Source organism: Sphingobium sp. LF-16 (assembly GCF_003711185.1).
In the GTDB taxonomy this organism is placed as follows: domain Bacteria; phylum Pseudomonadota; class Alphaproteobacteria; order Sphingomonadales; family Sphingomonadaceae; genus Sphingobium; species Sphingobium yanoikuyae_A.
This window is the reverse complement of the sequence record NZ_CP029335.1, coordinates 3,662,026-3,774,310: the sequence shown is the minus strand read 5'-3', so window position 1 is coordinate 3,774,310 and position 112,285 is coordinate 3,662,026. Positions and strand designations below refer to the sequence as shown.

Sequence of the window (112,285 nt, the reverse complement as noted above, 5' to 3'; positions counted from 1 at the left end):
CACCGTTCGCACCGCTGAACGAGTCGATCGACGACTGCGAGAAGGAACGGTCGCCCTGATAGACGGGGTCAGCCTGCTGATAGCCGACCGAGAAGACCACATTGCCGCGGCCGTCGTCGAAGTTGGCGCCCAGGGTCACGTCGGCGCGGAAATAGTTGCCGTCGCCCTGTTCGGTCAGCTGGTTCGAAACATTGGCTTCGAGACCCGAGAAGTCCGACTTGGTGATGAAGTTCACCACGCCCGAGATGGCGTCGGCGCCGTAGGTGGTCGATGCACCACCGGTCAGCACTTCGACGCGCTCGACGAGAGCGAGCGGAATGTTGTTAAGGTCGAACTGGCCAGCGAGGCCCGAGGGAGCCAGACGCGAACCGTCGATCAGAACGATGTTACGGAACGAGCCGAGGCCGCGAAGGTCGACCAGCGATGCACCGCCGTTACCGTTGTTAACGGCCGAACCGATGCTGGGGACGACGCCCGGAATTTCGCGCAGAATTTCTTCGGCGGTGTTGTTCTGCTTCAGTTCGATCTGGTCCGACGTGGTCGCGGTGACCGGGGTCGAGCGTTCCAGATTCGGGTTCTTGATGAGCGAGCCGGTAACGACGATGGTGTCGGTGGCTTCGGCTTCGGCGCCCTGCGGCGCTTCCTGCGCGAATGCGGCAGTCGCGATCAGCGACGCACCGAGAATCGCCGGAGCGGCGCTGGCACGCAGCAGTGCCCTCTTCGAAAATGTCTTCACGTTTCCAGTCCCTTGCTCTGGAGTTGGGCAGTCACCTGCCTTCATGTGCACCTACAAGGGGATATGGTGCCCGACAGCGATCCCCCCGTATGGATTGCGGGAACCTGCGCGGTGGGAAAGCTGCTGTAAAGCGCGGGAAATCGCGCCTCGCCGCTTTTGAACAGCCCTGTATCAAAAATGCAACAAGGCGAAACATGTGGAATTGTACGGTCGCAAAGCAAGATAATTTCAACGCCGCAATAAGGTGCGACGCAATGCTGCAATCGCGAGCTGCCCGCTGTCAGTTTGTGACCGATGTCGCGATTCCATGGATGCCGGCGCGCTCTATTGACGACAGACTCGCGGGGTGCATGGTGGCGCCCATTGGCTGCAGATCGACGGAGAATCAAGCATATGAAGGCCCATCATGCGATGATCATGGCCCTGCCCCTGTGTCTGGTAGCGACCGGAACCGGTGCAGCAGAGCGGCAACAGCCCCGCGCCGAAATATTCACCGACCTGCTGAAATGTCGTGAAATCTCCGAGGATAAGGCGCGCCTGGACTGTTATGATCGACAGGTCGGCGCGATGGATAGCGCCGCCCAGCGCGACGAGGTCGTGGTGCTGGACAAGACCGAACTCAACAAGACGCGGCGCACGCTGTTTGGCTTTTCCTTCCCCAAATTGCCGTTCCTGGGCGGCGGTGATGAGGATGAGAAGAAGGAAGGTGCCGAGGCCGATGCCATGACGCAGATCGAGGCGACGATCGCGTCGGCCAAGAATGTCGGTAACGGCAAATGGCTGATTACGCTGGAAGATGGCGCCGAATGGATGACCACCGAAGCGGTCACCTATCGCGATCCCAAGCCCGGTATGACGATCGAGATCAAGCGCGCCAGCATGGGCAGCTTCATGGTCAAGATCGCCGGCCGGGCGGTGCGGGCGAAACGGGTCGGCTGATCCCTATCGCGCCTGCGGCATCGGCCCGGCGAGCAGCAGCGGGTCGATGCGCGCGTCGTTCCATTTCATGCCCCAGTGGAGGTGGGGTCCGGTGGCGCGGCCTGTGGCGCCGATCGCGCCGATGCGTTGCCCCTGTGCCACATGGTCGCCGGGCTTCACGTCGATCCGCGACAGATGCAGGAAGGCGCTGTTGAGACCATGACCATGGTCGATCATCAGCAGATTGCCCTCCAGCGTGAAGGGATGGTCCGCGGCCAGGATCACCACCCCGTCCGCCGGCGCCACCACCGGCTCGCCGGTCGCGCCGGCAACATCGACGCCGCCATGATAGGCGCCGGGCTGCCCCTGATAGATGCGCTGCGACCCGAACAGGCCGGAAATCCGACCCAGGCGCGGCCAGATGAAAGTCTGGCGCCAGCCCTGCGCGTCCGTCACCTTGTCGCGCGCGGCCGCGATCTGCTCCAGTTCGGGCTTGCGCAGGGCCAGGAAGGCCTCGCTGCTTTTCGTCGGGCGCAGCGGCGCATTGATCCGTTCCAGCCGCCATTTGCGCGGGGCGACGGTAAGGGTTCGGTCGATAACCCGGCCGTCCGACAGGCGCGCACTGAGCTTCGCCGGCGGCGGCGCATCGCGATCGAAGGCGATCAGGAAGCGGCCATCGGCATCGACCGGCACCAGCTGATCGCCGAAATGGAGCGCGACCGTGCCGGCCGGCGCGGTGCCGAGCAAAGTGCCGCCCTGGATCGCGGGGCCGGACAGGATGAAATCGGGTCCAGCCACACTCGTCGGCGCCGCGCGCAGCATCGCCGGGGCAAGCGGCAGCGCGGTGAGGACCAGCAAAGCGGCGAGCCGGCGGGTCATCCGGCGGCGCGTGCCTTCAGCTCCGCCTCGACCGACAAAGCGGCGCTGGCATAGGGTTCCTGGCGGGTGATCGACCAGTAGCGCAGATCCTCCAGCGGGATGCGCTGGCCGGACACGGCGCACAGCACATGGTCGCCGGCCTGCAGCACGCGAAAGCTGTAGGGCATATAATGCAGCCGGGCCGGGCGGTCGCGGTTGGACATCAACATGAATCAGGCCTTTCTGCGGCGCATCAGGAGAAGAGATCCTGCTGGCCGCCTTCGACGGTGTCGCGCGGTTTGCGCGCGGGACGGGATGGGGCGGATATAGCGGGCGCGGGCGCGGCCTCAAGGGGCGCGGCGGCGTCGATCGCGGCAGCCACGGCGCCATCGGCGAAGTGCAGGCTGACCTGGCCCGCGGCCTGTGCATCGGTGACCGAACGGATCAGCCGATCGCCCGCCATCACCCGGGCAAAGCCGCGCTGCAACGGCAGGTCAGGATTCACCGAGGTGAAGAGGCGCGAGAGGCGATCGAAGGCGGTGGCGCGATCGCGATAAACGCGGGTCAGATAGTCGGGGCGCAGCCGCAGCCGGTCGACCCGCTCGGCCGCGCGGCTGACATATTGGCGCAGCAAGGCCGGGCGCAGCGCGCCACTGACCTGGCCCAGATGGGCGCGGGCGTCTGCGAGCCGGTGGCGCAGGCCGCTGTTGAGGCCGTCGGACAGGAGGTCGAGCCGCTGCCGCTGCGGCGCGAGCAGGGTGTCGGGCGTCGGCATCAGCCGCGCCTGCATATCCAGCCGTTCGCGCGCCTGCATCGCCCCGCGTCGCACCGCCCGGCCCGAGCGCAGGCCCATCTCGCCCAGCATCGCCAGCAGTTCGGCGCGGACCGGCACCGCCATTTCGGCGGCCGCCGTGGGCGTGGGCGCACGCATGTCGGCAGCATAGTCGCACAAGGTCGTATCGGTTTCATGCCCGACCGCCGAAATGGTCGGGATCGAGCATTCGGCGACCGCGCGGACGACGATTTCCTCGTTGAAGCTCCACAGATCCTCGATCGAGCCGCCACCGCGCGCGACGATGACGAGATCGGGCCGGGGCAGCGGGCCGCTGCCGTCCATGGCGGAAAAGCCGCGCACGGCGCGGGCAATCTGTTCGGCTGCGCCCTGCCCCTGGACCAGCACCGGCCAGAGCAGCACCTGGGTCGGGCAGCGATCCGCCAGGCGGTGGAGAATGTCGCGGATCACCGCGCCGGTGGGCGAGGTAACGACGCCGATGGTGCGCGGCAGGAAGGGCAGGCGGCGCTTGCGATCGCGGTTGAACAGCCCTTCGGCCGCCAGCTTGGCCTTGAGCTTTTCGAGCAGCGCCATCAGCGCGCCCTCGCCCGCCAGCTCCATCCGGTCGATCACGATCTGATATTTGGACCGACCGGGATAGGTGGTGAGCTTGCCGGTAGCGATCACCTCCACCCCGTCCTGCGGCTGGAAGGCGAGCCGCTGCGCCCCGCCCTTCCACATCACCCCGTCGAGCACGGCATTGTCGTCCTTGAGCGCCAGATAGAGATGGCCCGAGGCCGCGCGCTTGAAGCCAGAAATCTCGCCGCGCAGGCGAACATGGCCGAAGCGATCCTCCACCGTGCGCTTGAGCAGGCCCGACAATTCGCTGACACTGAGCGGCGGCGCGTTGTCCCCCGCCCTTTCCTCGGCTAACAGGCGGCCCGAACTGTCATAGGCATCAAATTCCGGGGACATGGCCGAGATGAACATCCTTCTGCTTGGCGGCGGCGGCCGCGAACATGCGCTGGCGTGGAAGCTGGCACAATCGCCACGCCTCTCGACGCTTTATGCGGCGCCTGGCAACCCCGGCATAGCCCAGCATGCCACGCTGGTCGACCTCGACGCGACGGATCATCGTGCGGTGCTGGATTTCTGCACCCGCCATTCGATCGCGTTGGTGGTGATCGGGCCGGAAGCGCCTCTGGTCGACGGCCTGGCCGACAATCTGCGCACCATGGGCGTCGCCGTGTTCGGCCCCGACAAGAAGCCGGCGCAGCTGGAAGGCTCCAAGGGGTTCACCAAGGATCTGTGCCAGCGCGCCAACATCCCGACCGCCGGCTACATCCGTGTCACCAGCAAGGATGGCGCGATCGCCGCGCTCGACGATTTCACCCTGCCGGTGGTTATCAAGGCCGATGGCCTGGCCGCGGGCAAAGGCGTGATCATCGCCGAAACGCGGCAGGAAGCGCTCGACGCGCTCGACACCATGTTCTCCGGCGCGTTCGGCAAGGCCGGCGAGGAAGTGGTGCTGGAAGAGTTCATGATGGGCGAGGAAGCCAGCTTCTTTGCCCTGACCGACGGCAGCGCGATCCTGCCCTTCGGTTCGGCCCAGGATCACAAGCGCGTCGGCGACGGCGACACCGGCCCCAATACCGGCGGCATGGGCGCCTACAGCCCGGCCCGCGTGCTGACGCCCGAACTGGAAGCACAGGTGATCGAGCGGATCATCAGGCCGACGGTCGAGACGCTGGCCGCAGAAGGCATGCCCTATTCGGGTGTACTCTACGCCGGGCTGATGCTGACCGAGGAAGGCCCCAAGCTGATCGAATATAATGCCCGGTTCGGCGATCCCGAATGCCAGGTGCTGATGATGCGCTTCGACGGCGACCTGGTCGAATTGCTGCTGGCGGTGGCCGAAGGCAAGCTGGCCGAGCAGGGGCCGGTCGCGCTGGCGGATCGCACCGCGCTGACCATCGTGATGGCGGCCAATGGCTATCCCGGCACGCCGGAAAAGGGCGGCGCGATCAAGGGGATCGACGCAGCCGAAGCACAGGGCGCCCGCGTCTTCCATGCCGGCACGGCGGAGAAGGATGGTGCGATCGTCGCCAATGGCGGGCGCGTGCTGAACGTCACCGCGACCGGCGATACCGTGGGCGCAGCGCAGGCCGCCGCCTATGCTGCAGTCGACGCGATCGACTTCCCGACCGGCTTCTGCCGCGGCGACATTGGCTGGCGCGAGGTCGCCCGCGAGGCGCAATAAGGGCCAAACCGGCGCGGGATCGGGACATGTCCCCCTTGTCCCGCGCCGCCAAGCGTCCTTAAATAGGGCGACATATCCATTCCGGGAGGCAAAGGGCGATGCAGGAATTCTTCATGGACTATGGCCTGTGGCTGCTGATCGCGCTGCTGGTCGTGATCGGCCTGGTGTTCCTGCTGTCGGGCAAGGGCAAGTCGGCTGCGGTGGAAGACCCCGCGCCGGTGGCACCGCCCGTGGCCGCCGAGCCGATTGCCGAGCCTGTTGTCGCGCCGCTGGTGGCCACGCCCGATCCGGTTCCGGTCGTCGAGCCCGTGGTCGCCGAGCCGGTCGCGGTCGAGCCGGTGATCGAGGAAGCCCCTGCGCCCGCCCCTGTCGTCGAACCGACGCCTGCGCCGATCCCGACATCGCCTGCCGTCGCGGCACCGGCCGATGGCGCCGACGACCTGCTGAAGCTGAAGGGCGTTGGTCCCAAGCTGGGCGCATTGCTGACCGAGCTGGGCGTGACGCGCTATGCCCAGATCGCCGGCTGGAGCGACAGCGACATCGCCGCGATCGACGCGAAGCTGGGCAATTTCAAGGGACGTCCGGTCCGCGACCAGTGGATCGACCAGGCCAAATATCTCGCCGCCGGCGACATTGCCGGTTTCGAAGCGAAATATGGCAAGATCTAAACCGTGATCGTGACCGGTTCCGGTTGCATTGCGACCGGGGCCGGCCTGCGTTGCGGCACCGCGCCCAGCAACAGGGGCGGCAATCGTCCCTGCCCCGCAAGTGCGCTGGCGATGTAGAGCAGCAGCACCGCACCAGCGAGAATGACGGCGCCATGCGGGTCGAGCATCGCCACCAGCCCCATTACCAGCGGATGCCAGAGATAGAAGAACAGGCTTTCGCGCCCGATCCGGTTGATCGGGCCGAAATGGAGGCGCACCGCCGACACGCTGGGCAGCAGCGCGATCAGCGCCAGACACATCAGCAGGCGGGCGGGCACGAAGGCGAGCGCATTGCCGGTGCCATAGAGATCCGACCACCAGAACAGACCCAGCGCCCCGACCATCAGCACGGGCCACAAATAGCGTTTGGGCATGCCCCGTTCGGCCATCAGCATGCCGAAGAAGAAATAGACCGGATAGCGCAGGAAGCGGCTATCGGGCGACAACAGGCTGCCGCCGACCGCGCCATGGTCGAGGCCGAAGCTGTACATGGTGGCCAGGCTGACGGGCGCGCCGATCGCCAGCAGCAAGAGCGGCGAAAGCGGCAGCAACCGGGTCACCAGAATCAACAGGAACAGCGCCGGCACATACCAGAGATGGAAGGGCGGACGCAGCAGCAGGTCGAGCGGCGTCTGCCAGGAAAGCAGGCCGCCGCTGGCCAGCCAATAGACAAGCATCGCCACCGCCCAGGGCAGCAGCATGCGTCGGCCATAGCGGCTGAACATCTCGCCAGTCGGCATGGAGCGGGTGCGGGTGACGTTGAGCAGATAACCGGAAATGCCGATCATCAGCGGCATGCGAAAACCCGAACCGATCCACAGCAGGACATGCTGCTGATGCGTCAATTCCATCGCATGCCCGCCCATGACGAGCAGGATCAGCAAGCCTTTCAGCAGGTCGATCGACGGGTTCTTGGTCACGATATGCTCGCAAAATTTGCCATCGAAACGATAGCGTCACAATATTGCCAAGCCCTTAAAATCCGCAATGGCATCATTCTGCCGCAGCCATCTTTTCTTAAGGAAAATATCGTTTAGACTTGGGCTATTAGCAGGAGGGTCGCCATCATCTTGCAGAGACTGGATTCCCCATTGGGCAAGCGTCTGCTGGCCCTGTCGATTTTTTGCGTGATAATCGGGGGCTGGTTTGCCTTCACCCATTATCGCGACGCCAGCCAGACCCTGCCGGACGGGCAGGGCCGTGAAGGGCCGTGCGCCCTGTGGTTCGTGGGCAGTTCATCGATCAAGCGCTGGACCAGCCTGGAGCAGGACATGGCGCCATGGGTCGCGCATAATCGCGGCATCAACAGCGCCACCTTCAACGAGATATTGCCGCGCTTCGCCAATATCGAGCCTGGCACGCCAAAACCGGCGGCGATCATCCTCTATGCCGGCGAGAATGACCTGGCGGGCGGGCGACAGGTGCGACCGATCTTCCACGATATGGCCCGCTTCCTGGAGATGCGGACGCAATTGCTGGGCGATGTGCCGGTCATCATATTGTCGATGAAGCCCAGTCCGGGGCGCTGGGCGATCTTTCCGCAGCAGCAAATCTATAATGATGCGACCCGGCGACTGATCCCGCACATGCAGAATGTCCATTATGCCGACATCACCACGCCGCTGCTGAAGGACGGCAAGCTGGGCGACAATTATCAGCCCGACAAGGTGCATATGAACGCGGCCGGCTATCGCATCTGGGCCGATGTGGTGCGGGCCCGGCTGAAAGACATTCTGCCGGAGAAGACGGTGAAGGCCTGCGCTGGCTGATCAGGCCTTGCCCAATATCTCCTTCGCGCGCGGCGCGAGGCGGGCGGCGGCGGCGGCATGGATGCCCGGCGCCGCACAGAGCAGGCCGAAGGCGACCGGCTGAGGCCGGTTGAAGGCGAGCGGATCGCCCAGCGCGTCGGTGACGATGGCGCCGGCCTCCTGCGCGATCAGGGCGGAGGCAGCGACATCCCATTCATTACCCCAGCGCACGGTGGCCACCAGATCGGCCTCATCGGCGGCGACCATCGCCATGCGCAGCGCGATGCTGTTGGGCTTGTCGACGGTGACGAGATCGCGGTCGGCGCGCGGCAGTTGGTCGGCGGGGACGCGGGCGCCGGGCAGCATGGTGCGATTGCCGGCATGGAGCGGCACGCCATTGCGGGTCGCCCCCTGCCCCGCCTGCGCAATCCATAATTCCTTACGCGCGGGTGCCGCCAGGATGCCCAGACGGACCGCGCCATCCTCTACCAGGGCGACGGAGACCGCCCAGCCGGGCCGGCCGCGCAAATAGTCGCGGGTGCCATCGATCGGATCGACCACCCAGACGCGCGATACGCCCAGGCGATGCACGGTATCGGCCGTCTCCTCCGACAGCCAGCCGGCCTGCGGATCGATCGCCGCCAGCCGTTCGCGCAGCATGACGTCGATTTCCAGGTCCGCCTCGCAGACCGGATGGCCGGGCACCTTTTCCCACTGGCGCACGCGCGTCTCGCCATCGGCCCATAGCGCCAGCGCGCGATCGGCCGCATCCGTGACCGCCGAAACGACGGCCGGCAACAGAGGCTCAGCCGCCGGCAACGGTCATCCCGTCAACGCGCAGGGTCGGCACGTTCATGGCGTAGCGGAACATCAGGTCATTGGCCGGCACCAGAGTGCGGAACATGTCCTTCAGATTGCCGGCGATGGTGATTTCCGACACGGCCGGGCCGACCGCGCCATTTTCGATCAGGAAGCCGGCGGCACCGCGGCTATAGTCGCCAGTGACGCCATTGACGCCCATGCCGATCAATTCGGTGACATAGATGCCGCGCTTCACGTCGGCCATCAGTTCGCCGACCGACAGGCTGCCTGCTTCCATATGGACATTGGTGATGCCCGCGCCCGGCGCACCGGCGCCGCCACGGCTGGCATGGCCGGTCGGTTCCAGGCCAAGCTGGCGGGCCGAGGCGCTGTCCATCAGCCAGCCGGTCAGCACGCCATCCTCGATCAGCGCGCGGCGCTCGACCGGCAGTCCTTCGCCATCGAACGGGCGCGAACGCAGGCCGCGCTGCAGCAGCGGATCGTCGATGATCGTGACCTTGCTGTCGAACAGCAGGGCGCCTAGCGAGTCCAGCAGGAAGCTGGAGCGGCGGGCGATCGCCGGGCCGACCATGCCGCCGATCAGATGACCGACCAGGCTGGAGCCGATGCGCGGATCGAAGATGACCGGCATGACGCCGCTGTCGACCTTGCCCGGATTGAGCCGCGCGACCGCGCGCTGGCCGGCGCGCATGCCGACCGCTTCGGCATCGTCCAGATCCTTCAGGTGGCGGCTGGCATGGCTGGCATGATCGCGCTGCATGTCGGCGCCGCTGCCCGCGAGCACACTGGCCCAGGTCGAATGGTTGGTCGCGGCATAGGCGCCGGCGAAGCCATGGCTGGTGGCGAGCGCGACCTGGCTGCGGCCGCTGGCGGCGCCGCCGCCTTCGCTGTTGGTGATGCCGGGGATGCTGCGCGCCGCTTCTTCCGCGATCAGTGCGCGTTCGCGCAGCGCGGCGGGTTCAGGCTCTTCCTCATCGACTAGGTCTAGCGAGGGTGCGCGCTTCCTGAGCAGCCGATCCTCCGGCGCCAGGCCGGCATAGGGATCTTCGGGCGCTTCGCGCGCCATGGCGATGCTGCGATCGATCAGGGTGGCGAGCGTCGCCGGGTTCATGTCCGACGCGGAAATGCTGGCCGAGCGCTGGCCGATGAAGACGCGCAGGCCGATCTCCTCGCCCTCGGACCGCTCGACATCCTCCAGCGCGCCAAGCCGCACCGCCACCGTGGTCGAGGCGTTGCAGGCATAGATGGCGTCGGCCGCGTCCGCCCCCGCCTTGCGCGCCGCCGTCACCAGATCCTGCGCGCGCGACTGGGCTTCTTCGAGGCTGAGCATAAGGGGAGGTCGATCCTGTAGTGAAGACGAAGCCGGGCCTTACGCCCTTGCGTCGGACGGGGCAACCGCGCCGCGCAGCCAATGATCGAGCAGGTGCCAGGCGACCGCCATGCGCGGCGGCGCGAGGAAGGGCGCGTCGGGATCGCCCGCCAGCGCCGCGGCGACGCCATCGGCATCGCACCAGAAGGCATGTTCGATCTCGGTCTCGTCCAGGGTCAGCGCGGGATCGTCGCACTGGGCGACGCAGGCGATCATCAGCGAGGAGGGGAAGGGCCAGGGCTGGCTCATCACATAGCGGACCGAATGGACCGTGATGCCGGCTTCCTCCTTCAGTTCGCGTGCGACCGCTTCCTCGACCGTCTCGCCCGGTTCGATGAAGCCGGCGAGCGCGGAATAGCGGCCGGGCGGCCAGCTATGCTGGCGACCGAGCAGGACACGGCCCTGATGTTCGGCGAGCATGATCGAAACCGGATCGACGCGCGGGAAATGTTCGGAGGCGCAAGTTCCGCAGCGCCGCGCCCAGCCGGCCTTGTGCGCATGGGTCGGCCCACCGCAGACCGAGCAGAAGCGATGCCGGGCATGCCAGAAGACGAGGCTGCGCGCGGTGCCGTAGAGCGCAACGTCGGACGCGGAGACGAGATCGGCGAGGCCACGCGATCGCGGCGTCGCGTTGGGGCCTTGGTCCAGCGTCTCGACCAGATGGGCAAAGATCGGCCGATCCTGCAGATCGACGCCGAGCAATACATGTTCCTCGATCCGCGCGTCGGGGCCAAGCGGGGCGAGGGCCAGGCCATGATCGTCCGTCACCGGTTCGAGGCCTTCGAGGATCAGCAACCGGGCATTGGGCGAGGCAAAGGCCTGCGCATGGAGCGCGGGGTTGCTGCGGATATGGTCGACCCGGTCGAGCGTGCCGCCGACGAAACCGGGCAGGCCGTGCGCTTGGGGGTCAGTTCCGTGCATCGTCCGTCATCTCCTTCATCGCCGCATCGGCCGCCCGCGCGAACAGGGTGGGCAGCCCTGCCTCGCCGATCCGGGCGCGCGGCCACCATTCGCCCGCGCCCGCCGGCACATGGTCCATCCCCACATGGGTAGTGTGGACGCTGAGCGCCAGCGAGAAATGGGTGAAGACATGGGCGACCGGCGGATCGATGGTCTGCCACTGCGCGACGAAGGGCGGCGTGGCGTCAGGCGCGGCGTTCCAGTCGGAACTGGGCAGCGCGCGCATGCCGCCCAGCAATCCCTTGTCAGGGCGCCGCACCAGCCAGACCTGGCCATCGCTGCGTTCGATCCACCAGGCATGGCCGAGGCGATGGGGCTTGGCCTTTTTCGGCGCCTTGACCGGGAAGGCAGCGGGATCGGCAGTGCGCACCGCCGCACAATCCTGACGCAGCGGGCAGATGCCGCAGGCGGGGTTGCGCGCCGTGCAGATGGTGGCGCCCAGGTCCATCATCGCCTGGGCAAAATCGCCGGCGCGCAGATCCGGCGTGATGCTGTCGGCGGCGGCGCGGATGTCCGGCCGGGCCGCGGGCAGCGGTGTCGCTATGGCGAACAAACGGGCGACCACCCGCTCGACATTGGCGTCGACCACCACGGCGCGCCGGCCGAAGGCGATGGCGGCGACAGCGGCAGCGGTATAGGCGCCCAGGCCCGGTAGGGCGCGCAACGCGTCCTCCGTATCAGGGAAGCGGCCGCCATGGTCGGCCACCACGGCGCGGGCGCAGGCCAGCAGGTTCCGGGCACGGGCATAATAGCCCAGCCCCGCCCAGGCGGCCATCAGGTCGGCGTCGGCGCTGGCGGCCAGATCCTCCACCGTCGGCCAGCGGACCGTGAATTTCTCGAAATAAGGGCCGACCGCCGCGACCGTGGTCTGTTGCAGCATCACTTCGGACAGCCAGACATGATAGGGATCGGCCGCATTGGCGCCCGGTGGCGCGCGCCAGGGCAGGCGCCGGGCATGGACGTCATAATGGGCCAGCAGATCCCGTGCGATTTTTGAACCCGACATCTCGACGCGCATGGCGGCCCTATGCCATGTAGCGCGCCATGACGGAACGCCCCCCGACCGCGAAAAAGACGAGCCGCGCCACGCCGCCGGCCGAGCGCCCCCGCGTGGGTGCGCCGCGCGCGATCGCCGACCTGATGCCGGAAATCGGCCGCACCGCCTTTCGCAAGTTCGGTTTCGTCCAGTCGAGCATCGTCACCCGCTGGAACGATATCGTCGGCGCCGACTATGCCGCGATCACCGCGCCCGAATCGATCCGCTTTCCGGTCGGCCAGAAATCGGGCGGCACGCTGCAACTGACCGTGATGAGCGGCCATGCGCCGATGATCCAGCATGCGCTGCCCGACATCATCGAGCGGGTGAACCGCTTCTTCGGCTATGCCGCCGTCGCCAAGGTGGCGATGAAGCAGGGCATGGTCGGTCCCGCACCGGTCGAGCGGCGCCCGCCGCCCCGCAACCTCAAACCCATTCCGGTCGAGCTGGGGGATTCCCTGCGCGACATCGGTGACCCGGAATTGCGCAAAGTCCTCGAATCGCTGGCACAGGGGCTTGCGAATTCGAATGGCCTGCCCAAGATCGGTTGATGCAACCCGCCCCGTCCGGGGCGATGCCTTAGGACTGCCCCATGACCAAGTTCCGCCTTTCCCTGCTTGCCCTGATCGCCGTTCCCGCCATCGCCGTCGCCGCCGCGCCCAACTGGGTCGCGCAGGTGGTGCGTTCGCCGATCGGCGGCCATGTCATGGGCAACCCTGCCGCGCCGACCAAGCTGGTCGAATATGTGAGCTATACCTGCAGCCACTGCGCCCATTTCGTGAATGACGCGAGTGCATCGCTGAAAGCCGATTATGTGAAGGGTGGCAAGGTCAGCGCCGAAGTGCGCAACGCGGTGCGCGACAAATATGACCTGACCGCCGCGCTGCTAGCCCGCTGCGGCGGCGCCAAGCGCTTCATGGGCAATCATGAGGCGCTGTTCGCCAACCAGGATGCCTGGATGGAGCAGATCATGGCGTACGACAAGGGCGCGGCCAAGCCGACCGAGCAGAAGGCGGCGCTGCGCGACATCGGCCAGAAGACCGGCCTCTATGCGCTGATGAACAAGCGCGGCTTCACCAATGCGCAGCTCGACGCCTGCATCGCCGACCCGGCATCGGAAAAGGCGATCCTAGCGATGACCGACGAGGCGTGGAACAAGGTCAAGATCACCGGCACGCCCGGCTTCGTCGTCAACGGCACGCTGGTCCAGGGATCGACCTGGGAGTTGCTCAAGGCCGCATTGCCCGCAGCCGCCCGCTGATCTAAACCGTCCCCAACTATCCATAATTCGGAGCGTCGCCCGTCGTGAAAGTCCTGTCCGGCCTTGCCCTTATCGCCCTGTCCCTGACGCTTGCCGGTTGCGGCAAGAAGGATGAGGGTAATGCAACCTCCGCCGCGCCGATCGCCGCCGTGGCCGCGCCCGCCGGCACCAGCTGGTCGGAAACCGTCGCCGAAACGCCCGAAGGCAATTTCGTGATGGGCAATCCCGCCGCCAAGTTGAAGCTGGTCGAATATGGCTCCTTCACCTGCAGCCACTGCCGCGACTTCGCCCATGAATCGTCGGAAGAACTGAAGGCGATGGTCGATAGCGGTAAGATCAGCTACGAATTCCGCGTCTATGTCCGCGATCCGATCGACATCACGACGGCGCTGCTGGCCCGTTGCGGCGGCAAGGACATTTATTACCCGCTGTCGGAACAGTTCTTCGCCAACCAGAGCGCGATGTTCGAAAAGGCGCAGGGCCTGGGCGACGCCCCCTATCAGGCGATGGTGTCGGCCCCGCCGGCGCAGCGTTTCGGCCAGCTGGCCAACGCGCTGGGCCTCATTGACTATGCCAAGCAGCGCGGCATTGCCGAGGATCAGGCCAAGCAGTGCCTGGCCGACACGGCAACTGCCGAGAAGCTGGCCAAGGGCGTCGAAGCGGCCAATGCCCAATATAATATCTCCGGCACGCCGACCTTCCTGATGAATGGCGTGGTGGTCGAGAATGCCTCGTCCTGGCCGGTGCTGAAGAACAAGCTCAAGGAAGCGGGTATCTGATTGGCGCAAGGGGGGGCGACATCTGAAGGCCTGAGGCCCAAGGAGACCGGGGCGGCACCCTGCCCCGGCGTTTCCCCATGCAGATAAAGCGGCTCAAGCTTTCGGGCTTCAAGAGCTTCGTCGATGCGACCGAATTGCGCATCGAGCCGGGCCTGACCGGCATTGTCGGCCCCAATGGCTGCGGTAAATCCAACCTCTTGGAAGCGATCCGCTGGGTGATGGGCGAATCCAGCGCCAAGTCCATGCGCGGCGGCGGCATGGAGGATGTGATCTTCGCCGGCACCACCAGCCGGCCGCAGCGCGACTTTGCCGAAGTGTCGCTGCTGACCATCCAGGAACAGGGCGAGCTGTTCAACGCGGTCGATGTCGGCGCGGATGGCGAGCTGGAGGTCACGCGCCGGATCGAGCGCGGCGCGGGCAGCGCCTATCGCGCCAATGGCAAGGATGTGCGCGCCAAGGATGTGGCGCTGATCTTCGCCGATGCCGCCACCGGCGCGCACAGCCCGGCGCTGGTCAGCCAGGGGCGGATCGCCGCCGTCATCGCCGCCCGGCCGCAGGAACGGCGCGCCATGCTGGAAGAGGCCGCAGGGATCGCCGGCCTGCATGTCCGGCGCAAGGATGCCGAGCAGAAATTGCGCGCGGCCGAGGGCAATCTGGCCCGGCTGGACGAGATACTGGCCGACATGGACAGTCGCGCCGGCAATTTGCGGCGCCAGGCGCGCGCGGCGGAGCGCTATATTCGCCTGTCCGAACAGATACGCGTTGCCGAGGGCCGGGTGATCTTCGCCCGCTGGCGCGAAGCCAATGCCAGTGCCGAGGCGGCGCGGGCCGAGGCGAAGCTGGCCGAGGCGACCGTGGGCGCGGCGCAGGAGGCGCTGACCGCCGCCAATGTCCATAGCAGTGCCGCAGTGACCGCGCTGGCCGAACGGCGGGCCGAGGCATTGGCGACGCGCGATGCCGCCAGCGAATCCGGCCACCAGCTCAACACGCTGAAGGCAGAGCGCGACGGGGTCGTGCGGCGGCTGCATGACCTGGCGCAGCAGGCGGCGCGGCTGGACGAGGATCGCGAGCGCGAGGGCACGCTGGCCAATGACGCGGCCGAGGCGATCGCGCGGCTGACCGCCGAGGTTGCGAGCCTGAAGGGCCGGATTGCCGAGACCGAGGCGATGCGCCCCGATTTCGCCGCGCGTATCGCCCGCGCCGAGGATGGCGCGCGCGATGCCGAACTGGAGCTGGCCAGGGCGATGGCCAAGCAGGCGGGCGAGCAGGCCGAATTGCGCGTCGCCGAGGCGGCGCTGGCGGCGGCGCGCGACCGGCTGGGCCGGGCGGAGCAGGCGATGCGACGGCTGGAGGGGGAAGCGGCGGCCTTGCCCGATGCCGCGCCGCTGGAAGCGAAGCGCGACGAGGCAGCGGCGGCGCAGGTCCGCGCCAATGCCGATCGCGAGGCAGCGGAAGCGGCGATCGCGACGGCCGAGACGGAGCGGCAGGTGGCGAGCGAGGCGCGGTCGGCAGCGGAGGCGGCGCTGGCATCGGCGCGGGCCGCGCTGGCGGCGCTGGACAGCGAGGCGACGGCACTGCGCAAGGCGATCGATGCCGGCGGCAGCGGCCGGGCGCGGGCGCTTGACCAGTTGAAGGCGGCACCGGGCTATGAGCGGGCGCTGGCGGCAGCGCTGGGCGATGATCTGGAAGCACCGATCGGGGCGGAAGGGCCGCGTCGCTGGGCGGGCGCTGACGCGTTGAAGGATGATCCCGGCTTGCCCGACGGCGCCAGCCCGCTGGCCGCGCATGTGACCGCGCCCGCGGCGCTGGCGCGGCGGCTGGCGCAGGTGGCGGTGGTGGAGCGCGACAACGGCCAGACGCTGCAGGTCGGCCAGCGGCTGGTGACGCTGGATGGGCAATTGCGGCGCTGGGACGGCTATGTCGCGGTCGAGGGTGGCGCGGCGGCCGCCGAACGGCTGATCCGCATCAACCGGCTGGAGGCGATCGATGCTGCGCGCCCAGAGGCGGCGCAGGCGGTCGAGGGTGCGCAGGCGGAACAGGCCGAGGCTGGCGCGCGCGAGAAGGCGGCGGTGGATGCGCTGGCGGCCGGGCGCACCAAATTGAGCGATGCGGACCAGCGGCTGCGCACGGCGCTGCGCGCGGCGGACGAGGCGGCGGGGGCGCTGGAGCGGCTGAGCGGCAGGCGCGAGGCGATCGAGGAACGGCTGGCCGAGGCCCGGCGCGACCAGGAGACGGCGCAGGCCGAGCATGACAAGGCGTCGGCCGCGCGGGCCGCCCTGCCCGATGGCGCCGAGACGCGGGCGCAGGTGGCGGCACTGTCGCAGGCGAGCGAGAAGGCGCGCATGGCCGTCAGCCAGTTGCAGGCCGACCAGGCACTGGCCGACCGGGCGCTGTCGAGCGATCGCGAGCGCATGGCGGCCGCCGATGCCGAGGCCAAGGGATGGAACACCCGCGCCGGCGAGGCCGCCAAGCGCATCGCCGCCATGGCATCACGCGGCGAGACGGTGGTGCAGGAGCGTGCCGCGATCGAGGGCCAGCCCGAGGCGCTGGGCGCCAGCATCGCCACGCTGACCGAGGAGCGCGAGGCGCAGGTCGAACGCGCCGAACAGGCCCGCCGCGCCGAGATCGAGGCCGAGGCGACGCTGAAGGCAGCCGAAAAGCGTGCGGCCGATGCCGGCGAGGCGCTGGCCGGTGCGCGTGAGGCGCGGGCGACGGCGGTGGCGCGGGCAGAGGCGGCGGACGAGCGGCGGATCGAGACGAACCGCCTGTCGGGCGAGCGGTTCGAATGCCCGCCACCGGTGCTGCCGGAGAAACTGGGCTTTCCCAGCGCCGACATCCGCATCGCCCAGAGCGAGCAGGCCGAGCATGACCGACTGTCGGCCGAGCGCGAGCGGATCGGCCCGGTGAATCTGGTCGCGGCGCAGGAACTGGAGGAGCTGGAGACGATCCAGGCGACCAGCCGGTCCGAAAGCGCGGAACTGACCCAGGCGATCAACCAGCTGCGCGGATCGATCGGCAGCCTCAACCGCGAGGGGCGGCAGCGGCTGCTCGCGGCGTTCGAGGCGGTGGACGGCCATTTCCGCCGGCTGTTCACGACGCTGTTCAACGGCGGTCAGGCGCATCTGGAACTGATCGACAGCGACGATCCGCTGGAGGCGGGGCTGGAGATCATGGCCCAGCCGCCGGGCAAGAAGCTGGCGGCGCTGACTTTGTTGTCGGGCGGCGAACAGGCGCTGACCGCGGTGGCGCTGATCTTCGGCCTGTTCCTCACCAATCCGGCGCCGATCTGCGTGCTGGACGAAGTCGACGCGCCGCTGGACGATGCCAATGTCGAGCGTTTCTGCGACCTGCTCGACGCGATGGTCGCCCAGACCCGCACCCGCTACCTGATCGTCACCCATAATGCGGTGTCGATGGCGCGCATGCACCGACTGTTCGGCGTCACCATGGTGGAGCGCGGCGTCAGCCGGCTGGTGTCGGTCAACCTGCACGGCGCCGAGGCGCTGCTGGCGTCGCAAGAGTTTTTGTAGTTACAAATATTGACGACTCACCGCTATTGTGCGACTTTGGCAATGGCGTTTTCCACCCCGCCGATAAAAAACGGATAATCCTCAACGGTAAGGTGGAATGATGAACATCAGTTTCGATCCCGCCAAACGGCAGGCAACGCTGGAAGAGCGTGGGCTGGACTTTGCTGATGCGCTTACGCTGTTCGAAGGGCCGGAACTGACAGCTCTGGACGACCGCAAGGACTATGGTGAGGATCGGTTCATCACCTATGGCTATCTCCATGGCAGAGCGGTGATTTTGGTGTGGACACCACGCGACGACGGACGGCGCATCATTTCAATGAGACATGCAAATGACCGAGAAAGAGCCAGATTTGAAAACGCCCTGGGTCGACCCAGATGATGCGCCGGAACTGGACGACCATTTCTTCACGCATGCTGAATTTCGGGTCGGTGGGAAGATTGTTCGTCCTGGCACCGGCACGCTCACCAAGCCCGGCCGGCCGAAATCGGACCGGCCCAAGCAGCAAGTGACTCTGCGGCTCGATCAGGCGGTGCTGGACGCCTTCCGCGCGACCGGTCCGGGCTGGCAGAGCCGGATCAATGCGCAATTGCGCAAGGCGCTGGGCCTCTAGGAGCCGCCTTTCCGCGACTGGACCTTGCCGGTCGGCGCCGATTGCCGACTGTGGTGGCCTGATCACGGAGTTGTGCCATGGACCTGCCGCCCTTTGCTCTCGACCATTGGCTGTCGGCCTATGATTTCGCGACGCCGCCGATCGCCTATAATCTGGCGTCGAGCACCGGGCCGCGCTGGAGCGTGGCGGAGATTTGCGCGCTGGGCGACGCGCCGCTGGCGATCGACGATGTTGTGCTGAGCTATGCGCCGCCCGAGGGGAGCGCGGCCTTGCGCGCGGCGATCGCCGCCTTTCATGACAGCGAAGCTGACAGGGTGGTGGTCACCACCGGATCGTCGGAGGCGCTGTCGATCTTCTTCTGCCTAGCCGCGCGGCCGGGCGCGCATATGCTGATGCCGGATCCCGGCTATCCGGCCTATGCGGCGGTGGCGCAGGCCTGGGGGCTGGGGACGCGGCCCTATGCGCTGACGCGTGAGACCGGCTTTGCGCAGGATGTGGATGCGATCCTGGCGCTGGTCGATGGCGACACCGCCGGGGTGGTGGTCAATACGCCGCATAATCCCAGCGGATCGGTGATGCCGCGCGCGGAGATCGCACGGCTGGCGGCGGCATTGGCCGAGCGCGGCGTGCCGCTGCTGGTCGACGAGGTCTATCATCCGCTCTATTTCGGCGACGCGCAGAAATCGGCCGCCGGCATCCCCAACGCCTATGTCACCAGCGACATGTCCAAGGCGCTGTCGCTGCCGGGATTGCGGATGGGGTGGATCATCGCGCCCGACGCCGCGCAGCGCGCCCGGATCATCGACGCGCGCAGTTATTTCACGATCAGCAGTTCGCCGCTGCTGGAGCGGCTGGCGACCCATGCGCTGGAGCATAGCGCGGCCATCACCGATCGGTTGAAGGCCGTTGCCACTGTCAACATCGCTGTCCTCGACCGACTGATCGCGGAAGCCGACGGCAAGCTGCAATGGGTGCGGCCGCAGGGGGGCACCACCGCCTTCCCCTGGCTGGGCGACGGGCGCAACAGCCGACCGCTGTGCGAGGCGCTGGCGGCGCAGGGTGTGCTGCTGGCGCCGGGCGACTGCTTCGGTCAACCGGCGCATATCCGGCTGGGCTTCGCGCAGCAGGCCGAAGGCTTCGCGATCGCGGTGGAGCGGATCGCGACTGCCCTCACTATAGTTTAGCTCCGGCCGAACCAGCCCTTCATCCGGCGGAACAGGCCGCGCTCGCTGACCGCTTCGAACATCTCGTCCGGGCCTTCGGGATCAAGCACCTCATTGTCGGCGAGCCAGGCCTGGACATCGGCGAGGTCCGGCACCTCATAGGGGCGCAGGGTGCGACCCGGCTTGGTGCGCAATTCCTCGATCGCGGCGATCAGGCCGCGCTGGGCGATCACCGCCGACACCCGTTCGCGCGGCAAGTCGAGATGTTCGGCGATCAGGTCGTCGCGAATGGCCAAGATCGCCTCCTGCCGGCCGTCATTGCCGGGCAGCGCGGTGTCGATCACCACGTCGCATTCGGTATCGAGCCGCATCGAGCGGTTGTTCATGTTGGACGATCCGACGCGGATCAGCCGATCGTCGACGATCAATATCTTGGCATGGACATAGATGGGGGCGCCGCGCGTGGTGAAGGGGTGGTAGATGCGCAGCTTGCCATGCGGGTCACGCTCCTTGAGCGCCTCGAACAGGCGGGCGCGAGCGGTGTCCATCGCCTGCTGTTCCAGCCAGCCATCGGCCTGGAGCGGGTTGATGATGACGATGTCCGGTCCGTCCGGATCACCCAGCCGCTTGGCGATCGCCTCGGCAATGCGACGCGAGGCGAAATATTGGCTTTCGGCATAGATGCAGTGCCGGGCGGCCGCGATCTGGTGGAGATAGAGCTTCTCGATCTCGATCAGTTCGTCCTGATCGTCCATCTTCGGCGCGGAGCGGGCAATGGCGACATCGACATGCTCGAAATGGACCGGCAGCGCGTCGGGCCAGCAATCATATTCACCCTCGACCGGGGCCAGTTCATCACCGCCGGCGCCGACCCAGCGGGCGCGGGCATGGTCGCCCAGCGCCATCGCCACCGGCCCCTGCAAGGCGGTGGTCGCATCATGCCAGGGGCCATAGGGCGAGCCGTCGGGATGGCGACGGGCAGGATCCTCGTCGCGATGATGGCGCGTGTCCCAGCGGTCGCCGGTCATGTCGATGCCGCCGCAAAAGGCGAAGCAATCGTCGATCACCACGATCTTCTGGTGATGCGAGGCGGCGGGGGGATGATGGCCGTCCAGCTTCACCGTGACGCGCGGATGGGCCATCCATTTGAGCGTGGTGAAGAGGTTGGTCGGCCGGACCATCGACTTCATCGCGCCCATGTCCCAGCGCAGCAGATAGATTTCCAGGTCCGGCGTGCGTTCCACCAGCCAGCTGATGAAGTCGCCGATCACCACCGGCGCGCCATCATCGGCCTGGTCCTCGCGGATCAGGCTGATGGCGGCATCGAAATCCCAGCCGATCAGCATGATCCGCTTCTTCGCCTTCAACATCGCGGCGCGGGCATGGCGGAAATAGGCGTCGGCATCGACGATCACGCTGGCGCGCACCGCCTGTTCGATGCGCCAGCAATCCGCGCCGGGGGTGGGCAGACCGGTCATGCTCATGCGCCGGCACTCCCGACGACCAGACAGGCAAGGAACATCAGCAATCCTGCAAAACGGTTGGAGCGGAATTTGACGAGCGGATCGGTGCCGTCTTCCTTCAGTGTGCCGACCTGCCAGAGCAGATGGGCCGCCATCGGCGCCAGCGCGATCAGCGCCAGCAACTGCGGCCGGACCTGCCAGATAGCAGAGGCCCAGAGCGCAAGCGCGACGAGATAGCAGAGCGTCACCCCGCCCCGGACATGGCGGCCCATCGACAAGGCGCTGGAGCCGATGCCGATCAGCGCGTCATCCTCCCGGTCCTGCAGCGCATAGATGGTGTCATAGCCCAGCACCCAGAAGATGCAGCCGGCATAGAGGCACAGGCCCGGCAGGGTCAGCGCGCCGGCAATCTCGCTCCAGCCGACCAGCGCCGCCCAGGAAAAGACGATGCCGAGCCAGACCTGCGGCCAGCCAGTGATCCGCTTCATGAAGGGATAGGCGGCGACCAGCGCCAGCGAGCCGAGCGCCACGACCTGGGCATAGCCGCTGAGCTGAAACAGCACGATCAGGCCGATCAGGCAGAGCGCGAGCAGCCAGGCCCAGGCGGTCTTGACCGACATCGCGCCGCTGGCGAGCGGCCGGGCGGCGGTGCGCGCGACCCGCGCGTCGAGATCGCGATCGACGATGTCGTTGAAGACGCAGCCCGCGCCGCGCATCGCGATGCTGCCGAGCAGCAGCCAGAGGATCAGCGGCCAGCGGACAAAGGCGCCGCCCGCCAGCGCCACCGCCCAGGCGCCGGGCCAGAATAGCAGCCACCAGCCGATCGGCCGGTCGAGTCGGGCCAGCGAGGCCAGGATTCGCGGGGTTTCCGGCAGGCGCGCAAGCAGGCCGCGCGCTTCGCTGTCGGGGACGATCGACTGATTCACTGCAACTCCGTTCGTCCCGCGCTTGTCGGGAACGCGCTTTCCTCTTTAGGGAAGATCGGGCCGACGACAAGCGCGGCCGGAATGGACGAGACAAAATGACCGCTACCCCCGCCTGGCCGCCGCAGAGCGCCCCGCGCCTGCATGTCGAAACGCTGCTGGGCGAAGGGGTCGCCGTGCCGGTGGATGGCAACGGCGCCCATTACCTCATCAGCGTGATGCGGGTGAAGCCGGACGATATCGTGCTGCTGTTCGACGGCAAGTCGGGCGAATGGGCGGCGCGGGCGCGCGATATCCGCAAGCGCGACCTGGTGCTGGAATGCGTGCAGCAAACCAAGCCGCCGGAGGTGGTGCCCGATTTCTGGCTGTGCTGCGCGCCGATCAAGAAGGGGCGGATCGACCTGATCGCGGAAAAGGCGTGCGAACTGGGCGTGGCGCGACTGCAGCCGGTGCTGACCCGGCGGGCGGTGGTCGACAAGCTCAATCTCGACCGGCTGCACGCCCATCTGGTCGAGGCGGCCGAGCAATGCGGCCGCACCGCCCTGCCCGAGCTGACCGAAATGATGAAGCTCGACGCGCTGCTGAAGGGCTGGTCGGCCGAGCGGCATCTGTTCTTCGCCGACGAGACCGGCGGGGCATCGCTGGACGAAACCTTGCGCGCCCATCCCGGCCCGGCGGCCTTCCTGGTCGGGCCGGAGGGCGGATTCGACCCGGCCGAGCGCGAGGCGATCCGGGCGACGCCGGGCGCGGTGCCGGTGTCGCTTGGCCCGCGAATCCTGCGCGCGGAGACGGCCGCGATCGCCGCGACGGCGGCCTGGATGACGGTGAATGGCGACTGGGGCTAATGGTTTTCTTCCGCAACCAATTGAAGCGGACATAGGCCTGCCTTATCTGTCGCATTCGCGCCTCGATTTGACGCGCAAAGGGGAAAGACTAAGGGCGGGGCATGAGCACCAGAACAGACTCAGGCGGACATGATCCCGTCATCGAAAGCCGCGATCAGCTGATCGCGGCCTTTGCCAAGGGCGCCAAGCCCAAGGATCGCTGGCGGATCGGCACCGAACACGAGAAATTCGTCTATTCGACGAAGGACCATCACGCCCCGGCCTATGAGGAAAAGGGCGGCATCCACACGCTGCTGATCGGCCTGACCCGCTATGGCTGGAGCCCGGTGTTCGAGGGCGAGAATATCATCGCCTTGTCCGGCGCCGACGGCACGATCAGCCTGGAACCGGCGGGCCAGCTGGAACTGAGCGGTGCGCCGCTCGACAATCTGCACCAGACCTGCGCCGAGACCGGCCGCCATCTGGAACAGGTGAAATATGTCGGCGACATGCTGGGGCTGGGCTTCCTGGGTCTGGGCATGTGGCCGGACAAGACCCGCGCCGAGCTGCCGATCATGCCCAAGGGTCGGTACGACATCATGCTGCGGCACATGCCGCGCGTGGGATCGATGGGCCTGGACATGATGCTGCGCACCTGCACCATCCAGACCAACCTCGATTATGGCAGCGAGGCGGACATGGTGCAGAAGTTCCGCGTCTCGCTGGCGCTGCAGCCGCTGGGCACCGCGCTGTTCGCCAATTCGCCCTTCACCGAGGGCAAGCCGAACGGCTTCCTGTCCTATCGCAGCCATATCTGGTCGGACACCGACCCGCAGCGCACCGGCATGCTGCCCTTCGTGTTCGAGGATGGCTTCGGTTACGAGCGCTATGCCGACTATGCGCTCGATGTGCCGATGTATTTCGTCTATCGCGACGGCAAATATATCGATGCGGCGGGGCTTTCCTTCCGCGACTTCCTGGACGGCAAGCTGTCGGTGCTGCCCGGCGAGAAGCCGACCGAGAAGGATTGGGAGGATCATCTCTCCACCGCCTTCCCCGAAGTGCGCCTCAAGAGCTTCCTGGAAATGCGCGGGTCCGACGGCGGACCGTGGAATCGCATCTGCGCGCTGCCGGCCCTGTGGGTCGGCCTGCTCTATGATCAGGGTGCGCTCGACGCGGCCTGGGATCTGGTCAAGGACTGGAGCATGGAAGAGCGGCAGGTGCTGCGCGATTCCGTGCCGAAGCTGGGCCTCGACGCGCCGGTGCCGGGCGGGCGCACGCTGCGCGACATCGCGCCGCAGGTGCTGGATATCGCCCGCTCGGGTCTGGCCGCGCGCCAGCGGTTCAACGCCGCGGGCGACAATGAGACCGGCTATCTGTCGGCGCTCGATGAAGTGATCGCCACCGGCAAGACCCCGGCCGAGCGGCTGCTCGACCGCTATCATGGCGAATGGGGCGGCGATGTCAGCCGCGTCTATGCCGAGGAAAGCTTCTGATCCTACCCGGCCCGCCGGTCATTCGGCGGGCTGGGTTTCCCGTGGCGCGTCCGGCTTGCGGCCGACGACCCAGGCGAAGAAGCGTGGCACCGGGGCATTGCGCGCCATCCAATCGCTATAGGCCTGATAGGCGGGATCGGCGGACAGATGCTGCTCCTCCGTCTTGGCCCGCCAATAATAGACAGCGTTGGTCACCCCCAGCAGCGCGCAATTGCGCACCATGTCGGTCAGGCTGCCCGTGGTGGTGAGGAAGGGCAGCGACGAGAACCACCAGAAGAGATTCTTGGTCAGATAGGCCGGGTGACGGGTCCAGCGATAAGGCCCATGGGTCAATATGCCGCGATGGGTGAGGTTGGAGAAACGGATGCCGAAGGCGACCGTCGCCCAGGCATAGGTGGCGGTCAGCAGCACCAGCAAGGCGCCCAGCCCCCATTGCAGCGCCGGCATGCCCCGCGTCCAGACATCCCATTCGGCGCCGCCGCCATGATAGTCGAACGGGCCGCCCGCCCCCATCATGACGAAGGGCGGATAGCAGAGCAAAGCCGCGAGCCAGCCGCCCAGATAGGGATTGGCGGTGCGGATATGCGAATCCAGCGGCTTCATCGTCAGCAGATAGCCGACCGTCGCCATGCAGACGTCGATCATGAACATGATGCCGATCAGGAAACCGGTCAGCGCGACCGGATTATGGAGCAGGCCGTCGAGCCGCCAGTCGATGACGCTGGCGAAATTGCCCGGCACGATGCTGATCATGAAGGCGGTGAAAAAGCCCTTCACCGCCCAGGCGCGGGCATGGTTGGCGACCTGCGCCATGTCCGCCTTGCCGGCTGCGCCGCCAATGACCCATTGGCCGAAGGCGAAACAGGCATCGCGCGGTTCGACCAGCCGGCGGTCGAGCCAGATGACATAGGGGATGGACAGCAAGAGCAGCCAGGGCGCCGCCGCCATCAGCAGATCCATGGAGAAGCGATAGCTGCCGGTCCAATACCAGCGGCCGATGCAGTAGCAGACGGCAATCGCGAGCCATGTGGCCCACAGGCCCGCAATCTTCACCAGGCTGATGTCGAGCATGCTGCGGACCGAGCGAGCCGGCGCGTTCCAGTCGACGCCGGTGCTGGGGTTGCGATGCACCTTGTCCACCAGCAGCGACCAGAGCACCATCGGTATGCCACAGGCGACCACCGCGGCCAGCCCCGCATTGGGACCGTTCATGCCATAATGGCGCGCCACCAGGGTCCACAGGCCGAGGCCGACCAGGCCGGCAATGCCGACACCATGGCTGACGGCGGATTTGGGGCAGGGATCGGCGCTCTTGCTCATGGGACCGGGCTTATAGCCGATATTGGTAAGCAAGCCATGAAGCCCATTGCTCAGCCGCCCAGTACGTTGATGGTGAAGGCGAGGATGCCGAGGTTGAAGACGAAGGCGGCGAGGCAATGGAGCGTCACCGTGCGGCGCATCCCGGTCGAGGTGATCGACACGTCGGAGGTCTGGAAGGTCATGCCCAGGGTGAAGCCGAAATAGAGGAAGTCCCAATAGACCGGCTCGTCCGTGTCCGGGAAATCCAGGCCGCCCGCATCCTTGCCCTTCTCATCAGCGAGGTAGAAGGCATGGGCATAGTGCATCGCATAGACGAGGTTGGAAAAGAGCCAGGCGATGACGAGCGTCGCCAGCAGCAGCACGACACTTTCCGCATCGGGATGGCCCGGCGCGCTGGCGGCGACGCCGACCGCAACCAGGATGACAATGCACACCACCCCGGTCAGCAGCAGCATCAATTGCCGGTTCGCGTCATTGAGCACGGCCTTGCGCCGCATCTGGGCCGGATCGGAATCGATCAGCGGCACGGCGGCGAGGCAGAAGGCGATGGCGGCAAGGTCGAACCCGCCCATCACCGCCTCATGCCAGGGCAGCCACAGCATCAACGGCGCGATCGACAACAGCAGCATGAGGAACATGCCATAGCGCCAGGGAAAGAGGGTGGATCGCTTCTGCGTCTTGGCCATGGCGCATCAAAGGCCTGAAAATGCCGCCGCGCAAGCGTTTAGAGCACGGTCGCCACCAGGCCCAGCGCGGCGGCCTCATTGGCTTCCAGATACCAGTTTTCCGGCGCACGCTGCAGCACCTCCTCCATCGTCACCTGCGATCCCAGGATCAGATTGGCAAAGCCCTCATTCTGGATCGCGATCGACGCCTCGATCTCGTGGAGCGAAGCCTTCAATGTAGCGATGCAGGTGGAGAGCGGCCCTTCGAGATGGATGTTCTTGGTGATGAGCCGCTCATGGATCATCAGCCGGGTGCCGCGCGTCAGATAGCGATTCTCGGTGGCGAAGAAGCTCATGAAGGTGGCGCCGGCGGAATAGACGGCGGTCTTGCCGAGGAAGACCAGCCGCCGTTCGGGATAGAGGTCCGAATGGAAGCGGATATCCTCCCCCATCATCCGCGCGATCTCCGGATCGCCGCCCAAGGTGGAGATTTCAACCACCACCAGCCCCTGCTGCGGCGCGGTGGACAGGCAATTCTTGAAATGCAGATACATGCCATGGTCGACCACGCCCGACAGCATGATCGCGGGAAATTCGAAATCCTTCGGGGTCAGCATCGGCGCGGTCATCAGCATCGTCTCTTGGTCCTCTGGCGGATGGCAATCGACCGGCATTACGCACGGGCCGCCATTTGGTGCCCGACCCGCCATGCGCTTTTGTCTGGCGCGGGGCGCAAGAGGCTGTAAAGAACAGATCATGACCATGGGGCAATGGCGATGATCGCGAAACTCAAAGGACGGCTGGACAGCACGGGCATCGACCATGCCATCATCGATGTCGGCGGGGTCGGCTATCTGGTCGGCGCGTCGTCGCGGACGCTGGCGGCGCTCGGCCCGGTGGGCGAGGCGGTGACCATCCATACCGAGATGCTGGTGGCCGAGGATTCGATCCGGCTGGTCGGCTTTGCCCGTGCCGAGGAGCGCGACTGGTACCGGCTGCTGACCCATGTGCAGGGCGTGGGATCGCGCGTGGCGCTGGCGATATTGTCGGCGCTGGAGCCGCTGGAGCTGCATCGTGCGATCATGATGGGCGACAAGGCGATGATCGCGCGCGCCAATGGCGTCGGCCCCAAGCTGGCCCAGCGCATCGTCAATGAGCTGAAGGACAAGATCGGCGCGGCACCGGCCGGGGCGCCGGGCATGCCGGGCGTGGTTGCGCTGCCGACCGGCAGCTTTGCCGCCGACGCGCTGTCGGCGCTGCAGAATCTGGGCTTCAAGCCGGCCGAGGCAAGCGGCGCGGTGGCCGCCGCCGAAGAGGAACTGGGCGACGGCGCCAGCCTTGACGCGCTGGTCCGCCTGGCACTGCGGAAGGCGGCGAAGTGAGCGAAGACGATCGCCTGATCACCCCGGCCCGCCGGGCCGAGGACGTCGATGCGGCGCTGCGGCCCAAGTCGCTCGACGAATTTGTCGGGCAGCAGGCGGCGCGCGAGAATTTGCGCATCTTCATCCAGGCGGCGCGCACCCGTGGCGAGGCGCTGGACCATGTGCTGTTCTTTGGCCCGCCGGGTCTTGGCAAGACGACGCTGGCGCAGATCGTCGCCAAGGAAATGGGCGTGGGGTTCCGCGCGACGTCCGGCCCGGTGATCGCCAAGTCGGGCGACCTAGCCGCCCTGCTCACCAATCTGGACGAAGGCGATGTCCTGTTCGTCGACGAGATTCACCGGCTCAATCCGGCGGTCGAGGAAGTACTCTATCCCGCGATGGAGGACCGGGCGCTCGACCTGATGATCGGCGAGGGACCGTCGGCCCGGTCGGTGCGCATCGACCTGCCGCGCTTCACCCTGGTCGGCGCGACCACGCGCCAGGGGCTGCTGACGACGCCGCTGCGCGATCGGTTCGGCATTCCGGTGCGATTGCAATTCTACACAGTGGACGAACTGGAACTGGTGGTCCGGCGCGCGGCGCGGCTGCTGGACCTGGCGATCACGTCGGATGGCGCGATCGAGATCGCCCGCCGGTCGCGCGGGACGCCGCGCATCGCCGGGCGGCTGCTGCGCCGGGTGCGCGACTTTGCAAACGTCGCCGGCGCCCCGACCGTCGATGCCAAGGTGGCGGACGCGGCGCTGCAACGGCTGGAGGTCGATCATCTCGGCCTCGACCTGATGGACCGGCGCTATCTGCACATGATCGCCGACATCTATCGCGGTGGTCCGGTGGGGGTCGAGACGCTGGCGGCCGGTCTGTCCGAAGCGCGCGACACGATCGAGGAAGTGGTCGAACCCTATCTGATCCAGTTGGGGCTGATCGCCCGCACCGCGCGGGGGCGTTGCCTCAACGGGCCGGGCTGGAAGCATCTGGGCCTCAATCCCCCGGCCGGGTCGCAGGACGGGCTGTTCGACTGATCCCATTGGCGCTTGCGCCATTCGGCCAGCCTTTCTAGAGCGCGCGCTTTCCCGATTCGACGCAGCGATATGCGCCGAAACCCGTTATTGTGCATGGCCGTTACGGCAAGGCCGGGCTATAGCCAGCTGGCGCTGCAGGCGCGCGGCAGACGCGCCGATGTAAGAGGAGTTGAGCCTGTGAGGGCGATCGAACGTTTCCCCAATCTGGTCACCATGTTCTTTGCCCGCGCCAAGGAAAAGGGCGACGCACCCTTCCTGTGGCGCAAGACGCAAGGGACTTGGCAGTCGCTGAGCTGGGCCGAAGTCGCGCGCCAGGTGGCAGCGATGGCGGCCGGGCTGAAGGCGGAAGGGCTGAAGCCCGGCGACCCGGTGATGCTGGTCAGCGAAAATCGCCCGGAATTCTGCATCGCCGATCTGGCGATCATGGCCGCCGGCTGCATCACGGTGCCGACCTACACCACCAATACGACGCGCGACCATCAGCATATCCTGACCGACAGCGGCGCGCGCGCGGTGATCGTGTCGACCGCCAAGCTGGCGACGACGCTGATGCCGGCGGTGCTGCGATCGCAGGTCAGCCTGGTCATTCCGATGGAGCCGATCCGCGGTGCGCAGGGCAATTATACCTGCCGCCTGTGGTCCGACCTGATCGCCGCCCATCCAGCCGATGTCGATGCCTGCGCGCTGGCCCAGACCGCCGCGCGCAGCGACCAGGCGTGCATCATCTATACCAGCGGCACCGGCGGCGCCCCGCGCGGCGTGATGCAGCATCATGGCGCGATCCTGGCCAATGTCGAAGGCGCGGGACAGGTGGTGCTGGAGGATTTCGGCTGGGGCGACGAGGTTTTCCTGTCCTTCCTGCCCCTGAGCCACGCCTATGAGCATAGCGGCGGCCAGTTCCTGCCGATGCTGCTGGGCGGGCAGATCTATTATGCCGAAGGGCTGGAGAAGCTGGCCAGCAATATCGAGGAAGCCCGGCCGACCATCATGGTCGTGGTGCCGCGCCTGTTCGAGGTGCTGCGCACCCGCATCATCAAGTCGATCGAGAAGCAGGGCAAATTCCCCACCTATCTGCTCAACCAGGCCCTGCGCATCGCCGCCAAGGAACAGCAGGGCAAGTCGTCGATCGTCGACCTGCCGATGAAGGCGCTGCTGTCGCGCACCCTGATCCCCAAGATTCGTGCGCGGTTCGGCGGGCGGATGAAGGCGCTGGTGTCGGGCGGAGCGCCGCTGAACCCGGATGTCGGCCTGTTCTTCGAGGCAATGGGGCTGATGCTGCTGCAGGGCTATGGCCAGACCGAGGCCGGGCCGGTGATCAGTTGCAACCGCCCCGCCGCCGGCATCGCGATGGACACGGTCGGCCCGCCGCTGGACGGCGTCGAGGTCAAGATCGCCGAGGATGGCGAGATATTGGTGCGCGGCGAGCTGGTGATGCACGGCTATTGGCGCAACCCGGCCGAGACCGAGAAGGTGCTGAAGGATGGTTGGCTGCATACCGGTGACATTGGCGAGATCGACGATCGCGGCCGCATCCGCATCACCGACCGCAAGAAGGATCTGATCGTCAACGACAAGGGCGACAATGTGTCGCCGCAGAAGGTCGAGGGCATGCTGACGCTGCAGCCGGAGATCGGCCAGGCGATGGTCTATGGCGATCGTCGCCCGCATCTGGTCGGCCTGCTGGTGCCGGATTCGGAATGGACGATGGAATGGGCGGCCGCCAATGGCCGGCCGATCAAGGGCATCACCGATGATCCGACCTATCTGGCGGCGCTGCGCGCGGCGGTCGATCGGGTCAATGACGATCTGTCGGTGATCGAGCGGGTGCGCCGCTTCATCCTGGCGGATGAGCCGTTCGCGATCGAGAATGAGGAGCTGACGCCGTCGATGAAGATCCGGCGCCATGTCATCCGCAAACGCTATCAGGACCGGCTGGACGCGCTCTACAAGGGGTAGGCGCGTCCAATCGGGCTTACGGGGCCGGCGGACGATAGGGAATGAAATCGCCCAGCGCGCAATTGCCGGTCGGAATGCCGATCGTCAGGTCCGCGCTGCTCGTGATGTCGCCCCGGCAATATTGCGAACCGAAGGTGCGCACGATCATCGTGTCGCCGCGGGCCAGGCCATTACAGCTGCCGATCAGTTCATTCTTGTAGATGAGCTTGCGGCTGACCCTGTACAGCAGCGTATTGCCGCTGATGACGGTGAAATTGGTCTGCGGCTCTCGGTTGACGCAGGTCACCTTGTCGCCCGGCACCAGTCCGGCCAGCGCCTTGTCCATCTTGGCCGCCTGCTTCTCGGTCAGCGGGGTGGGCTCATAAGTGCCGCTGCAGGCCGCCAGCGCCAGCGGGGCCAGACATATCCATGCGCGCATCGCCTCTCTCCATCCATGTCCTTGCAAACAGGACGCCATGATAGCGCGGAATCCGTCGAGGACCGCGCCTAAAATGCGTCCTTGCCGGCGCGCCGCTCCGCCAGTTGGGCGACGTCCCGCGCGCGCATGAAGATGTTGGTGTCGCGTTCCAGCGCGATCGTCGTGGGCACTGTCGGCTCGCCATGCGCACGGGCAGCAACGACATCCGCCATGCGCGCCTGAAGCGCGGCATTGTCCGGCTCCACCGTCAGCGCGAAACGGCCGTTGCTCTCGGTATATTCATGGGCGCAATAGACGATGGTATCGCCCGGCAGCGCCTTGAACCGCTGCATATTGGCGAACATCTGCGCCGCTGTCCCTTCGAACAGGCGGCCGCAGCCCATGGCGAAGAGCGTGTCGCCGACGAAGAGGATCGCGTCATCGGCCAGATGATAGGCGATATGGCCGGCGGTATGGGCGGGCACCGCCATCACCATGGCGACATGATCGCCGATGCGGACGCTGTCCCCCTCCCCCACCTGCCGGTCGAGCGTGTCGATCTTCGCCGCTTCGGCGGCCGGGCCGGTGATGAGGCAGCCGGTCGCAGCCTTGATACCGGCATTGCCGCCGACATGATCGGGGTGCCAATGAGTGTTCCAGATCTGGTCGATGGTCCAGCCGCGTTCCGCAGCCGCCGCCAGCACGGGGTCGGCGACCGACGGGTCGACCGCGACCGTCTGGCCGCTGGCATCATCATGCAACAGCCAGACATAATTGTCCGAGAGGACAGGGACGCGGACGACCTGCAGCATCGGCTTACCAGGCCCCGATATTGGGCATCGACACCCAGGGTTCGGCCGGGTCGAGCCGGCCGTCCTGCAGCAGTTCGACCGAGATATTGTCGGGGGTGCGGATGAAGGCCATGTGGCCATCGCGCGGCGGGCGGTTGATGATGATGCCGGCGTCCATCAGCCGCTGGCAGGTCTCGTAGATATTGTCGACCTGATAGGCGAGATGGCCGAAATTGCGGCCGCCATCATAGACTTCCGCCGGGCTGCCATCCTGCGGCGGCCAGTTGTAGGTCAGTTCCACCTGCGCGTCCTCGTCACCCGGCGCGGCCAGATAGACGAGGGTGAAGCGGCCCGCCTCGCTGTCGAAGCGCTTGACTTCGCTGAGGCCGAGCAGCTCGAAAAAGCCGATGGTCTTGTCGAGATCCGTGACGCGGATCATCGTGTGCAGATATTTGAGCAAGGCTTTCTCCGTTCGTCGCCATAAAGCAACGGTTCATCGGTAGATTGGCAGATAGCTCCCTAGATAGGACCAGGACCGGCCCGGCGGAAGAGGAAAGCGATCATGGCTCTGGAAATGCGGGACAAGGTGCTGCTGGGTTCGGCGGCGGTATTGGCGGTCGGCGTGATCGCGGGCGGCTACCTGCTGGGTGACGGCCTCAAGCGCGCGAGGGCGGCGGACCGATCGGTCACGGTGCGAGGCCTGGCCGAAAAGGACGTGACCGCCGACCTGGCCACCTGGTCGATCAGCTATTCGGCGACCGGCACCGACCTGCCGACGGTACGGGCGGAAATCGACGCCAATACCCAGGAACTGAAGGCCTATTTCGCCAGCCTGGGGTTCAAGCCTGATGCGCTGACCCCGGTCGGCGCGGGCGTGAACCAATATCTCAACAATGGCATTAACAATATCACCATCACCCAGCGGATGCTGCTGCGCACGACCGACATTGCCCGCGCCCAGCGCGCCGTCGCGCAGCAGTTCGACCTGGTCCGGCGCGGCGTGACGCTGCAGGAAGGATCGGGGATGCGCTACAGCTTCACCAGGCTCAACGACCTCAAACCACCGATGGTGGCGGCGGCGACGCGGGATGCGCGCGCGGCAGCCGAACAGTTCGCCAAGGACTCAGGCTCCGGCGTCGGCGGCATCAAGAGCGCGACCCAGGGCTATTTCTCGATCGACCCGCGCGACGGCGAGGGCGGCGACGGATCGAGCGACACGCCCTACAAGAAGGTGCGCGTCGTCACGACCGTGGATTTCTACCTGAAATAGGGTCAGCAGCGGCCCCGACGGCGGTCCTTCTTCGAACAGTCGCTCTTGTCGCCGATGATCGCACCGGCAGTGCCACCGATGACAGCGCCCTCGGTGGTGCCGAGACCGGTCGCGCTGCCGATCACCGCGCCGCCTGCGCCACCGATCAGGCCACCGCGGGTTGCACCGCGCGAGCAGGCAGTGAGCGAGGTCGCGCCAGCCAGCAACAGGCCGAGCGCCATCATGCGGGAAAATTTGCCAGTCATATCATCACCATCCGTTCCGTTATCCCGCTCGGTCGGCGAACGGGCGGGATCGGACGGGGGTTCCGTGACAAAGTCTTGCTGATCAATCAGCCCGCCGGCTTGGGTGCCGTTGCCTCCGGTTCCAGACGTCCCAGATTTTCCGCCGCTGCCTTGCCCGTAGGCGAGTCCGGCGACAATCTGGCCGCACGCTGCCAGGCCGAGCGGGCGATGTCGGCATGGTCGGTCAGGACGGCGATATTGCCCTCCTCCAGCGCGACCGAGGCATCATCGGGCGACAATTGCACGGCGCGGGCGATATGCGCCTGGGCCAGTGACAGTTCGCCGGTGCGGCGCGCCAGCGTAGCCGACAGCAGCCAGGCGAGCGGATCCTTGGGCGCCTGGGTCAGCGCGGTATCGAGCGAACCGCGCGCGCCATCCGTATCGCCCAGCGCCACCAGCGCGCGGGCGCGATCGAGATGCAGTTCGCCCTTTTCCATGCCGTCGGGCAGGCCGCGCGCCAGTGCCGCGTCGAAATCCTCCCGCGCCTTCTTCGCGTCGCCGCTGGCAAGGGCGGCATTGCCGGCCTGGCCCCAGAGGCGTGCGCTCTGCACGATCTCGCCGCCGCGCTCGGCTTCCTCCGCCGCCTGTTCGAAGGCGACGATCGCCGGCCCCCAGCGCTCCGCCCGCGACAGGGCAAAGCCCATGCAGTGGCGGGCGTAGAAGCTGCCGCCGTCGATCCGCCAATTCTGGGCGAAGGTGATCGCCTTGTCCGGCGATTCCAGCGCCTGGTCGAGGCAGGCCTGGAACGGTCCGGCAAATTTCGCCGGGACCGGGATGCGGCCATCGGCATCGGGCGCCGAACGGGCGGCCGCGGCCTGCTGTACCGACGCTGCGGAGGCGGCCGCCGCTGCAGCATCCTCCTTCTTCTTGCGGCTATTGCGCATCACCGCCTCGATCTCGGGATCATAGGCCTGCATGAACATCAGGAGGGGGAGGATGACGGGCATCAGCGATTGTCCAGAAGAGCAGCGACGGTGCGGATCAGCAGGGCGATGTCGCCGTCGCGGGAAAGGCGATGGTCGCCATCCTTAATGAGCAGCGTCTGCACATCGGATGAACGCAGCCGATCAGCCGTGCGCAACGCGATCTCCCAGGGGACATCGCTATCGCACTGGCCCTGGAGCAGCCGGACCGGGCAGTCGATCGCGATTGCATCGTCCAGCAGCCTATGCGCCTGACCGGACTGCCAGAAGGCCAGCGTCGTTACATAGGGATGGTCGCCATAAGGCGTGGGTTCCTCGATCCGCCCCTCGGTCGCCAGCAACGCCTTGTCGGCATCGGTAAAACCCCACTGCGTGAAGTCGGGCGCGGCGGCGATGCCGACCAGTCCCATGACCCGTTCCGGGCGCGCCAGCGCGATCAGCAGCGCCAGCCAGCCGCCCATCGACGATCCGACCAGCAGCAGCGGTCCCTGCGTCAGCCCGTCGATCAGGGCCAGAGCATCGTCACGCCAGCTGGCGAGCGTGCCGTCCTCGAACCGGCCCTCGCTGGCGCCGCAACCGGCATAGTCGAGCCGCAGCATCGCCCTGCCCTGCTCGGCGGCCCAGGCGTCGAGCGCGATCGCCTTGCTCCCTTCCATGTCGGACATGTAGCCCGGCAGGAAGGTGATGGTCGGCCCCTGCCCCGGACGATGGCGATAGGCGAGGCGCAGCCCGTCGGCACGCGCAAGAAATTGGGGGGAAGATTCGGGCGCGTTCAAGTTTCAAAGGCTCCATCGCTGCGGACCGGGGCACGGCATGGCCCCGGATTGCCATGTTTTGACGGCAAAAATAGCCCTTTCCCGTGAAAGTTCAAAAAAAACGCATTGCCGCGTTGACAGGTCTGGAGGCCGCCGTTAGAGGCGCACTCCTACCCCGTGCCCAGATGGCGGAATTGGTAGACGCACCAGCTTCAGGTGCTGGCGATCGCAAGGTCGTGGAGGTTCGAGTCCTCTTCTGGGCACCATATACTCTTCCGGAGAAATCCGGAAAGATCGATAAAACCGCTGGAAACAGCGGTTTTTTTGTGTCTGGCGTCCATCGGTTTCCACCCTTGGATTTGGGAATTCGGGGCACCTGAGGGTATCTTTGTGGGTATCGGCCATCATGGCCACGGGAGATACCCTCATGGCACTTTCAGCCCTCGCGCTGTCCAAAGCGAAGCCTCGCGAAAAGCCGTACAAGCTGGCGGACGGGCATGGACTCTATCTGTTGGTGACACCTCAAGGTGGTCGCTACTGGCGCATGAACTATCGCTTTGATGGCAAGGCCAAGACCATGGCGATGGGCGTCTTCCCATTGATCACCTTGGCGGAGGCGCGGGAGAAGCGAGAGGACGCCCGCAAGCTGCTTGCGGCAGGATCCGATCCCTGTGCGAAGCGAAAGGAGATTGAAGCGCAGGAAGCTTTCGAGGCGACCACCGGCTTCCGGATCGTCGCCGAAGAGTGGCTCGCCAAGCGAGAGCGGGAAGGACTTGGCGACATTACAATCGGCAAGATCAAATGGCTTCTCGAATTTGCGTATCCAAGCCTGGGCGACCGCAAGATCGGAGAGATCACCAGCATGGAATTGCTGGCAGTGCTGCGACAGGTCGAAGGACGGGGCCGACATGAAACTGCCAGACGGTTACGGAGCGTATGCGGGAGGGTCTTTCGGTACGCGATCGCCACTGGGCGAGCCGAGCACGATCTTTCGGCCAACCTCCGCGATGCCCTGACAACCCCGAAGGTAAAACATCTGGCCGCAATCACCAGCAGCCAGCAGGTAGGACCACTATTGCGCGCAATCGATGGCTTCGACGGTCATACTGTGACAAAGGCAGCCTTGCGCCTCGCTCCACATGTCTTTGTACGTCCCGGCGAATTGCGCCATGCAGAATGGTCTGAGATCGACTTTGAAAAGGCCTTGTGGTCGATCCCGGCGGAAAAGATGAAGATGCGGCGTCCGCATCGCGTTCCGCTCTCGCGGCAATCCCTCGCAATCCTCTCTTCCATCAGGGAGGTCACCGGCGCTGGGAAGTTTGTGTTTCCCGGTTTCCAGTCCCTGAGGCGGCCCATGTCCGAAAATGCGCTGAACGGCGCCCTTCGCCGATTGGGCTATTCCGGCGATGAAATGACCAGCCATGGCTTTCGGGCTATGGCGAGCACCCTGCTTAATGAGATGGGAAAATGGCATCCAGATGCGATCGAAAGACAATTAGCACATGCGGAAGCTGACGCTGTGCGGCGAGCCTACGCTCGCGGAGAATACTGGGAGGAGCGCGTCGTGATGATGCAAGCATGGTCCGATTATCTGGACGAGCTAGCCGATAGGCCGGGCACTTTAACCTGATAGGCCAAAGGATACGACACGCCGAAACGGCAAGATGTGGCCGCTTGCTGACTGGCAGGTTTCAGGTGGAAAGTGTGCGATAGCTGCCGGTCCTCTTTCAGGGCTGGCGATAGGTCGCGGATGGAAAAAGCTGTCGGTCGGCCGTCGACTAATTTTTGCCATCCAATCGAAAGATGGCCGCTCCCAATTGCGGACGTTCACTCGTGTGCTACTCAATCAACATGCACGACAGGTATGAAGGCGATCCGAAAAGCCGGAGGCACTGCTCGGCTAAAGCATACATTCCAGTTGCACCCGACGCTCGCCATTGGCAGGTTTCCTGAATGCCTCGCCCGCTACCCATTACGACAGCAACAGGAATTGCATTGGCAATCTCATGGTTGTCAGCAGACGGATGGGATTATCTGCAAAGAGGCTACAGCGTTGGCGTAAGCCTAAACGGAAACGCAGCTTCCACATATCACATCGACTTCCCTGTCTGGCGACAATATTTGCATGTGCTGCTCTGGGCCTCAGCAGTTGGGGCGACATTTGCCTATGCCAATAGGCATCGCTTGGCCAAAATGGCGGCGCTCGCTTCTTTGATTGCAACCTTGCTAGTCGGGATGCTCGACGTGAAAGAATATGGAACGTTGGGGTCGCCCACATCGGTCTGGACCATTGGGTTGATGGTCGCTTTATGGGCGCTCGTAAAATTCAAGCCCCTCACACCAATGCGCTAAGTTGCCAGTCGGCTCCCCACCCGTGCGTGTCGTCCAGGCGTCGGATTTGGTGCAAACATAAATTGGACCGACCACACCGGCGCGAATCGTCGCTTCGTTCACTCCATCAAATCGCCGGGATTGGTGGTTTCCTGCCATTCCCCTCCCGTAAACGGGAGGGGTAGCGAGACTTGCGCGCGCAGCGCGTTAGTCGCAGCGGGGTGGGCTATCGCGACGTCCAGCCCACCCCCTACCCCCCTCCCGCCTGCGGGAGGGGGAACATGTCCGCTTTTGGTCGGCGGCCGACCGTCCTCTTTTTGCGTTGTCAGATGGACCGTTTATTCCCGGTCGAATGACCGCTTCCGGGAAATCGAAAGGAGCCCGCGAGCGGCGAGGATGGGGCGCATTACAGCCAACGAACTGCCGGCAATCAATATATCGGGAGCATCGGCCTAATTGTGCCATGCGCTCATAACCGGACCGAGCGATATGTCCCTAGGGTTGCCGCAAAATGGGCCGCCTGTGATGGCAGCATCGCCAGCAGTTTGAGGTTCACCATTCCCATTGTCGCAGGAATTCAGCGCCGATTGCGCTCCAACAGCCGCTCAAGGCTTTCGACCGGAATGAGCGTCGACGAGCCGATCTTGACGATATCGATCGCGCCTTCCTGGATCAGTTCGTAAAGCTTGGACCGCCCGATGCCGGTCATCTTGACGGCGGCCGAGATGCGAACGCTGAGCGGCTTGATCTCCTGCCCGGCTGGATCGGACCTGTTACCGGCATCGATCTCATCTGCTTTGGCTGGTTCGGGCGCCCTGTTTCGCGTCAGACGCTGCATGGTCTTGCTCCTTCCGCATGCTGTGGATGATTGATCGTCACTTGCCCGGATTCCCCGGCAGTGCGTCTTGTGGGCTAGGAGGGCTGGTCCGCGCCAACCGCCGCTCGACCAGTTCCATGAGCCGGCGGTAGCGGGTCAGCCCCAACTGCGCGGTGTCCGGATCGAACGGCGGCTGATGGGCGACAAGGGTCAACTGGTGCTGGACGAATACGCCAAGGACTTCGGTCAGCGCGTCGATCTTGCGCTCCAGCCGCTCGTCGGTCCGGCTGAGCCGATCAAGCCGTGGCCCAAACCGCTGGTCCAGCTCGTTGCCGGCCTTGCGCTCGAGCCAGGCATTGAGCGCATCGGTGAGGATCGCGGTCTTCGACGTGCCGGGAGTGGCCGTCAGCGCATCCAGCTTCTCGGACAGCGCGTCCGGCAGATAGAATTGATGGCGGGTCTTGTACGTCTTCATGGGGCTGATGTCCTTCGCCGTCCATGATCGCAGCGAGAGGCGCAAAGGCAAATGACGCTTACATGCGGATTCATACGTGCCAGGCACAGTTCCGCCAGTGCGCTACAAGCCAAAGCCCCGCGATCGGCCGCCGATGGTCCAGCTGATGCCATCCTCGCGCATGATGCCTGATACCTGTTTGCCGACCGCCCGCTCCAGCACGGGGCGCCAGGGCACAAGGCTGAACTCCCGGCTCTTCTCGATCAGCCCATAGCGCCGATCGCCAACCTCAACCGCCTTGCGATAGATGCCCTCCACCCGCTCGCCGTTGCGCAGCGGGCTATGCCGCAGCCCGGTCTCTTCCTCCGTTCGTGCGACAGCCCGATCAAAGTCCCGCTGCCGCAGCTGTATGAGCATGTTCGCCCGAAAGCGCAGGCTGCTATCCTGCTCCTGCGCCAACTGCTGATCGACCAGCCACTGCCGGCGCTGGACCATCGCTGTGCGGACATCCGCGCCAAAGCCGCCGCCCAAGGCTTCGGGATTTTCGCTTGCCAGCTCCCGATCCAGCCAGGTCTCGCCATCATGGGCGAGAAGCTGTTCGAGCGGCTTGATGGACAGCGTCTCGATCTCGACGGGAAGCCGTCCATTGCGATGACGCTCGTAGGTCTCGGCGGTCTGGAGATGATCGGCGCCGATCCGCCATGTGCCATCGCGCTCGCGCACCGGCTGACCGACGGCCCGACGCATCGCCTCAAGTCGGCGAACATGGGCCTGTGCCCGGTCCTCGGTGGCAAAGGGATCATGGCGCAGATGGATATCGACGCTGTAGCGGCCCTCATGGGCGGCGGCGATAGCGGCTATGGCATGATCCACCTGACGGATGGCGACCGGCCGCGCTGACAGGCGGACAATCGATCCGACTGGGTAGCGTCCGTCATCCTCGCCGATGTCGGCATAATGGCTTGCCCCATCTACGCCATCGATCACCATATAGCGCCGGTCGCGATGCTCGTCGGAAAGGCCGACGGCCACGACCCGCCCGACGATGGGTTCGGCTTCCCCGTCCTGCGGCGAGAAGAGCGCCTGATGCTGGGGCGGCCGGTAGATGCCGGCTTCGCGCATTTCTCGGTTCAAGGTGCGGATGATGTCGCCGCGCTCGCCCAGCCGCCGCAGCGTCGGTTCAAGCTCGGGATCGAGCGCCCAGCGGCCGTCGCGCGCCTGTGTGGCCAGACCCAGTCGCTCGAGCGTGCGCAGGCGGCCGATCCGCAGGCCATGTTCCTGGGCATCCAGGCCGGTGAGACTCAGCTGTCGATCGGTCCCGGCCTCGCGCAGCAAGCGCCGGTCGATGCCGGTGAAGCGCTCCTGGTCGATCTCGCGATTTTGCGCTGCCATGATCTCCCGGTCGGTACGGGGCCCAAGATCGAGGTTCACCAGCTCTGCGGCGCGGGCGCGCAAGCCTTGGGTCAGATATTCACGGGCGATGACGATATCCTGGCCGCGGGCGTCGGCGCCGCACAGCATGATATGGCTATGGGGATGGCCGGTGTTGAAATGGTCGACCGCAACCCAGTCGAGCTTCGTGCCCAGATCTTGTTCGACCTGGGTCATCAGGCGCCGGACCAGAGGTTTCAAATCCTCATATTCCGCGCCGTCCTCGGGCGCGACGATGAAACGGAACTGATGACGATCGCCGGCGCCGCGTTCGAGGAAGACCTTGCCATCCACCTGATCGGCTTCGGGACCATAGAGGGTGCCGCGCTCGCCATTGCGGGTCGTGCCGTCACGCTGGAGATAGCGAAGATGGGCAGCCGCAGCCATGCCCTTGCCCAGCTTCACGATCCGCGCCTTCACCACCACCCGGCGGGATCGCATGCCGGCATGGCGATCACCCGATCGTAGCACCCGGCCGACGCCCGCGCCGCGACCGATCGCCGCGCCTGTAAAGCGACGGCTGCGCGCGCTCGCCTGGCCACCCATGCGCCGGGCGAGCGCGAGGCTCTGACCGACGCTGCGATCACGTGCGCCGATCTTGCCCAGCCAGAGTTCGAAGTCGTCGCCATCGCTCATGAGCGTCATCCTTGCCATGGTCAGTCGGCCAAGGATGTTGCCGGCATAGACAGGGCTTCAAGGGCCTCCATCGCAATCCCAGTGATGGCGGGATTTTAGTAGATCGTGGAGGCATGGCCACGCCAATGCCTCCATCCAAAACCCTGTGCAGACGCCGATCCTGGTCTCCTCTGGAGGCAGGACTTTAATCTTGCCGTGACGCCTTCTCCTCACTGACTGCCCTTTCGGACATGCATGGATTTTCTCATCGCTGCGCGGCGCGTGACAGGGGGACGCATGAAATCCGCAAGAATCTTGCGGGCCCGACACATGGTTCCTGCATTGCAAATAGCCCCATTCGGGCTGCCCGAACGCCATCAGAACAGAGATTGGGGAGGCGCTTTAGGCGGATAAGGGGCGTGATCCGGACGCCATATATCGGCCCCAGAAGAAGGTTGGACGCGCAGAATCAGTGCCGCGCCAGCCGATGCCGCCATGGTTTGGCGGGCAGGGAATAAGGCCCGCCCCGGAGCAAAAAAATAAAAGGAAAAGGGAGAGAAAAATCCGGCGCGGCAGCGCCGGAAAAATCCGTCAGGCGGCCTTGGTCAGTTCCTCGACGCGGGTATCGCAGATGTCGCGAATGAGATCGCGCAGCAGGGTGACGCGCTCGGTCAGCCAGGCCAGTTCTTCGGGTGTGATGCGGTAATGGCGGGAATAGCGCGCATTCACATAGGCCTGCCGGATCAGCTCATAGCAGCGGCGTTCGAACTTGTTTTCGCCGGGCCAGACAGCGGCAAGGCGCGGCTCCAGTTGCTCGGTCTGGGTGCGCAGCCGGTTGAGGTTATGGGTCTTTGGCGAGTAGAGCGTGCGGACCAGAAACAGGCAGTGATAGAGACGTTCGGCAGCTTGATGCAGTAAAAACGCCGCTTCCTTGCCCCAGCCCCTATCAGCGTTTTCCAACGCATTCGTGAGAAAGCGCTCGGCGCTTTCAAACCACTCAGCGTAATAGTCCTGTGTCTCCTTCAGCGCCTGAGCTGGGTTCAGAGGCTGCGGTTCAGCCAGCGAATGCTCCGGCTCTTCGAACAGGAGAATGCCGTCGCGCACGATATCCATGAAGAAATATCGGCCAAGGCGCAGCTGCTCGTTCACATCATCGAGCGTGTGATAGATCGGGCTGACCGGGGTACGCAGGCGCTTTCCCTCGCCCAGTTCGGCAAGGAAGCGCTGCTCGGTCTTCATCCAGAATTCGCCGCCATCGGTCACGACCTTGTCGTTGACGATGACGAGAATGTCATAGTCGGAGAAGTAGCGGCCGACCGGGTCTTCCACCCAGTCGCCGCGCGCATAGGAGCCGAACAGGATGATCTTGAGGAGCTGCGCGCCCTTATATTTGTCGCTGCGCTTCTTGCGGATCGCGGCGGCAAAGGAAGCGCGTAGCGTCTCGACCACATAGGCAAGCTCGCGCTGCTTGGCGTCGGGCAGATGATCGAGACTGGTCTTCATGGCAGACAGATTCGCGATTTTGTGCCCTCCTGCCAAGCCCCAATATCCATCCAGCCGGGCTGCGCAGCAGTCCGGCCGCAAATCCCTCCTCGCCTCATGGCCAGCGCCAGAAAGACAAGAGCCGGCGCCAGCGCGCTTCCACCTGCGCCTTCCGCTCGGTGTCATGGCTAATCAGGGCGATGATGCCTGCGACCTTGCGCCGCGCGTCTTCCGCACTGACGCCCAGCCCTTCCCCGATCTCGGCAAAACTCAGCCCCTCGAACCGGCACTGGCAGAAGATATGATGGAGATCATCGGGCAGCGCATCAATCGCGCGGGCGACGCGGCGCAGCTCGATGGGCGCGATGTCGCCATTCCGGAACCGGACGGCAAGCTGCCGCCACGGGTCCATCCTGGGCCGATCATTCATGGTCGCCGCCCTGTTCGGGGAGGAAGTCGAGCAGATAATGGGCTGCCTTGCTGGCCTGACTGGCGGCGTGGAAGATGGCGCGATTATCTTCGCGCAGTACCTCGAGCCAGCCGCCGACATAGTCGGCATGGCGCACGGTCGGGACGATACCCAGCTCTGCGCACAGGAAGGCGCTGGCCATCTCGGCGCACAGTTCCTCACGGGCATAATCATCGCTGCCGAAGTTGGCGCCGGTCAGCCGGTCGAGCCGTGACGCATGGCCGGTCCAGTGGCCCAGCTCATGAAGGATGGTGCGATACCAGTTGATTGGTTCGTGAAAGGCGACCTGATCGGGTACCCGGATATAGTCGGGGCTTGGCGCATAGAAAGCGCTCTCGCCGCCTACCCTTATATCCGCCCCGCATGCCCGGATCAGCCGGTGCGCCTGCGGCACCAGTTCCTCGAATGGTCGGGGTTCAGCCGTGGTCATCAGCTCTTCGGGCAGCCCCTCGCACTGCTCGACATTGAACAGGGTGAAGCGCTTGAGGAAGGCCACCTGCCGGGCCTCGCGTTGCTCGTCGCGGGCCTTCTGCTGCTCGTCCTTCGGCGTGAAGCAGTCGGCATAGCAGACGGTCGTGCCTGCCTCGCCCTTGCGGACATTGCCGCCCAGGGCCTGCGCCTGGCGATAAGTGATCCAGCGCTGCGCGCCAAAGCCCCGCTCGAACAGGCGGTCCCACAGGATCAGGATATTGATGCCTGAATAGCAGCGGCCCGTTGCCGCATTGCGTGGCAGCCCCGTGGCCATGAGGCTCGTGTCCCAGGGCTGCACCCATGGCAGCCGCCCCTCTTCCAGCTGCGCGATGATATGCTGCGTCACATCGCCATAGAGCGATCCGTTACCCGTACCCATGTCCTTTCTCCTGCCTCTCCAGCACCGGCCGCCGGAATGGCGGGGGTGGGCGGCAAGGAGGCGCACGGCAGGCCCGTGCCCATGAGGCGGGCTGCACCCGCAGGGCCGAAACGAAGAGGAGGAGCCGGCGCAGCCGGCTTGCAGCCCGCCGGCACGGGCCTAGAGAAAGCCGACGCCCACCCCCGTCATTCTGGCGGCCCCAGACAAACCAGCGTCAGCGCGGCGAAGCCGCGCTGGCCGCAGCCAGCAGCCAAAAAGGCTGCAATGCGTCAGCGACCGTCACCCGGATGGGACGAGACGGGCGAAGCCGGCTCGGTGGCGCAAAGCGCCATAGGGCGTGGTCCGCCAGCAGCGGAGACGCCCTGCCCTTGCGATCACATAAGCTGTCCGGTTAGCCTTCACCAAAGCAAAGGAGACTCTGATGCGTCGCTATTATCTCCTGGCATTGATGATCCTCGCCGCCTGCGGCGCGAAAGAGCGCGATGCGCAATCCAATAGCGCGTCGCCTGCCAAGCCGCAGATGCCGACGGACACCGTCGCAAACAGCGAGCCCGCGCCAGCACCACCGCCGGCCGATTTCAAGATGCCCGACTTCGCGCCTCAATATCCCGGCTCAAACCTCGTCGCTGTGGGCAGCGCCCAATTGGGTGGGAATCAAAATCACGAAGTCCGCCTGACCACGACAGACGAGACAGCGAAGATCATGGACTTCTACCGCGAGAGGTTCGCGGCCGCCGGCCTGCGGAAGACGTCCGATTTCCTGTCGGGCGGCAGCGGCATGATGTCAGGCATCGGCAAAGACCGAAAGGCATCGATCGCCATTACGAAGGAACAGGATCACCAGATGGTGATCGTCACCTATTCCGGGCAATAGTACCTGCGTTTGGCGCTATGATCCCCCTCATCACCGCAGAGACTTCTTCGGAACAATGCGGTGACGGTCCTCAAGCGGAGCGGCCTCAACCGGCCCCCTATCGCAAGGCCGGCACCTTTCCCAAACAGATCAGGATCGCCACCCGCTGCATGGGCTGGCGCGAGTCCGCCACCAACGACTGGGTGCTCAATCCCATGTTCTGGACGGTCGAGGATGCTGATGCCCGGCAACGGGAATCCGCCTTGTAAAACCCTCGATCCGCACCATATCCATTCTGTCACTCCTTCCCCCTTGGAGTGATACCTCCCTGAACTATGGCCCCGCCGTTGAGATTTCTCCGGCGGGGTTACTTTTATCGATTCAGATCGCCGGGCCTCCCTGCTTCATGCATAGCTCAGCCTTGCCATGAGCATGCAGAGGCCCGATCGGTGCAGGCTTGAACGGGGGCAAAGCCAGGCAGCATGAGAGCGATATTCACCGAAGCGGCAACCTTGCTTGGCCGCAATGTGGAAAGCGTGACCCGCGTTGCGGGCGGCGACCTCACCTTCGTCGCGCGCCTCTCTCTTGGCGGCGGCGACACGGTCATCGCCAAACGGGGCGACAGGGTTGTCGAGGAAGCCCGCATGCTCACAGCGATCGCGGCGACCGGCACGGCCGTTCCGCAGATACTGGCTGTCTAGGATGATCTTCTGCTGCTCGAAGACCTGCCCTCGGAGGGCCGCCTTGTCCGCAACTGGGCACATCTTGCCGAACTGCTCGACCAGCTACATGCCCCGAACCAAAAGGCCTATGGTTGGGACCGCGACTATGGCTTTGGCAATGTGCCCATCCCCAATGGCCGCTCCGACAACTGGGTCACCTTCTGGGCGGAGCAGCGGGACACCTCGAAAAACCGGGTGATTTTGGTCTGATGGCGTAGGAAGGGGCACGCGGCGCTGATGAAAGGCGCCGTTTCGGCGGCATGATCGCGGTGTCAGCCGAGTTCTCGACGCCAACTCCATGTCATGCAGGCGCAGTTCTGCCCTCGAGCCATGCAAGGCGCTGGAAATTATAGACCAGATTGGCCATGCCGATCTTGATCCTGGCGCAAGCGATGCCGATGGTGCGGACGACGAGGCCCATACGGTGCTTTTGCCCGGCAAAGACATGCTCGACGGCAGCGCGAACCTTTGACCGCCTCGTATTGGCCCTGGCTATTTGTTCAGGCAGCGGCCGCCTGGGCAGGCGCTTCTGGTGAATGTTGCTGGTGAACATGCCCTTGGCGAGGAACGCCTCGTTCTTCTTCGATCGATAGGCAGTGTCGGCCCAAACGCCAGACGCGGTGTTCTCCTTGCTGATCACATCGGGCAGTCGCGCCCCATCATGGGCATTGGCGGCACTTGCATCCCAGGTGCGGATCAGTCCGTGAGCCCGATCAATACCGATATGGTTTTTATAGCCGAACATCGGAATGGCCAGATCAACCGGTTTTGTCGCCTTGGGATCGGCGCCTTCCCTGACCTTGGCTTTGGTATATTTGATCGACCAGCGCGCATCCCGGTCTTTCTGCCGGACCCTGGCAGGCGTCCAGTCCTTGGGGATGCGGCCTTCCTTGATCGCCGTCTTCTCCTCCTGGGTGTTCCGCTGCTTGGGCGCGGGCACGACGGTGGCATCAATGATCTGACCGCCCATGGCCAGATATCCCCGGTCCTTGAGCGCGGCATCGAAGCGCGCGAACAGCCGGTCGATCGCCTTGGCCTTTACAAGCCGTTCGCGGAACAGCCAAACCGTGGTGGCATCGGGCACGGTGCCTTCCAGCCCCACGCCCAGGAAACGCTGGAACGATAGCCGGTCCTTGATCTGGAACTCGGTCGCCTCGTCGGACAGCGAATACAACGCCTGTAGAACCAGGATTTTGAACATCAGCACCGGATCGAACGGCGGTCGTCCGCCCTTGTTACGAGGGCCGCGTCGCAGCGCGGCCACCAGCGGTCCCCGGAATAGCTCGAAGTCCACCACGGCAGACAACCGTTCCAGGGGATCGCCCGCCGCGCTCAGCGCCTCGTATCGGTCTGAAAGATCAAAGAAACCCGGCTGTACTGCCATCTCTGCCTCCGCTGTCGCGTACGCGCAGTGAATCACCTCAAGCCGTCAGACGCCACCGGTTTTACGAGGTGTCCAGCGCTTGCGCTGCCACATTCCCCATCTGAGTGCTCAACTGGCGCATCGCGTCGAGCGGCTCGCCGATCGCCTTGGTGAGCACATACCCAACAGCCCGCCTGCCGCCCTGCTCCATGGCGATCTGTGGGGTGGCAATATCCTTGTGGGCCAGGACCAGATCAGCGGGCTGATCGATTCTGCATGCTATCATGGCGACCGCGAGGTCGATCTTGCCATGCTGAGCCTGTTCGACCAGCCACCACAGATATTCTTCGACGCCTGCGGCCTGGCGCAGGGCTGGGGTTGGATGTACCTTTCGACCGTGCTCGACGACTATTCGCGCTACATCATCGCCTGGAAACTGTGCACCAACATGCGGGCCGAGGACGTCACCGACACGCTCGACCTGGCTCTCAAGGCCTCGGGTTGCGATAGTGCCACGGTGCTGCACAAGCCCCGGCTGCTATCGGACAACGGCCCCAGCTACATCGCGGACGAACTCGCCGGGTACATCGAGGCCCAGCAGATGAGCCACGTGCGCGGAGCCCCGCTGCATCCGCAGACCCAGGGCAAGATCGAGCGCTGGCACCAGACCTTGAAGAACCGCATCCTGCTGGAAAATTACTTTCTGCCCGGCGACCTCGAGGCCCAGATCGGGGCGTTCGTGGAGCACTACAATCACCAGCGCTACCACGAGAGCCTGAACAACGTGACGCCGGCAGACGCCTACTTCGGCAGGACTCCCGCCATCATCAGGCGCCGCGAAACCATCAAGCGAAGACCATCGAACATCGCCGCTTACTTCACCGCAAGCGTGCCGCCTAACATCAGCCCCCAGACGAGGCCCGCTCTCCGCTAATCCACGCCCCCGATCTGTGCCAGATGTTTCGATGACGGACATCCTACGCGATTATCTGGTTATCGCTCGGGCCGTTATGATGGGCGAGAAGATCTGGTTGATGATCGAAATCAGCTTGGAGGGCTGGTTTGCTGCAGCATTGGCGATATAGATCACGTCCTTGTCCTGCATCGCAACCCGTTGGGCAAGAAAATAGGATGCCGGCTCCAGCATGTTGAGCCGATAGATGATTGGTTTTTCCCCGGATGCGGGATCGATGGTGTCATCATATCGGAAAATAAAGACGGCTGACGGGTTCGCGGTGGCATCCGATGGCCCCTGAACACGGGCAAGCGCTTCAGCCAGCGAAACGCCTCCCGTGTCGAAAGATACTTGTGAGACACGTCCTGCCGCACCGAAAACGGTGAAGCTACGGGGCCGTTTGACAAGTTCGATATGGTCATCAGGCTCAAGCAAAAGATCGTCGATGGATGAAGAACGCACGGAATCCAGGCGCTGTTCAATCGTTCTTCCAGCGCGTTCAAACCGAATCAAAGTATCTTCGGACGAGGCTGTTGCGCCTCCAGCAAGAGCAATGGCATCCAGAACCCGAACCGAATTATAGGTCAGGTCATAACGCCCAGGTCTGTTGACATTCCCTGCAACAATAATCGTATTCGTGAGATTCTTTGCAAGTGTAACCATGGTCTGGGGATATTGCGACTGTGTCGATAGCTTCCGATTTATCATCGCTTCGACTTGCGCGGTTGTGCTGCCAGCGACTTTCAAAGTACCGATGAAGGGCAGAGAAATATTACCTGTCTGATCGACCGTGATTTCAGGGAATCTCTCGCCATGGGCCGACGGATCAAAGCTACCGGTGCCCGCCGCTGCGGTTCGGGAAAAGAGCGAAACGCCAACTTCGTAAATGTTGATGCTCAAAACGTCGCCTGGTCCCAATACGCCGAGATGTGGCGGGCCTGCCAGCGATCCGAGCGTTGCAACCGATGCGATACGGGCATTTTGCGCATTGTTGAGAATGTCGACCGCCGTGCTGTCGAGCGAAACGATATTGAAACGGAATTCTTTGGTTTTATCGTTCGCCCGGCTGACGATCTGCGCCGATGTCGGCCCGCTCGATGGTAAGGTCGTGCAACCAGGAAGGGCCGCTGCGGCCATCAGAGATATGATCAGAGGCTTGGAATTGGGGAAACCCGCGAAATTCAGCATGGTGGGCTTTCGACTGCAAGGATTGGCTTTAGTGGCACGTCTATTTCAGACCAAACCGAATGGCCCTCAAATGCGCTTTCTTAACGAAGTCATGTCATTTTGCCAGACGCAAAATCATCGGATACTGAACCGCACCGGGATTGCCCGAGGCCCTAACTCCTGAGAGTGAGGGTCTACGATGGGCAAGACAACGAACAAGTTTGCCCCTGAGGTTCGGCAGCGGGCGATCCGGATGGTACTGGATCACGAGGGCGATTATCCTTCTCGCTGGGCGGCGATCACGTCGGTGGCCGAGAAGATCGGGTGTTCCGGGCACACGCTGCTGGAATGGGTGAAGAAATCCGAGGTGGACAGCGGCAAGCGCGGTGGTGTGCCGACGGAGACCGCCGAGAAGCTCAAGGCATTGGAGCGTGAAGTCCGCGAACTGCGGCAAGCCAATGAGATCCTGCGCAAGGCGTCGGCATATTTTGCCCAGGCGGAGCTCGACCGCCCGTTCAAACGATGATCGCCTTTATCGACGAACATCGCGATGCCTATGGGGTCGAGCCGATCTGCCGGGTTCTGCCGATCGCCCCATCCACCTATCACGAGCGCCTTGCCAAGCGGCGAGACCCGGCTTTGCAATCTGCTCGTGCCCGGAAGGATGAAGAGCTGAAGCCCGAAGTTCTGCGGGTCTTTGCCGAGAACTTCGGCGTCTACGGTGTGCGCAAAGTGTGGCGGCAGATGAAGCGCGAGGGCTTCGATGTTGCACGCTGCACTGTACAGCGGTTGATGCGAGATCTTGGTCTGCAAGGGGTGATCCGCGGCAAGCCGGTTCGCACCACGATCGCGGACAAGGCGGCGCCATGCCCGCTCGATCAGGTCAACCGCCAGTTCCATGCTCCAGCGCCAAACATGCTATGGGTCTCCGACTTCACCTACGTCGCGACCTGGGCGGGGTTCGTCTACGTCGCCTTCGTGATCGACGTCTACGCTCGCTATATCGTGGGCTGGCGTGTCAGTCGGACAGCGCACGCCAGCTTCGTGCTGGATGCGCTTGAGCAGGCTATCCACGACCGACGGCCTGTTCATCGCGGCGGCCTGGTCCATCATAGCGACCGCGGTTCGCAATACGTGTCCATCAAGTACACCGAACGTCTCGCGGAAGCCGGCATCGAGCCATCCGTCGGCAGCGTCGGCGACAGCTACGACAACGCTTTAGCCGAGACGATCAACGGCCTTTACAAGGCCGAGGTGATCCACCGTCGAGGCCCTTGGCGCTCATTCGAAGCCGTCGAATACGCTACCTTGGAATGGGTCGATTGGTTCAACAACAGGCGCCTGCTGGAGCCGATCGGAAACATTCCGCCCGTCGAAGCCGAGCAACGCTACTACGCTATGCTGGACGACGTCCCACTGGCTGCCTAATTTAAGAAAACTGGCCTCCGGCAATCCCGGTGCGGTTCAGAGCGCCGGGACTGGTTTGCTCGTCTTGGAAGATTAAAGTCCTTGCCGAATAATCGTCAGTCGACCTCCTTGCCGGGGCTTTCGGCCCCTAAGCGCATTCCGCTTTGCCTTTTCGAAGGCAAGTGGATCAAGCCATCCGGCAATTCTATTCGCGTGTCATAATGGCCCAGATTTTGTGCGCAATCTTGCTTACAAGCGCAACGGCCGCGACCATACCAAGCTTCCGTCCCAGGACGGGGCCAAGCCATTTGCCAAGCAACACGCCGCGTCGAATGATCGAGCGGATCCTACGCATCGCGCCAACGATCAGCAGTTCGCGGATATCGAAGCGAACTATCAATCGCCTTCTCTGATCGCAAAAGGCAGACACATTTTGCCTTTTGAGACATGCGGCGTTCATGCCGGGATTATACCATAGGACGAGCAGCGCCAACCAGATTTAGAAGGTATCGTACATGCTACGAATAGTCAGCGTCGCGGGCATCGTAGCGGCCGCCCTAATATCAGGATCCGCCTCGAGCCCCCCTCACGCGCCCTCCATTTCCTCTGATTTCAACAGCGCCTGGGCGAATCGCCTGACCTGGGGGATGACATCGAACGCAAATCTCATGAGCGAAGGACCAGGCAACGCCTTGCAACTGGAGCGTACGCTTAAGGCTCATCCTGGCGAACTCCCCCCTGAAGCGAGAGCGCAGATTGCAGCCATGCGGATCTCAAAAACTCAAATGCCTCAGTTAGTTGAGGAGATGGAGAACGAACTTCAATCCATTCGTCGGATGCCTGACAATAACGAAAAGCTAAATGCTAGAAAGGCACATGATAAATCGATGAATGATTTGGCTGAAGAAGCACGGTACCGCTTCGTGCTTCGTGCCATTTACTCTCCCGATCAATTACGTGAGCAAATGACATGGTTCTGGATAAATCATTTCAATGTCTATTCCGGAAAAGATTACAATCGCGCAATGATTGGTAATTACGAGGATACGATTCGAGATCGCGCCTTCGGAAAATTCAGAGACTTACTGGATGCAACACTCCACCATCCAGCCATGCTGCGCTATTTGGACAACGACCAGAATGCGGTCGGGCATATTAACGAAAATTACGCGCGTGAAATCATGGAACTCCATACGATGGGCGCAGACGCCGGTTATTCGCAAAAAGATGTGCAGGAGCTTGCTCGCATTCTGACCGGCGTAGGCGTCAGGGTTGGCCCCGGAACACCGCAACTAAAGCCACAATGGCGCGATCTGTACATCCGGGCAGGCTTGTTCGAATTCAATCCGGCGCGACATGACTTCGGCGACAAACATTTCCTCGGTCATGTCATCAAAGGTTCGGGCTTTGGCGAGGTAGAGCAGGCACTGGATATTTTGGCGAAATCTCCGGCCACTGCGAAGAAGGTATCCACTCAGCTGGCAACCTATTTCATGGGCGACATGCCGCGCCAGTCGGTCATCAAAAAAATGGCCCAAACATTCCAGCGGACCGAAGGCGATATTGCTGAAGTCATACTTACGATGGCTCGCACTCAGGAATTTTCTGCCTCCCTTGGCAAGAGTTTCAAAAACCCGGTTCAGTACGTAATTTCAGCACTGCGCCTTGCTTATGGCGACCGGGTAATTCGCAATCCGCAGCCAGTGGTGGGTTGGATAAGGCAATTGGGCGCCAGCTTGTATGACCGCCAGACACCCGAAGGCTACAGCATGAATTCCGGCGCCTGGTCGGCCCCGGGACAGATGGCAACGCGATTTGACGTTGCAAAAAGGATTGGTGATGGTTCAGCGAATTTGTTCGGACCTGCAACAAAGTCCGATCCACCCGCATTCCCCAATCTGCGCAACCTATTCTACCATGACACGCTTGAGGCGACACTCGGTCAGGAAACGAAGGCAGCGTTGGCCAAAGCCACCAGCGCGCAGGAATGGAACATGCTGCTGCTGTCCTCACCAGAGTTCATGTATCGATAGGAGATAAGATGACAGATTTCCGTCTCCACCGCCGCGATGTGCTGACCGGTGTGGCCGCCATGGCGCCGCTGTTGCCCTTTGGACGTGCGTATGCAGCGCACCAGGCGGGAAGCCGACTGCTCATCATATTTTTGCGTGGCGCCTATGATGCGCTGAACATCGTAGCGCCGACCGGGAACGATTTTTATCATCAATCCCGGCCTAATATTGGGCTGGGCAAGGCGGACGCTAAAAACCCGGCGGCGCCGCTTTCTCTTGATGGAGATTGGAGCCTCCATCCCGCGCTAAGGGATAGCATGTTGCCCTTGTGGCAGAAGAAGCAACTAGCCTTCATTCCTTTCGCGGGAACCAACGATCTCAGCCGCAGTCATTTTCAAACGCAGGACACCATCGAGTTGGGGCAACCAATCGGTACCCATCGCAATTATAGTTCCGGCTTTATGGGCCGCCTGGCTGAAATATTAGGTCAGAAAGACAAACCGATTGCCTTCACCGATCAGCTTCCACTCTGCTTCCGCGGCAGCAGCGCGCCAATCCCCAATCTGGCAATCGCACGGCTCGGCAAACCGATGGCTAGCCGACAATCAGAGCTGATCCAGAGCATGTATCAGGGGCATAATCGCCTCGGCCAGTCTGTCAAAGAAGGTTTCCAGATTCGCGATACGGCCTTCCGCACGGTCGATGAAGAAATGAAAGCGGCCGGTCGTGGCGCCACGACCACCAAGGGCTTCGAACTGTCGGCACGGCGGATCGGGGCGATGATGCGCGATCAGTTCAATCTTGCATTCGTCGATATGGGCGGCTGGGACACCCATGTTAATCAGGGTGCCCGCGACGGTGCTCTTGCCAACCGGATCGGCGACCTTGGCCGGGGCATCGCCGGATTTGTGGACGCGATAGGTCCAGAGGCGTGGCGATCAACGACAGTCGTCGTGATGTCCGAATTTGGCCGCACCTTTCACGAAAATGGCGCAAAGGGCACAGACCATGGGCATGGCAGTATTTATTGGGTACTTGGTGGCGGCGTTTCGGGTGGCAGACTAGCTGGCGAACAGATCCAACTGACGCCGGACACATTGAACGAAGGCCGTGATCTGCCCGTGCTCACCGACTATCGCGGCCTAGTCGGCGGCCTTGTTGCGCGTCAGTTCGGGCTGAAGCGGGACCAGCTCGTAAAACTGTTTCCTGACAGTGCCTCGACTGACCTTCGACTTTTATAGTTCATGATGAATAAGGGCAGCGCTTCTGAATGAAACAATGCCCTCTCCTGCAGATCGCCCGCGCGCGCTCCGCGAACCTGACAACTCAAAGCCCAGCTGGACATTCAACTCCAGAAGCACGCTTGGCAGAGGCTCGATCTCCAGTTCAAAAAAGGCATCCGTCGCCTTCGTCAAATCGCCAAAGCCGCCCGCATTTGCCGTCACGATGCGCGGGAAGAACGCCATCGCGCGTTGTGTTCTTGATATTCATGAACTCAGCCTCAAGTTTGTGTGCGTTGCTGCTGCTGATAGCGGCAGCACCGGCAAGCGCATGTTGGTGATCGACAATTGAAAGGGACATCCCTATGCCCCTTATTTTGTTAGAGAAGAGGTTAGCATAATGGACAGTATCGCCTCTGGAGCCGACCTAGTTGCAGCACTTCAGGGGCTTAAAGCGAACCCGTTCCCAATCCTCGCCGAAGGGGTCGCTCGACGGAATGCTCAGGATTTATCCACGGCTGAAATTCTTTTGGTTGCAGCGACTGTCTTGGACTCAAAAAACTGGCAAACATTTTACGAACTTGGGCTACTATATGAACGTGATCGACGCGACCAAGCAATCGCGCAATTCCGTAAATCCTTGGCATTAGGGCCAACAAAGCTGAAAACGGTTGAAAGGCTAGTTGCGAATCTCGCTGTAGACGGCCAATCTGAGCAGATTAACGCTATATTTCAGCTTTCTAGAGCAGAAAATTTAGACGGTTGCAAATCACTCGCAGCTATAAACGCGTTCGCACACTACGTTCGTGACTTTCCGCTTCAAGATGCGGAGTTCATTTTAGAACAGACGCGGGGCTTCATGAAAGTCCGAGAGGTGAAGGAAGCAATTTTGGGTGCACTCGCGGGTGGAACCCCGTTCGCGATGGTGCGGCTTGGCGATGGTGAGGGAGCATGGCTACACCAGGAGTCAGATGAGGAAGCCAAGTACGGCGCGCTGTATCAGCAGAATCGTAACACTTTTTGGGACATCTGGTTCGGCACACAATCAAAACCGGCCGCCGATGAATTCTACCGAACGATGACCCAAATCAGAAACGATTTAAACGGAGCAGACATCATCGGTGTGCCTGATGGTAACTGGATTAGGCATGAATTCAATTCTGCCAGTCTGCGGGGCTATAGCGGCACCCTCAATGCACTGCGGCTCGCGCAGAAATTAGCTTCACCAAACGTGCGCTATTGCATTCAAACCATGCATTTCGAACTGGAGAGAAACGGAGGGCTTTCAGAAGCGATCAAAGCAGCAAAGCGGGTTGGAGTATTCACTTGCCACCCGCAGATGGGCGATTTCTTGGCGAATAGCTTCGGAATACCGGCGCCAGAAGTAATCACGGTCCCAGGCGAGCCTTCTCGCCGGCACCTTCATGGAGATCTCGTTACTCGGGGCGCGCACTTTCCAGATCGTTTCACCGAGATAATGCGGGAAATCCCAAATCGGGATTATTCTGGATACCTGTTCCTGGTCGCTGGCGGAATTCTGGGCAAGGCATATGCCTTAGCCCTCAAGAAAGCGGGGGCTGTCGCTGTAGATATTGGGTCCGTCGCAGATAAGCTGCTTGGCAAGAAAACGCGGCCACAATTCTGAGGAAGCGAATGGCCACCTTGGCCAATTCTGCACCACGGACAGGCGGCGACCGTTTGGATAGCCGTCTGTCCAAATGAAGGGGCATGGCGCAAAAGCTGCGCCTGCCCCGACAAGGCCGCATGGCAGATTCAATCTTTACCGCGGTCGATCTGTCGCCCCAGCAAGCGCCTGAGATAATCGAAACGCTGGACTTCGAAACGCTCTATGCGTCCGCCGTCGCGCAAATGAAGGCACTGGTGCCGGATTTCGACGCCCGCAACGGCGACCGACGCCGTCACGATCGCTCGCGTTGGATCTCCGGGAAATACAGCGGCAGGTAATGGGTCAGGATCCGATGCCAGGTCTGGGTCTTCGCCTTCGATATGGCTTCATGCGTCTTCGACATCTCCTGCAGATCGTTGATACCGGCTGCCAGCGGATCGACATAGCGCTGGGTCGCGCCGATCCTCAGCATGTGCAGGATCACCTGCGCGTCCTTGGAATCATTCTTGTCCCAGCCATTGTGCAGTGCTTCACGCGTCCGGGCCAAGGCGACCGACGAGATCAGGCGCAACTCAAACCCGGCGGACAGCAATCGATGCGCCAGCGTGCGGTGATAGTTGCCAGTCGCTTCGAATCCGACAATCACGGGCTTGCCAATGATGGTCAGATCGTCGGCCAGGCGATCATAGTCCGCCTTCGTCGCCATCACTGTCATCCGGCGCCGGCGGCCGCCCTCCGGTCGTTCAAGCAAAACTTCCTGGCGGTGCTTGGACATATCGATGGCTACCAGCACGGCGTCGGCGGGAGTAGAACTGCGCTTGGTCATGATCGGTCAGTCTCCAAAGGGTTAAGTCGACAACTTCACTTTAGAGACCTGCTGGCCGGTCATGGCCGCCTTGATGAAGTCTGCGGGCGCTACGCGCCCTTGCCTCCATCAAGGCGATCCGGCCTTCAACAGGCCGCTTCCCAATGTGTTACGGCACCGAGTTGACCAGCCTGGCGATCCTGCGCTGGGCACAGGACCGGCAGATCGAGTGGCATTACATCGCACCGGGCAAGCCTCAGCAGAACGGCTATGTCGAGAGCTTCAATGGCCGCCTGCGCGACGAGTGCCTCAATGAGACGCTGTTTGCATCACTCAGCCATGCTCGCTCGGTGCTGAGGAACTGGCGCGACGACTATAACCATGTGCGCCCCCATAGCGGTATAGGCGGGCTGACGCCCGCCGATGCTGCCAGGCGGCTTGTGCAACCCCGCCCAGATGGGCACCAGGATAACCCCGGACTCTACTTATGAGTGGAGGAACTTTGGGGAGCACGTCACGTTCAGAAATCCGAGGGCTATTCAAGGCTTATCTTAAATCTCGAAATTGGAGGCGGCTGTGAACTTCGCAGGCCTCTCTGATATCGTCGAAAAAAATGAGAGAGCCACCATAGAGAACAGCGCCTCTATCGCAAAAGGCTTGAAGCATAGCAGGGCTATGTGAAGTCATAACCAGTGTGGCTTTTTCACGTCTGGCTCGCATTTCAGCATCGGCGCGCGCTTGAAAGCGCTCGTCCCCAGCACCAGCGACTTCGTCGATCAAATAGCATTCAAATTCAATAGCAAGACTTGCACCAAACGCTAATCGCGCAGACATCCCTGCAGAATATGTTTTGACAGGCTGCCGCATGAACGGCCCCAGTTGCGCGAAATCTTCAACAAAATCTATGAGTTCGTTGACAGGCTTATTATACGCTCTTGCGATGAAACGCAGATTGTCTGCTCCGGTTAGGCTCGCCTGGAATACGCTGGCATAACCAATAGGCCAAGATGTCGATATAGCTTTGGTAACCCTACCGGAAGAGGGCTTCTCAATTCCGGCAATCAACCTCATCAACGTCGATTTTCCAGCGCCATTAGCGCCACAAATCCCGATCGATTCACCCTTTTTGATGGTCATATTCAAATCCGAAAAGACTGTTTTTTCGAATTTACGTCCATGATAGGTTTTGCTTACGTTTTCGAAACGGATCACTGACTTTTCCTCATTCACGCGCTGGGCGTGATGCTTCAAGCAGCCCCTTAACCCAACTTTATCGTTGTCACCATATCTGGCTGAATGATAATGATCCGGATCAGGGCGCCGTTTCTAACTTCAGTTCCGTCGTGAAGCCTCCCAATTTGTCGAGGCGGTGCATAACCTCTGAATAGCCCCTAGATTTCTGGACGCCTTACATCGTCGACGATGTTGAGCACCCGGAACCGACGCCCCGTCGCCAGCTGATCATGGACGAAGTCCAAGCCCCACCGTTGATTGGGTAGCGCCAGCACGGGAGCCGGTGCCCGTGCGCCAATGGCACGCCGCCGGTTTCTCCTGCGTCGGACCGCCAGCTTCTCCTCACTATAGAGCCGCTGCGTCTTCTTGCGGTTGATCACCACGCCCTCACGTCGCAGCAGAATATGTAGCCGTCGATAGCCAAACCGGCGGCGCCGCTGCGCAAGCTCACGCAGCTTCGCTCGAAGGTCGGCATCATCTTCCCGCTGTGACCGGTAGCGCATACTCTTCCGGTCAGCGCCAATAACACGGCACGCCCGCCGCTCGCTCATCCCCACAACCGCCTGGAGACGAGCGACCGCCTCTCGCTTGGCAGCGGGCGTTACCAATTTTTTGCGAGAAGATCCTTCAGGCCGGCATTGTCAAGCATCGCCTCGGCCAGCAGTCGCTTCAGCTTGGCGTTCTCCTCCTCCAGCGACCGTAACCGCTTGGCCTCAGAGACCTCCAGACCGCCATACTTGGCCTTCCAGTTGTAGATCGTCGCTTCCGATACCCCGTGGCGACGAGCCAGGTCGGCAGTCTTAGCGCCAGCCTCCTGCTCCTTCAGCACGCCGATGATCTGCTCTTATGTGAACCTTGCTCGCTTCATTCGTCCGTCCTTCCATCAGGCCAGACTCTAATCAAGCTTGGAGGAAAATCCGGGGGTCACGTCAGACGTGTTCGATTATATCGAGATGTTCTACAATCCTGTCCGCAAGCATGTCAGGAACGGGATGCTGTCGCCCGTCGAGTTCGAACGACAGCAGGCTGTGATGGCTCAAGGCGTCTAGAAAACTAGGGGCTATTCACAGCTCCGATATAATTCTTTCTGTAGAAAGATAAATATTATTTTATTTTTTCCGTCTTTAGCTTGTTTGACAGATCATTTGGCCTTCGATCTTTAGGATTCAACGCAAATGCGCGATCCGCAGCGTTTATTGCGTCCTCGATATTTCCGGCTTCCTCACTGAACTTAGCTAAATCCCACCACCCTAAAAAACTGCTACCGTCTAAATTAACTGCAATTTTGGATATTTGACAAGCTTCCTCCGGACGCTTGTCCGAATGTAGAATTCTTGCGAGAATTCTATGAAAACCCCCATTATTTGGTGCATTAAGACATGCCAACCTACCATATGCCTCTGCATCTTGCAAAAGACCTATCTTCCAATAACACTCTGCAACTAGAGAGAGAAAAGATGCACTTACCTTACGTCGTGCCATAGTCATCCGACATATATCCAAAGCAAGATCAGCATGCCCTGCATCAGCCGCGCCCTTTAAACAAAATGCGAGCCTCCTATCATCAAAATCATACATAACTTTTCGAAATTTTTCTGAATTTAATAAATCCCAGTTTCCAATAGAGCGAATTATTTCGTTAAGATCATCGTGAGTTGATAAAATTATTTTATCAAAATTTATTATTTTTTCAAAACAGCTCTCTTTTACCAAAGTTGATCGGGATTTTATCGCCATTCCTCCAAAATAGCGCGATGTGTTTCGGCGCCCGCGTGCTAGCCTAAAGCATTCACTAGCACTGAGAGTACCGGCCAAAGCCCCTTCTGCAAATGGAGAAAGCAATCCTGCATCCTGAAGGAACATCCCCACACCATGCCGAACCAGAGGCATTTTGAAGTGGATGATGTTTCCTTCTGTTAAACGCTCGACATGCTTCCTGTCAGGTTCGAATAGAGGATCATATGCTACATAGACCATTTTTGCAGCCGCAGCACCAACACGCGCATCGTTGAAATCGCCGCCCCAATTCTGCTTCCGCCCCTCGGGGAACCGCGTTTCCCATGGTACAAGACGATTATCCAAGGTCGATTGAGGATCTAGAGCAATCACAACTGAACCAGGGATGGCATCGGCGAACGTGAGTGCGGCGAAGCCACCCATCGATCCGCCGTATAATGCGACTTGGTCAAAATCATCAAAAAATTGCTTCAGCGCCGCAGATCGAAAGAAAGCATGTAAATCCTCTCCACGATACCAATCTGCCGTCTTTGGCTTGATGCCCAAGACATGATGCCCGCGCTGCAACAGCCATTTTCCACCCCACGGGTCACGGTTGGCATTCGGTCGTGGCCGCCCCGGATCTCCACCGGATTCAAATGTGATTACGAGGCTCTTTTTATTAGATGACCCTGCAACATAGTCGATAAAGTAACCTGGCAATTCCAAGGCGCGATAACTTATTCCGTTCTTATAAACTTTATCTTCTATGAAAATATTTTCGCCCAAATTGCTGACCATCAACCACCCCCCCAATTTCCGGCAGCGTCATTGAGCCATTTGGCTAATCAGATGCACTGGCACGAAAATCATAAAATTAAATTTCAATACGAAATGCGAATATACGATTCTAATACCATGTAGAGCATTTTAGCTTTGCGCGCATTTATCACTTTCCTACTTCATGCCCGTGCCCCATCCCAGTTTCGCCACCGGCCAGAACGAGAGATCCGGCACTTCATCGGCCGGGGTTAATCCCGGCCGATGAAGCAAATTCGGCCGGCGTTATGAACCCCAGGGATGTGTGAGATCAGCTCTCGCTGAAGTCCGTCGGCACGCCTCGATCTTGCCCTTGGCGTCGTCCAAAGACAAGAACCAGCGCGTGTTGAGGCATTCATCACGCAACCGACCGTTGAAGCTTTCCACGACGGCATGGGCCAGCGCGTTGCGCATGAAGTGAACGCGGCAGCGTTGCCAGGTGGCGCACAGCAGCTTAGACACCGCCGCCTTGATGCCTTTCGTGGACGTCGGAGATGACCAGCTTCACCCCGCGCAGGCCCCGGCGCGTTAGCTTGCGCAGGAAGGCCATCCAGAAGAGTTCGGCCTCAAGCGGGCCCATGTCCATGCCCAAAACCTCGCGGCCGCCATCGCTGTTGAGGCCGACCGCGATGATCACCACAACCGAGACGATGCGGCCATTCTGACGGACTTTGACATAGATCGCGTCGATCCACAGGCGGGGCCACCCACCCTCAATCGGTCGCTCGAGAAAGGCCTTCACACGCTCGTCGAGTTCCCCTCATAGACGGCTGACCTGGCTTTCGAGATGCCGTCCATACCCAGAGCCTTGACCAGATCATCCACTAAACGGGTCGAGATGCCATGAACATAAGTTTCCTGGATAACTGCCGTCAGCGCCCACCCGGCCATCCGGCCGGGCTCCAGAAAGCCAGGAAAAGCTGTCTCGCGTGACTTGGGGATGCGCAGTTCGACCGCGCCCGCGCGGATTTGCCAATCGCGCCCGCGGTAGCCGTTGCGCTGGACGAGCCGGGCAGAGGACTTCTCGCCATGTCCGGCGCCCGTCAGGCCGCCAACCTCCATCTCCATCAGTCGCTCCGCGGCAAACGAGACCATCTCCCGCAAAATATCCGCATCAGACCAGCGTGCGCAGGTCCATCATGAAATCGGTCATCGTGGTTCCTTCCAGGTTCGAGCTTCGCAACCCAAACCTAACCGAAACTCACGGTGACCACCCGCGTTGCTCGCCGGCTGCTACAGCGCGATATGGAAAGCGCGCGTCCGTCCAGCAGCGCTACCGTCGGAACCTGCACCACGCCCCGGGACGCGACCACGGCCGACCGATAACTGCAACTTGACGGCGCTTTCTGGCTCCTGACAGTTTTGCTTGGAGCCGGCGCAAAATTTGCCCCTAACCATCCGCATGTTTGCGGGCTATCAACGTCGTCCCTGCCGAAATGATGTCTTGGACCTGTGCGGGCAATTCTGAGCACCAGTTCTCATGCAGCATTTCCGGTTTCGACCGTGACAAGATCTCACCGATAGTCAGGGAATGGAAGCTTTGCCTTGAAGCGTCGGGCAGGCCTGCCGACCATTCCTGCATCATCCACGCCAGCGCAAAGATGGGGTGCTGCCATGGCCGCACGTCGGCGGATATGATCTCGCACTGGTCTTCGAAAAGGCTGATGGTTCCCTTCGATGTGGCATTGAAGAAGTGATAGGGATAGCCATGGAATGGCTGAAGGAACGGCCAATCGATCCGAACTAGGCCGCCCGGTTTCAACACGCGTAAAATTTCCTGAACAGCCACCCAGGGCCGTTTCGTATGTTCCAGCACCGCCAAGCAGAAAATATGATCGAAACTCGCGTCTGCAAATGGCAATTGCTCGCCAACGCACATAACGTCAGTAGATAATGATGGCCAAATCTCGGCATTTATGACGTTATGATAGTATGTATGCCTGAAACCAGCGCCAACATCCAAGAACAACTTGTCAGGAGAAGACTCTATTTCCTTTATAATATCTATCGCATAATCATTTTCGGCAATTGGTGGCGCTTCAGGTATTTCGAATGAAGATCGAATTTCATCAGGCAGGAAATCAAGGATGCCATCCTGTCTCGCCTCACCATAAGGAGCCGACAACATATTGACGCGCGCCAGCTTTTCCGCCCGCATTTTACGGATCGTTTGCGTATTGGCGGCTTGCATCCGGTTTTCTGCATGGCCATATTCGTCAAAATGCGCTTTCGCGCTCATTTTCGCGGCCGCGACATCCAGATTGACGGCAAGATAATCTGCTTCGCGCAAATTGTTGCGTGAAACAACCGGTTCCATCATTCGAACGGCAGTAGGCATGGTTGCGGATTCTGCCTCATCATTTCGATTGGCTGAATTCTTGAAGAAATTACGAAGCATTGTGCCTCCTGACAATTTATAATTCATCCTGCCATTTTGTCGCAGGGAAAAATAAATGCTTATGGATTAATTCGATTGATGATTATTCCATGGCCACGGCTGTCGTGACTTGGCCGAATATCCAAAATCGATACGTCTCAGATCCAGATTTGGCGAATAATAAGGGTCATGATCCAGTTGATTTGCCCAGTGTTCGCGCATCCAGTTCGCTTCTTCTTCCAGACGGCGGGCGCGTGCGCCATGCTTGTCGCTGCCGCGTGATCGGCTTTCCTTGTGGATCAGCGTGATGTCGGGATCGGCAAGGATGACTTTTCCGGTCGCGCGAATTTTGAGGCAGAGATCGATGTCATTATAGGCGACCCGCAACGCCTCGTTAAATCCTCCAACCGCTTCGAAATCCGCTTTGCGCAGGAACATGCAGGCGGCTGTCACTGCCGATACTTCCTGCAATAGACGTGCCTTTCCAAAATAGCCGGGCAGGCTGGCATCCATGCCCAGATGCGGCACGCCTGCGACCCTATGCTCGCCCATGCCCAATGCAATGCCGAAATGTTGCAAGGTTCCGTCCGGGAATAGAAGGCGGGCGCCTACCATGCCGACATCATCCATGCTCAAAAAAGTGCGCGCACGGTTGATCCAGTCCTTGGATACAACCTCGGTATCATTGTTCAGGAAGCATAATATATCGCCACCGGCTGCACGTGCGGCCATATTGTTGATGCGTGAAAAATTGAAATCGCCCGGATCGCTGAGAATCCGTACATCGTCGCGCTTGGCCAACTTATCGAAATAGGCCAGTGCTTCCGGATCGTCCGACCCATTGTCGACAATGATGATTTCCACATTGTCGTGATCGCGATCCAAAATGGATTCCACGCAGGGTTGCAGAATATCCAGCCCATTCCGGGTCGGAATGATGATCGACATGGATGTATCGAACAGGCGGGATGGGCGGACCGCCGTACATCCCGGCGCAAAACCGTCGATAGAACGCAGCGGAATATTCTGCCTTTCGAAATGACCGTTAATGGCATGTTGTGCGGCAACGACGGCATAGCTTTTCTGGTCAGCAGACATCGCCGTAGATCCAGGAATGATCCGCCAGTGATAGAGGATGTGCGGAATATGAAGGATCTTGTCCGCGCTGGTCAATTCATAACAGCGTAGCAGAAGATCATAATCCTGACTGCCCTCAAGTCCCAGGCGGAAACCGCCCGCTCTGACAATAAGGTCGCGGCGATACACCCCCAGATGGCTGACCATATTATGGCCGTACATCAGGAATTTATTGAAATCGCTCTTGAAATAGGGCTGAACGCGATGGCCGTCGACAGTCACCTTGTCTTCGTCAGAGAATAAAATTTCTACATCCGGCTGCTTATTTATATAATACGCCAGAATAAATAAAGCATAATCAGGTATTAAATCGTCATGGTCAACCAAAACTACATAATCGCCTGTAGAGATATCAAGGGCGCTGTTGCTGGATGCTGATATATGGCCATTATGTTTGCGCGATACATATTTTACACGATCATCGCTTTGCGCATATTCTTCAAGTAATTCTACAACTTCATGGTTCGAAGAATTGTCATCAGCAATGCAAATTTCAAAATTTCCATAAGTTTGCGCCAAAAGAGAATCTATGCATTCTCGCAACAATTTTATCGGTGTATTATATGTTGGCATTACGAATGAAAAAACAGGACGAATAGTAAATTCTTTGTCCATTTTTTCGATCATATTATAATCTTCGTCACTGACAATGTCATTTTGCGATAGCCAATATGCATAGTCATGGCTGAAATCGACAATACGCGTTATGTCTTTATCAAGTTCTATTACAGGTGATAGATGTTGAGGGCAAATGCCATCCACAGAATACAGTTCGCCGACAAGGGAAAACAGGCGATCCAGATCCGCTTCAGGTTGCGCATGCCGCCGCACCAGCTGTTCGACCTCTGCCATGCTATGGAGAGGGGTAACGGACAGCTTTGGAAATGTGATCTTGTTCTTGCCCTGATCGGGGTCAAAGCGCAGTTTCGTAATATCTGAAGGGTTAAGCAGCAAAATGGATATATTGTTGCCCAACAGTGGAAAATTCGTGCTGTACCGCTCGCTGAAGCCGTCGCCCATATCTGCATAGATTTGGGCTGTGGGCGTCTGATCCGGGTCCAGCGGCGCCACTTCTATCGTCAACAGGGCTGCAGCTGTGGTTGGGCGACTGTCTTCATGCCAGTCGAATATGATCCAAGGATCGCTTGATGTGGTTTTCAGCTGACCGTCATCGACCAGTTGGATGTCGGAACTCTCTATAGCCTGAAACCCAATGGATCGTTTCGATAACGCATTGAGCAGCTTTTGTTGCGCTTTGCCCATGACGGTGGCGCCCTGTTTCGTGGTGGGCGCAGGCGTGGTGTCGCCATTGGCTGTATGGGTCAGGCCCATGCGGCTCAGATCATGCGCCGCCTGCATATTGCCTCCCGCCGCACTGTCGCGAAGGCGTTCCACGCCACTGGCGACATCGCCGGTTGCTAGCAAGGCATGACCTAGGTGTAAAAGAAGGTCGGCATCCCTAGGGAGAAACTCCCGCGCTTGCTCATAGGCGGCAATCGCGTCTTGCCATTGACCATCCTCTTTGAGGACGTGGCCAAGCTGTATCCAAATGGCTCCGTCTTGCGGAGTCAGCAGTAGATGACTTCTATAGTGGGTGGCAGCTTCGGACCACGCTTTTCTATCTCTGGCCTTGTCTCCATCGGTCCTAAAAATTGATCGGTTCCGGTGAAATTTCCTGAAGCGCGAGGCGAGACGGAGCATTAGAGCTTTCTCTTAAAATTAGAGGTAATACGGTCAATATGGGCTGTTGTTAGACCAGATTAAGAGTAGCAGCCAGTCCTAAACCGGGGGGGGGAGGCTACCCGAGGATGATCGCCAGCCGCGCCGCTCCATACGGTTGAATAGCCCTTAGATTTCTGGACGCCCTGCGCTTTCAAAAACTGCTGCCGTTCGAACTCGACGGGTGACAGAATAGCGTTCCTGACCTGCTTGTGGGCGACATCTCGACGTAATCAAACGCGTCCTGACGGGCGTCCTTGCGTGTTTTGTAGGTGCGGCGCCGGATGCGCTCACGCTTGAGCGACGAGAAGTGGCCTGCTGCCGGTTTGATCGACACCGAGATAAGCTTTTCAGGCTACCCCAGCTTGGCGTTCAAATTCGATAGGGCTGAGATAGCTGAGGGTCGAGCGCCTGCGGGTAGGGTTGTAGAAGCGCTCGATATAATCGAACACATCGGCCCGAGCCTAGTCACGGGACCGATACACCTTCTTTCGGACCCGTTCGGTCTTGAGGGAAGAAAAGAAGCTCTCCATCGCCGCATTGTCCCAGCAATTGCCCGATCGGCTCATGGAGCAGGTCACGCCATTACCCCGCATCAGGCGCTGGAACTGCTCGCTGATACATTGGCTGCCCTGATCCGAATGATGCAGCAAGGCGTTGGGTTTGCCTCGGCGCCAGATGGCCATCATCATGGCATCCGCAAAGAGTTGAGCCGTCATGGTCGCGCTCATCGACCAGCCCACCACACGGCGCGAGAACAGGTCGATGACCGCCGCGACATACAGCCAACCTTGTGCGGTCCAGATATACGTGAAGCCTGCCACCCACTTTTGGTTGGGCGCATCGGCGACGAACTGGCGATCCAGCACGTTGGCCGCGACCACTGACTTTTCGCCATGAACCTTGGGCAGACCACGCCGGCGCAGTCTGGCGCGCAATCCCTCTCGGCGCATCAGGCGCTCGATGCGATGCAGGCCACAATTCACACCGTCAACCAGGCTTCCTCACCCGGCATGTGCTGGGCCCTGGCAGAGTCGATCCGCGGAGACGCACCATCGGCAATGCGCACGCGCATGGCCGCAAAGCAGGCCGTCAGCCGTCCCTTGGTTCCCTTGCGCCAACTGGACACCTTCTGTGGTTGCCGCCCGTAGTGCAAGATGATTCTGTTCTGCGAGGGGAGTGATCGAGCGCGCGCTTCTGTCAGGCCTTTTCGTGCGGCGTGCCGCTGGCCGGTATGGTGTGCGCGGGACCAGGTCCAAATCTCGAAGGCGAGCTTTCAAGCTCGTGGTCTCCAACTGGTTTTCCTGACCCAGATTTGTCGATCATTTGCCCATGCAGGTCGTCGTCTTCTTACACTCCCCGTCCATCAGGTGCTGCCGTTTGCACTGCTGCTACATTAGCCCGCAGCCAGAGACAGTTCCGGATCCCTATAGAGCTCTTTCTTGGTAGCAATCGCCCAGATCATTCGCGCCATTTTGTTGGCGAGAGCCACCGCGACGAGCAGTCGCGGTTTGCGTCCTTTGATCCGATCGAGCCACGAGCCTTCCTTGATCGACTTTCGGCCGAGCCAGTTCAGGCGCGACATGGCGCCGATGATCAACAGGCGCCGGATGTCGCTCTGCCCAGCCTTCGACATGCGCCCGAGCCGCTGTTTGCCGCCCGTCGAATGCTGTTTGGGAACCAGCCCCAACCAAGCAGCAAAGTCTCGACCTCGACGGAACGTTGCCAGGTCAGGGGCAAAGGCCTCGATTGCCAGCGCGGTGATCGGGCCGACTCCCGGGATCGACTGTAATCGGCGCGCCTCTTCGCTGTCACTGGCCGTAGCGCTGATCCGTTTGTCGAGGGCCTGAATCATTTCGGTCTTCTGCTTTATCTGGGCGAGTAGGACTTGGCCCATCTCTCTGACCAAGGCCGGGAGGTCCGTCCCCGGCTCGCACAGGATGTCTTCCAGGCGTCCGACCTGGCTGACGCCCTGAGGTACGACATGGCCAAATTCGTAGATATGAGAGCGAAGAGCGTTCACAAGGTCCGTGCGCTGCCGGACGAATTGCTCCCGGGTGCGGAATAAGATCGCGCGGGCTTGCTGTTGCTCGGTCTTGATGTCGACGGTACGCATCCCCGGCCTCTGCGCGGCCTCGACTATCGCCTCTGCGTCGACGGCATCGTTCTTGTGTCGCTTGATGAACGGCTTCACGTACCGTGGCGAAATGAGCTTTACCGAATGCCCTAACCGTTGCAGTTCCCGAGCCCAATAATTGGCGCCACCGCACGCCTCCATTGCGACGACGCAGGGCTCCTGCTGGGCCATAAACCGCTGAAACTGAGTGCGACTAAGCTTTTTGCGGAACAGGACTGCACCAGTCTCCGAAGCACCGTGAACCTGGAAAACATTCTTTGCCAGATCCACACCGATCATCGTATCGTTCGTCACGGTTGCCGTCCTTTCCGCTCAGTGGCCTCAACACCACTTTTTGGCACATTGCGATGCCGTCTGGGGAGGGCGGCAACCACCCCATCTCGAAGAACCGTCTGATTTCGGCATGATGGCGGCTTGAAGGCTCAAGAGGGAAGTATGAGCCTCGGTTTTGGGGTCTGATCTGCTGATTTTCGTCGGTGCGGCGCCTTCACAGGCCGTCTTTGGCGTCATGCGGGCGCAATTCGCCCCTCGAGCCAGGCCAGGCGCTGGAAGTTATAGGCAAGGTTGGTCATGCCGATCTTGATACGGGCACGAGCAATGCCGATGGTGCGCACCACCAGACCCATGCGGTGCTTTTGCCCGGCAAAGACGTGCTCGACGGCGGAGCGGACCGCGGACCGCTTGGCATTGGCGCGTGCAATACGCTCAGGCATCGCTCGGCGGTGCGGCTTGCGTTGGTGGATGTGGCTGGTGAACATGCCTTTGGCGAGGAAGGCCTCGTTCTTCTTCGAGCGGTAGGCCGTATCGGCCCATACGCCCGAAGCCGTGTTGCCCCGGCTGATCAGCGTCGGCAATTGCGCGCCGTCGTGGGCATTGGCAGCGCTGGCATGCCAGGTGCGGATCAGGCCATGCGCCCGGTCGATGCCGATATGGTTCTTGTAGCCGAACATCGGGATGGCCAGATCGACCGGCTTAAAGGCCTTGGGGGCCGCGCCTTCCTTCACCTTGGCCTTGGTGTACTTCACGCTCCAGCGGGCATCGCGATCCTTTTGCCGGATCTTCGCAGGGTTATCCTGCCAGCGCTCGGGTATCCGGCCCTCCTTGATGGCCGCCTTCTCCTCCTCGGTGTTCCGCTGCTTCGGGGCGGGTACAACGGTGGCATCGATGATCTGCCCGCCCATGGCGAGGTAGCCCCGGTCCGTGAGGGCGGCATCGAAGCGGGCAAAGAGCCTGTCGATGGCCCTGGCCTTCACCAGACGCTCCCGGAACTGCCACACTGTCGTCGCATCGGGCACCGTGCCATCCAGGCCTAGCCCCAGAAAGCGCTGGAACGAGAGGCGGTCCTTGATCTGAAACTCGGTCGCTTCGTCAGAAAGCGAGTAGAGCGCCTGCAGCACGAGGATCTTGAACATGAGGACCGGGTCGAACGGCGGGCGGCCACCCCTGCCGCGAGGATTACGGCGCAGCGCGGCTACCAGCGGTCCTCGGAAAACCTCGAAGTCCACGACGGCCGCCAGACGCTCCAGCGGATCGCCCGCAGCGCTCAATGCCTCATATCGGTCCGAAAGATCGAAGAAACCCGGCTGCCCTGCCATCATCGCCTCCGCTATCGCGCAAAGGCAGTGAATCACTTCAGGCCCTCAGGCGCCACGGGTTTTTCGAGGTGTCCAACTGCACGTCGACCGGATAGACCTTCTGGTGTCTGGGGATGCCGACAGCCCAGCAGAGGCCGCGTGTACTCAGCGCCTGCCGGAACGGAGCCGACAGCCCGTAACCGGCATCGGCCAGCACACAGCCGAAGCGCACGCCGGCAGCGATGATGCGATCGACCTCCTCGATCGCGATCTCGGGCTTGGTGCAATATTCCTGCAAAGGAGCAGGCGCGCCCGACTTGTCCATGCGAGCGGTATCGCTCGTCCAGCTTTCCGGCAGGAACAGCCGCAAGCTCAGCATAAGCGGAAATTGGCTCGAAGCCAGCGTCACCGACACCAGCGTCTGGCAGTTGGCATTCTTGCTGAGTGCCGTGACATACTGCGGCGCGACGCCGACCGAGGCCTTGCCTTTCTTGGGCAGGGCGGTGTCGTCAATGATCAGCCAGGCTCTATCGCCACCAACCAATTCATCCGCCTGGCCCCACAAGGCCGCTTCCAACGGGGCGCCGTCCCACAGACCGGCCCCGATGAAATGATGAAGCCGGTCATAAGAGCTCGCATCCGAGCGGGCTGCCATGGGCTGGATACTCTTGCGATCACCGGGGCCGATCAGACCAGCAATATAGGCTGGGCACATTCGACGCCGCGTCTTGTTACCGAGCGCTTCCAGATAAGGCGCGAGCCAACGCTCAAGATCCACCTGCCAGTCCTCGTCCATCGCCAGCCTCCGGCAAAAAGCTGGCGCCCCTTGAATCACGCAATCAGCGACATGGGAATCCCACAAATCACACTCCTGCGAAAGTAGCGTTAGGGGTACTCGATGTGAGCCCGCTTTTGCGCGATCCAAGATCTGCAAACCGTCATGCGGTGCCATATCGACGCGCTGCGGCAATGCCCGGAGCGCTGTTCTATTGGCTACGCAGTTTAGCTATGGGTTTCCAGATATCCCATATAGGTTAACCGATGATATAGAGGCCCCAAAGGAACTACAAAATCTGACATATATGCCGGACCATCGCCGCTCGTAGGTCCAGCAAGAATATTATAATGCTGCCCACCAACTGTAGCCAAATCCAGATAAAATGGCTCAGCCCAGCCGATAGGCGCTAGATATATAACCGGCGTTGCTGGCTGGCAAAACATCGTACCAGTCATGGCAGCGCCCATCTGACCAACTACGATTTCGGCCTCCCTGAAGATTTTTACCTGATCGACAAAATCAAGCTTTTCAGGCTCGACCATCTCGAATCCGCGAAGCTTCAAAAAATTCCATACCTCATCGAAATTGATGATCGACCGGCTATTCGGTGGCCGCCTAGCTACAAACAGCCTTTTCTTAGCTTCGAAACCATGATCGGAGTATAACGCACAGGCTTTTTCACGGATGAAATTGATAGATGCAGGATTTTTTATCCTTGGGTGAAAGCTTACAGGTGTTGCAAAATAAAGATTTTTAATCTTTATGCGATCTTCGATATCAACAAATTCAACACATATATCTTTGTTTATAAGGCATTTTAGAGAACTCATCCTAATATCGTTCATCTTCTCTCCATGTGAAGGAAGAAGGACGACGCTGTTTATTCCATGCTTTGCATTCAGCTCAATCCACGCTTTCGCACGAGGAAGATCATCTACAAGCCAATGTCCATAATTAAATGATCCGGCAGATCCTATATAAAGATAGGATTTATCTAATGATCCATAATATTCCATGCCTTCTTCAATTTCGTCAAAAATAAGAGTTTTTCCAACCCTATCAGGAAATCTGTATGTTTCATATAAGATTGAATAATCATCTCCATTTTTGAAATAAATAATAGAATTATTTATTATTGCATTACTTAACCTTATTACGGAACTTGCAGCAGAATGACAGTGCTTCTCAGAGTTATATTTATCAATGAGAGACTGACCCCAGCCATCTTCATTGTCCAAAATCATATCAATAACTGCAGAATTTCTGTAATATTTTCCATCATATATGTTAAACATATATTCTATATTATCATATGAGTAAGATTTTTGATCGTTAATTATGCTATGGAACTCATACAAACTTCCCGGCAGATTATATATTTCCTTCGGTGCACCAGATACTATACGATCTTCCATAACCATTTCCGAAAAATCTTTCAGATAACAAATTTGAAAATAATAATATTTGAAAATATTATTATTTTATATGATTAACATATGCATTTATTGGTTTTTACTAATAAATTTCCAGTTCCTCACCACTCAGGCTGCTAATGCAACGTAGCTTATTGAGCAATGTCGCAAACAGGCCAGGCTCACCTGCATGCCATACCGCAGCAAAGATACGAGTGAAACAGCAGAAGCGCCAAACCCTACCCAATGGCCGTCCACGCGTTTAATCCGCCCACGGCTCGCATACGATACCGAAATGAGATAGGTGGCCATTTTTATCAGCCAAGCTTGACCTTGCGACAGAAGCACATTTCTAAATCTGGTCTAAACCTGGGAATTGAAGTCAAATGCTGAGATATTTGTGGCGCCGGCCATTGGCCCTTGCGCGAGAGGCTGCGCGGGCCGGCCAATGGGCAAAGGCCGCAAATTTCTACCGTCAGCACCTCGATCGAAAGCCGAGAGACGCCGCCGCCCGGATACAATTGGGCCACAGCCTCAAGGAACAGGGAGATTTTATGCAAGCTCGGGTCGCCTATCTTCAGGCGACGCAGGATTTGCCGAACAATCTCGACAGCTGGATACACCTTGCCCATGCCGAGCGCCTCCTAGGAAATCGCCAAGCCGCCGTTGGAGCTCTGTGTGAGGGATTGACGCATGATCCGCATGCAGAAGAAATCATTAAGGCCTTGCTGGCCATGGGAGAGCGAGAACGTCTACCCGATGCCACGCAGCAGGTCATCGAAGTCGAACAGGGCATATATACCCTATCCCGATACCCATTCTATCGTCCGCAGTGGCATATCCCAGCGACTTTGAAGCATGAAGGCTTGGCTGGCCTGTTGGTGGCCATAGACGGACGGTATGCCGACCCCGAATGGTTGCAAGAAATCCGGGGATTTCTGGCAGGGACCCATCATATTGTCGTGGGCCATGAAAGAATTCCAATTCCCTCCTCCGCCCGAATTTTTCATCCTGATGACAGGATCGAACTGGACAGATCAGTTTCGCATATTCTGTTCGTTGAATCCGGAAGTCGCCTGTCCCCCGATATTATCGGTTATCTTCATGCCGCCATGGAACACACCGGCGCAATGGGCGCCTATTGCGATCACGACCATTGGGATGACACAGTTCATGGCAATCGCTGGCAATATCCCTGTTTTCAACCAATGCATGATCCTTACTGGTTCAGTCATGCCGAAAATTGCCCGCCCAGCGTCCTGATTTCCAGACAAGCGATCGATATGCCATGTTCATGGGCCGATCTTTTCTCACGACGCATCCTGTTGCCAATCAACTACGTTCATGTACCAAAAATATTGGCAAGTCGCCGCTTCGGTTCGAAGCAGCCCGAAATATCTTCATATTCGCCAATTCGGCCGGTGCCATATAATGATGATGGAATTCAGGTCATTATCCAGACCAGAGATGCTCCCGCCATGGTGGAACGGTGCGTTGCCAGCCTGCTCCGCACAGCGGCCAGGCCCGAACGCCTGGACATCGTCATCATCAACAACCGAAGCACTCTAACTGAAACTGAAAACCTTTTCAAAAAATGGGAAAATTCAGGAATAGCACAAATTATAAACCATGATGAAGATTTTAATTGGTCCAAAGCAAATAATATAGGTGCAGCTTATAGCAAAGCACCTCATATTCTTTTCTTGAATAACGACGTTGAAATGGAGACAGATCGTTGGGACATTATCATGGAAAATTATATTTTCAATGAAGGTACTGGAATAATAGGCGCACTTTTACTATATCCAGACCGTATAATTCAGCATGCCGGCGTGATTTTCGGTATGGGTGCGGGATCCCCTGTGCATGAAGGCGTAGGAAGCAGTTCTGCCGATGGAGGCCCAAACAGGCGGTGGGTGAAACCGCGACTTGCCTCCGCCGTGACTGGCGCATGGCTTGCAACATCGCGAAGCCTGTTTAACGAAGTGGGCGGCTTTGATGAGCAACTGGCTGTAGCCTATAACGATATCGACTTCTGCCTGCGATGCCGGGCGGCCGGCCAATATGTGGTGCAGGCGTCAGACATCGTGGCGATACATCGCGAGTCCGCCACCAGAGGCACTTTCCTATCGGCTGAAGCGCAACAACGTGAACATGAGGAATGGCAGCGTCTGCAATCTATCTGGGGTGAAGCGCTGAAACTTGATCCGGCCTATAACCCGCATTGGTTGCGTACAGGACAGCCATTTGACGGATTTCATGCCCCAACGCCGCAAGTTGTCGCGCGATGGATAGAACAAAGCGTGAAAAATCAACCCTGGGCGCTTTGATTTTATCCTGATATCATTCCGGCAATCCACCACGCAAAAGCACGATGCCAAAAGGCAATACGCCTATCGACACACCTGAAGGCGCCCCGTGCCGGAATTGCAGGCGAGCAACATCATTATGATGTGACAGTGCGAGCGCAGCCAAGCGCTCAACGTCCGGGCGGTAGATGATATGCGGATCATCCGGCACATTATCGTCAGCAAAGTCGAAGACATGGACGGCCAGCCCTCCTGGCTTTACGGCAATCAATCCATTCACCACAAAATTGACGAAATCCTTGGGCGTCATATTCCTGTTCGCGTTGATCGACCATATGACATCGAACTGCCCGTTGAAACTTTCCTTGGGAAAGCGGATATCTCCTGCTGTGAAATGCGCATGAGCGAAAAATTCGGATTCTTCGCACAGATCCTGGATCCACAAATTTTGCAGTTCCCGCCCTGGATCAGCCGGCACTTCACCGCCGGCAGTATGACGCATACCGACAATTTCATGTTTTTGCGCAGCGAAATAAGACAGAAGAGGCGTTTGATCTGAGACATAACCCAGAATTTTAGACGGTTGCTCCACCCTGGCATAACGGAATATGCTTTGTAGGATATAAGCCATCGCCCAATTTTCAAACGTCATATCCGGCTTTCGATGCAAAGCCGACATGGCGTCAAAAAAGCTTTTTTCCTGACATTGTAGCGGTGATCCGATTTGCGACATCGGATGATCCAGGCGAGGCGGCGTCAAATCCGTCATGACCCGATCTATCAAGGCAGATTCAATATCTGTTCTGCGCTTTGCCGTCAGCGCATCACCAGCACGCCAGCCCCAATCCCTGCTGTGCTGCGTCGGACTTGCCCGCCGATCAATGGTAATGCCGATATAGGAAGCGACGACATCCGTTTCGTCGTTGATGCTACCGCCGATGGCGTAATAAACGTTTCGGTAGCTTTCGAAGCTGAACTCGAAAATGCCGCCGGATTGCGCAAGATCACTAAGATCGACCGCGATCGTTTCCAATCGGCAATGATCATCGCCTGGAAAAGCGGAACGTACATTCAGTTCAATCAATAGCGTGCCGTGCGTTGCGACAAGGTCAAGGAACCGCACTTGAACCGTAACCGTTCCTATTGCAGGGCGGCTATCCAAAGTAAGAAAGACATAAGAAGGATCAGGCGCCGGTTCCTGACCACCCAGTCCTGCAATCCGGCTAGCCCAATGCGGCCTGGATCCGAACGGATCCAGTGGAAGGACCCGATCAATATCCGGATCAACCTCAATCATGTCTTTCATGATGCTCCCCTATCAGCTTCGTGCGGAGAAGCAATGCAGCGGATGGAGGCGGTCATTATCGGCACCAGCTGGACACCTCGTAAAACCGGTGGCGTCTGACGGCTTGAGGTGATTCACTGCGCGTACGCGACAGCGGAGGCAGAGATGGCAGTACAGCCGGGTTTCTTTGATCTTTCAGACCGATACGAGGCGCTGAGCGCGGCGGGCGATCCCCTGGAACGGTTGTCTGCCGTGGTGGACTTCGAGCTATTCCGGGGACCGCTGGTGGCCGCGCTGCGACGCGGCCCTCGTAACAAGGGCGGACGACCGCCGTTCGATCCGGTGCTGATGTTCAAAATCCTGGTTCTACAGGCGTTGTATTCGCTGTCCGACGAGGCGACCGAGTTCCAGATCAAGGACCGGCTATCGTTCCAGCGTTTCCTGGGCGTGGGGCTGGAAGGCACCGTGCCCGATGCCACCACGGTTTGGCTGTTCCGCGAACGGCTTGTAAAGGCCAAGGCGATCGACCGGCTGTTCGCGCGCTTCGATGCCGCGCTCAAGGACCGGGGATATCTGGCCATGGGCGGTCAGATCATTGATGCCACCGTCGTGCCCGCGCCCAAGCAGCGGAACACCCAGGAGGAGAAGACGGCGATCAAGGAAGGCCGCATCCCCAAGGACTGGACGCCTGCCAGGGTCCGGCAGAAAGACCGGGATGCGCGCTGGTCGATCAAATATACCAAAGCCAAGGTCAGGGAAGGCGCCGATCCCAAGGCGACAAAACCGGTTGATCTGGCCATTCCGATGTTCGGCTATAAAAACCATATCGGTATTGATCGGGCTCACGGACTGATCCGCACCTGGGATGCAAGTGCCGCCAATGCCCATGATGGGGCGCGACTGCCCGATGTGATCAGCAAGGAGAACACCGCGTCTGGCGTTTGGGCCGACACTGCCTATCGATCGAAGAAGAACGAGGCGTTCCTCGCCAAGGGCATGTTCACCAGCAACATTCACCAGAAGCGCCTGCCCAGGCGGCCGCTGCCTGAACAAATAGCCAGGGCCAATACGAGGCGGTCAAAGGTTCGCGCTGCCGTCGAGCATGTCTTTGCCGGGCAAAAGCACCGTATGGGCCTCGTCGTCCGCACCATCGGCATCGCTTGCGCCAGGATCAAGATCGGCATGGCCAATCTGGTCTATAATTTCCAGCGCCTTGCATGGCTCGAGGGCAGAACTGCGCCTGCATGACATGGAGTTGGCGTCGAGAACTCGGCTGACACCGCGATCATGCCGCCGAAACGGCGCCTTTCATCAGCGCCGCGTGCCCCTTCCTACGCCATCAGACCAAAATCACCCGGTTTTTCGAGGTGTCCAACTACCCGGAGCTTGGCAAGAGGGCAGACTTGCTCCCCCCTTCTGCAACACCCAGACCATGTCGCTGCAATTGGCGGAGATATCGCTCGCTATCGAACGAGGTGCCGACGGCGTTCTGTTGATGGATTAAGCCGGGTGGCGCATGATCGGAAAGCTCGAAGTGCCAGCGAAATATCGGCATCATTCCATTGCCGCCAAAATGCCTGAACTCAACCCTGACGAAAATATCTGGCCGATCATGCGCGATAACTGGCTGTCCAACCGGATCTTCACGTCCCACGACAACATCATCGACCTTTGCTGCAAAGCCTGGAACAGGCTGGTCGATCAGCCGTGGCGCATCATGACTATCGGACGCCGCAAATGGGCGTGTGAGTCGTGATCAATGCACGTTGGTAAATTGGGCCGCACAGCAAACTGCTTTACCTCGCGTCGAAGCTAGGCAATTAAATGAAATGTCTAATGTTGAGGGGGGAGGGCTGCGTGCGATACGATATTCGTCGACTTCGTGGCCGTATGGTTAATGAGTGAATCCTGGGAGTGTTAACGTGAATGAACTGTTAAGCACCGGTTTTGACAACACGCATCGTTTTGATCCTGTGTTCTACCGGGCCTTTTATGCTGACATTGCCCATTTTTCGGACGAGGAAGCCCTGTCGCACTGGAAGGAGCATGGCGCTGTCGAGGGGCGGTTTGCCAACTCTGGCGAAGCGCTGGCGCACGCACTCCAGGATGAAAGCCTGCCGCGCGATTTTGATGTCCATGCCTATATGGAAATTAACTCGGATGTTGCAAATTCGGTAACCTGGCCCTTTCAGGCGGTTGAACATTATAAAACCTATGGCAGTGCCGAATTGCGGAGATATAGTTTCTGGAATCATGGAACTGACGCAGCGGCGCTTCCCTTCGAAGTACCACAGCCATCTGCTTCGGAAGAGAATTTTCCTGTCGGCTTCAATATCGCCTCCTATCTTGCTGCAAATCCTGATGTTCGTCAGGCTTATCCGTCCGCTAAAGGAGCCTTGTGGCATTTCTTGGAAATGGGGCGTACGGAAAAGCAACGGGTGGTCGCGCCGACCCGCATGGACCGCCATTTCATTCGGCAATTTTATGATATCACGGTCCCAGAAGAAATAACTCTAGTCACGCTGGCTGAATTCATGAGGATTCAGTTGAAGTGTGGCATGGACTATCCAATCTATTGTGATGCAATAGAATTATTCTTATGCCATGGCATTTCTTCTGACATTATCGCATCTGCTTTTGATGAAAATTATTATCGCACTCGATTTCTTTCGGGAAGTAATGCAAATAGATCTCGCTTATTACATCATTTTGTTACTGATGGCCAGTTTATGGGTCATGACATTTCTTATGATTCAAAATTCGATTATATTTTTTATTCTCTGGAATATGATGACCAGCAGACTTTGGAAGACCTTACGACCAGGGTGGCTGGGGTTCACCCACTATATCGCCACTGGTTGGAAGTGGGTAGTGCGATGGGATGCCATCCCAATCTGACTATGCTGTGTCAGGCTTGGTATAAGCTAGACCTTCCAGCCCATATTACCCGGACACTTATGAAACTGGCGTCCAAGACTTTGAGCAAACCAAGCGACCTGCTTCGGCGTGTCATCGAAGAAGCGGAACTTGACTTGTTTGCGGCAAAGCCATTGGCTGCGGCTGATACGGGTTTTGTCTTGGATCTGGCCGAACGCTTCGCCGGCCTTAACCAGTTCAACAAGTCGGATCAGCTCATCTCGATAGTACTGAAACAATATCCTGACCATCCGCGCGGCCACCGCCAGCACGCCAACAATCTCTACACGCATGGCTTTTGGGGCTCCGCCATGACACTGTGGGAGGAAGAGCTGGAAGCGCGGACGATCGGTGAATTGTCGGTGCTGCGACTTGCGGAATGTCATGAACAATTGGGGGAGGCGTCGCGCGCGGCGCAGGTGGCATGCGATTGGATGGATCTATTTCCGGGCAGCGCTTATGCTCAACGCCGCGGCACGCAATTCCTTGCGAAGAATTTCCTCAACTCCTGGGACAAGGGCCCCGAACGCGCCCTTGGCACCTCTTATGAAGCTGGCCTTAAATCTCTGAATGACAGCCTCGCCTATTTTCCTGCAAGGAAAAGCTGCTATCAGCGCTCTCGTTCCATTCGCAATGTCGCTCTCTTGTCTAACGATGATTTGCAGCAATGCTATCTCTATAGGGTGGAACAAAAGCTTGAACAGCTGGAAGAGGCTGGTTTCAAGGCGCACCATTTTGAATATGGCCAGCAAAATCGCGAGCTGGTTGGCCGTATATGGGATATGGACCTGGTCATCGCCTATCGTTTGCCGGCATTTCCGGAAATCATCGAAACGTTGGGTAAAATCAGGGATTTTGGCGTACCCATCATCTACGATATCGATGACCTGATATTTGATAGCGAACTATTTCCTCCGTCGCTGGAAAGCTATGACGGGCAAATTACGCAATGGCAGCATGCCCAGCTGGCGTTGAGTACACCGCTATATCGCAAGGCGATGGAAATGGCCGATTATGCCATGGCTTCAACGACATCGTTGCTTGAACATATGAAACCTCATGTAGCAACCGGTCAGGGTTTTGTTCATCCCAATGGGATGGGTTATGCCCATGTGCGCGCTATGAAGTCTTTGTCGGAGCGCGAGGGCAATAGCGGACCCTGCACCATTTTCTATGGATCAGGTACCAAAGCGCACAAGGCGGCGTTCAAGGAAATACTCGTTCCGGCCCTTGTTCGCATCGCCCGCAAGCATGGAGAAAATATCCGTATCGTGGTGATCGGCCATTTTGGTGAAATGGACATGATCCCCGAAGATTTGCAGCATCTTTTCAGCGTACGCCAACCCGGCGGCCTGTGGGCATACTGGAATGAGCTTAATACGGCGGATATCAATCTTGCCGTGCTTGAGGAGGGGCCGGTCGTAGACGCCAAGAGCGAGATCAAATGGCTGGAAGCGGCGATGCTTGCCATTCCTTCCATCGTCAGCCCGACCGCAACATTCGTCGAGGTTCTAGATGATGGCGAAACCGGTTTCCTGGCGGGGGATGAAGAGGCGTTTTTCACTCATTTGGACCGGCTTGTCAGTGCGCCTGATTTGCGCAAGCAGGTTGGCGAAAAAGCCCGTCAGGTTGCGTTGGATCGTTACGGTCCCCAACGCATGGCTGAACGTATGGGCGCGGTTATCAGGCAGATTGAAGCGACGCTCCCCAAGCGCCGCAAGCAGTTGCTGATCGGCAATGTCTTCTTTGCCCCACAATCGATCGGCGGGGCCACCCGCGTGGTAGAGGATAATGTTCGGGAAATCCGTCAGATCGTTGGTGACGAATGGGAAATCACGATCTTGGCAACCAAGGAAGGGGGCGACACCCCCTATCAGATCGATTGGCATGTCGTGGACGGTGTGAGGGTCTTTACCATCACGGCGCCGATCGCTCAGGATATCGACCGTCGATCGATCGACAAGGCGATGATTGATCCGATTTCCCGTTGTCTTGACGAAATACAGCCTGATCTGGTGCATATGCATTGCATCCAGCGCCTGACTACCAGCTTTGCAGAGGTCGTGCGCCGACGCGATACACCCTATATCATCACCATGCACGATGGTTGGTGGATTTCGCCAAACCAGTTCATTATCGGCAACGACGGGCAGGAAAGCTTGTATGATCTGGGGGGAGTTTACGAACGCAATGATCCGCTGCGCGGCGGCATATCCGATCGACAGCGCGTGCTGGAAGGTGCAGCTGCAATATTGACTGTGTCCGAAAGCTTTGCGGCCGTTTGTCGGCGCGCGGGCGTGACGCATGTAAAAGCGGTGGATAATGGCGTTTCCAAAATTCCGCAGGTTCAACGTGTTCCTAACGAATCCGGTAAGGTTAGGCTTGGCCATTTCGGCGGCCTGGAACTGCATAAGGGTATTCCCTATGTCCGCGGCATATTGCAGGCGCACCGGTTCGAAAACCTCAGCCTGTTGCTGCTTGACCATGCGATGGCTGCCTCGGATGTCCGCTGGGAGGAGTGGAACGGCACGTGGGTGGAAATTCGCGGTCGCATGCCGCAAAGTGAAATATGGTCCCTTTATGCGCGAACTGATGTCTTTCTGGCGCCATCTTTATGGCCGGAAAGCTATGGCTTGGTATCGCGCGAAGCGCTGGCCTGTGGTTGCTGGGTACTCGCATCCGATCGGGGGGCGATCGGTGAACCGGTTGTCGACGGGCAAAATGGCTTTATCGTCGATATGAATGACGATGCGGCACTGCTTGCGGCGCTCAAGGAAATCGATACCAATCCGTCCAGATATATGCAGTCACCTCTCCCTCCATCGCTGAGGACGTCGAAGGAGCAGGCGGCCGATCTGGTTGAAATATACAGGTCGTTCATCGACGCCTGATGGGTCAGAATGGCGCCTGTCTTATGAGCAGGCGGGTGCCACTTGGCCTCGACGGATGCTCCAGTCGTTCACGTCAAAGGGGATGCTCTCCCCTTCGAGGAGGATAACGCCCTAGTGGGCATAGCTGTTCGACCGCTGCCCAGTTCGCCGCCCCGACAAGCCTGTAGGAAAAAGGCAAACAAGGTGATAAGCCGCTGCCGATGATCGAACTGACTGCAGAACTACCCAAACGCGTCGGCCTGGGCGAATGTTTGGCGATCCAGGCCCGCGTGATCGGCGCCATCATCTTGCGTGAATTGCACACGCGCTATGGTCGCGAGAATATCGGCTATCTATGGCTGGTCGGTGAACCACTGATGCTGGGAACGATCATTTCGATCCTGCATTCGGGCGGCAGTCACCATGGTATTAACCCTGTGGCTTTCACTGTGGTTGGATATTGCAACTTCATCATGTTTCGCGGCATCGTAAACCGTGCTGAAGGCGCGTTGCATGCCAATATGACGCTTTTGCATCATCGCATGGTTACGGTGCTCGATCTTGCCTATGCACGCGCTTTGCTGGAAGTTGCAGGAACGACAGCGTCATTCATTATATTAATGGGTTTTTGTATAGGATTGGGATTTACGGATTTTCCCCCACGGCCTTTATTTCTGTTTATTGGTGTAGGGTATATATTCTGGTTCTCTCTTGCACTTAGCATGATAGTCATTGGCTGGACTCACGATCGCAGTTTTGCTGAACGGATGGTCCATCCCTTTTCCTATTTTATGATCCCTCTATCCGGCGCGTTCTTTTCCGTCGGTTGGATTCCGCAACCCTTTAGGGATTATCTTTTGTACAACCCTTTCCCGCACATGTTCGAAATGCTGCGTTATGGCGCGTTTGAAAGCGCCAGCCTGACATATGTCAGCTTTGGCTATGTCACGGCATGCTGCGCTGGCCTGACGCTTCTTGGCCTTTTGGCCATGCGATCGGTAAAATCCCGTCTTCATGTATAATCACCACTGAAAAGATAGAGCGAAAAATGAATAGCCAGAGCTGGTTTGAAGTGGTGAATTCCGACGGAATAAAGCCAAGGACGAGAATTCAAAGCCTTTGGGATTTTATAGCTAAGAAGCGCTATCTCATGCTTTTCGTATTCTTGCCGACGCTGTTGGTTGCTGCCTATTATTATATTGTGGCAGCTGATCAATATCAGTCTGAAGCGCACTTCATCGTAAGTTCCAGCTCCGGCAGAAGTTCATCAGGAGGCGGGCTGAGTGGGATGCTGACGGGGTCGTCTGGCGGGGGTGACCTGGCCAGCCAGACCTCGGCCGTACCCGATTATCTCAAATCCCATGAAGCCGTTGCGGCGCTCAGTAAGCAAATTGACCTGGTTGGCATGTTTCAGCGACCGGAAGCCGATTATATCAGTCGGCTGACAGCCGATCCTCTCACACCGGAAGCACTGCTGCGTTATTACGAGCGCATGGTGAAGGTCCATCATGACCTGGAAACCGGGATTACAACCCTGGAAGTGCGCGCTTTCCGACCCAAAGACGCGCAAACCATCGCCGCACACCTCCTGTTGTTGAGCGAGGCGCAGGTCAACCGCATGAACCGGCGCCGTTATCAGGATGCTGTCGCTACTGCGCGGGCACAGGTGCTGGATGCGCAGCGCCAGGTCGCGCAAGTGCAGCGCAGGATGACCGCCTACCGCCAAAATTCGCGGGATGTTGCGCCTGATGTTTCCGGTGAAAATCAGATACGTCTGGTGTCCAGCCTCAAGGCCCAACTGGCGACCACCCAGGCATCTTTGGCGACCATGGGCGGCACTATCTCTCATTCTAGTCCGCAATATCTTGCCCTGCAACGCCAGGTCCGTTCGCTGCAGGCGCAGGTTGCAGCCCAGTCTGCGGAACTGACCGGCGGCAATGCCACCGTTGCAGTCAATTTGGGCGGCTTTGAAGATTTGCGTGTTCAGCAGGAGTTTGCCGCTAAAAATTACGAGACTGCGGCAGCGGGCCTGACCAAAGCGCAGGAAGAAGCCACCCGTCAGCAACTTTACATTGTGCGCGTTGTTGATGCCAATCTGCCTGTCAAATCGCTGTTCCCACAGCGCGAACGCATCCTGCTGATTGTATTTGCGGCTCTGTTCGTCGCTTATGGCATTGGTTGGTTGGTCATAGCAGGGGTAAAGGAACATGCCGCTTAACTGATTGCAGCCGCTCCTGCCTGCCATGTGTCAGTAGGGAGCGGCTTCCTTTGTAGAAGTTAGTAGCTGTAGCCCTGTTGATTGGGGACTGCGTGGCGAAGCTGCTCGCTTTTATGGTGCGAGGCGATCAAGCGGTACAGAGGGTATGAATATGGATGAAAAGGATATTCAGCGACAGTTGGATGCCATACGTAACCCATCCGAAACCGAACTGGTTCAGGAACGGGCCAATGTGGCGCGTGAAAATCGTCTCAACCGCAGCTTTTTTCTGTCTCTGATGGCCTTTGCGATCCTCACCTGGATATTGGCTGGGCTCCCCGGTATCTGAACATAATCCGCCCCAAGAAGTCTGACGGCTGTCCTGGCGCACTGACGAAAATGTGCTCGATCGCAATCGGGGTTACATTACAGGACCCACCGTTCCTGCGCCGATGGTGAATGATCGGAAAGCCGGCCTTCTACGGAACCGTCTTCGCCGCCACATTGGTAAAGAAAAAGGAAAATCAGATATATTTTAACCGATGCGGATGAATGTCATCGTGAAGCCGCAGTGGATGAAATGACATGATGGTACATATGTTCCAGCTTCTTCAGATAGGCGGAGTAGCCAAATTTCTCGGCCTGATCGGGACCTTTTCTGCTGAGCTCTTCTCTCAGCCTGTCGTCACTGTTCAACCGCTGAATGCCCTTGGCTATCGATGCAGTGCTGTAAGGGTCGATCAGCAAGGCTGAGTCCCCTGCCACTTCGGGTAATGAACTGCGATCGGATGTCAGGACCGGCGTACCCAGTTGCATGGCTTCCAGAACGGGCAGGCCAAATCCTTCGAATATGGATGGGAATAAGACGGCGCGCGCCGATCGCATCAACCGCAGGAGAGTATTCCTGTTTAGGTAATCCAGTCGGATGATCCTGGGATCATTTTCGGGCAGAAGACTGAGTTCCCCTTCGCTCATCCAAGCACGGGCGCCGACCAATACAAGAGGTGGCTGATCTTGCAGGCCAAGATAAGCTTCGATCAGGCGGCCAAGATTTTTCTTCGGTTCGACTGCGCCGAAAAACAGGAAAAATCCTCTGGGCTTCAGCCCGAAAATGCCTTCGATTTTCCTCGTGCTATCCTCGAAGGATTCTTCGAGAATTTCACCTGGAATGAAGCTGTTCTGATAGGTGTTGGTAATCTTGGCCGGGGCGATATCGCATTGATCGATAATGTCCTGGCGGCTGAATTCCGAAACCGTACACAGATGATCGGCCTCTATCGCGCATTGGCGCAGTAGCTTGGCAAAGCCGGGTTTGTTCGTCAGGGTGGTATAGGGCAGCCGCAGCGGAACGAGGTCATGGATCGTGTAAATGTTACGCGCGCCAGCGACACGCACCGGGACAGGGTAGGTCCAGTGCATGATCTCCGGTGGGTTTTCCATCTGCAATGAAAGAAAGCGCCCCGTCATGGTGAAGTGGCGCTGGGCCAGGGGAAACAGGCCGGTCGTGCTGGTCAATCGGTCGAAATGCGGCAGTTTTTCTGCAAACGCCTCCTTATCAACCCGGTTCGTCAGCGGCACATCGATCGCCTGGGCCTTGAGCCTTGAATTCAGGGTCGCCCATATCATATGGCCGCGCCGCTGCCATCGACCGCCAAAGACAATCCGACCGGTCTGGGCTTGGCCGACGCGATCGAAGAACAGAGTTTCTCGGAGCGATGGCGCCTTGCCGACATGCAGGCCAAAGACGCCGACGGTCTGGTGGCCGCCCGATTGCAATGTGCGGGCAAGGTTAAGGCCATAGGTTGCAATGCCTGTGCCCCGCGGCATGGCCAAATTGTACCCGTCAATTCCGATAGTGAGTTGCCGCACATAATCTCCTGTAGGCAGGAGGCATTAGGCGTAAGAAGTTGGGCTGGCAACGGGGTGGGTTTTGCTGCGTTTCCGCATGTGTGTGCGAATGGAATATCCTCCTCTTTATCGGACGAAAAGCAGGGCGTTCAGTCAACTTTGGCTTTGCGATGGCTGTATGATGACGCTAACTGCGCATATGCAGCAATCCACTTCCCCTGTTCGCCTCATTCAGCCGCGTCGTTTTGGTGATGCTCGCGGATGGTTCACAGAAGTCTATTCCGAACCGGCCTTTGCCGCCCTGGGCATCCCATGCCGGTTCGTGCAGGATAATCATTCCCTGTCCGTTCCCGAACATACTTTGCGGGGCCTGCATTTCCAGACGCCCAACCGCGGTCAGGACAAGCTGGTCCGCTGCATTCGCGGACGTATTTTCGACGTGGCTGTGGATGTCCGCAAAGGATCCCCGACTTATGGTCACTGGGTCGGCGCTGAACTGTCTGCGGAAAATGGACATCAGCTTTTCATTCCGATCGGTTTCGCCCATGGTTTCCTGACGCTCGAACCGAATTGCGAAGTCAGCTACAAATGTTCCGACACCTATGCGCCGGATCATGATGGCGGCATTCGCTGGGACGATCCTGCAATCGGCATCAATTGGCCTATGCCTGAGGGCATAGTGCCGGAATTGTCGGCAAAGGATGCGGTGCAGCCCCTGCTTGCCGATTTTGACAGCCCCTTCGCTTATGACGGCCATCCCCTCCTGCCGCTTGACTGAGGAACATAAGAAATGCGCGTAATCGTCACCGGCGGCGCCGGCTTCATCGGCTCTGCCCTCGTCCGTTATCTGGTGCTGGAAAAGGGCTATGACGTCCTCACCATCGACGCGCTGACCTATGCCGGCTGCGAAGCCTCGCTGAAAGAAGTCGAGGGCAGGAACACCCACCAGTTCCTGCGCGCCAATATCTGCGATCGCGCGGCGATGGATGCGGCAATCACTGGCTTCAAGCCCAACCGCATCATGCACCTGGCCGCCGAAAGCCATGTCGACCGCTCGATCACGGGCGCGGCCGATTTCATCCAGACCAATGTAGTGGGCAGCTTCACCCTGCTGGAGGCCGCCCGCGCCTACTGGAACGGCCTTGAGGGCGACGCGAAGGCCGCCTTCCGCTTCCTCCATGTCTCTACCGACGAAGTCTATGGCTCGCTGGGCGATGAAGGCCTGTTCGAGGAAACCACCCCCTATGACCCCTCCTCGCCCTATTCGGCGTCGAAGGCGGCGTCGGACCACCTCGCCAAGGCATGGCAGCGCACCTATGGCCTGCCGGTCGTGGTGTCCAACTGCTCCAACAATTACGGGCCGTATCACTTCCCCGAAAAGCTCATTCCGCTGACGATCCTCAACGCGCTGGCAGGCCGCAAATTGCCGGTCTATGGCAAGGGTGAGAATATCCGCGACTGGCTCTATGTCGACGATCATGCCCGTGCGCTGGACATCATCATCGAACGGGCGACCCCTGGCGAAACCTATAATGTCGGCGGCCGCAACGAGCGCAAGAATATCGACGTGGTGCTGCGCATCTGCGCGGTGCTGGACGAACTGGTCCCGACCGACAGCCCGCGCGCCGAGCTGATCGAATATGTCACCGATCGTCCCGGCCATGACGCGCGCTATGCGATCGATGCGACCAAACTGGAGGATGAACTGGGCTGGAAAGCGCAGGAAAATTTCGACAGCGGCATCGAAAAGACCGTGCGCTGGTATCTGGAAAACCAGTGGTGGTGGCAGCCGCTGCGCGAACAATATGACGGCCAGCGCCTCGGTCTGGATAAAGCCGTCAAGGTGCCTGCATGAAAATCGTCGTCACGGGAACGACGGGGCAGGTCGTCACCAGCCTCATCGAACGTGGCGCGGCCGCCGGGCATGACGTGATCGCGATCGGCCGTCCCGATCTCGACCTTGCCGACCCGGCATCGGTCGTGCGCGCTCTGTCTGCCACCACGCCCGACGTGCTCGTCTCGGCCGCCGCCTATACGGCGGTCGACAAGGCGGAAGGCGAGAGCGATCTGGCCCATGCCGTAAACGGCACGGGACCGGGCGCGGTGGCGCAGGCGGCCAGCGCACTGGGCGTCCCGCTCATCCACATCTCGACCGACTATGTGTTCGATGGCACGCTGGACCGCCCCTATGTGGAAAGCGATCCGACCGGCCCCACCGGCGTCTATGGCGCGTCGAAACTGGCGGGCGAACGGGCGGTGCTGGACGGCCACGATAACAGCGCCGTCCTACGCGTCGCATGGGTCTACAGCCCATTCGGCGGCAATTTCGTCAAGACCATGCTGCGTCTGGCGGGGGACCGCGACGAACTCGGCGTAGTGGGCGATCAGGTCGGCAACCCGACCAGCGCGCTCGCCATTGCGGACGGCATCATAAAGGTGGCTACCAATATGGTAGCCAATAGTAGCCCTGAGCTACGCGGTATCTTTCACATGACGGCGCCGGGCGAAGCCAGCTGGGCCAATTTCGCTCAGGCGATCTTCACGGCCTCCGCTGCGCGCGGCGGTCCGTCGGCATCGGTGCGGGCCATCGGCACGGCCGATTACCCCACGCCCGCCACTAGGCCTGCCAATTCGCGGCTTGATTGCGGCAAAATCGCACATGCACATGGCGTGACGCTGCCTGACTGGCGCACGTCGCTGGAAGACGTGATGGACCGTCTGCAACCGGCGTCTAACTGATTATCTTGAGGGACAATAAGAGCATGAAGGGTATCATTCTTGCCGGGGGCAGCGGCACCCGCCTCTATCCGATGACGCTGTCGACCTCGAAACAGCTCATGCCGGTCTATGACAAGCCGATGATCTATTATCCCCTCAGCACGCTGATGCTGGCAGGTATCCGCGAAGTGCTGATCATCTCCACACCGCGCGATCTACCTGCTTTCCAATCGCTGCTGGGCGATGGTTCCGCCTGGGGCATGACCATCGACTATGCGGAGCAGCCCAGCCCCGACGGTCTGGCACAGGCCTATATCATCGGCGCGGATTTCGTCGGCGACCAACCGTCTGCACTGATCCTTGGCGACAATATCTATCATGGCCACGGCCTGCCCGAAATTCTGGCCAGCGCTTCGTCGCGTAGCAGCGGAGCCAGTGTCTTTGCCTATCATGTTAACGATCCCGAACGCTATGGCGTGGTCAGCTTCGATGGTCAGATGAAGGCGCTGACGATCGAGGAAAAGCCGTTAAAGCCGCAATCCAACTGGGCGGTCACGGGCCTCTATTTTTATGACCATCAGGTCGTGGACATCGCCGCGAACCTCAAGCCCTCACCGCGCGGCGAGCTGGAAATCACCGACGTCAACCGCGTCTATCTGGAACGCGGCGAGTTGAACGTGGAAATCATGGGCCGCGGCTATGCCTGGCTCGACACCGGCACGCCTGACAGCCTGCTCGACGCCGCCGAATTTGTCCGCGTCCTCGAAAAACGGCAGGGTTTCAAGATTGCGGCGCCAGAGGAAATCGCCTATCGTCAGGGCTTCATCGATGCTGCGGGTCTGGACAAGGCGATCGGGAAGCTCGGCAAGTCCGACTATGGCCGCTATCTGCGCGCTGTGCTGGCCGAAGGCTGACGCTCGCTTGCCCCCTGCCCCACGGGAACCGATATGGACGGGATGCTGATGCAAAAGCTCGTTCCCCATTATGTCAAAAAACCATGGGCCAGGACCGACCTTCCGCCGATCTTCGCGGCCGCCGGTGCGGGCCGACAGATCGGCGAAGTCCGGTTCGAGAGCGCCGACGGGGCGGATATGCCCCTGCTGGTCAAATATATCTTCACCAGCGATCGCCTCTCTATCCAGGTGCATCCCGACAACGCACAGGCCGTGGACAAGGGCCTGCTGCGCGGCAAAGATGAAATCTGGTATTCCTCGATTGCGAGCTCGGCGCGACGCTGGGCACTGGCCTGACCGCGCCCATGACCCCCGACTAGTTCCGCGCCGCGGCGCAGGATGGATCGCTGGAACAGTGGATCGACTGGAAGCCGGTCAAGCCGGCGACTACTATTTCATCCAGCCGGCACCGTCCATGCGATCGTCGCCGGCATCACGCTGGCGGAAATCCAGCAGAATGCCGACGTCACCTATCGCCTTTACGATTATGTCCGCTCCCGCGAACAACATCTGGACGACGGCGTGGCGGTCGGTTGCCTGACATCCTATGACCGCACCCCGATCGAAGCACCGCTGGGCAGCGATATCCGGTTGCTCGCAGATAGCGAAGCCCCCATCTCGCTCGATCTGGTCCACTGGAACGAAGATCAAAGCGTCAGCGTACCCGATGGCAAGCTATTATGGTTCACCCCGCTCACCGGCGCGGGTGCTGTCAATGGCCTGGCCTGGGGAAAGGGCGACTGCCTGCTACTGGAAGGGACTGCGCCTTCTTCCTGACGGGAGAGTCTGTTTCCGCTCTGCTCGCCACGCCGCGCTGAACGGCCCCGCGCTGGCTTGAGCTAATGGGGGCTTGAAGCTCAGAAGCGGACAGTCCTGTTCCAGATCAACCGTGTTCCTGCAAAAGCAGGAACACGCGCGAGGCCGCCCCAGACTCCTGCTATCGCAGGAGCACAGCCTATCTATTTTTGGGACGACGACATCTACAGCCTGTCATTTCTGGAAAATCCACATCATTGCAAGTCACTAATTAAAAAGAAGAACAACCATATTGGCGCGGGCAGCGAACAATGCTTCGGAAAATAATCGATATTCATCAATATCTTGCACAATAAAAAAATGCGTCACAACTGTCGCACCCATTGTCTCATGAACGTTCCGGCCTGGCCCCGATCAGGCCGGAACGCTATAATCCCGCAACAGCCCCAGCACCTGCCCGTTGAGCATCGCCGCCCGCTCCATGCTGTCGCTTTCGGTGTAGCAGCGTAGCTCCGGCGCATTGCCGCTTGGCCGCAAATGGATGATGTCGCCGTCCGCAAAACGGATGCGCAGCCCGTCGGTCCGGTCGATCGCGACCGCTTCGCCCGCCAGTGCCCCGAACAGGGCGGTCAGCCGCGCCAGGATTGCAGCCTCATCCCCCCGCTCCAGATGCGCAATCAGCGTTTGGCTCTGCACCGTTGGGTAATTCTGTAACCGCTCACTGAACGTATAGCGTTCGGGCAACTGCGCCTGAAGCTCCGACAGTGTCACGCCGCGCCGCCGTGCATCGACCAGCACCGACAGGATCGGCAGCACCGCGTCCCGTGTCGGCAGCGCGACCAATGTTCGCCCGTCCACTTCGACCGGCGTTGCCAACAGGAAGCCGCCATTGGCCTCATAGCCGCAGACGCTTTCCTGCCCCTTTGCCAAAAGCGCTTGCATCGCCTCGATCACGAAGGGCGACCCGATCCGGGTTCGAGCTACGTCGCTAAACAGTCCCGACAGTTCGACCGCGCTGTTGCAGCTGATCGGCGTCGCGATCGCCGCGATTCCGAGCGCCCGCGCGCACAATATGCCCAGCACGTCGCCACGCATCCACACGCCGCTCTCGTCCGCCAGCAAGGGGCGATCGCTATCCCCATCGGTCGACAGGATGGCATCCAGCCCCAGCTCCGTCGCCCATTGCCGCGCCAGTGCCTGATCCTCTGGGCGAACCGCCTCGGTATCCACGGGAATGAACTTTTCCGACCGGCCCAGCGACACGGCCGTGCCGCCCAGCGCCTCGACTAGCGCGACCAATATGTCACGCCCGACCGCCGAATGCTCGTAGACGCCAAGTTGCATACCGCTCAGCGCCTGCGCCCCGAAAGCATCGGCATAACGCGCAATATAAGGTGTGGCGGCATTCATCAGCGGCTCTGCGCGCGCGCCGTCCTTCAGCATCCCGGCTTCGTCGAACAGGTCGGGCAAGGCCACGTCCTGCGCCCGGATCGCCATTTCGTCGGGCTTGAGCACCTCGCCATCGACGCGGTTGAACTTGATGCCGTTACGGTCGTCGGGAATATGGCTGCCCGTTACCATCAGCGACGGGATACCCTTTGCGAACCCATATGCGGCCACCGCAGGCGATGGCACGAACCCGCAATGATCGACCGTCCCGGCCATATGCCGCACCGCCGTGGCACAGGCCGCCATGATGCGCGGACTGGACTCCCGCAGGTCGCCCGCAATGGCGACGGCAGTGCCGGGCGCAAACTGCCCGATGGCGGTCAGATGTTGCAGGAAAGCGGTCGTATAAGCGAAGCAAACTCGATCCGTCATCGCGCTGACCAGACCACGCGCCCCACTGGTCCCGAACGCAACGCCGGATTGTGCCATCAGGTCGGCGATGGAAACGGATTGCGTCATGAACCCCTCGGTTATGTGGCTCGACTAAGTCCCTAACTTATTCTCATTCACCTATAAAGCCGCTCATCCTATCATATTAGCTTCGGCGCTTCACGGGCGATCCACGTGGCATCGGTGATTGGCTATGCCGGCAGGGGCAGATCGGCGATTCTAGGGGTAGCGCGCGAGGCTTGGGAAGCGCAGGGCTATTCCATGCGCGGCTCGGTGCTATCGGGGATAGCGGCCGAGAATCTGGAAGGTGGATCGGGCATCCGGTCGCGAACGCTCGCCAGTTTCGAATATCAGTGGGATCAAAGATGCGAGCAGCTTGGTTCCACTGACGTGCTGGTGATCGACAAAGCCGGCATGACCGGCCCCAGGCAGATGGAACGGGTATTGTCCCATGCGAGACAAGCCGGGGCGAAGCTGGTCCAGCCCAAAAGCATTTATATGTGATAATGTCCTTTCTCACATATTTTGACGGGAGAAGAAGAAATTACTCTTGTGTCCCGTCCGATGAACGGTTGTAACCAGATTTCATCCGACGCAGAGCGGATGAAATAGGATGACGGATGCCTCGTCTGGGACAGAGCAAACTCACTTTAGCGAAATGGGCGGAAGAACGAAGAATGAAGGTCACAGTTTTCGGACTTGGCTATGTCGGCCTATCCAACGCCGTATTGCTGGCCCAGCATAATGAAGTGCGTGCGGTCGACATCACGCCAGAACGCGTCGACATGCTCAATGCACGCAAGTCGCCGATCGTCGATGCCGAGCTGGAAGCGTTTCTCGCCTCCCACCCTCTCGATCTTACCGCTACCGTAGATCCGCACCAGGCGCTGACAGGCGCTGACTATGTGATCGTTGCGACACCGACTAACTATGATGTCGCTACCAACAAGTTCGATACTTCATCGGTCGAGGCGGTGATCGAAGTGGCCAAGGCTGCCAGCCCCGATGCGACCATCGTGATCAAATCGACCATCCCCGTCGGCTTCGTGGAGGATGTCCGCCGCCGCCTCGGCACCGATCAGGTTATATTCAGCCCGGAATTCCTGCGTGAAGGTCAGGCGCTGCGCGACAATCTTCACCCCTCGCGCATCATCGTTGGCGAACGGTCGGATCGGGCGCGTATCTTTGCCGATCTGCTGTTGCAGGGCGCGGTGAAAAAGGATGTCGAAATCCTCTTCACCGACCCCAGCGAGGCAGAGGCGATAAAGTTGTTCGCCAATACCTATCTTGCCATGCGCGTCGCCTTCTTCAACGAACTGGACAGCTACGCTATCGCACATGACATGGACTCGCGTCAGATCATAACAGGCGTCGGCCTCGACCCCCGCATTGGATCGCATTATAATAATCCCAGCTTCGGCTATGGCGGCTATTGCCTGCCCAAGGACACCAAGCAGCTGCTGGCCAATTATTCAGAAGTGCCGCAAAATCTCATTCGCGCGATAGTGGAAGCCAACCATACACGCAAAGATTTCTTGGCCGACCAGATCATTGCGAAGCGACCGAACAAGGTTGGTGTTTTCCGCCTCGTGATGAAGGCGGGGTCCGACAATTTCCGCCAATCTTCTATCCAGGGCATCATGAAACGCATCAAGGCCAAGGGCATCGAGGTGGTGATCTTCGAACCGGGGATGCAGGAGGAAAAATTTTTCGGTTCCCGCGTTGTGCGCGACCTTTCCGTCTTTAAGCAGGAATGTGACATCATCATCGCCAACCGCATGACGTTGGATATAGAGGATGTATCGGACAAGATCTTTACGCGGGATCTGTTTGGATCGGATTGATCGTCATCTAGGGCGCAGGCTGCCGATCCCGCTCCTGCGCAACGCTTTGTCCAGATAGTGCAGGAAGGCGGGCGTACGTCCGGCATCGCGCGCGCGCAGCCAAGCCAGCGCGACGACGGGGCGCCACTGGTCCATACCGCGTACGCTCACGGCGCTCGTCTTTCTATAGCACTTGCGCAACCGCCACGCTGCCCAGTCGCGCCACAGGTTCGTCACCCGGTCTGTAGGCCCTATCCCGAACTGCATCAACATTTCGGACCGCACCGCATCGGCGGCCGGATGGCCCGCGGCCGCTTTCGACCAGTCGATCACCATCATCCCCTGCGGCGTCATCATGACATTGCCCAGATGAAAGTCACCATGGGTCAAGACGTCGTCATCCGGGAGGGCTTCCAGATAGGTGATGGCCGCGCGTTGCAGCGCATCGGGTGCAGGGCCATAGGCGATATCGGTCGCCAGCACTTGTTTCAACGACCGCAAGGCCCCTCCTCTCGCCCTATGCATGGTAGCATGGAGTTCAACCATCTGGTCCAAGGCCCATCCTGCGCGCATCGGATTGCGACGGATCCAGTCCATCAGCGTCGCGCCCTCAAGCCGCGGATAGACGATCCCCCGCCGCCCGTCCCGGCTCTGCCGCCCGATCGCCACCGCCGTTGGCACACCACACGCTCCGGCATGGACGGATGCATCCGCCTCGCGCACGATCATCTCGTCGGGCACGTTGTCGTGGAACAGCTTGAGCGCCCGTCCTCCGCCCATGTCTAAGAGTTCCGCACTCGCGCCTTTTGCGATGAAGGAATAAGAGGCCGTCCGCTCGTTCATCAAGGCCTGTTATCAGCCACTGTGGTCATGGTCATGCCCGCGCATAACGGTCCTCGTAGCGGATGATATCATCTTCCCCCACATAGGGACCGGTCTGCACCTCGATAAAGACCATGGGGATGCGGCCCGGATTTTCGATCCGGTGCTGCGCGCCGACCGGGATATAGATGGACTGGTTCTCCGTCAGCACCGATATCTCGCCGTCCAGCGTGACGCGCGCCGTCCCCTCCACCACGATCCAATGTTCGGATCGGTGGAAATGGCTTTGCAGACTCAGCGATGCGCCCGGCAGCACGGTGATGCGCTTAACCTGGAACCGCCCGCCGATCAGCAGGCTTTCGTGCCAGCCCCAGGGGCGATGATCCTTCGGGAAGGTGTCCGCCTGCACCGCACCCTTGCGTTGCAGCGCCTCGACCACTTTCTTCACGTCCTGCGTTCGCGATTTGTCGGCGATCAGCACCGCGTCGTTCATCGCCACTGCGACGATATTGTCCAGACCAAGGCCGACAATCTCGAGCCCTTCACTTTCGGACCGCAGCAGCACATTGCGACAATCGATCGCGGTTGCCGCGCCGGACAGCGATACTCCCTGCGCGTCGGGTTGCATGTGGCTCCACACCGCGTCCCAGTCGCCCAAGTCAGACCATCCCGCATCATAGGGGACCACGGACAGGTTGTCGGCACGTTCCATGATGGCGACATCAATGGCGATATTGCCCGCCTTGCTCCACGGATCGACCGCCAAGCGCAGGAAGCCCAGATCCGCCTCGGCCTGTTCGACGGCCATGCGCACACTGTCCACCATGGCAGGCGTGTACAGCTCGAACGCGGCGATGATATCCTTGACCGCGAACAGGAAAATCCCAGCGTTCCACAGATAGTTGCCGGTCGCCAGCATCTTCTGCGCGCGGTCGGCATCGGGTTTTTCGACAAAGCTGGTCAGGCTGATGGGCGCGCCCGACCCGTCCGGTCGGCTTGCGATCTCCAGATAGCCATAGCCGGTTTCAGGTCGCGTCGGCTGTATGCCGAAGGTCACCAGATCGCCCCTGTCGATCGCGGCCAGCCCCTGGCCCACCGCTTCTTGAAATGCGGCGACATCAGGCACCACATGGTCGGACGGCGCGACCAGCATGACAGCATCGGGCTGCCGCGCCGCCAGATGCAGCGCGGCAGCCAATATGGCGGGTGCGGTATTGCGCCCTTCCGGCTCGATCAGGATGACGTCGGGATCGATGCCTTCCTGCGTCAACTGCTCGGCGATGATGAAACGGAACAGCGCATTTGTCAGCACCATCGGCCGCGTGAAGGCGAAATCGTCCGTCGTGCCCGACAGGCGGCGAACCACGGCTTGAAACAGTGTATTGTCGCCCACCAGCGGCACGAATTGCTTGGGATAGGATTTGCGGGACAAGGGCCAAAGCCGCGTGCCCGATCCGCCCGCCAATATGACGGGTGTGATGCGCATGCCGGAATCTGCCGCCGCTGGCTGTGCCATATTATCCATCAAGACCCCCCTGACACCATTTCATGACGGCCGCAGCAACTCTATGCAGAGATTGTTTGCAGCTACAAGGCGACTTCGTGATTTTCTGCGCATTTGACGGACGTCGAATCAGCGTATCAGCTTCTGAGGCGGAAAAATCGGCGTTCATTAGGTGCGGATCGAGGTGGATTATGGTAGACGCGGACAGATAGATAAATTTTGTCGAGAAGGCGATTTTGGGCATCGAACCACTTCGCCACTTCGGACTGCGGGTACATTTAAGGGTACCAACGAAGGCCGATCTCTACCGTTAAGTTTCTAAAACAATTGTATATTTTTTGACTCCGAGTCCTCTTCTGGCACCATTTTCCTTTGGTGAGGAAGGAAGCAAAAACCGCCGGAAACGGCGGTTTTTTTGTGTCTGTCGCAGGTTGAACCGCTGCCGATCCAATGGCCAGGTCATGCCGTCCGAACAAAAACGCCGCCCGGTCCATGATGGACAGGACGGCGCCTATATCTTCGCAGTGCGGCCAGCCTTAGCTGCCGTTCGGGCCGCCGCCCGGACCGGCGCCACCGGCCGAGCCGGCACCCATGGCACCCACGGCACCGATATTGCCGAAAATCTCGTCGAACAGGCTGCGATGACGGCCCAGCGTCGGGGTCTTGTCGCCGGTCGGCGAGATGTGCGCGACCTGCTCTAGGCCCATGCGATCGACCGCGACGACATTGCCCGCCGGGTCGAACCGGACATGCAGCACGGTCTGCGACACCGGCTTGGGGTTGGAGAAGGCGAGCGAGCGCATGTCGCGCGACACATAATACCAGTCCTGTTCGCCGAACTGGGCGACGAAGCTGGGACGGCCCAGCGTGCCTTCGACCGAGGCACGGTTGTCGATGCCGGGCTGGACGGAGTCCACCAGCAGCTTGTCGACCTGATAGCCCTGATGCGTGCGGATGCGGGTACAGCCCGATGCGCTGATCACGATCGCGCCGAGGCCCAGAGCCAGCAGGAAACGCCCGCGGCGGGACTGGCGGCTAAACTTGCGCATGGTCTTCTCCTGCGGGGACGGGCCCGCGAACCCAAGAAACAGAAAGCCGCCATTGCATCGGGCGGCCCAGCGATCAATATGGAAATGCGCAGGCCCCGGCAAGGGGCGCACGCGCCCGCGAAGCCCGCTGGCCCACATTCCATCACGAAAAGACGGCAACCCATGTCCCAATCCCGTCCTTCCTTCCTCCAGCGCCTGCTGGGCCGCGATGATCCGAAGGCCGGCCTGATGCCGCTTTATCATGCGGTGGTGGCCGAAGGACGGCAGCCGCACTGGTATCTGCAGGGCGGTGTGCCCGATACGCTGGACGGCCGGTTCGACATGATCGTCGCGATACTGGCGCAGGTGCTGATGCGGCTGGAGGCGCTGGGCGCGGCGCAGGACAGCGTGTGGCTGACCGAGCTGTTCGTCGACGACATGGACGGCCAGCTGCGCCAGGAAGGGATTGGCGATGTTGTCGTCGGCAAGCATATCGGCCGGATGATGAGCGCGCTGGGCGGGCGACTGGCGGCCTATCGTGCGGCCTTGACGGGGGAGGGCGATCTGGAGGATGCGCTGCGCCGAAACCTGTATCGCGGTGATGCCCCGTCGACGGACGCCCTGGCCCATGTCGAGGGCGCGCTGCGCGCGCGCTGGACAAGGCTGGCCTGCCTGACCCGCGACGCCTTGCTGGCTGGAGACCTTGGATGAGCGACATGATCGAATTTTCGCGCCCCGTGCGCGCCGACCAGCTGGGCAAGCTGGGTGACAGCCTGGTGACCATCAGCGCCGATGAGGGCGAGCGTGCTGCGCTGATGCGCCGTTTTGCGCTGCTGGCGCTCGACCGGCTGGAGGCGGATTATCAGCTGAGCGCGGAGGGCAGCACGATCCTGGCACGCGGTCGGGTGCGCGCCGCCCTGGCCCAGCCCTGCGTCGCCACCGGCCTGCCGGTGCCCGAAACCATCGATACCGATTTCCTGCTGCGCTTCGTGCCCGAGAGCGGCGACCTGCCCGAGGGCGAGGAACTGGAGCTGGACGCGGAGGATTGCGACACGATCGGCTATGACGGCAATGTCATCGACATGGGCGAAGCGGTAGCCGAGACGGTGGCGCTGGCGATGGAGCCCTATCCGCGCGCGCCGGAGGCCGACAGCTATCTGCGCGAGGCCGGGGTGCTGACCGAGGATCAGGCCAGCCCCTTTGCCGCACTGCTGGCCATGGCCAAGGATGAAAAGGGCAAGAAGAAGGGCTGACACGCCCGACTGTTTCCCTTTCGTTCCCATGGTGGCATAAGGCCGGCCATGGACGCCCCGCCGCCCACGCTGCGCAAGATCATCCATATCGACATGGACGCCTTTTATGCGTCGGTCGAACAGCGTGACGACCCGAGTCTGCGCGGCAAGGCAATTGCCGTGGGTGGTGGCGGTCCGCGCGGCGTGGTCGCCACCTGCAGCTATGAAGCGCGGAAATTCGGGGTGCGATCGGCGATGCCGGGTGCCAGGGCACGGCGGCTATGCCCCGAGCTGCTGTTCGTGAAGCCGCGGTTCGAGGTCTATCGCAGCGTATCTGCCCAGATCCGCGCGATCTTCGCGCGCTTCACCGACATGATCCAGCCGCTCTCGCTCGATGAGGCCTATCTGGACGTGACGCAGAACAAGCCGGGCATCGCATCGGCGACGCAGGTGGCGCAGGAAATCCGGCGGCTGATCCAGGAAGAAACGGGCCTCACCGCATCGGCCGGAGTGTCCTACAACAAGCTGATCGCCAAGCTGGCGTCAGACCAGAACAAGCCCGACGGGCTGTGCGTGGTGCGGCCGGCGGAAGGCGCCGACTTCATGGCGCGCATGCCGGTGCGGCGGATTCACGGCATCGGTCCGGTTACCGCCGAACGAATGCACAAATTTGGGATCGAGACCGGCGCCGACCTGCGCGATCGCGACCTGTCCTTCCTCCAGACCCATTTCGGCAGCAGCGCGCTCTTCTATTATCGCGCCGCGCGGGGTGAGGACGACCGGCCGGTGCATGAACGGCAGGAGCGCAAGTCAGTCAGCGTCGAGGATACCTTCTTCGAGGATCTTGTCGCCGAGGAGGCCCTGCTGCGCGAAATCGAGCGGATCGCGCAAAGCCTGTGGGCCCGGATCGAGAAGGCGCAGGCCTATGGCCGGACCGTGGTGTTGAAGGTGAAGTTCGCCGATTTCCGCATCATCACCCGGTCGCGCAGCTTTGCCGCGCCGGTCCGGTCAGTCGAACAGTTGGTGGACGCTGGTCGCGCGCTGCTGAAGGCGCAATTGCCGCTGCGCATGGGCGCCCGGCTGCTGGGCCTGGGCGTGCATAATCTGGAAGGCGAGGGGGAAGCGGGGGAGAGCGGCGACGCGGGCGCCCAGCTCTCCCTGCTATGACCGTCAGAAGGGCAGCCAGGTCCGCTTTTCGCTGAACTTCATATAGCCGGCATTGACGCCGAGGCGATAACCGACGCCCAGGCGGATCGGGATCAGCACCACGCTGCCCCAGCGCAGATAGCTGGCGGTGAAGCCACCGACCAGATATGCGGTGCCTTCGGCGGCCGGGAAACGGTGGTAGAGATCCTGGCTGTCGTAGAGATTATAGACCAGGACGAAGGTGTTGGCGGCATTGCCACCGACGTCAAAGCCGATCGACGGGCCGGTCCAATAGACTTCGCGCTTGCCCTCGATCTTGTGGTTGAGCGTGCCCGAACCATAGCGCAGGCCGACCACGAAGGCGCCGGACGCCTCGCGCCCGGAAATATAGGCATTGGGCTGGCCCTGATCCTTGAGGATCTTCTCGATGATGCCGGCCAGGCCCTCGGCGCCCTTGCCGAACACGCCTTCGGCCGCGCCGATCAGGTCATCTTCCTGATAGGATTCGCCCGGCGCCATCGCGGCTGGCGGGGAATTGGAGGTGACCGGCGCGCCGGTGGCGGTCGCACCGCCGGCAGCGGGAGCGGCATTATAAGTGCCGGAATCAGTCGAACTGGCTGGCGGCGGCAGGCTGGAGTCGACACCGGGATCGGTCGGCGTGCTGTTCTGGACCGGCGGCGGCGCAAGATCGGAATCGATCGCCGTGTTGGGATCGACCGTGCGAATCTGCGCGCTGGCGACCGGCGCCAGCAGGAGCCCGCCGAGTGCCGCCATCAGGGCACCCACCCGTGCGAAGCGGGCGCCCGTGCGCCCCATGCTGCCGATCATTACCCGATACTCCCCGAAGCCCGCTCTTGAAAACATCCGTCAGATTATCCGTCGCCAAGCTGAAACGACAATGAACGAACGCCCACCGGAGTCGATTCTAAGCCAGATTGAATCCGATTGTGCAAATCCGCATGAAAAATCGCACATTTGGACCGTTGCCATGGATCAATGCCGTCGCTATAGCCCGTCGCCTAGCCACTGCCTCCCGGTTTCCGGTAGGCAAATTCGTGCGGAGACGTGGGTGAGTGGCTGAAACCAGCGGTTTGCTAAACCGTCGTAGCCTTAAGGGGCTACCGAGGGTTCGAATCCCTCCGTCTCCGCCACCTTTCCATCTATAACGTTGAAAAGGTGGCATTTTTTCTGCCGCCGGGATTTCTTCCCCACCATTCCGCCCACTAGCGTTTTTCGCTGGCATCCTTGGCCATGAATGCGCGGACGCGGGCAACGATGCGCGAGGACGGATCGCGTCCGCGCCTCAGATCATGCACCAGGCGCGGATCATTCACCGAGAGACGCCCGAATCGGCTGGCGGACATTCCCGTCGCTCTGAGCCTCCTTTCGATCTCCAGAAGGATCGGGGAGAGGTAGCTTGCGTCCTGGGCTAGCCGGCCGCCTTTTGGGCTATCCCCAGAAAAGGGGATTGCACTGGGCTCGATAAGCGGAAGCTGCTGGTCCTCGGCATTGCGGCGCCGGATCAGCATGGCCGATTGCCTGGGTGCGGCGCGCGCTCATTTGCGATGTCACGCGATCCTGGTCCTGCTATCGGCCCGGTGTAGGGCTCGATCTCGTTGATCTGCCCCTCATCCTCGACATTGCCGCCGCCGGCGTCGCTGATCAGGCAACCGGGACCGGCTGGAACAAGCGCGTGGCCGGTCAACTGCTCGTCCTCGCTATTGCCGGTGTCGAACTCGTCGCCGCTCCATTCCAGATCGGGGTCGCCGTCGATCTCGTCCATCCGGTCGATCGCCCGATGCGCGATCCGCTCCAGTTCGGCGCGGCGGAGGACCGGAAAGACCGTCAGCATGGCCGCAACGGTCGGAACTGGCTGGGCGCGCCGGCGATCGTGACGCCGAAGCCACGTCCGCCGATGGCGCTGGCGATAGGGCAGGGGCTTTGGGGCTCTACTCGCCATATCAGCGCCCTCCCTCGATCTGGTCGAGGCAGGCCTCGATCCTCGCGCGTGTCTGCTCCCTGATCCGCCGGCCGTCGCGCAATGCGTAGACCAGATTCGGATCATTGACCGCTTGGCGGCCGATCGCGCTGTCACTGAGCCCATGCCGATCGCGGATCTCATCTATCCGGCTGAGCAGGTCGAAGGCCGGCCGCGTCGCACCGGTTGGCGCATCGGGCTTCCGCCGACCACGAACGCGGCGCGGGCGGATGCTCAGGATCGGCTTACGCTTCCGCGGCTTGGGCACGAAGGTTAGCGCGGCGTAGTTCTGGCGATAGAGGATCATGCGCGAGCCTCCCCGGTGATGGAGGAAAGCAGTGGCCCGAGGTCGCCAGTCTCGTCTCCAAACTCCTTGATGAGAAGCCGCAGCTTGGCAGCAATGATGTCAGGGTCGCGCGCTGGGTGGGCGATCACCGCCGCAATTGCGGAACGATGGCGAGACGACGCCGCCTCATATAGCCGATCCACATCTGCGAACCCGGATGCCTGCCGGGCGCGCTCCTCGATCTTAGCCTTCTCAACCCGCAATCGTGCATTGTTGGCGTTGAAATCACGGATGCCCGCCGCGCAGCGTTCATCCTGGCTTTCGGAAGATGGCCGTGCATCGATGAATTTGCCGGGATTGCTTGCCTCTGATCGCTCCTTGTCCCACGCATCCGTGAGAGTGTTTCGGGTCCAGAAAAGCAGATCGTGCGCGTCGTCGTGTTCGGCGGCCACCGCAGTGAAATGCGCAGATGCCGAACGTTCAGCGGCCAGCAGCGCCAGCCATGCAGGATCTTGGGTTGCGGGTGCGGCGGCCATCGCTGGAATGACAATGGCGGCCGGGGCGAGCGTCAGGCCCGCGAGGAATGCGCGACGATCGGTCATCACGCCCTCCGATCGTTAGCGGCGGCGCCCATGGTGAGCATGGCCAGTTCGGCCTCCCACCATGCCAGCCTGTTGCGAAAGAAGTTGACGCGGTAGCGGGCTTCTTGAAGATCCGATGCGCTATCGGGAAGCTCGGCAGTGGCCCGTCGAGCGGGGAAAGAGATCACCTGAGCCATGGTCATGCCTCCCCCGCGATGCGGCGCAGGTCACGGCGCACCATGTCGATATCGAGCTGGCCCGCGGTCTCATCGATCAAGTCGAGCTTGGTGAGCAGGTCAGCGATCGTGCGGGACGGGAAGTCCTCGATCTCGCAGAGCACATCATAGGCAACGTCGCCCAGCCGGTCGTTCTCATTGCCCAACGCATTGACCTGATATTTGAGATCGAGGGCGACCCGTTGAGCCTCCCGCTGCGCCACCAGATCGCGAAGCTCCGCGCAGCAGGCTTCATATTCGGCCGACCAAAGGCCGCCAGGAGCCAGCTTCGCGGCCGACTTTGCAGCGGCGACATGGCCGGGGCGATCGGTCGATAGCTGGTGAACCTCACCGAGATATTGATAGCCAGTCTTGGTGGTGAGATGCGGGATCGCTTCTACCTCAGCCTGCCAGGCGGAGTGCGTCGGCGAATAGACGTTGCACGTGTGCGCGGTGCAGGCGTCAGCCTTAGCGCGATATGCAGTGATGAGCGCCAGCAGCTCGGCGCTTGGGCTGGCGGGAGCGCACACAAATGCCGGCGCCGCGACGGCAGCAGCAGGAACAGCAGCGGCAGGGAGTAGGAAAAGCGCGCGCGTGACGGCGCGCCTAGACAATGCTAGGTCGTTCATAGCTTCAATCCCTCTTCACCAGGGGTTGCGGTCAGGCCTGGAGGAAAGCGCCAACTTTCCTTCAGGTCGCTACCGTGTTATCACGCCTTTAATGGCTGATCAAGATACCGTGATAACAAAGAAGAGAAAAGGCCCGGCGCCCACTGGCAAAGGCGTCCTCGTCGGCGTCCGACTGCAGCCGGCCGACCTGGCCGCGCTCGATTCATGGATCGCCGCCCAGGAAGATGAACCGACCCGGCCGGAAGCGGTGCGCAAGCTCATGCGGCTTGGGATGACGGCGCAGGGGACGTGATCTGATGAAGCGCGATATGGATAAGGTGCGCAGCCTTTTGCTGGCATTGGAAGATCGTGATGGCCCCTATCATATGATGTTAAAGCCGGAGCTTCTGGGCGGCATCGAAAAGCCCGGCGAAATGGTCGAGTATGTTCAGTTGCTCAGGTCAGGTGGCCTCTTGGAAGAGCAGGGCCGCGGCCTTTATCGAATAAGCTGGAGAGGGCATGAGTTTCTCGACAGCGTGCGCGACCCTGAAATCTGGACCAAGACCAAGGAGGGCGTGGCGAAGGTTGGATCGTTTTCCTTCAGCATGATAGCAGAAATGGCTATCGGCTACGCCAAAGCAAAGGCCGCGTCTCTTGGTCTACCGATGATGTAGTTGAGCACACCCTTCACACGGGTGGGGTCTAACGGGGCTTGCGCGTGTCGCCATCGAGTAGCTCGCGATAGAGCGGCGTATCTTTTCGCCAATCATATTCCCCATCGCCCGTCAGTTGATCCAGCGCGGCATCGATCTGCCTTTTGCTCCAGCTAAGGCGCCCTCCCAGCAGATATCCGGTTGGCAAAGCACCTGTGGCGACCTCACGCTCGAATGCGGCAACGGATAGATCGATGTAGGCCGCTGCCGTACGCTTGCGCATCATAGCCGGCCATGGGTAGCTGGGTTTCATATCTACCGCTCAATCTTCATTTCAATTGTTCACGCCTAGCCGAAACTCGGTTTCCGAGAATATGACAATGGCGACAGGATGTTCCTACCTCTTCAGTCTGCGATCGAGGTTTTCCCGCAATCATAGAACCCCGCCCGACCAGTTCGCGGCGCCCCCCCATGGAACGATCCCCCCGTTCGCGTGTAATACTGCCCAGCGAGCCCCCCCGTTGCTTGCTGACCTTCGACTAGCCCCGCCGAGTGATCGAGCGGGGCTTTTTCGTGGCTGCCCTCTTGAAGAATCGAGCCGCTCTTTGGTAAATTCGGAGCGTCCCAAGGCTCGCTGCCTGGGATAGCGGTCTCTCAACGAGGTCGCTTTTGTTCAACTCAAGGAGGAGCAAAATGCGCAGAATTTCGGACAAGGCCTATTATGAGCGCCGCGCCAGGACTGAGATCCGGAAAGCCAATATGACCAGCGATCCGTCAGCCAAAAGGGTTCATCTCGCTCTGGCGGCCAACTATCTCAAGCACGTTCGCTCAATGGAGGCGGATGCTGAACAGGGCGGCGATCTTGAGATGGCTTAGGCGTCGGTCTGCCACATCGTCGTAACACAACCCTGCTCTAGCGGCTGACGGCGGCACACCCCTGCTCGCCATCCTCCCCGACTAGCCCCGCGCGCTCGTTCGCTGCGGGGCTTTTTTGTGGGCGGCGCTTGTGACAGCCATCACGGCTTAACAATTGCGCAAATGATACCGTCCATAACGGCGCGGCGCATAAGGCGCGCCGAGGGATAATCTGGGGGTATCATGATTCGAGTAATGATTTGCGCGGCTGCGTTGACCGCGTCAGCTGGCGCTTATGCTCAGGGCGACGGCGCCCTGCCGGCCAGCACGCTTATCACGGTCACGCCGAACGAGGAGATCACTTCGAAGAAGGTCGAGGTCGGCACACGCGTGTCGTTCTCGGTAGTCAACGACATCGTGGAAAATGGCGTCGTCGCGATCCCGCGCGGCTCGCAGGTCGCTGGCACGATCGCGTGGAAGACGGGCAAGGCGATCGGCGGCAAGTCGGGCAAGTTCGAAGTGAAGTTCGATAGCGTGAACGTTCGCGGCCAGAACTATGCGCTGCGCGGCGTCCATCGCCAGGAAGGGAAGGGCAATACGGCGGCGGCGCTGCTGGGCTCGATCCTCGTAAGCGGTCGATCGGCGCAAATGCTGCCGGGCCAGATGGCCAATGCCTTTACCGCTGAGCCGATCCCGATTTTCGTGGCACGCGCTGCACCTGCCGTTCCTGCAGCCGTCGCTCCCGTCGCTGCGGCCGAACCGGTATCGGCTCCAGTGCAGCCACGCGCGGCGGCTACACCTGCACCGCGGCCGATGGTCGACAAATCGCTGGAGATCAATCCGCGCTGATCAGCGCAGCAGTGACGGCGCCTCGAACCGGGAGCGCCGTCACCCTTTCAGCTGGGCATATTTGTTGATCGTCGCCGGCGCCGCGTGGTTATGTTCCGTTAATTTCATATCGCCACATGCGCGCCGGCACGGCCTTGAGCACGTTCTGCCCCATTGAGTTTGCCGCCGACTGAGCCTGTTGCCTCGAAAGAGTGAGAATATCCTTTGCAAACCCTTCGGGCGTTACGCTGTTGCGTGCGTCGATGTTGAGATGTTGCACCACGGTAACGGAGCCGGAGCCTCCTGCCTTAACAGCCCTATTAGGTACATTCAGCCTCTCCCCACCCACGGCGAGTTGGCTGTTCGGCACAATCATGCCCGACGACGGCGCACGGAACAGCTCAGGCCCACGCTCGCCGACCAGATAGGTCTTCCCGCCCATGACCGGGCCGCCGGCCGCGCGTGCGCCGGAAATGCCCAGGGCCGATCCCACCGACTGCAGCGCATTGCCGACATTGAAGCCGCCGCCAGTGCCGTTGATCTGGCCCAGCGTGAACTTCGCCAGCGTCTCCGCGATGATGCGGAAGCCCATGGCCTTGAAGTCGCTCCAGATCGCATCGGTGCCGCCGCGGAACAGGTCTTCGTAGAGCCCGGCCAGCGCATGCAACTGGTCCTCCTGCTTCCGTTTGAAGTCCTCGGCGATCCTGTCGTTTGCATCCTGGCGCAGGTCCAGATCACGATCGATCTCCTTGCGGACATTGGAGCCGTCGAAGTCACCGGCATTGAAGCCGACATCGATCCAGCGCTGTTCCTGGCTCTTCCATGCTGCATCAGCAACGGCACGGGCCTGGTCGCGGGCGAGGGCGAGCCGATAGGTGAGGGCGTCGACGGAGGACAGCACGCCCTTCATCTCCAGCATGTCGATATCCTTGAGCGCCTTGCCCGTCTCGATCGCGATGGATCGCACCGGGTCGAATTTGCCCACGATGCGCTCCAGCGTCTGCTGAAGCTCCTGCTGGGCGCGAGCAGCCTCCTTGGCAGCCTTCGCCGCGTCGCGCTTGGCGGATGCATCGGCCTTGGTGGCGCGTTCGCTCTTGTTCGCCGCGGCAACCTCGGCATCGCGGGTCCGGTTCAGCTTCTCCAGCTCGGTGCGATAGGCGCCAGGCGTGATCTTGCCGGCCTCGAGCCGGTCGTTGAGCTTGCCCAGAGCACGGTCATAGCGCCCGGTCGCGGCGGCGGCCTTATCGGTGGCTTCCGCAGCCTCGCGCTGCAGTCGGGGGATCGCTGAGCGGCGAACATTGGCATATTGCGCCTGCAGTTCGGTATTCTGCTCTTTCAGCAGGGCATTGAGGCGCGTCAGCTCGCGCTCCTGGGTGGCGCCGGCGGTGATGCCGAAATTGACACCGCCCTCGGGATCGCCCTGCTCGTTGGCCTGACGATCGGCCGTTTCGAGGCGTACCTTGGCAGCCTGGATGAGCCGGATCGTGGCGACGCGCGCCGCCTCGGCTTTGGCAGCCAGCGCGGCCGCCTCGTTATAATGCTGCTGCTCTGCCTGCTGCGATGTCTGGATGGCGCCCTTCGACGCTTCGGTCATATCGTTGATGGCGTCGGTGAGGGACTTGGCGCCCTTGGTGTGCTTCTCGGTTGCATCATCCTCGGCCAGGACGGCAGCGGTCAGCGTGCCGGCGACGGACGCGGCGGCGAGCAGGGCAGCGCCCCATGGCCCGGCGAAGAAGGATGCCACGGCACCGGCCTTGCCGCCCAGGTCCGCCATGGCGTCGGCAAGCTGCGGCCCCTGCTGGGCGAGGATCGTGAACATGGACTGACCGCCGGACAGCTGCGCGCCAACGTCGGCGAACTGCCGCCCCATCTGGCGGCCGGCATAGGCAGCGCGTTCGGTGCCCTTTTCCATGGCATCGGTCGCGCGGACGGTGGTCGAAGCCGCCGATCGCATGCGGGACTCGAAATCAAAACTGTCGGCGCGGAGGCGGACGACGACTTCATCGGCAACGGGCATGCTATTTCTCCGTTTCGCGGGTGACGGCGGCTGTCACGAGCCGCGCGACCTTATCCTTGGTGGCGCGCGCAGCGGGGCGCATGAAGGGGCGCTCGGCCATGACGCCCGTGCCAAATTCGAGGGGGACCGCGTGCGCTGCGGTCGCGCTCACTTCCACGATCGTCGGATCGTCCTTCGCCTGGCGAACAATGATGCTGTTGTGAAGCTCGTGCAGGTCGTTGTTGGGCGGTTCACCAGGCTTGCTGGGCACGTGATTCTTGCCCGACACGCTGCCCTCCATAATGGAGCGCTTTGCTTCCTCCTGCAGCAGCCCCCCGCCCACATAGAGCGTCCCGCGCACCGCCTCCTTCATCTCTGGCGAAGCCAGCCGTTTGAACCGGCGCAGCACGGCATCGGCCCCCTTCACGTTAGCCATGATGGGAATCCCGGTGGGGATGCGCGCGCGGGCGAACGCGATCAGCACGGATATGCGTCGACGCGGGGGCAGGGGCGGCGGACAGTGCCTCCGCCGCCTCCTTCGGATGGAACCTGAGCAGCCAAGCGAGCTGTTGGGTTTCGGTCAGATAGGCTTCCCGCTCGGCGCGGGGCACGCAGCGCGCTTCGGGCGGGTAGGTCGCGGCGATGCGGCGGGCGGCGTCGATATCCACCGTGCCGCCCCCCTCAGCCATTACCAGACTCATCGATACCGACGAGCGTGGCGTACATGACAGCCGCCGCGATGTTCCAAAGCTCCTGCAGCGGGCAATGGGGCGGGGCATTGTCGGCCACCAGTTGCCGGGCATCGGCTGGGCTGCATTCCCCGCCGCCGATCAGCGCCAGGCGCACGACATTGGAGATGAGCGCCATCGATGCGCCGGAACGGAAGGGGTTGCCGATCGATCCCTCGCCCTGCTCGACCCGGCCCGACATGATGTGCGAGAACAGTTCGAAGATCGGCATGGGCTTCACGCCGAAATAGCGCTGCATTGTAACCATGTGATCGGCGGAACGCGACATGCCTGTCTCGATCTCCATGATCTGGTCCGGTCCCAGCTCCATGCGGTAGGTGCCGCCGGCAAAGGGCTGGGCGGCGAGGTAGGTCAGCTTAGGCATCAGCAGCCTCCCTTGCGTCGACGGTCATCTTGGCTGCCCGGCAAGCTTCGATCTGGTGCGGATAGAGCCAGCAATCGTATTCTTGGAAACCGAGATTGAAGATCCCATCAGCGTGAATCAGTCGGACGGTCCCTTGGCGCTGATCAGTGCGACGAACTCGGAACGGCTTCTTGCTGGCTTCCTGTTCGATCGCAGCCGCCCTAGCTGCGCCATTGTCCAGCGGATGAATGCCCTGCAGAAGGGCGATGGGCCAAATGCGTCCGTCTCCGTCAAAGCGGGGCAGAACGATATCAACCAGTCGTTCCACCGGGCTCATGTTAGGCCAAGACGCGATGCCGATGTAGCCGCGTGCGATTTGCTCCGCTCCGAGAAGGCTGGGAGAACCGCCGGGGCGGTTGCGGTTAGCCTTTTCGACACGAGTGTCATTTGCACGGATCCGACCGAGCAATTCCGCCAACTCGGCCAGAAGGCCGGGAATGCGCGCCTTCAGATCATCGGCCAGCACTTGGGTTTCAGCGGCGGCATCATCATATTCTTTGCGCAGCGCCTGCGCCGCATCGCTCTGCGTCCTCTCCGCGAAGCGGCCGGAGAGCGCTTCTTTCCGCGAAATCCAGCGCTCGATCGCAAACCGAAGCCCCTGTTCATCAGTTCGGGCCTGTTCAGCGTCAGCATCGGAGATTGCGCCATCCAGCGACTTGGCGCGAGCCAGGTCGGCGGCCTCGCTAAGGCGCGCAACTTCCGCTCCAATCTCCGCAATTACGGCCTGCATGTCGGTCGCCGTCGCACGCGGCTTCATCATGGAATGGAAACGTTCTTCCAGCGGCTTCATGATATGGTCCTTTCTGCCCGGTTCGGGGCGGAGGAATGTCAGTTGCGGGAGCGATTGAGAGCGGCGACCGAGCGCTGATAGGCGGCGTTTTCCTTGGCCTTGGCATCGGCCATTGCTGCATCGGAGATGAGGCTGTCGCGCGGTTTGACGGCCATGGCGTCGGCGAGCGCTTGGCGCTCCATCTGGTCGGTCCAGGGCCCGTTGCAGCTGCTGTTCAGATTGTGAACCGACTTGGCGTAAGCGACAGCCAGGCGGCCTTCATCGCTATCGCGGAAAGTGGTCAACTGGGCGTCGGAGATCTGCGTGCCGCTGTCGGTCAGGAACACCGAAGACGTGGGCATGGAATCGATCATGCTGATGTCGAAGCGCACGCTATGACCAGGGCGAAGTACAAGCTTGCCGTCGATCATCTGGCAATTTCCGTTGGGATCTGGGCGACCCTTTTGGTCGTAGAACATTCTCATCTCCATCCACCCCATGGGTTCGGGGGCAACCGCGCCGCGCCGGGGGTAGATCGGGCGACACAGGAGGGAGATTGCGCGCTGGCAGGGCGGGCTTATACGGACGGTAGAATTGACTTCTAATAGATTCGCGTTAAGTAGGTCATACAGAGTTTAGCACCTGATTCGACCCAGTGGACGCACAGTCAGAAGCAGCAAGGCAAACCACCTGTATCCCCAGATATTAGCGCTCCACATGCGAGCGACACACGCGCTAGGCCTGGCGCAGTTAACTTAACCCGCTTGATGCGCATTGAGCTTACGCGAGTATGTTCGATGAATCCATGGAAGTGGCCGGTCAACTGGACGGCGGTTATTACCGCTGTGCTGGTTGAACTGATCCGGCTGGCGTTTTGAACGCAGAGCCCGACGTTTCAATTTGGAGCGTCGGGCTCTCTGGCAGACACCTAGTCCGCCAATTATCCCCACCGGATCGCGGAATTGCGCGGAACACGGGATAGCCGGCGCCCGGCTTCCCACCGCCTACCCATCACAATCACCGAATCCCGGCGGCGTCCGCGTCAGCAGAATGCCGTCGACCGTGATGCGCTCGCCCAGGCTGGGCCAGACGACGACCCGGCCGTCATCCTCGATCTGATAGTCCTCCCGATCGCCCACCGGGGACAGGGAAAGGATAGGGAACCACTCAAGCGGCACCGTGACGATCCGCTCGTCGCCCAGCTCGAATTGCACTTGGCGGCCGGCAAAGGCGACATCGCAGATCCGGGCATTCACAAACATGGCAGGCCCTCCGGGATCGCATGGTGCAGCGCGCGGGCATGTTGACGGCTGGCGGCCTCGCGCTCGGCTTTCTCGGACCTGAGGGAGCGCAGGCGAGCTAGATACCGCTTTCGCTCCTGTCTCAGTCCCTCGCCGCCGCTCTGTTCGATCCAGCGCAGATTGACGCCGTTGCGGGCACCAAAGGCGGCCTCGATTCCGCGCCAGCCAAAGCGGATGAAGGTTTCCCGGAAGGCGGGCGGGCATGGCTTCCAGCATTCCGGCCGCGATGTAGCCGGCCTGCCAGCTTTTCCCGATGGAGAGTGCCGCAGCCAATCGATGCGACGGAGCCGAACATCAGGCCCACACTGCGCAAGCCATGCACGATTGCGCTCTACCGGCGTTCCGAATTCCCTGCGCACACCGCGCCAGCCTGACCGGACGAACACATCGGCGAAGTTTGGGGGCGGTGGGCTGCTGGAGATGATCGGGCCGGCGCTTTCCATGCGCGCAAAATGGCGGTGGTGGGAATGCCCCTATACGGACGGGAGAGGGCTGCAACTGGCCGCACGGGCGCCCGAATGCGCGCCTCGGACCTTCGATCGCATCTGGAACACCCCCTCCGTTGACGCGTTTCTACAGCAACACAATTGAGAGGATCGCGAAATGGGAAAGGGTATTTTGCTTTGGCTGATTGGAGTTCCAATCCCCGTGATCATCTTGTTGTGGCTGCTCTTTCACTGACGGCCTATCGCGGCCTGATCATGCGAACACGCCCGACGCGCGGATTTTGCCCGTTGGCGGAGGCTCCCTCCCCCTCGAGTTCTCGTTAACGGGCAATACTCGGCGCGTAGCGCCCCCTATTGAAACGTTTCCCCACCAGCCTGACAACCTAGTGGAGGCCCAACACGATGATGCTATCGATCATTGCCCGCGCGCGCATTGGGCCAGCTTTTGCGTAGCGGCGCGTGCGTGACGCACGCCCCTTCAATTCATCCCCTCACCAGCCACGCCAAGCGATTCCGTCCAGATCTGCATGATATCCACCGACGCAGGCCCGTGCGTGCGGTCCAGCGCCACTAGCGCGGCGGAGAACAGCATGCTCGCCGCCCGGTCGCCCAGCATCAGGATAGCCAGGTCCGCGATCGAGTGGGTATCGGCTAGAAAAACCGACTGCCGGGCAAAGGTGATTTCTGCTTCGTTCATGGGTCAAATCTGCCTTTTCAGTTCGCGCCACTGGCGCTGCATCCGTGCCATTTCGCGCCTGATTTCCATCATCTCAGCCGAGTAGATGCCGTGCTTAGTCGCGTGCTGGTTTCCGCGCGGTGCGCCGGGGTTTGTGCCGCCGTGCATGCGGCACCGCTTCCGGCCCTTTACCGCTGGTGATTGGCATGCCTGCCCCGAGCGGGTTCGGGCTAGGCAGCGCCGTGCTGCCGCCAGGATTTCCGGTTGCATGTGATTGATCCTCGTTCTTGGATGAGGCTCCCGCCCCCCTCCCGTAGTGGTGGACATCGCCCACGATCGCCTGCCCGCCAGGCTCGACAGTGACATGCTCCACCCGGACGGTCTGCTGACCCTTGCCGCGCATCCTCGCCAAAGCTTCGATCTGGGCAGTGAAGGTGCGCTGAAGCTTGACCGCCATGTTCCCATACAGCTGTAAATGTTCGACGCTGTCGGTGCCTTTCGCCCGACAGAGCATTTCCATCGTCAATGCATGGTTGCTTGCAATCTGGACCGCGAGGGAGCCCTCCAGTTCATCCTGCGGACCGATCGCCTCCATCAGGGCAAGCGCAGCATTCACGCTGAAGGCTTCACTTCCATGCTCTTGGTTTCTGGTGCGAACCGCGGCTTCAAGCGACTGGAGGTTTCGCAGCATGAAATTGGAAGACGCGGTGCCAAATGCGTTCAACATCTGCTGCCCATTGCCGGCCGCATCCGCATGGGGTGAGGCCATGACCTTTTCTCCGTCGGGCATTTCTTCCCATTGGACATAGGCACGCATCGGACGAGACAGCGTTGCGGCGTCGGCAGCCTCAATCGCGCGACGCGTCCGCGGACCTGGGTCAATCTTCTTCGGCGCGGGTGTGGCTTGGTCAGTTTTTGTCTTCCGGGACATATCAGCGGCCTCCATGAGGTTTGTCATTCCACCCGATGATGTCCCCGCTTTCGTCCAGCCCATCATCATCCAGATCGGGCGCGGGGCCTTGCAAGGCCGCGCCCGGTATATCTTTAGATATAGGGTGTGTGTGCGTGCGGGGTTGGAGCGGGGTGAACGCGGGGTCGGCGCACCGTGTCGGCGCGGGGTCGGCGCGGGGGTCAGCGCACTCTTGTGCAGGGTCAGCGCAGGGTCGGCGCAGCCCGAATTTATCCTTTCGATCCTCGCGCCACAGGAAGCCGCGCTCGATAGATCCGGTACGGAACAGGCGGTCCATGGCAGCCTCCAGCCGCTTAATCCCGACCCCCTTGGATTCGGGCATTTCGGCAAAGACTTTGGGCGCGTAGGTCTTGGCTGATGCGGCATTCTCAGACACCGCCCTTTCCTGCCCATTACGAATGTCGAGGCAGCGAAGGAACACGTCGTTATCGTGACTGGCCTGGACCGTAGCCGCCATTTCCTGACGCAGATCGGCGGGCAAATCCTCATCCCGCACCAGTGCAAACTCATGCCAGCGACAGCGCAGCTCTTCGCCCTGGCGGGCATAGTTGGCCTTGCCGAGTGTCAGCAGGCGTTCGTCGGGATCGATTGCCCCTTCCGGCCGCTGCAGGACGATCTGCGAGCGCACGGCGTTAAGCCAGGCGGTAGAGCCGCTATAGCTATCACCGGCCTTGTTGGAGTGCGCGACAAGGATGATGGTCACCCCGAGATCGCGGCACAAGCTATAGAGCAGGTTCACGAACGCGGTGACCTGCTGGCGGTCGTTCTCGTTGCCAGCGAACAGGTGCGCGGCATTGTCGAGCACGACAAGGCTGGATCCGGTTTGCTCGATCGTCGCCTTGAGAAGCTGGAATGACGGCGCCGGGCGCAGTTTGCCCTCTGCGTCGAACGTCGCCAGCTCATTGCCCAGACGCCCGCGCAGGGAGACGAGGTGAAGCTTCCCCACCATGCCGGCCATATCGACCGCCAGCGCGCGACATATGTGCGTCTGCATCCAGTGCAGACGGTCGTCATCATCCTCGGCGGTGATATAGAGGGCCGGGCCCTGCATGACATCGATGCCCAGCATGGGAACGCCCGCGGCGCAGCACGTCGCCAATTGCTGGCCGAAGGTCGACTTGTTCGCTCCACCGGCGCCGGTCGCCAGGGTCAACTCCCGCGCCGGCACGAAGCCCGCCATGATGAACGCCTTGGGCGTCGGCTGGATTGTCGACCATGCGCCAAGATCGGCAACGGCGAATG

109 protein-coding genes, 2 tRNA genes, 11 pseudogenes and 1 other annotated feature (2 of these 123 running past the window's edge) are annotated in these 112,285 nt (G+C 60.9%); of the genes and pseudogenes, 56 read left to right on the top strand and 66 right to left on the bottom strand.

What is annotated here, in order from left to right:
* Positions 1-736: the beginning of a TonB-dependent receptor gene (locus DIZ22_RS17770; protein ID WP_048936831.1), read on the bottom strand. Its footprint begins 2,321 nt before the window's first position; 736 of the gene's 3,057 nt are visible here — the first part of the coding sequence; the start codon lies at positions 734-736; the stop codon falls past the left edge of the window.
* A 393-nt stretch (positions 737-1,129) separates the two neighbouring features.
* Here DIZ22_RS17770 and DIZ22_RS17765 point away from each other — a divergent pair, with 393 nt between their 5' ends.
* The gene (locus tag DIZ22_RS17765; protein WP_048936832.1) at positions 1,130-1,675 is read left to right on the top strand and encodes a hypothetical protein; all 546 of its coding nucleotides are present in this window, start codon (positions 1,130-1,132) and stop codon (positions 1,673-1,675) included.
* Between the two features lie 3 nt (positions 1,676-1,678).
* Here the strand turns inward: DIZ22_RS17765 and DIZ22_RS17760 are convergent, their stop codons facing one another.
* The 3 genes from DIZ22_RS17760 to xseA are packed head-to-tail and all read right to left on the bottom strand — an operon-like array spanning position 1,679 to position 4,259.
* Positions 1,679-2,533 carry a M23 family metallopeptidase gene (locus DIZ22_RS17760; protein WP_122928482.1) on the bottom strand — a complete coding sequence of 285 codons (855 nt, stop codon included), beginning with the start codon at positions 2,531-2,533 and terminating at the stop codon, positions 1,679-1,681.
* Positions 2,530-2,742: a DUF2093 domain-containing protein gene (locus tag DIZ22_RS17755; RefSeq protein ID WP_048936833.1), complete on the bottom strand. Its 213-nt coding sequence runs from the start codon at positions 2,740-2,742 to the stop codon at positions 2,530-2,532. The genes DIZ22_RS17760 and DIZ22_RS17755 overlap by 4 nt, the downstream gene beginning before the upstream one ends.
* A 23-nt stretch (positions 2,743-2,765) precedes the next feature.
* Positions 2,766-4,259 (bottom strand): exodeoxyribonuclease VII large subunit, encoded by a 1,494-nt coding sequence (gene xseA, locus DIZ22_RS17750; protein ID WP_048936869.1) that lies wholly within the window; start codon positions 4,257-4,259, stop codon positions 2,766-2,768.
* 7 nt (positions 4,260-4,266) lie between these two features.
* Between xseA and purD the strand changes: the two genes are divergently transcribed.
* Positions 4,267-5,544: a phosphoribosylamine--glycine ligase gene (gene purD / locus DIZ22_RS17745; RefSeq protein WP_048936870.1), complete on the top strand. Its 1,278-nt coding sequence runs from the start codon at positions 4,267-4,269 to the stop codon at positions 5,542-5,544.
* Between the two features lie 98 nt (positions 5,545-5,642).
* Positions 5,643-6,212: a hypothetical protein gene (locus tag DIZ22_RS17740; protein WP_048936834.1), complete on the top strand. Its 570-nt coding sequence runs from the start codon at positions 5,643-5,645 to the stop codon at positions 6,210-6,212.
* Here the strand turns inward: DIZ22_RS17740 and DIZ22_RS17735 are convergent.
* Positions 6,209-7,171: an acyltransferase gene (locus DIZ22_RS17735; RefSeq protein ID WP_048936835.1), complete on the bottom strand. Its 963-nt coding sequence runs from the start codon at positions 7,169-7,171 to the stop codon at positions 6,209-6,211. The genes DIZ22_RS17740 and DIZ22_RS17735 overlap by 4 nt on opposite strands.
* A 150-nt stretch (positions 7,172-7,321) precedes the next feature.
* On the opposite strand from DIZ22_RS17735, the gene DIZ22_RS17730 reads away from it, so the two are divergent.
* The gene (locus tag DIZ22_RS17730; protein WP_240626768.1) at positions 7,322-8,020 is read left to right on the top strand and encodes a GDSL-type esterase/lipase family protein; all 699 of its coding nucleotides are present in this window, start codon (positions 7,322-7,324) and stop codon (positions 8,018-8,020) included.
* Here DIZ22_RS17730 and DIZ22_RS17725 read toward each other — a convergent pair whose 3' ends face one another.
* The 4 genes from DIZ22_RS17725 to DIZ22_RS17710 are packed head-to-tail and all read right to left on the bottom strand — an operon-like array spanning position 8,021 to position 12,168.
* Complete coding sequence (locus DIZ22_RS17725; RefSeq protein WP_037519327.1) at positions 8,021-8,818, bottom strand: 3'(2'),5'-bisphosphate nucleotidase CysQ; 798 nt, start codon at positions 8,816-8,818, stop codon at positions 8,021-8,023.
* Positions 8,805-10,151 (bottom strand): metallopeptidase TldD-related protein, encoded by a 1,347-nt coding sequence (locus DIZ22_RS17720; protein WP_048936837.1) that lies wholly within the window; start codon positions 10,149-10,151, stop codon positions 8,805-8,807. Before DIZ22_RS17720 ends, DIZ22_RS17725 begins: the two co-directional genes overlap by 14 nt.
* A gap of 39 nt (positions 10,152-10,190) precedes the next feature.
* A complete protein-coding gene (gene nudC, locus DIZ22_RS17715) occupies positions 10,191-11,111 on the bottom strand; it encodes an NAD(+) diphosphatase (RefSeq protein WP_107917529.1) in 921 nt (306 codons plus the stop codon).
* Entirely contained in the window at positions 11,098-12,168 is a 1,071-nt protein-coding gene (locus tag DIZ22_RS17710; protein WP_048939102.1) for an A/G-specific adenine glycosylase, read from the bottom strand. Before DIZ22_RS17710 ends, nudC begins: the two co-directional genes overlap by 14 nt.
* Before the next feature lie 26 nt (positions 12,169-12,194).
* Here DIZ22_RS17710 and DIZ22_RS17705 point away from each other — a divergent pair, with 26 nt between their 5' ends.
* The 7 genes from DIZ22_RS17705 to DIZ22_RS17675 all read left to right on the top strand — a co-directional run bounded on the left by DIZ22_RS17705 (position 12,195) and on the right by DIZ22_RS17675 (position 19,554).
* Complete coding sequence (locus DIZ22_RS17705; protein WP_037519322.1) at positions 12,195-12,737, top strand: DciA family protein; 543 nt, start codon at positions 12,195-12,197, stop codon at positions 12,735-12,737.
* A gap of 41 nt (positions 12,738-12,778) precedes the next feature.
* Positions 12,779-13,447, top strand: coding sequence for a thioredoxin domain-containing protein (locus DIZ22_RS17700; protein ID WP_004209297.1), 669 nt, complete (start codon positions 12,779-12,781; stop codon positions 13,445-13,447).
* A gap of 44 nt (positions 13,448-13,491) precedes the next feature.
* Entirely contained in the window at positions 13,492-14,226 is a 735-nt protein-coding gene (locus tag DIZ22_RS17695; RefSeq protein WP_017501742.1) for a thioredoxin domain-containing protein, read from the top strand.
* A gap of 77 nt (positions 14,227-14,303) precedes the next feature.
* Complete coding sequence (smc, locus tag DIZ22_RS17690; RefSeq protein WP_122928481.1) at positions 14,304-17,756, top strand: chromosome segregation protein SMC; 3,453 nt, start codon at positions 14,304-14,306, stop codon at positions 17,754-17,756.
* 97 nt (positions 17,757-17,853) lie between these two features.
* Positions 17,854-18,138, top strand: a complete 285-nt coding sequence (locus tag DIZ22_RS17685; protein ID WP_234415691.1) for a BrnT family toxin — start codon at positions 17,854-17,856, stop codon at positions 18,136-18,138.
* A complete protein-coding gene (locus DIZ22_RS17680; protein ID WP_048939104.1) occupies positions 18,089-18,370 on the top strand; it encodes a BrnA antitoxin family protein in 282 nt (93 codons plus the stop codon). Before DIZ22_RS17685 ends, DIZ22_RS17680 begins: the two co-directional genes overlap by 50 nt.
* Before the next feature lie 77 nt (positions 18,371-18,447).
* Positions 18,448-19,554 carry a pyridoxal phosphate-dependent aminotransferase gene (locus DIZ22_RS17675; protein ID WP_122928480.1) on the top strand — a complete coding sequence of 369 codons (1,107 nt, stop codon included), beginning with the start codon at positions 18,448-18,450 and terminating at the stop codon, positions 19,552-19,554.
* Here DIZ22_RS17675 and DIZ22_RS17670 read toward each other — a convergent pair.
* Together DIZ22_RS17670 and ubiA are read right to left on the bottom strand one after the other, a co-directional pair.
* Positions 19,551-21,017 (bottom strand): phospholipase D-like domain-containing protein, encoded by a 1,467-nt coding sequence (locus DIZ22_RS17670; protein ID WP_048939106.1) that lies wholly within the window; start codon positions 21,015-21,017, stop codon positions 19,551-19,553. The genes DIZ22_RS17675 and DIZ22_RS17670 overlap by 4 nt on opposite strands.
* Positions 21,014-21,922: a 4-hydroxybenzoate octaprenyltransferase gene (gene ubiA / locus DIZ22_RS17665; RefSeq protein WP_048939107.1), complete on the bottom strand. Its 909-nt coding sequence runs from the start codon at positions 21,920-21,922 to the stop codon at positions 21,014-21,016. Before ubiA ends, DIZ22_RS17670 begins: the two co-directional genes overlap by 4 nt.
* A gap of 95 nt (positions 21,923-22,017) precedes the next feature.
* On the opposite strand from ubiA, the gene DIZ22_RS17660 reads away from it, so the two are divergent.
* Complete coding sequence (locus tag DIZ22_RS17660; RefSeq protein WP_048939108.1) at positions 22,018-22,764, top strand: 16S rRNA (uracil(1498)-N(3))-methyltransferase; 747 nt, start codon at positions 22,018-22,020, stop codon at positions 22,762-22,764.
* 101 nt (positions 22,765-22,865) lie between these two features.
* Complete coding sequence (locus tag DIZ22_RS17655) at positions 22,866-24,239, top strand: glutamate--cysteine ligase (RefSeq protein ID WP_048939109.1); 1,374 nt, start codon at positions 22,866-22,868, stop codon at positions 24,237-24,239.
* An 18-nt stretch (positions 24,240-24,257) separates the two neighbouring features.
* On the opposite strand, the gene DIZ22_RS17650 is transcribed toward DIZ22_RS17655, so the two are convergent.
* The 3 genes from DIZ22_RS17650 to DIZ22_RS17640 are packed head-to-tail and all read right to left on the bottom strand — an operon-like array spanning position 24,258 to position 26,859.
* Positions 24,258-25,559: an isoprenylcysteine carboxylmethyltransferase family protein gene (locus tag DIZ22_RS17650; RefSeq protein ID WP_122928853.1), complete on the bottom strand. Its 1,302-nt coding sequence runs from the start codon at positions 25,557-25,559 to the stop codon at positions 24,258-24,260.
* Between the two features lie 50 nt (positions 25,560-25,609).
* Positions 25,610-26,245, bottom strand: coding sequence for a DUF1345 domain-containing protein (locus DIZ22_RS17645; protein WP_048939111.1), 636 nt, complete (start codon positions 26,243-26,245; stop codon positions 25,610-25,612).
* 38 nt (positions 26,246-26,283) lie between these two features.
* Positions 26,284-26,859: a hypothetical protein gene (locus DIZ22_RS17640; RefSeq protein ID WP_004209285.1), complete on the bottom strand. Its 576-nt coding sequence runs from the start codon at positions 26,857-26,859 to the stop codon at positions 26,284-26,286.
* Between the two features lie 141 nt (positions 26,860-27,000).
* Here DIZ22_RS17640 and ruvA point away from each other — a divergent pair, with 141 nt between their 5' ends.
* The 3 genes from ruvA to DIZ22_RS17625 all read left to right on the top strand — a co-directional run bounded on the left by ruvA (position 27,001) and on the right by DIZ22_RS17625 (position 30,581).
* On the top strand, positions 27,001-27,606 hold the full coding sequence (gene ruvA, locus DIZ22_RS17635) for a Holliday junction branch migration protein RuvA (RefSeq protein WP_037513240.1): 606 nt from the start codon (positions 27,001-27,003) through the stop codon (positions 27,604-27,606).
* On the top strand, positions 27,603-28,625 hold the full coding sequence (ruvB, locus tag DIZ22_RS17630) for a Holliday junction branch migration DNA helicase RuvB (protein ID WP_037519314.1): 1,023 nt from the start codon (positions 27,603-27,605) through the stop codon (positions 28,623-28,625). The genes ruvA and ruvB overlap by 4 nt, the downstream gene beginning before the upstream one ends.
* Before the next feature lie 177 nt (positions 28,626-28,802).
* A complete protein-coding gene (locus DIZ22_RS17625) occupies positions 28,803-30,581 on the top strand; it encodes an AMP-dependent synthetase/ligase (protein ID WP_010337533.1) in 1,779 nt (592 codons plus the stop codon).
* A gap of 16 nt (positions 30,582-30,597) precedes the next feature.
* On the opposite strand, the gene DIZ22_RS17620 is transcribed toward DIZ22_RS17625, so the two are convergent.
* From DIZ22_RS17620 to DIZ22_RS17610, 3 genes are all read right to left on the bottom strand, one after another.
* A complete protein-coding gene (locus DIZ22_RS17620) occupies positions 30,598-30,999 on the bottom strand; it encodes a hypothetical protein (RefSeq protein ID WP_037513228.1) in 402 nt (133 codons plus the stop codon).
* 68 nt (positions 31,000-31,067) lie between these two features.
* Entirely contained in the window at positions 31,068-31,790 is a 723-nt protein-coding gene (gene gloB, locus DIZ22_RS17615; protein ID WP_048939112.1) for a hydroxyacylglutathione hydrolase, read from the bottom strand.
* Positions 31,791-31,794: 4 nt separating this feature from the next.
* Positions 31,795-32,229: a VOC family protein gene (locus tag DIZ22_RS17610; protein WP_037519309.1), complete on the bottom strand. Its 435-nt coding sequence runs from the start codon at positions 32,227-32,229 to the stop codon at positions 31,795-31,797.
* Between the two features lie 102 nt (positions 32,230-32,331).
* Between DIZ22_RS17610 and DIZ22_RS17605 the strand changes: the two genes are divergently transcribed.
* Positions 32,332-33,039 (top strand): SIMPL domain-containing protein, encoded by a 708-nt coding sequence (locus DIZ22_RS17605; protein ID WP_004209277.1) that lies wholly within the window; start codon positions 32,332-32,334, stop codon positions 33,037-33,039.
* Positions 33,040-33,041: 2 nt separating this feature from the next.
* Here the strand turns inward: DIZ22_RS17605 and DIZ22_RS17600 are convergent, their stop codons facing one another.
* The 3 genes from DIZ22_RS17600 to DIZ22_RS17590 form a co-directional block, all read right to left on the bottom strand.
* On the bottom strand, positions 33,042-33,284 hold the full coding sequence (locus DIZ22_RS17600) for a hypothetical protein (protein WP_010337538.1): 243 nt from the start codon (positions 33,282-33,284) through the stop codon (positions 33,042-33,044).
* Positions 33,285-33,370: 86 nt separating this feature from the next.
* The gene (locus DIZ22_RS17595) at positions 33,371-34,270 is read right to left on the bottom strand and encodes a tetratricopeptide repeat protein (RefSeq protein WP_048939113.1); all 900 of its coding nucleotides are present in this window, start codon (positions 34,268-34,270) and stop codon (positions 33,371-33,373) included.
* A complete protein-coding gene (locus DIZ22_RS17590; protein ID WP_048939114.1) occupies positions 34,270-35,022 on the bottom strand; it encodes an alpha/beta hydrolase in 753 nt (250 codons plus the stop codon). The genes DIZ22_RS17595 and DIZ22_RS17590 overlap by 1 nt, the downstream gene beginning before the upstream one ends.
* Before the next feature lie 158 nt (positions 35,023-35,180).
* Between DIZ22_RS17590 and DIZ22_RS17585 the strand changes: the two genes are divergently transcribed.
* The 3 genes from DIZ22_RS17585 to DIZ22_RS21955 all read left to right on the top strand — a co-directional run bounded on the left by DIZ22_RS17585 (position 35,181) and on the right by DIZ22_RS21955 (position 37,353).
* Positions 35,181-35,267 (top strand) — tRNA-Leu (locus DIZ22_RS17585).
* Positions 35,268-35,428: 161 nt separating this feature from the next.
* Positions 35,429-36,631, top strand: a complete 1,203-nt coding sequence (locus tag DIZ22_RS17580) for an integrase arm-type DNA-binding domain-containing protein (RefSeq protein WP_122928852.1) — start codon at positions 35,429-35,431, stop codon at positions 36,629-36,631.
* Between the two features lie 365 nt (positions 36,632-36,996).
* Complete coding sequence (locus DIZ22_RS21955) at positions 36,997-37,353, top strand: hypothetical protein (RefSeq protein WP_164488917.1); 357 nt, start codon at positions 36,997-36,999, stop codon at positions 37,351-37,353.
* Positions 37,354-37,909: 556 nt separating this feature from the next.
* Here the strand turns inward: DIZ22_RS21955 and DIZ22_RS22415 are convergent.
* From DIZ22_RS22415 to DIZ22_RS17550, 6 genes are all read right to left on the bottom strand, one after another.
* A complete protein-coding gene (locus DIZ22_RS22415; protein WP_122928479.1) occupies positions 37,910-38,170 on the bottom strand; it encodes a helix-turn-helix domain-containing protein in 261 nt (86 codons plus the stop codon).
* Positions 38,171-38,207: 37 nt separating this feature from the next.
* Complete coding sequence (locus tag DIZ22_RS17570; RefSeq protein WP_122928478.1) at positions 38,208-38,624, bottom strand: CopG family transcriptional regulator; 417 nt, start codon at positions 38,622-38,624, stop codon at positions 38,208-38,210.
* 102 nt (positions 38,625-38,726) lie between these two features.
* Positions 38,727-40,670 carry a relaxase/mobilization nuclease RlxS gene (gene rlxS, locus DIZ22_RS17565; RefSeq protein ID WP_122928477.1) on the bottom strand — a complete coding sequence of 648 codons (1,944 nt, stop codon included), beginning with the start codon at positions 40,668-40,670 and terminating at the stop codon, positions 38,727-38,729.
* A 570-nt stretch (positions 40,671-41,240) separates the two neighbouring features.
* A complete protein-coding gene (locus DIZ22_RS17560) occupies positions 41,241-42,188 on the bottom strand; it encodes a HEPN domain-containing protein (protein WP_240626766.1) in 948 nt (315 codons plus the stop codon).
* Between the two features lie 58 nt (positions 42,189-42,246).
* Positions 42,247-42,561 (bottom strand): sigma factor-like helix-turn-helix DNA-binding protein, encoded by a 315-nt coding sequence (locus DIZ22_RS21950; protein ID WP_164488916.1) that lies wholly within the window; start codon positions 42,559-42,561, stop codon positions 42,247-42,249.
* Positions 42,554-43,450 (bottom strand): zincin-like metallopeptidase domain-containing protein, encoded by an 897-nt coding sequence (locus DIZ22_RS17550; protein ID WP_122928474.1) that lies wholly within the window; start codon positions 43,448-43,450, stop codon positions 42,554-42,556. The genes DIZ22_RS21950 and DIZ22_RS17550 overlap by 8 nt, the downstream gene beginning before the upstream one ends.
* Before the next feature lie 421 nt (positions 43,451-43,871).
* Here DIZ22_RS17550 and DIZ22_RS17545 point away from each other — a divergent pair, with 421 nt between their 5' ends.
* From DIZ22_RS17545 to DIZ22_RS17535, 3 genes are all read left to right on the top strand, one after another.
* Positions 43,872-44,324: a hypothetical protein gene (locus tag DIZ22_RS17545; protein ID WP_122928473.1), complete on the top strand. Its 453-nt coding sequence runs from the start codon at positions 43,872-43,874 to the stop codon at positions 44,322-44,324.
* Between the two features lie 17 nt (positions 44,325-44,341).
* On the top strand, positions 44,342-44,572 hold the full coding sequence (locus tag DIZ22_RS17540) for a hypothetical protein (RefSeq protein WP_346427710.1): 231 nt from the start codon (positions 44,342-44,344) through the stop codon (positions 44,570-44,572).
* 213 nt (positions 44,573-44,785) lie between these two features.
* On the top strand, positions 44,786-45,004 hold the full coding sequence (locus DIZ22_RS17535) for a hypothetical protein (protein WP_122928472.1): 219 nt from the start codon (positions 44,786-44,788) through the stop codon (positions 45,002-45,004).
* Between the two features lie 322 nt (positions 45,005-45,326).
* Here the strand turns inward: DIZ22_RS17535 and DIZ22_RS17525 are convergent, their stop codons facing one another.
* Positions 45,327-46,409, bottom strand: coding sequence for an IS5 family transposase (locus tag DIZ22_RS17525; RefSeq protein ID WP_122928458.1), 1,083 nt, complete (start codon positions 46,407-46,409; stop codon positions 45,327-45,329).
* Between the two features lie 31 nt (positions 46,410-46,440).
* Between DIZ22_RS17525 and DIZ22_RS22080 the strand changes: the two are divergent.
* Both DIZ22_RS22080 and DIZ22_RS17520 read left to right on the top strand, forming a co-directional pair.
* A pseudogene (locus DIZ22_RS22080) lies at positions 46,441-46,731 on the top strand (fructosamine kinase family protein); the annotation flags it as partial.
* A gap of 27 nt (positions 46,732-46,758) precedes the next feature.
* Positions 46,759-47,288: pseudogene (locus DIZ22_RS17520) on the top strand (DDE-type integrase/transposase/recombinase); the annotation flags it as partial.
* 85 nt (positions 47,289-47,373) lie between these two features.
* Here the strand turns inward: DIZ22_RS17520 and DIZ22_RS17515 are convergent.
* Positions 47,374-48,531: a polysaccharide biosynthesis/export family protein gene (locus DIZ22_RS17515; RefSeq protein WP_240626764.1), complete on the bottom strand. Its 1,158-nt coding sequence runs from the start codon at positions 48,529-48,531 to the stop codon at positions 47,374-47,376.
* 178 nt (positions 48,532-48,709) lie between these two features.
* Between DIZ22_RS17515 and DIZ22_RS17510 the strand changes: the two genes are divergently transcribed.
* The 6 genes from DIZ22_RS17510 (at position 48,710) to DIZ22_RS21935 (ending at position 55,114) form a co-directional block, all read left to right on the top strand.
* A protein-coding gene (locus tag DIZ22_RS17510; protein WP_122928470.1) for an IS3 family transposase occupies positions 48,710-49,938 on the top strand; the annotation gives its coding sequence in 2 pieces (ribosomal slippage) (positions 48,710-48,998 and positions 48,998-49,938; 1,230 coding nt in all).
* Positions 48,991-49,107 (top strand) — a sequence feature (AL1L pseudoknot). (Overlaps the previous gene by 117 nt.)
* 494 nt (positions 49,939-50,432) lie before the next feature.
* Complete coding sequence (locus tag DIZ22_RS17500; protein ID WP_122928468.1) at positions 50,433-51,950, top strand: DUF1800 domain-containing protein; 1,518 nt, start codon at positions 50,433-50,435, stop codon at positions 51,948-51,950.
* An 8-nt stretch (positions 51,951-51,958) separates the two neighbouring features.
* Complete coding sequence (locus DIZ22_RS17495) at positions 51,959-53,170, top strand: DUF1501 domain-containing protein (RefSeq protein ID WP_122928467.1); 1,212 nt, start codon at positions 51,959-51,961, stop codon at positions 53,168-53,170.
* 37 nt (positions 53,171-53,207) lie between these two features.
* On the top strand, positions 53,208-53,501 hold the full coding sequence (locus DIZ22_RS21945) for a hypothetical protein (RefSeq protein WP_164488915.1): 294 nt from the start codon (positions 53,208-53,210) through the stop codon (positions 53,499-53,501).
* 48 nt (positions 53,502-53,549) lie between these two features.
* A complete protein-coding gene (locus DIZ22_RS21940) occupies positions 53,550-54,794 on the top strand; it encodes a hypothetical protein (RefSeq protein ID WP_164488914.1) in 1,245 nt (414 codons plus the stop codon).
* 83 nt (positions 54,795-54,877) lie between these two features.
* Complete coding sequence (locus tag DIZ22_RS21935) at positions 54,878-55,114, top strand: hypothetical protein (RefSeq protein ID WP_164488913.1); 237 nt, start codon at positions 54,878-54,880, stop codon at positions 55,112-55,114.
* Here the strand turns inward: DIZ22_RS21935 and DIZ22_RS17480 are convergent.
* Positions 55,087-55,602: pseudogene (locus tag DIZ22_RS17480) on the bottom strand (transposase); the annotation flags it as partial. The gene DIZ22_RS21935 and the pseudogene DIZ22_RS17480 sit on opposite strands and share 28 nt — an antisense overlap.
* Positions 55,603-55,754: 152 nt before the next feature.
* On the opposite strand from DIZ22_RS17480, the pseudogene DIZ22_RS17475 reads away from it, so the two are divergent.
* Positions 55,755-56,072 (top strand): annotated as a pseudogene (locus tag DIZ22_RS17475) (transposase); the annotation flags it as partial.
* A gap of 55 nt (positions 56,073-56,127) precedes the next feature.
* Here DIZ22_RS17475 and DIZ22_RS17470 read toward each other — a convergent pair.
* Complete coding sequence (locus DIZ22_RS17470) at positions 56,128-56,793, bottom strand: ABC transporter ATP-binding protein (protein ID WP_122928850.1); 666 nt, start codon at positions 56,791-56,793, stop codon at positions 56,128-56,130.
* Between the two features lie 197 nt (positions 56,794-56,990).
* Positions 56,991-57,652, bottom strand: a pseudogene (locus tag DIZ22_RS17465) (transposase); the annotation flags it as partial.
* A gap of 94 nt (positions 57,653-57,746) precedes the next feature.
* On the opposite strand from DIZ22_RS17465, the pseudogene DIZ22_RS17460 reads away from it, so the two are divergent.
* A pseudogene (locus DIZ22_RS17460) lies at positions 57,747-57,863 on the top strand (IS3 family transposase); the annotation flags it as partial.
* A 55-nt stretch (positions 57,864-57,918) separates the two neighbouring features.
* On the opposite strand, the gene DIZ22_RS21930 reads toward DIZ22_RS17460, so the two are convergent.
* The 11 genes and pseudogenes from DIZ22_RS21930 to DIZ22_RS17410 all read right to left on the bottom strand — a co-directional run bounded on the left by DIZ22_RS21930 (position 57,919) and on the right by DIZ22_RS17410 (position 70,492).
* Positions 57,919-59,331, bottom strand: coding sequence for a tetratricopeptide repeat protein (locus tag DIZ22_RS21930; RefSeq protein ID WP_164488912.1), 1,413 nt, complete (start codon positions 59,329-59,331; stop codon positions 57,919-57,921).
* A gap of 306 nt (positions 59,332-59,637) precedes the next feature.
* A pseudogene (locus DIZ22_RS22075) lies at positions 59,638-60,502 on the bottom strand (IS256 family transposase); the annotation flags it as partial.
* Between the two features lie 237 nt (positions 60,503-60,739).
* Positions 60,740-61,747 carry a class I SAM-dependent methyltransferase gene (locus DIZ22_RS17450; protein WP_164488911.1) on the bottom strand — a complete coding sequence of 336 codons (1,008 nt, stop codon included), beginning with the start codon at positions 61,745-61,747 and terminating at the stop codon, positions 60,740-60,742.
* A 66-nt stretch (positions 61,748-61,813) separates the two neighbouring features.
* Positions 61,814-64,564: a glycosyltransferase gene (locus DIZ22_RS17445; protein WP_122928464.1), complete on the bottom strand. Its 2,751-nt coding sequence runs from the start codon at positions 64,562-64,564 to the stop codon at positions 61,814-61,816.
* Positions 64,565-64,746: 182 nt separating this feature from the next.
* Positions 64,747-64,892, bottom strand: a pseudogene (locus DIZ22_RS22280) (IS3 family transposase); the annotation flags it as partial.
* A 40-nt stretch (positions 64,893-64,932) separates the two neighbouring features.
* A pseudogene (locus DIZ22_RS17435) lies at positions 64,933-65,580 on the bottom strand (IS3 family transposase); the annotation flags it as partial.
* Positions 65,574-65,705 (bottom strand): annotated as a pseudogene (locus tag DIZ22_RS17430) (IS701 family transposase); the annotation flags it as partial. The pseudogenes DIZ22_RS17430 and DIZ22_RS17435, both read right to left, overlap by 7 nt.
* A gap of 273 nt (positions 65,706-65,978) precedes the next feature.
* Complete coding sequence (locus tag DIZ22_RS17425) at positions 65,979-66,998, bottom strand: IS110 family transposase (RefSeq protein WP_122928462.1); 1,020 nt, start codon at positions 66,996-66,998, stop codon at positions 65,979-65,981.
* Between the two features lie 227 nt (positions 66,999-67,225).
* The gene (locus tag DIZ22_RS17420) at positions 67,226-68,314 is read right to left on the bottom strand and encodes an IS5 family transposase (RefSeq protein WP_122928849.1); all 1,089 of its coding nucleotides are present in this window, start codon (positions 68,312-68,314) and stop codon (positions 67,226-67,228) included.
* Positions 68,315-68,351: 37 nt separating this feature from the next.
* Complete coding sequence (locus tag DIZ22_RS17415) at positions 68,352-69,089, bottom strand: IS701 family transposase (RefSeq protein WP_276309022.1); 738 nt, start codon at positions 69,087-69,089, stop codon at positions 68,352-68,354.
* Between the two features lie 206 nt (positions 69,090-69,295).
* Positions 69,296-70,492 (bottom strand): glycosyltransferase family 61 protein, encoded by a 1,197-nt coding sequence (locus tag DIZ22_RS17410; RefSeq protein WP_122928461.1) that lies wholly within the window; start codon positions 70,490-70,492, stop codon positions 69,296-69,298.
* Between the two features lie 377 nt (positions 70,493-70,869).
* Between DIZ22_RS17410 and DIZ22_RS17405 the strand changes: the two genes are divergently transcribed.
* Positions 70,870-72,813 (top strand): glycosyltransferase, encoded by a 1,944-nt coding sequence (locus DIZ22_RS17405; protein ID WP_122928460.1) that lies wholly within the window; start codon positions 70,870-70,872, stop codon positions 72,811-72,813.
* A 13-nt stretch (positions 72,814-72,826) separates the two neighbouring features.
* Here DIZ22_RS17405 and DIZ22_RS21910 read toward each other — a convergent pair whose 3' ends face one another.
* The gene (locus tag DIZ22_RS21910) at positions 72,827-74,098 is read right to left on the bottom strand and encodes a hypothetical protein (RefSeq protein WP_164488909.1); all 1,272 of its coding nucleotides are present in this window, start codon (positions 74,096-74,098) and stop codon (positions 72,827-72,829) included.
* Between the two features lie 144 nt (positions 74,099-74,242).
* Between DIZ22_RS21910 and DIZ22_RS17395 the strand changes: the two genes are divergently transcribed.
* The 6 genes from DIZ22_RS17395 to DIZ22_RS17370 all read left to right on the top strand — a co-directional run bounded on the left by DIZ22_RS17395 (position 74,243) and on the right by DIZ22_RS17370 (position 82,409).
* Complete coding sequence (locus tag DIZ22_RS17395) at positions 74,243-75,325, top strand: IS5 family transposase (RefSeq protein ID WP_122928458.1); 1,083 nt, start codon at positions 74,243-74,245, stop codon at positions 75,323-75,325.
* A 268-nt stretch (positions 75,326-75,593) separates the two neighbouring features.
* Positions 75,594-75,833: a hypothetical protein gene (locus DIZ22_RS17390; RefSeq protein ID WP_122928457.1), complete on the top strand. Its 240-nt coding sequence runs from the start codon at positions 75,594-75,596 to the stop codon at positions 75,831-75,833.
* Positions 75,834-75,999: 166 nt separating this feature from the next.
* Positions 76,000-79,884, top strand: coding sequence for a glycosyltransferase (locus DIZ22_RS17385; RefSeq protein WP_164488908.1), 3,885 nt, complete (start codon positions 76,000-76,002; stop codon positions 79,882-79,884).
* Between the two features lie 200 nt (positions 79,885-80,084).
* Positions 80,085-80,885, top strand: a complete 801-nt coding sequence (locus tag DIZ22_RS17380) for an ABC transporter permease (protein WP_122928455.1) — start codon at positions 80,085-80,087, stop codon at positions 80,883-80,885.
* Positions 80,886-80,911: 26 nt separating this feature from the next.
* Entirely contained in the window at positions 80,912-82,081 is a 1,170-nt protein-coding gene (locus DIZ22_RS17375; protein WP_122928454.1) for a lipopolysaccharide biosynthesis protein, read from the top strand.
* 151 nt (positions 82,082-82,232) lie between these two features.
* Complete coding sequence (locus DIZ22_RS17370) at positions 82,233-82,409, top strand: hypothetical protein (protein WP_164488907.1); 177 nt, start codon at positions 82,233-82,235, stop codon at positions 82,407-82,409.
* Between the two features lie 206 nt (positions 82,410-82,615).
* On the opposite strand, the gene DIZ22_RS17365 is transcribed toward DIZ22_RS17370, so the two are convergent.
* Positions 82,616-83,929, bottom strand: coding sequence for a glycosyltransferase family 1 protein (locus DIZ22_RS17365; protein WP_122928452.1), 1,314 nt, complete (start codon positions 83,927-83,929; stop codon positions 82,616-82,618).
* A 157-nt stretch (positions 83,930-84,086) separates the two neighbouring features.
* Here DIZ22_RS17365 and rfbC point away from each other — a divergent pair, with 157 nt between their 5' ends.
* The 6 genes from rfbC to DIZ22_RS22270 are packed head-to-tail and all read left to right on the top strand — an operon-like array spanning position 84,087 to position 88,356.
* Positions 84,087-84,686, top strand: a complete 600-nt coding sequence (gene rfbC / locus DIZ22_RS17360; RefSeq protein WP_240626760.1) for a dTDP-4-dehydrorhamnose 3,5-epimerase — start codon at positions 84,087-84,089, stop codon at positions 84,684-84,686.
* Positions 84,687-84,698: 12 nt separating this feature from the next.
* On the top strand, positions 84,699-85,763 hold the full coding sequence (gene rfbB / locus DIZ22_RS17355; RefSeq protein ID WP_122928450.1) for a dTDP-glucose 4,6-dehydratase: 1,065 nt from the start codon (positions 84,699-84,701) through the stop codon (positions 85,761-85,763).
* The gene (gene rfbD / locus DIZ22_RS17350) at positions 85,760-86,647 is read left to right on the top strand and encodes a dTDP-4-dehydrorhamnose reductase (protein WP_122928449.1); all 888 of its coding nucleotides are present in this window, start codon (positions 85,760-85,762) and stop codon (positions 86,645-86,647) included. Before rfbB ends, rfbD begins: the two co-directional genes overlap by 4 nt.
* Before the next feature lie 23 nt (positions 86,648-86,670).
* Positions 86,671-87,540, top strand: a complete 870-nt coding sequence (gene rfbA, locus DIZ22_RS17345) for a glucose-1-phosphate thymidylyltransferase RfbA (protein WP_122928448.1) — start codon at positions 86,671-86,673, stop codon at positions 87,538-87,540.
* Positions 87,541-87,573: 33 nt separating this feature from the next.
* Positions 87,574-87,876, top strand: a complete 303-nt coding sequence (locus DIZ22_RS22275; protein ID WP_240626758.1) for a hypothetical protein — start codon at positions 87,574-87,576, stop codon at positions 87,874-87,876.
* A gap of 42 nt (positions 87,877-87,918) precedes the next feature.
* Complete coding sequence (locus tag DIZ22_RS22270; protein ID WP_240626755.1) at positions 87,919-88,356, top strand: hypothetical protein; 438 nt, start codon at positions 87,919-87,921, stop codon at positions 88,354-88,356.
* Positions 88,357-88,749: 393 nt separating this feature from the next.
* Here the strand turns inward: DIZ22_RS22270 and DIZ22_RS17335 are convergent, their stop codons facing one another.
* Positions 88,750-90,243 carry a phosphomannomutase gene (locus DIZ22_RS17335; protein WP_122928447.1) on the bottom strand — a complete coding sequence of 498 codons (1,494 nt, stop codon included), beginning with the start codon at positions 90,241-90,243 and terminating at the stop codon, positions 88,750-88,752.
* Between the two features lie 105 nt (positions 90,244-90,348).
* Between DIZ22_RS17335 and DIZ22_RS17330 the strand changes: the two are divergent.
* Positions 90,349-90,654: pseudogene (locus DIZ22_RS17330) on the top strand (AAA family ATPase); the annotation flags it as partial.
* Between the two features lie 197 nt (positions 90,655-90,851).
* Positions 90,852-92,018, top strand: coding sequence for a nucleotide sugar dehydrogenase (locus tag DIZ22_RS17325; protein ID WP_122928445.1), 1,167 nt, complete (start codon positions 90,852-90,854; stop codon positions 92,016-92,018).
* Positions 92,019-92,021: 3 nt separating this feature from the next.
* Here DIZ22_RS17325 and DIZ22_RS17320 read toward each other — a convergent pair whose 3' ends face one another.
* The 3 genes from DIZ22_RS17320 to bamE form a co-directional block, all read right to left on the bottom strand.
* Complete coding sequence (locus DIZ22_RS17320; RefSeq protein WP_122928444.1) at positions 92,022-92,840, bottom strand: aminoglycoside phosphotransferase family protein; 819 nt, start codon at positions 92,838-92,840, stop codon at positions 92,022-92,024.
* Between the two features lie 31 nt (positions 92,841-92,871).
* Complete coding sequence (locus DIZ22_RS17315; RefSeq protein ID WP_240626753.1) at positions 92,872-94,344, bottom strand: mannose-1-phosphate guanylyltransferase/mannose-6-phosphate isomerase; 1,473 nt, start codon at positions 94,342-94,344, stop codon at positions 92,872-92,874.
* 515 nt (positions 94,345-94,859) lie between these two features.
* The gene (bamE, locus tag DIZ22_RS17310) at positions 94,860-95,372 is read right to left on the bottom strand and encodes an outer membrane protein assembly factor BamE (protein ID WP_004209273.1); all 513 of its coding nucleotides are present in this window, start codon (positions 95,370-95,372) and stop codon (positions 94,860-94,862) included.
* 162 nt (positions 95,373-95,534) lie between these two features.
* Here bamE and DIZ22_RS17305 point away from each other — a divergent pair, with 162 nt between their 5' ends.
* Genes DIZ22_RS17305 through dinB form a run of 3 tightly spaced genes read left to right on the top strand, consistent with a single transcriptional unit; the run spans position 95,535 to position 97,750 of the window.
* A complete protein-coding gene (locus DIZ22_RS17305; protein WP_010335815.1) occupies positions 95,535-96,062 on the top strand; it encodes a ubiquinol-cytochrome C chaperone family protein in 528 nt (175 codons plus the stop codon).
* The gene (locus tag DIZ22_RS17300) at positions 96,059-96,604 is read left to right on the top strand and encodes a DUF177 domain-containing protein (protein WP_048937990.1); all 546 of its coding nucleotides are present in this window, start codon (positions 96,059-96,061) and stop codon (positions 96,602-96,604) included. Before DIZ22_RS17305 ends, DIZ22_RS17300 begins: the two co-directional genes overlap by 4 nt.
* Positions 96,605-96,652: 48 nt before the next feature.
* On the top strand, positions 96,653-97,750 hold the full coding sequence (gene dinB, locus DIZ22_RS17295) for a DNA polymerase IV (protein WP_048937991.1): 1,098 nt from the start codon (positions 96,653-96,655) through the stop codon (positions 97,748-97,750).
* A gap of 3 nt (positions 97,751-97,753) precedes the next feature.
* Here the strand turns inward: dinB and DIZ22_RS17290 are convergent, their stop codons facing one another.
* Complete coding sequence (locus DIZ22_RS17290; RefSeq protein ID WP_048937992.1) at positions 97,754-98,557, bottom strand: DUF1134 domain-containing protein; 804 nt, start codon at positions 98,555-98,557, stop codon at positions 97,754-97,756.
* Positions 98,558-98,788: 231 nt separating this feature from the next.
* On the opposite strand from DIZ22_RS17290, the gene DIZ22_RS17285 reads away from it, so the two are divergent.
* Positions 98,789-98,880 (top strand) — tRNA-Ser (locus DIZ22_RS17285).
* Between the two features lie 72 nt (positions 98,881-98,952).
* On the opposite strand, the gene DIZ22_RS21905 is transcribed toward DIZ22_RS17285, so the two are convergent.
* From DIZ22_RS21905 to DIZ22_RS17265, 6 genes are all read right to left on the bottom strand, one after another.
* Positions 98,953-99,258, bottom strand: a complete 306-nt coding sequence (locus tag DIZ22_RS21905) for a hypothetical protein (RefSeq protein WP_164488834.1) — start codon at positions 99,256-99,258, stop codon at positions 98,953-98,955.
* Positions 99,252-99,581, bottom strand: a complete 330-nt coding sequence (locus DIZ22_RS17280; RefSeq protein ID WP_240626752.1) for a hypothetical protein — start codon at positions 99,579-99,581, stop codon at positions 99,252-99,254. The genes DIZ22_RS21905 and DIZ22_RS17280 overlap by 7 nt, the downstream gene beginning before the upstream one ends.
* 109 nt (positions 99,582-99,690) lie before the next feature.
* Positions 99,691-100,014 carry a hypothetical protein gene (locus DIZ22_RS17275; protein ID WP_122928442.1) on the bottom strand — a complete coding sequence of 108 codons (324 nt, stop codon included), beginning with the start codon at positions 100,012-100,014 and terminating at the stop codon, positions 99,691-99,693.
* Positions 100,011-100,595, bottom strand: a complete 585-nt coding sequence (locus DIZ22_RS17270) for a hypothetical protein (RefSeq protein ID WP_122928441.1) — start codon at positions 100,593-100,595, stop codon at positions 100,011-100,013. The genes DIZ22_RS17275 and DIZ22_RS17270 overlap by 4 nt, the downstream gene beginning before the upstream one ends.
* Positions 100,595-100,771, bottom strand: a complete 177-nt coding sequence (locus DIZ22_RS21900; RefSeq protein ID WP_164488906.1) for a hypothetical protein — start codon at positions 100,769-100,771, stop codon at positions 100,595-100,597. Before DIZ22_RS21900 ends, DIZ22_RS17270 begins: the two co-directional genes overlap by 1 nt.
* A gap of 2 nt (positions 100,772-100,773) precedes the next feature.
* Positions 100,774-101,418, bottom strand: coding sequence for a hypothetical protein (locus DIZ22_RS17265; protein WP_122928440.1), 645 nt, complete (start codon positions 101,416-101,418; stop codon positions 100,774-100,776).
* Positions 101,419-101,509: 91 nt separating this feature from the next.
* Between DIZ22_RS17265 and DIZ22_RS17260 the strand changes: the two genes are divergently transcribed.
* On the top strand, positions 101,510-101,710 hold the full coding sequence (locus DIZ22_RS17260) for a hypothetical protein (RefSeq protein WP_240626751.1): 201 nt from the start codon (positions 101,510-101,512) through the stop codon (positions 101,708-101,710).
* Positions 101,711-101,714: 4 nt separating this feature from the next.
* A complete protein-coding gene (locus DIZ22_RS17255; protein ID WP_122928439.1) occupies positions 101,715-102,071 on the top strand; it encodes a DUF2513 domain-containing protein in 357 nt (118 codons plus the stop codon).
* 28 nt (positions 102,072-102,099) lie between these two features.
* Here the strand turns inward: DIZ22_RS17255 and DIZ22_RS17250 are convergent, their stop codons facing one another.
* Entirely contained in the window at positions 102,100-102,363 is a 264-nt protein-coding gene (locus DIZ22_RS17250) for a hypothetical protein (protein WP_010338526.1), read from the bottom strand.
* 380 nt (positions 102,364-102,743) lie between these two features.
* Between DIZ22_RS17250 and DIZ22_RS17245 the strand changes: the two genes are divergently transcribed.
* On the top strand, positions 102,744-102,926 hold the full coding sequence (locus DIZ22_RS17245; RefSeq protein WP_122928438.1) for a hypothetical protein: 183 nt from the start codon (positions 102,744-102,746) through the stop codon (positions 102,924-102,926).
* A gap of 222 nt (positions 102,927-103,148) precedes the next feature.
* A complete protein-coding gene (locus DIZ22_RS22070) occupies positions 103,149-103,754 on the top strand; it encodes a hypothetical protein (RefSeq protein ID WP_206364608.1) in 606 nt (201 codons plus the stop codon).
* Between the two features lie 88 nt (positions 103,755-103,842).
* Here DIZ22_RS22070 and DIZ22_RS17235 read toward each other — a convergent pair whose 3' ends face one another.
* The 10 genes from DIZ22_RS17235 to DIZ22_RS17185 form a co-directional block, all read right to left on the bottom strand.
* Positions 103,843-105,750: a phage tail length tape measure family protein gene (locus DIZ22_RS17235; RefSeq protein ID WP_276309021.1), complete on the bottom strand. Its 1,908-nt coding sequence runs from the start codon at positions 105,748-105,750 to the stop codon at positions 103,843-103,845.
* A gap of 1 nt (position 105,751) precedes the next feature.
* A complete protein-coding gene (locus tag DIZ22_RS17230) occupies positions 105,752-106,165 on the bottom strand; it encodes an HK97-gp10 family putative phage morphogenesis protein (protein WP_122928437.1) in 414 nt (137 codons plus the stop codon).
* Positions 106,158-106,418 (bottom strand): hypothetical protein, encoded by a 261-nt coding sequence (locus DIZ22_RS17225; RefSeq protein ID WP_122928436.1) that lies wholly within the window; start codon positions 106,416-106,418, stop codon positions 106,158-106,160. Before DIZ22_RS17225 ends, DIZ22_RS17230 begins: the two co-directional genes overlap by 8 nt.
* Positions 106,411-106,842 (bottom strand): hypothetical protein, encoded by a 432-nt coding sequence (locus DIZ22_RS17220; RefSeq protein WP_122928435.1) that lies wholly within the window; start codon positions 106,840-106,842, stop codon positions 106,411-106,413. The genes DIZ22_RS17225 and DIZ22_RS17220 overlap by 8 nt, the downstream gene beginning before the upstream one ends.
* A complete protein-coding gene (locus DIZ22_RS17215) occupies positions 106,835-107,671 on the bottom strand; it encodes a hypothetical protein (protein ID WP_122928434.1) in 837 nt (278 codons plus the stop codon). The genes DIZ22_RS17220 and DIZ22_RS17215 overlap by 8 nt, the downstream gene beginning before the upstream one ends.
* A gap of 38 nt (positions 107,672-107,709) precedes the next feature.
* Entirely contained in the window at positions 107,710-108,129 is a 420-nt protein-coding gene (locus tag DIZ22_RS17210) for a hypothetical protein (RefSeq protein ID WP_164488905.1), read from the bottom strand.
* 525 nt (positions 108,130-108,654) lie between these two features.
* Positions 108,655-108,912, bottom strand: a complete 258-nt coding sequence (locus DIZ22_RS21895; protein ID WP_164488904.1) for a DUF2442 domain-containing protein — start codon at positions 108,910-108,912, stop codon at positions 108,655-108,657.
* 963 nt (positions 108,913-109,875) lie between these two features.
* Positions 109,876-110,094, bottom strand: coding sequence for a hypothetical protein (locus DIZ22_RS17200; protein ID WP_122928431.1), 219 nt, complete (start codon positions 110,092-110,094; stop codon positions 109,876-109,878).
* A gap of 94 nt (positions 110,095-110,188) precedes the next feature.
* Entirely contained in the window at positions 110,189-111,019 is an 831-nt protein-coding gene (locus tag DIZ22_RS21890) for a hypothetical protein (RefSeq protein ID WP_164488903.1), read from the bottom strand.
* Positions 111,006-112,285: the 3' portion of an AAA family ATPase gene (locus tag DIZ22_RS17185; RefSeq protein WP_122928428.1), read on the bottom strand. It continues 772 nt past the right edge of the window; the window shows 1,280 of its 2,052 coding nt (coding positions 773-2,052); the start codon falls outside the window, past its right edge; it ends in the stop codon at positions 111,006-111,008. Before DIZ22_RS17185 ends, DIZ22_RS21890 begins: the two co-directional genes overlap by 14 nt.

Coding starts and splice junctions, on each gene's coding strand:
- DIZ22_RS17655 (WP_048939109.1), top strand. CDS start 22,866: ATGAGCACCAGAACAGACTCAGGCGGACATGATCCCGTCATCGAAAGC.
- DIZ22_RS17535 (WP_122928472.1), top strand. CDS start 44,786: ATGAGAGCGATATTCACCGAAGCGGCAACCTTGCTTGGCCGCAATGTG.
- DIZ22_RS17720 (WP_048936837.1), bottom strand. CDS start 10,151: ATGCTCAGCCTCGAAGAAGCCCAGTCGCGCGCGCAGGATCTGGTGACG.
- DIZ22_RS17685 (WP_234415691.1), top strand. CDS start 17,854: ATGATGAACATCAGTTTCGATCCCGCCAAACGGCAGGCAACGCTGGAA.
- DIZ22_RS17255 (WP_122928439.1), top strand. CDS start 101,715: ATGAAGCGCGATATGGATAAGGTGCGCAGCCTTTTGCTGGCATTGGAA.
- DIZ22_RS21940 (WP_164488914.1), top strand. CDS start 53,550: ATGGACAGTATCGCCTCTGGAGCCGACCTAGTTGCAGCACTTCAGGGG.
- ruvA (WP_037513240.1), top strand. CDS start 27,001: ATGATCGCGAAACTCAAAGGACGGCTGGACAGCACGGGCATCGACCAT.
- DIZ22_RS17270 (WP_122928441.1), bottom strand. CDS start 100,595: ATGACCGATCGTCGCGCATTCCTCGCGGGCCTGACGCTCGCCCCGGCC.
- DIZ22_RS17320 (WP_122928444.1), bottom strand. CDS start 92,840: ATGAACGAGCGGACGGCCTCTTATTCCTTCATCGCAAAAGGCGCGAGT.
- DIZ22_RS17415 (WP_276309022.1), bottom strand. CDS start 69,089: ATGGACGAGGACTGGCAGGTGGATCTTGAGCGTTGGCTCGCGCCTTAT.
- DIZ22_RS17260 (WP_240626751.1), top strand. CDS start 101,510: ATGGCTGATCAAGATACCGTGATAACAAAGAAGAGAAAAGGCCCGGCG.
- DIZ22_RS17645 (WP_048939111.1), bottom strand. CDS start 26,245: ATGGCCAAGACGCAGAAGCGATCCACCCTCTTTCCCTGGCGCTATGGC.
- DIZ22_RS17250 (WP_010338526.1), bottom strand. CDS start 102,363: ATGAAACCCAGCTACCCATGGCCGGCTATGATGCGCAAGCGTACGGCA.
- DIZ22_RS17640 (WP_004209285.1), bottom strand. CDS start 26,859: ATGCTGATGACCGCGCCGATGCTGACCCCGAAGGATTTCGAATTTCCC.
- DIZ22_RS17420 (WP_122928849.1), bottom strand. CDS start 68,314: ATGGCAGGGCAGCCGGGTTTCTTCGATCTTTCGGACCGATATGAGGCA.
- DIZ22_RS17390 (WP_122928457.1), top strand. CDS start 75,594: ATGATCGGAAAGCTCGAAGTGCCAGCGAAATATCGGCATCATTCCATT.
- DIZ22_RS17210 (WP_164488905.1), bottom strand. CDS start 108,129: ATGTTCTACGACCAAAAGGGTCGCCCAGATCCCAACGGAAATTGCCAG.
- DIZ22_RS17410 (WP_122928461.1), bottom strand. CDS start 70,492: ATGGTTATGGAAGATCGTATAGTATCTGGTGCACCGAAGGAAATATAT.
- DIZ22_RS17220 (WP_122928435.1), bottom strand. CDS start 106,842: ATGCCTAAGCTGACCTACCTCGCCGCCCAGCCCTTTGCCGGCGGCACC.
- xseA (WP_048936869.1), bottom strand. CDS start 4,259: ATGTCCCCGGAATTTGATGCCTATGACAGTTCGGGCCGCCTGTTAGCC.
- DIZ22_RS17650 (WP_122928853.1), bottom strand. CDS start 25,559: ATGAGCAAGAGCGCCGATCCCTGCCCCAAATCCGCCGTCAGCCATGGT.
- rfbB (WP_122928450.1), top strand. CDS start 84,699: ATGCGCGTAATCGTCACCGGCGGCGCCGGCTTCATCGGCTCTGCCCTC.
- DIZ22_RS17245 (WP_122928438.1), top strand. CDS start 102,744: ATGCGCAGAATTTCGGACAAGGCCTATTATGAGCGCCGCGCCAGGACT.
- DIZ22_RS17700 (WP_004209297.1), top strand. CDS start 12,779: ATGACCAAGTTCCGCCTTTCCCTGCTTGCCCTGATCGCCGTTCCCGCC.
- DIZ22_RS17740 (WP_048936834.1), top strand. CDS start 5,643: ATGCAGGAATTCTTCATGGACTATGGCCTGTGGCTGCTGATCGCGCTG.
- DIZ22_RS21950 (WP_164488916.1), bottom strand. CDS start 42,561: ATGAATGATCGGCCCAGGATGGACCCGTGGCGGCAGCTTGCCGTCCGG.
- DIZ22_RS17540 (WP_346427710.1), top strand. CDS start 44,342: ATGATCCCCCTCATCACCGCAGAGACTTCTTCGGAACAATGCGGTGAC.
- DIZ22_RS17375 (WP_122928454.1), top strand. CDS start 80,912: ATGAATAGCCAGAGCTGGTTTGAAGTGGTGAATTCCGACGGAATAAAG.
- DIZ22_RS17395 (WP_122928458.1), top strand. CDS start 74,243: ATGGCAGTACAGCCGGGTTTCTTTGATCTTTCAGACCGATACGAGGCG.
- DIZ22_RS17670 (WP_048939106.1), bottom strand. CDS start 21,017: ATGAGCATGACCGGTCTGCCCACCCCCGGCGCGGATTGCTGGCGCATC.
- DIZ22_RS21900 (WP_164488906.1), bottom strand. CDS start 100,771: ATGGCTCAGGTGATCTCTTTCCCCGCTCGACGGGCCACTGCCGAGCTT.
- nudC (WP_107917529.1), bottom strand. CDS start 11,111: ATGCACGGAACTGACCCCCAAGCGCACGGCCTGCCCGGTTTCGTCGGC.
- DIZ22_RS22275 (WP_240626758.1), top strand. CDS start 87,574: ATGGACGGGATGCTGATGCAAAAGCTCGTTCCCCATTATGTCAAAAAA.
- DIZ22_RS17405 (WP_122928460.1), top strand. CDS start 70,870: ATGCTGAGATATTTGTGGCGCCGGCCATTGGCCCTTGCGCGAGAGGCT.
- DIZ22_RS17215 (WP_122928434.1), bottom strand. CDS start 107,671: ATGAAGCCGCTGGAAGAACGTTTCCATTCCATGATGAAGCCGCGTGCG.
- DIZ22_RS17370 (WP_164488907.1), top strand. CDS start 82,233: ATGGATGAAAAGGATATTCAGCGACAGTTGGATGCCATACGTAACCCA.
- DIZ22_RS17710 (WP_048939102.1), bottom strand. CDS start 12,168: ATGCGCGTCGAGATGTCGGGTTCAAAAATCGCACGGGATCTGCTGGCC.
- DIZ22_RS17605 (WP_004209277.1), top strand. CDS start 32,332: ATGGCTCTGGAAATGCGGGACAAGGTGCTGCTGGGTTCGGCGGCGGTA.
- DIZ22_RS22415 (WP_122928479.1), bottom strand. CDS start 38,170: ATGCAGCGTCTGACGCGAAACAGGGCGCCCGAACCAGCCAAAGCAGAT.
- DIZ22_RS17265 (WP_122928440.1), bottom strand. CDS start 101,418: ATGAACGACCTAGCATTGTCTAGGCGCGCCGTCACGCGCGCGCTTTTC.
- DIZ22_RS17200 (WP_122928431.1), bottom strand. CDS start 110,094: ATGAACGAAGCAGAAATCACCTTTGCCCGGCAGTCGGTTTTTCTAGCC.
- rlxS (WP_122928477.1), bottom strand. CDS start 40,670: ATGAGCGATGGCGACGACTTCGAACTCTGGCTGGGCAAGATCGGCGCA.
- purD (WP_048936870.1), top strand. CDS start 4,267: ATGAACATCCTTCTGCTTGGCGGCGGCGGCCGCGAACATGCGCTGGCG.
- DIZ22_RS17500 (WP_122928468.1), top strand. CDS start 50,433: ATGCTACGAATAGTCAGCGTCGCGGGCATCGTAGCGGCCGCCCTAATA.
- DIZ22_RS21930 (WP_164488912.1), bottom strand. CDS start 59,331: ATGGTCAGCAATTTGGGCGAAAATATTTTCATAGAAGATAAAGTTTAT.
- DIZ22_RS17620 (WP_037513228.1), bottom strand. CDS start 30,999: ATGCGCGCATGGATATGTCTGGCCCCGCTGGCGCTGGCGGCCTGCAGC.
- rfbA (WP_122928448.1), top strand. CDS start 86,671: ATGAAGGGTATCATTCTTGCCGGGGGCAGCGGCACCCGCCTCTATCCG.
- DIZ22_RS17425 (WP_122928462.1), bottom strand. CDS start 66,998: ATGATCGGTGTGGATCTGGCAAAGAATGTTTTCCAGGTTCACGGTGCT.
- DIZ22_RS17380 (WP_122928455.1), top strand. CDS start 80,085: ATGATCGAACTGACTGCAGAACTACCCAAACGCGTCGGCCTGGGCGAA.
- DIZ22_RS21910 (WP_164488909.1), bottom strand. CDS start 74,098: ATGAAAGACATGATTGAGGTTGATCCGGATATTGATCGGGTCCTTCCA.
- DIZ22_RS17235 (WP_276309021.1), bottom strand. CDS start 105,750: ATGCCCGTTGCCGATGAAGTCGTCGTCCGCCTCCGCGCCGACAGTTTT.
- rfbC (WP_240626760.1), top strand. CDS start 84,087: ATGATGACGCTAACTGCGCATATGCAGCAATCCACTTCCCCTGTTCGC.
- DIZ22_RS17450 (WP_164488911.1), bottom strand. CDS start 61,747: ATGCTTCGTAATTTCTTCAAGAATTCAGCCAATCGAAATGATGAGGCA.
- DIZ22_RS17495 (WP_122928467.1), top strand. CDS start 51,959: ATGACAGATTTCCGTCTCCACCGCCGCGATGTGCTGACCGGTGTGGCC.
- DIZ22_RS17325 (WP_122928445.1), top strand. CDS start 90,852: ATGAAGGTCACAGTTTTCGGACTTGGCTATGTCGGCCTATCCAACGCC.
- bamE (WP_004209273.1), bottom strand. CDS start 95,372: ATGCGCAAGTTTAGCCGCCAGTCCCGCCGCGGGCGTTTCCTGCTGGCT.
- DIZ22_RS17515 (WP_240626764.1), bottom strand. CDS start 48,531: ATGCTGAATTTCGCGGGTTTCCCCAATTCCAAGCCTCTGATCATATCT.
- DIZ22_RS17760 (WP_122928482.1), bottom strand. CDS start 2,533: ATGACCCGCCGGCTCGCCGCTTTGCTGGTCCTCACCGCGCTGCCGCTT.
- DIZ22_RS21890 (WP_164488903.1), bottom strand. CDS start 111,019: ATGGAGGCCGCTGATATGTCCCGGAAGACAAAAACTGACCAAGCCACA.
- rfbD (WP_122928449.1), top strand. CDS start 85,760: ATGAAAATCGTCGTCACGGGAACGACGGGGCAGGTCGTCACCAGCCTC.
- DIZ22_RS17675 (WP_122928480.1), top strand. CDS start 18,448: ATGGACCTGCCGCCCTTTGCTCTCGACCATTGGCTGTCGGCCTATGAT.
- DIZ22_RS17545 (WP_122928473.1), top strand. CDS start 43,872: ATGCGTCGCTATTATCTCCTGGCATTGATGATCCTCGCCGCCTGCGGC.
- DIZ22_RS17225 (WP_122928436.1), bottom strand. CDS start 106,418: ATGGCTGAGGGGGGCGGCACGGTGGATATCGACGCCGCCCGCCGCATC.
- DIZ22_RS17280 (WP_240626752.1), bottom strand. CDS start 99,581: ATGCTGACGGTCTTTCCGGTCCTCCGCCGCGCCGAACTGGAGCGGATC.
- DIZ22_RS22270 (WP_240626755.1), top strand. CDS start 87,919: ATGGATCGCTGGAACAGTGGATCGACTGGAAGCCGGTCAAGCCGGCGA.
- DIZ22_RS17275 (WP_122928442.1), bottom strand. CDS start 100,014: ATGATCCTCTATCGCCAGAACTACGCCGCGCTAACCTTCGTGCCCAAG.
- DIZ22_RS17550 (WP_122928474.1), bottom strand. CDS start 43,450: ATGGGTACGGGTAACGGATCGCTCTATGGCGATGTGACGCAGCATATC.
- DIZ22_RS17305 (WP_010335815.1), top strand. CDS start 95,535: ATGTCCCAATCCCGTCCTTCCTTCCTCCAGCGCCTGCTGGGCCGCGAT.
- DIZ22_RS21935 (WP_164488913.1), top strand. CDS start 54,878: ATGGCGCAAAAGCTGCGCCTGCCCCGACAAGGCCGCATGGCAGATTCA.
- smc (WP_122928481.1), top strand. CDS start 14,304: ATGCAGATAAAGCGGCTCAAGCTTTCGGGCTTCAAGAGCTTCGTCGAT.
- DIZ22_RS17525 (WP_122928458.1), bottom strand. CDS start 46,409: ATGGCAGTACAGCCGGGTTTCTTTGATCTTTCAGACCGATACGAGGCG.
- gloB (WP_048939112.1), bottom strand. CDS start 31,790: ATGCTGCAGGTCGTCCGCGTCCCTGTCCTCTCGGACAATTATGTCTGG.
- DIZ22_RS17755 (WP_048936833.1), bottom strand. CDS start 2,742: ATGTTGATGTCCAACCGCGACCGCCCGGCCCGGCTGCATTATATGCCC.
- DIZ22_RS17315 (WP_240626753.1), bottom strand. CDS start 94,344: ATGGATAATATGGCACAGCCAGCGGCGGCAGATTCCGGCATGCGCATC.
- DIZ22_RS17290 (WP_048937992.1), bottom strand. CDS start 98,557: ATGATCGGCAGCATGGGGCGCACGGGCGCCCGCTTCGCACGGGTGGGT.
- DIZ22_RS17570 (WP_122928478.1), bottom strand. CDS start 38,624: ATGAAGACGTACAAGACCCGCCATCAATTCTATCTGCCGGACGCGCTG.
- DIZ22_RS17765 (WP_048936832.1), top strand. CDS start 1,130: ATGAAGGCCCATCATGCGATGATCATGGCCCTGCCCCTGTGTCTGGTA.
- DIZ22_RS17445 (WP_122928464.1), bottom strand. CDS start 64,564: ATGCTCCGTCTCGCCTCGCGCTTCAGGAAATTTCACCGGAACCGATCA.
- DIZ22_RS21895 (WP_164488904.1), bottom strand. CDS start 108,912: ATGTTTGTGAATGCCCGGATCTGCGATGTCGCCTTTGCCGGCCGCCAA.
- DIZ22_RS21905 (WP_164488834.1), bottom strand. CDS start 99,258: ATGCTGATCCGGCGCCGCAATGCCGAGGACCAGCAGCTTCCGCTTATC.
- DIZ22_RS17230 (WP_122928437.1), bottom strand. CDS start 106,165: ATGGCTAACGTGAAGGGGGCCGATGCCGTGCTGCGCCGGTTCAAACGG.
- DIZ22_RS17705 (WP_037519322.1), top strand. CDS start 12,195: ATGACGGAACGCCCCCCGACCGCGAAAAAGACGAGCCGCGCCACGCCG.
- DIZ22_RS17300 (WP_048937990.1), top strand. CDS start 96,059: ATGAGCGACATGATCGAATTTTCGCGCCCCGTGCGCGCCGACCAGCTG.
- DIZ22_RS17680 (WP_048939104.1), top strand. CDS start 18,089: ATGACCGAGAAAGAGCCAGATTTGAAAACGCCCTGGGTCGACCCAGAT.
- DIZ22_RS17580 (WP_122928852.1), top strand. CDS start 35,429: ATGGCACTTTCAGCCCTCGCGCTGTCCAAAGCGAAGCCTCGCGAAAAG.
- DIZ22_RS17600 (WP_010337538.1), bottom strand. CDS start 33,284: ATGACTGGCAAATTTTCCCGCATGATGGCGCTCGGCCTGTTGCTGGCT.
- DIZ22_RS22070 (WP_206364608.1), top strand. CDS start 103,149: ATGATTCGAGTAATGATTTGCGCGGCTGCGTTGACCGCGTCAGCTGGC.
- DIZ22_RS17335 (WP_122928447.1), bottom strand. CDS start 90,243: ATGACGCAATCCGTTTCCATCGCCGACCTGATGGCACAATCCGGCGTT.
- DIZ22_RS21945 (WP_164488915.1), top strand. CDS start 53,208: ATGCCCTCTCCTGCAGATCGCCCGCGCGCGCTCCGCGAACCTGACAAC.
- DIZ22_RS17660 (WP_048939108.1), top strand. CDS start 22,018: ATGACCGCTACCCCCGCCTGGCCGCCGCAGAGCGCCCCGCGCCTGCAT.
- DIZ22_RS17595 (WP_048939113.1), bottom strand. CDS start 34,270: ATGCCCGTCATCCTCCCCCTCCTGATGTTCATGCAGGCCTATGATCCC.
- dinB (WP_048937991.1), top strand. CDS start 96,653: ATGGACGCCCCGCCGCCCACGCTGCGCAAGATCATCCATATCGACATG.